General features: G+C 39.4%; 65 protein-coding genes (1 of these 65 only partly in view). 50 read left to right on the top strand and 15 right to left on the bottom strand.

Annotation, left to right across the window (positions count from 1 at the left end):
* Positions 1-284: 284 nt before the first annotated feature.
* Positions 285-1,403 (bottom strand): ion channel, encoded by a 1,119-nt coding sequence (locus ABD985_RS20490; protein ID WP_345375085.1) that lies wholly within the window; start codon positions 1,401-1,403, stop codon positions 285-287.
* Between the two features lie 225 nt (positions 1,404-1,628).
* Between ABD985_RS20490 and ABD985_RS20485 the strand changes: the two genes are divergently transcribed.
* The 6 genes from ABD985_RS20485 (at position 1,629) to ABD985_RS20460 (ending at position 11,526) form a co-directional block, all read left to right on the top strand.
* The gene (locus ABD985_RS20485; RefSeq protein WP_345375083.1) at positions 1,629-2,270 is read left to right on the top strand and encodes a SirB2 family protein; all 642 of its coding nucleotides are present in this window, start codon (positions 1,629-1,631) and stop codon (positions 2,268-2,270) included.
* A 319-nt stretch (positions 2,271-2,589) separates the two neighbouring features.
* Positions 2,590-3,066: a ribosome maturation factor RimP gene (locus tag ABD985_RS20480; RefSeq protein WP_345375082.1), complete on the top strand. Its 477-nt coding sequence runs from the start codon at positions 2,590-2,592 to the stop codon at positions 3,064-3,066.
* 144 nt (positions 3,067-3,210) lie between these two features.
* The gene (gene nusA, locus ABD985_RS20475; protein WP_345375080.1) at positions 3,211-4,518 is read left to right on the top strand and encodes a transcription termination factor NusA; all 1,308 of its coding nucleotides are present in this window, start codon (positions 3,211-3,213) and stop codon (positions 4,516-4,518) included.
* Between the two features lie 367 nt (positions 4,519-4,885).
* Positions 4,886-8,110: a translation initiation factor IF-2 gene (infB, locus tag ABD985_RS20470; RefSeq protein WP_345375078.1), complete on the top strand. Its 3,225-nt coding sequence runs from the start codon at positions 4,886-4,888 to the stop codon at positions 8,108-8,110.
* Positions 8,111-8,390: 280 nt separating this feature from the next.
* Positions 8,391-10,664: a peptidylprolyl isomerase gene (locus tag ABD985_RS20465; RefSeq protein ID WP_345375076.1), complete on the top strand. Its 2,274-nt coding sequence runs from the start codon at positions 8,391-8,393 to the stop codon at positions 10,662-10,664.
* Between the two features lie 166 nt (positions 10,665-10,830).
* Entirely contained in the window at positions 10,831-11,526 is a 696-nt protein-coding gene (locus ABD985_RS20460; RefSeq protein ID WP_345375074.1) for a response regulator transcription factor, read from the top strand.
* Between the two features lie 68 nt (positions 11,527-11,594).
* Here the strand turns inward: ABD985_RS20460 and ABD985_RS20455 are convergent, their stop codons facing one another.
* Entirely contained in the window at positions 11,595-13,160 is a 1,566-nt protein-coding gene (locus ABD985_RS20455) for a hypothetical protein (protein ID WP_345375072.1), read from the bottom strand.
* Between the two features lie 205 nt (positions 13,161-13,365).
* Between ABD985_RS20455 and ABD985_RS20450 the strand changes: the two genes are divergently transcribed.
* Together ABD985_RS20450 and ABD985_RS20445 are read left to right on the top strand one after the other, a co-directional pair.
* Positions 13,366-14,523 (top strand): 2-isopropylmalate synthase, encoded by a 1,158-nt coding sequence (locus ABD985_RS20450; RefSeq protein WP_345375070.1) that lies wholly within the window; start codon positions 13,366-13,368, stop codon positions 14,521-14,523.
* A 415-nt stretch (positions 14,524-14,938) separates the two neighbouring features.
* Positions 14,939-15,973 carry a tyrosine-type recombinase/integrase gene (locus ABD985_RS20445; RefSeq protein ID WP_345375068.1) on the top strand — a complete coding sequence of 345 codons (1,035 nt, stop codon included), beginning with the start codon at positions 14,939-14,941 and terminating at the stop codon, positions 15,971-15,973.
* Here ABD985_RS20445 and ABD985_RS20440 read toward each other — a convergent pair.
* The 8 genes from ABD985_RS20440 to ABD985_RS20405 form a co-directional block, all read right to left on the bottom strand.
* On the bottom strand, positions 15,959-16,450 hold the full coding sequence (locus ABD985_RS20440; protein WP_345375066.1) for a very short patch repair endonuclease: 492 nt from the start codon (positions 16,448-16,450) through the stop codon (positions 15,959-15,961). The two genes, ABD985_RS20445 and ABD985_RS20440, sit on opposite strands and share 15 nt — an antisense overlap.
* A 136-nt stretch (positions 16,451-16,586) precedes the next feature.
* On the bottom strand, positions 16,587-18,170 hold the full coding sequence (locus ABD985_RS20435; protein ID WP_345375064.1) for a DNA cytosine methyltransferase: 1,584 nt from the start codon (positions 18,168-18,170) through the stop codon (positions 16,587-16,589).
* A 172-nt stretch (positions 18,171-18,342) separates the two neighbouring features.
* Positions 18,343-20,250 (bottom strand): ATP-binding protein, encoded by a 1,908-nt coding sequence (locus tag ABD985_RS20430; protein ID WP_345375062.1) that lies wholly within the window; start codon positions 20,248-20,250, stop codon positions 18,343-18,345.
* Positions 20,251-20,285: 35 nt separating this feature from the next.
* Positions 20,286-21,473, bottom strand: coding sequence for an MvaI/BcnI family restriction endonuclease (locus tag ABD985_RS20425; RefSeq protein ID WP_345375060.1), 1,188 nt, complete (start codon positions 21,471-21,473; stop codon positions 20,286-20,288).
* Between the two features lie 78 nt (positions 21,474-21,551).
* On the bottom strand, positions 21,552-22,829 hold the full coding sequence (locus ABD985_RS20420; RefSeq protein WP_345375058.1) for a hypothetical protein: 1,278 nt from the start codon (positions 22,827-22,829) through the stop codon (positions 21,552-21,554).
* A 59-nt stretch (positions 22,830-22,888) separates the two neighbouring features.
* Positions 22,889-23,488, bottom strand: coding sequence for a hypothetical protein (locus tag ABD985_RS20415; RefSeq protein ID WP_345375056.1), 600 nt, complete (start codon positions 23,486-23,488; stop codon positions 22,889-22,891).
* 81 nt (positions 23,489-23,569) lie between these two features.
* Positions 23,570-24,346, bottom strand: a complete 777-nt coding sequence (locus ABD985_RS20410) for a TRADD-N-associated membrane domain-containing protein (RefSeq protein ID WP_345375054.1) — start codon at positions 24,344-24,346, stop codon at positions 23,570-23,572.
* A gap of 94 nt (positions 24,347-24,440) precedes the next feature.
* Entirely contained in the window at positions 24,441-24,962 is a 522-nt protein-coding gene (locus tag ABD985_RS20405; protein ID WP_345375052.1) for a S24 family peptidase, read from the bottom strand.
* Positions 24,963-25,212: 250 nt separating this feature from the next.
* Between ABD985_RS20405 and ABD985_RS20400 the strand changes: the two genes are divergently transcribed.
* The 9 genes from ABD985_RS20400 (at position 25,213) to ABD985_RS20360 (ending at position 30,477) form a co-directional block, all read left to right on the top strand.
* Positions 25,213-25,407, top strand: coding sequence for a hypothetical protein (locus tag ABD985_RS20400; RefSeq protein WP_345375050.1), 195 nt, complete (start codon positions 25,213-25,215; stop codon positions 25,405-25,407).
* A 4-nt stretch (positions 25,408-25,411) separates the two neighbouring features.
* The gene (locus tag ABD985_RS20395) at positions 25,412-25,729 is read left to right on the top strand and encodes a helix-turn-helix transcriptional regulator (RefSeq protein WP_345375048.1); all 318 of its coding nucleotides are present in this window, start codon (positions 25,412-25,414) and stop codon (positions 25,727-25,729) included.
* Between the two features lie 3 nt (positions 25,730-25,732).
* Entirely contained in the window at positions 25,733-25,945 is a 213-nt protein-coding gene (locus tag ABD985_RS20390; protein ID WP_345375046.1) for a hypothetical protein, read from the top strand.
* A gap of 13 nt (positions 25,946-25,958) precedes the next feature.
* Positions 25,959-26,213, top strand: a complete 255-nt coding sequence (locus ABD985_RS20385) for a hypothetical protein (protein ID WP_345375044.1) — start codon at positions 25,959-25,961, stop codon at positions 26,211-26,213.
* 53 nt (positions 26,214-26,266) lie between these two features.
* On the top strand, positions 26,267-26,938 hold the full coding sequence (locus ABD985_RS20380; protein WP_345375042.1) for a hypothetical protein: 672 nt from the start codon (positions 26,267-26,269) through the stop codon (positions 26,936-26,938).
* A gap of 19 nt (positions 26,939-26,957) precedes the next feature.
* On the top strand, positions 26,958-27,704 hold the full coding sequence (locus ABD985_RS20375) for a hypothetical protein (protein ID WP_345375040.1): 747 nt from the start codon (positions 26,958-26,960) through the stop codon (positions 27,702-27,704).
* Between the two features lie 313 nt (positions 27,705-28,017).
* The gene (locus ABD985_RS20370; protein ID WP_345375038.1) at positions 28,018-29,652 is read left to right on the top strand and encodes a hypothetical protein; all 1,635 of its coding nucleotides are present in this window, start codon (positions 28,018-28,020) and stop codon (positions 29,650-29,652) included.
* 34 nt (positions 29,653-29,686) lie between these two features.
* Positions 29,687-30,223: a hypothetical protein gene (locus ABD985_RS20365; RefSeq protein WP_345375036.1), complete on the top strand. Its 537-nt coding sequence runs from the start codon at positions 29,687-29,689 to the stop codon at positions 30,221-30,223.
* Between the two features lie 11 nt (positions 30,224-30,234).
* Complete coding sequence (locus ABD985_RS20360) at positions 30,235-30,477, top strand: hypothetical protein (RefSeq protein WP_345375034.1); 243 nt, start codon at positions 30,235-30,237, stop codon at positions 30,475-30,477.
* A 48-nt stretch (positions 30,478-30,525) separates the two neighbouring features.
* On the opposite strand, the gene ABD985_RS20355 is transcribed toward ABD985_RS20360, so the two are convergent.
* Both ABD985_RS20355 and ABD985_RS20350 read right to left on the bottom strand, forming a co-directional pair.
* Complete coding sequence (locus ABD985_RS20355; protein ID WP_345375032.1) at positions 30,526-30,867, bottom strand: hypothetical protein; 342 nt, start codon at positions 30,865-30,867, stop codon at positions 30,526-30,528.
* An 8-nt stretch (positions 30,868-30,875) separates the two neighbouring features.
* Positions 30,876-31,040 (bottom strand): hypothetical protein, encoded by a 165-nt coding sequence (locus tag ABD985_RS20350; protein ID WP_345375030.1) that lies wholly within the window; start codon positions 31,038-31,040, stop codon positions 30,876-30,878.
* An 88-nt stretch (positions 31,041-31,128) separates the two neighbouring features.
* On the opposite strand from ABD985_RS20350, the gene ABD985_RS20345 reads away from it, so the two are divergent.
* Positions 31,129-31,383 (top strand): hypothetical protein, encoded by a 255-nt coding sequence (locus ABD985_RS20345; RefSeq protein ID WP_345375028.1) that lies wholly within the window; start codon positions 31,129-31,131, stop codon positions 31,381-31,383.
* Entirely contained in the window at positions 31,380-32,576 is a 1,197-nt protein-coding gene (tnpC, locus tag ABD985_RS20340; protein WP_345375087.1) for an IS66 family transposase, read from the top strand. The genes ABD985_RS20345 and tnpC overlap by 4 nt, the downstream gene beginning before the upstream one ends.
* A 56-nt stretch (positions 32,577-32,632) precedes the next feature.
* On the opposite strand, the gene ABD985_RS20335 is transcribed toward tnpC, so the two are convergent.
* Positions 32,633-35,080 (bottom strand): UvrD-helicase domain-containing protein, encoded by a 2,448-nt coding sequence (locus ABD985_RS20335; protein ID WP_345375026.1) that lies wholly within the window; start codon positions 35,078-35,080, stop codon positions 32,633-32,635.
* A 126-nt stretch (positions 35,081-35,206) separates the two neighbouring features.
* Positions 35,207-35,392, bottom strand: a complete 186-nt coding sequence (locus ABD985_RS20330; protein ID WP_345375024.1) for a helix-turn-helix domain-containing protein — start codon at positions 35,390-35,392, stop codon at positions 35,207-35,209.
* 235 nt (positions 35,393-35,627) lie between these two features.
* Between ABD985_RS20330 and ABD985_RS20325 the strand changes: the two genes are divergently transcribed.
* The 23 genes from ABD985_RS20325 to ABD985_RS20215 all read left to right on the top strand — a co-directional run bounded on the left by ABD985_RS20325 (position 35,628) and on the right by ABD985_RS20215 (position 64,115).
* The gene (locus ABD985_RS20325) at positions 35,628-36,077 is read left to right on the top strand and encodes a hypothetical protein (RefSeq protein WP_345375022.1); all 450 of its coding nucleotides are present in this window, start codon (positions 35,628-35,630) and stop codon (positions 36,075-36,077) included.
* A 7-nt stretch (positions 36,078-36,084) separates the two neighbouring features.
* On the top strand, positions 36,085-37,551 hold the full coding sequence (locus ABD985_RS20320) for a hypothetical protein (RefSeq protein ID WP_345375020.1): 1,467 nt from the start codon (positions 36,085-36,087) through the stop codon (positions 37,549-37,551).
* Positions 37,552-37,564: 13 nt separating this feature from the next.
* Complete coding sequence (locus tag ABD985_RS20315) at positions 37,565-38,359, top strand: hypothetical protein (protein WP_345375019.1); 795 nt, start codon at positions 37,565-37,567, stop codon at positions 38,357-38,359.
* A 59-nt stretch (positions 38,360-38,418) separates the two neighbouring features.
* A complete protein-coding gene (locus tag ABD985_RS20310; RefSeq protein WP_345375017.1) occupies positions 38,419-39,048 on the top strand; it encodes a hypothetical protein in 630 nt (209 codons plus the stop codon).
* A gap of 6 nt (positions 39,049-39,054) precedes the next feature.
* Complete coding sequence (locus tag ABD985_RS20305) at positions 39,055-39,441, top strand: hypothetical protein (RefSeq protein WP_345375015.1); 387 nt, start codon at positions 39,055-39,057, stop codon at positions 39,439-39,441.
* 148 nt (positions 39,442-39,589) lie between these two features.
* Entirely contained in the window at positions 39,590-39,943 is a 354-nt protein-coding gene (locus ABD985_RS20300; protein ID WP_345375013.1) for a hypothetical protein, read from the top strand.
* A complete protein-coding gene (locus ABD985_RS20295) occupies positions 39,934-40,101 on the top strand; it encodes a hypothetical protein (RefSeq protein ID WP_345375011.1) in 168 nt (55 codons plus the stop codon). The genes ABD985_RS20300 and ABD985_RS20295 overlap by 10 nt, the downstream gene beginning before the upstream one ends.
* Before the next feature lie 12 nt (positions 40,102-40,113).
* Positions 40,114-40,383: a hypothetical protein gene (locus tag ABD985_RS20290; RefSeq protein WP_345375010.1), complete on the top strand. Its 270-nt coding sequence runs from the start codon at positions 40,114-40,116 to the stop codon at positions 40,381-40,383.
* A gap of 115 nt (positions 40,384-40,498) precedes the next feature.
* Positions 40,499-41,368 carry a hypothetical protein gene (locus tag ABD985_RS20285; protein WP_345375008.1) on the top strand — a complete coding sequence of 290 codons (870 nt, stop codon included), beginning with the start codon at positions 40,499-40,501 and terminating at the stop codon, positions 41,366-41,368.
* Positions 41,365-42,189 (top strand): hypothetical protein, encoded by an 825-nt coding sequence (locus ABD985_RS20280; protein ID WP_345375007.1) that lies wholly within the window; start codon positions 41,365-41,367, stop codon positions 42,187-42,189. The genes ABD985_RS20285 and ABD985_RS20280 overlap by 4 nt, the downstream gene beginning before the upstream one ends.
* The gene (locus tag ABD985_RS20275) at positions 42,152-42,328 is read left to right on the top strand and encodes a hypothetical protein (protein ID WP_345375005.1); all 177 of its coding nucleotides are present in this window, start codon (positions 42,152-42,154) and stop codon (positions 42,326-42,328) included. The genes ABD985_RS20280 and ABD985_RS20275 overlap by 38 nt, the downstream gene beginning before the upstream one ends.
* Positions 42,329-42,333: 5 nt before the next feature.
* Positions 42,334-43,194, top strand: a complete 861-nt coding sequence (locus ABD985_RS20270) for a hypothetical protein (protein WP_345375004.1) — start codon at positions 42,334-42,336, stop codon at positions 43,192-43,194.
* On the top strand, positions 43,185-43,529 hold the full coding sequence (locus tag ABD985_RS20265) for a hypothetical protein (protein WP_345375002.1): 345 nt from the start codon (positions 43,185-43,187) through the stop codon (positions 43,527-43,529). Before ABD985_RS20270 ends, ABD985_RS20265 begins: the two co-directional genes overlap by 10 nt.
* Entirely contained in the window at positions 43,529-44,179 is a 651-nt protein-coding gene (locus ABD985_RS20260; protein ID WP_345375000.1) for a hypothetical protein, read from the top strand. Before ABD985_RS20265 ends, ABD985_RS20260 begins: the two co-directional genes overlap by 1 nt.
* Complete coding sequence (locus tag ABD985_RS20255) at positions 44,166-44,729, top strand: glycoside hydrolase family 108 protein (protein WP_345374999.1); 564 nt, start codon at positions 44,166-44,168, stop codon at positions 44,727-44,729. Before ABD985_RS20260 ends, ABD985_RS20255 begins: the two co-directional genes overlap by 14 nt.
* A 7-nt stretch (positions 44,730-44,736) precedes the next feature.
* On the top strand, positions 44,737-45,171 hold the full coding sequence (locus ABD985_RS20250) for a 3TM-type holin (protein WP_345374997.1): 435 nt from the start codon (positions 44,737-44,739) through the stop codon (positions 45,169-45,171).
* Positions 45,172-45,244: 73 nt separating this feature from the next.
* On the top strand, positions 45,245-45,796 hold the full coding sequence (locus tag ABD985_RS20245) for a hypothetical protein (protein ID WP_345374996.1): 552 nt from the start codon (positions 45,245-45,247) through the stop codon (positions 45,794-45,796).
* Positions 45,797-45,898: 102 nt separating this feature from the next.
* Positions 45,899-49,357: a zincin-like metallopeptidase domain-containing protein gene (locus ABD985_RS20240; protein WP_345374995.1), complete on the top strand. Its 3,459-nt coding sequence runs from the start codon at positions 45,899-45,901 to the stop codon at positions 49,355-49,357.
* 11 nt (positions 49,358-49,368) lie between these two features.
* Positions 49,369-50,202: a hypothetical protein gene (locus ABD985_RS20235; protein WP_345374993.1), complete on the top strand. Its 834-nt coding sequence runs from the start codon at positions 49,369-49,371 to the stop codon at positions 50,200-50,202.
* Positions 50,199-51,755 carry a hypothetical protein gene (locus ABD985_RS20230; protein WP_345374992.1) on the top strand — a complete coding sequence of 519 codons (1,557 nt, stop codon included), beginning with the start codon at positions 50,199-50,201 and terminating at the stop codon, positions 51,753-51,755. Before ABD985_RS20235 ends, ABD985_RS20230 begins: the two co-directional genes overlap by 4 nt.
* A 416-nt stretch (positions 51,756-52,171) precedes the next feature.
* Positions 52,172-53,782: a hypothetical protein gene (locus ABD985_RS20225; RefSeq protein ID WP_345374991.1), complete on the top strand. Its 1,611-nt coding sequence runs from the start codon at positions 52,172-52,174 to the stop codon at positions 53,780-53,782.
* A gap of 2 nt (positions 53,783-53,784) precedes the next feature.
* On the top strand, positions 53,785-63,468 hold the full coding sequence (locus ABD985_RS20220; RefSeq protein ID WP_345374989.1) for a hypothetical protein: 9,684 nt from the start codon (positions 53,785-53,787) through the stop codon (positions 63,466-63,468).
* Positions 63,469-63,671: 203 nt separating this feature from the next.
* Positions 63,672-64,115 (top strand): TIGR02594 family protein, encoded by a 444-nt coding sequence (locus ABD985_RS20215; protein ID WP_345374987.1) that lies wholly within the window; start codon positions 63,672-63,674, stop codon positions 64,113-64,115.
* Between the two features lie 630 nt (positions 64,116-64,745).
* Here ABD985_RS20215 and ABD985_RS20210 read toward each other — a convergent pair.
* Positions 64,746-65,846, bottom strand: coding sequence for a Fic family protein (locus ABD985_RS20210; RefSeq protein WP_345374984.1), 1,101 nt, complete (start codon positions 65,844-65,846; stop codon positions 64,746-64,748).
* Between the two features lie 491 nt (positions 65,847-66,337).
* On the opposite strand from ABD985_RS20210, the gene ABD985_RS20205 reads away from it, so the two are divergent.
* The 8 genes from ABD985_RS20205 to thiM all read left to right on the top strand — a co-directional run.
* Complete coding sequence (locus ABD985_RS20205; protein ID WP_345374982.1) at positions 66,338-67,330, top strand: PDDEXK nuclease domain-containing protein; 993 nt, start codon at positions 66,338-66,340, stop codon at positions 67,328-67,330.
* 1,032 nt (positions 67,331-68,362) lie between these two features.
* Positions 68,363-69,469 (top strand): Fic family protein, encoded by a 1,107-nt coding sequence (locus ABD985_RS20200; RefSeq protein WP_345374980.1) that lies wholly within the window; start codon positions 68,363-68,365, stop codon positions 69,467-69,469.
* Positions 69,470-69,515: 46 nt separating this feature from the next.
* Positions 69,516-70,196, top strand: coding sequence for a hypothetical protein (locus tag ABD985_RS20195; protein ID WP_345374978.1), 681 nt, complete (start codon positions 69,516-69,518; stop codon positions 70,194-70,196).
* A 176-nt stretch (positions 70,197-70,372) separates the two neighbouring features.
* Complete coding sequence (locus ABD985_RS20190) at positions 70,373-75,919, top strand: MG2 domain-containing protein (protein WP_345374976.1); 5,547 nt, start codon at positions 70,373-70,375, stop codon at positions 75,917-75,919.
* A gap of 400 nt (positions 75,920-76,319) precedes the next feature.
* Positions 76,320-78,608 carry a penicillin-binding protein 1C gene (gene pbpC / locus ABD985_RS20185; RefSeq protein ID WP_345374974.1) on the top strand — a complete coding sequence of 763 codons (2,289 nt, stop codon included), beginning with the start codon at positions 76,320-76,322 and terminating at the stop codon, positions 78,606-78,608.
* Positions 78,609-78,937: 329 nt separating this feature from the next.
* Positions 78,938-79,426 carry a hypothetical protein gene (locus tag ABD985_RS20180; protein WP_345374972.1) on the top strand — a complete coding sequence of 163 codons (489 nt, stop codon included), beginning with the start codon at positions 78,938-78,940 and terminating at the stop codon, positions 79,424-79,426.
* A gap of 190 nt (positions 79,427-79,616) precedes the next feature.
* Positions 79,617-80,054, top strand: coding sequence for a hypothetical protein (locus tag ABD985_RS20175; protein ID WP_345374970.1), 438 nt, complete (start codon positions 79,617-79,619; stop codon positions 80,052-80,054).
* A gap of 221 nt (positions 80,055-80,275) precedes the next feature.
* A protein-coding gene (gene thiM, locus ABD985_RS20170) for a hydroxyethylthiazole kinase (RefSeq protein WP_345374968.1) crosses the window boundary here: on the top strand, positions 80,276-80,786 show its 5' portion. Its footprint extends 251 nt past the window's final position; the window shows 511 of its 762 coding nt (coding positions 1-511); the start codon lies at positions 80,276-80,278; its stop codon lies off the right edge, out of view.

Here is an 80,786-nt window from a genome sequence, read left to right as displayed (position 1 = left end):
TTAGAGCACCTGCCTTACAAGCAGGGGGTCATTGGTTCGAATCCAATACGTCCCACAATCAAAAAAGAGGATTTAGTCTAAGACTAAATCCTCTTTTTTGTTTATCGTTTTATAGTGTTTAGGGGTAAGCCTGTCGTTTTTTGCAGAATAATAATATACAGGTTTATTGGTTATCGGTTATAAACAATAAGTAATAACCGATACTATACGACAACGTTAATCTTAACTACTATAGTTAAAATACCTTTATTAACTTCACTGCTCACTGCTCACTGCTCACTGCTTTACTCATCCAGATTATATTTATGCAATAATCGATTCCATGAGTCTACACTCGTAATCTCTATAAGTTTAGGGTCTATTTTACTGGCTAGCTTACTGCGTTTGGGAAGTAGCCAAGAGTAATAGTGCTTATTGAACGTTTGGGGGAGGAGCTCAAAGCGGTCTACCCATTCTTTTTCGCTGACCAGGTAACGTAAGGTCGGTCGGTCATGTGCAAAAACTTTGATTTTCCCTTGATGTAAGGCTTCCAATCCCTCGGAAGGGGTTTTGTAGGCCCTAGAAATATTGATATTATTTCTGAAAAGATAATCTTGACACTCTGAGCTAGCAACTACACCTACTTTTCCCAGTTTTTCAAGGTCTTTGAGAGAGGAGGCTTTATTGTCCAGCTGTTCAATGGTTAGTTTTGAGGTGATCGTTGCTGTAAAACTGGAAACCAAACTGATTGCAGCAAACATCCATATCATGGAAATGACTCTTCCCAATGTAGTTTTAGGGGTCTTGTCTCCATACCCTACAGTGGTAATGGTTACCGTAGACCACCACACACCATCCATAATACCATAGATGCCATCTCTGAAGTCCTCTTTATTGTACTTTTTTTCTACCCACCATACCACGGTACCAAAAAAGAATACGATACCAACGAGCATACTGATTAGTTTGATGAACTCCAGTGAAAAGAGGTTGGACAAGAAGATGCTGACCAGGTTGTCATTATGTTTTCTAAGAACAACTCCTATACTAGAAGTGAGAAAGGGTTGAGTCACTTCCAGGGAACGTAATCGAGTAGGGCTAACCAGCATTGGGTTGATAACGATATCTACATTTTCATAACTCAAGGCCATGACCAAACCGGAGGTATGCTCATATTCAATGATTTCATACATCAAGTTGAGTTCACTGGCTATTTCTTCCCAAAGGTCTACACTTAGCCCATAATATGAAGTGTCATTTTCAGAGGTGATTTCACGCATAACAAAAGGAGGGTCTACCTTCAGACCAATTCGGACCACCTCTTGTTGGTCTACGTTAGGATATCCGTAGACATTTTTGGAAATACCATAGTAGGGGAAAAGCAGTGTACAGAATAAAAGTGTAAGTAGTAAGTCTTTCTTCATAGATGTGGAAATAAGGTCTGATGCGTGAACTAATAATATAAGGATTTTTTGAGGGATTAGACTTTAATTAATATAATTTTTTCAGGATAGGCTTCTTCCTTTTTAATTATTAATGCTTTATTTGTGGGTATATTTTATATAATATTTAACTATTTTGATAGATACCTGTTTTATCTAATCATATAAAAACAATTCCTACTAACATCAAACTTAAAGAAAGGAGTCATGTACATTGGATTTAAACATTTACACGTTCTTGTTGTAACATTATTTTTGCTGATCTATTTGATCAAAACGGTGCTTTTGGTTTTATCTAAGGAGAAGGCATTGGAGACTTTTACCAAGAAAGTGAAAGTACCAGAGATGATTATTTCTTTCTTATTTCTGGTTACAGGTATTGGAATGGTGATTTTGGGTGCTCCAGGGAGTAAAGAGACGTTGTTTATAGCAAAAATGGTAGCCGTATTTGCTTCAATTCCATTAGCGGTAATAGGATTCAAGAAAAAGAATAAGGCTTTAGCTGTAGTGTCTGTTATTTTGATTTTGGGAGCTTATGGGATGGCAGAGATGCTGAACTCCCAAGTGAATGCTAAGAAAGCTACAGTAGAGATTGAGGACGAAGGTAGTTTGACAGATGTGATGCTTGGGAAAAGTGTTTATGTACAAACAAACTGTGTGGCTTGCCACGGAGAAAATGGTGATAAAGGAGCTGCTGGTGCAAAGAACCTTAAAGTGTCTGAGTTGTCTAACGAGGAAATCGAAAACATTATCCGTAAAGGAAAAGGCTTGATGTCAGGGTATGAAAGAACATTGACAGATAAGCAAATTGATGCCTTGAAGGTATATGTAAAGAGCCTTAGGGACTAATTGACGTAGAGCCGCCTTACCAAGGCGTCTAAACACTAGACTTTATGACTTGAATACTTAGCGTTGTGTCTTTGTGTATAATAAGGGATAAGCGATAAACAAAAAGTTACACGAGACTTCCGACGAAAGTGATAATTTTTATTTTTGTATTGATATAAAAGAATAAAAGTATTTACTTTGCCAAAGATTCAGGGAAAATATGTTTTAAAAGGGGGCGAGTAGCTCCCTTTTTTCGTACACAAAGCTATTGTTCCGTGTCGTCAACCCGGAAAAGGCATAAGTCCTGATCCTTTCATTTCTAACGTATTTATAAACACATATGATGATGGATTTAAGACAGGAGATTGAACGAATGGTTGAAGAATACCTGGAAGAGAGCGAGGTATTTATTGTTGATATAGAAATTAAAGGAACGCACAAGATGGCAGTGGTAGTGACCTTGGATGCTGCAGGAGGAGTGCCGATTGAATTGTGCGCCAAAGTGAGTAGGAAGTTGGGAAATGAGTTGGAAGAAAGGGAGTTGATTAGTGCGGCTTATAATCTGGAAGTATCTTCAGCAGGAGTAGGTACTCCTTTGAAGTTATACAAGCAATATGAGATTAACGTAGGACGTAAGTTGAAGGTGAGCCTGAAGGATGGAAAAACCTTTGAAGGGAAGTTGGAAGAAGTAAAGGAAGAGGCGTTCAAGATAACGGCAGAAATTAAAGAGAAAGGAAAGAAAAAGGTTAAATTGGAGGAGATGGAAATTCCTTTCGAAGAGCTTTCTTCTGCCGAAGTAATGGTTTCTTTTAAGTAGGAAATAAGTTTAAGATAATTATAAAAAATAAATCATAATGGTCGTAGATAGGAGTGAGGGCTTAAAGGTTTATGCGATGCAGTCCATCATGCATAATCTTTTACCTCTTATCTTTTACCTATTACCTTTTACCTCTTATTAATTATGAATAGTTCAGAGTTAATTGAATCGTTTAAGGAGTTTGCAAAACTCAAGAATATTGATCGTCCAACCATGATCCACATCTTGGAAGAGGTTTTCCGCGCGATGATCAAGAAGCAATACGGAGAGGATTCTAATTACGATGTGATTATCAACGTAGATGCAGGTGACCTTGAAATCTGGAGATACCGTACGATTGTAGCAGAGGATGAGGAGGAATTCGATGAGAATACACAAATCAGACTTCAGGATGCTAAGAAAATCGAAGAGGATTTCGAAGAAGGGGAAGAGGTAGCTGAGGCAGTGAAGTTGGATTTCTTTGGAAGAAGAATGGTACAGACGGCAAGACAGACCTTGATTCAGCGTGTAAAAGACCTGGAGAAAGATATTCTGTTTAATAAATATAAAGATCAGGTAGGAGAGTTGGTTACTGGTGAGGTATACCAGGCATTGGGTAGAGAATTGATTATCCGCGATGGTGAAGGAAATGAATTGTCATTGCCTAAAAACCAGTTGATCTCTAAGGATAGATTTAGAAAGGGAGATACGATCAGAGCGGTGATTGCACGTGTGGAGATGACGAACAATAATCCTAAGATTATTTTGTCTCGTACTTCAGAAATGCTTTTGGAGCGCTTGTTTGAGTTGGAGGTTCCTGAAATCTTTGACCAGTTGATCACGATTAAAAAGATCGTTAGAGAGCCAGGAGAGCGTGCCAAGGTAGCGGTAGAGTCTTATGATGACCGTATTGATCCAGTAGGAGCTTGTGTAGGTATGAGAGGATCTAGAATTCACTCTATTGTTCGTGAGCTGCAGAACGAGAATATTGATGTGATCAATTATACGGAGAACTTGGAGCTGTATATCAGCCGTTCATTAAGTCCTGCAGTGATCAATCGTATTCAGGTGAATGAAGGCAAGAAACGTGTGTCGGTATTCCTGGATCAAGACCAAGTATCTTTGGCGATCGGTAAGAATGGACATAACATTAAACTGGCGAGTAAATTGATCGGTTATGAAATCGATGTATTTAGAGACCTGGGTGAGGATGCTGAGTATGAGTCATTTATTGACTTGGAGGAGTTCTCTAGTATCATTGACGAGTGGGTGATTGAAGAGTTCAAGAAAACAGGGTTTGATACAGTAGAAAGCGTGTTGTTGGCAAAGCGAGAGGATTTGGTGAGAAGAGTAGACCTTGAAGAGGAAACGATTGATGAGGTAGTTGCTATTCTAAAGAAATCTGAGGGAGAAGCAGCAGATGAAGAGGTAGACACAGATACAGCAGAAGAGGCTGGGGATTCTGAAGAGTAATAGATAATTATAGGAGGTTGGGTGAGTTATTTGCCCAACCTTACTTTTTGGTATAAAAGTTATTTTTTTATCTAAGAGATACAATAATTGCCCTTCCAACGATCATAGTTCTAAGATTAACTATCGAATAAAAGACATTAATATATTTATTTTTTGTACCTTTGTGGCAAAATTTTAAAGTATTTTAATATATCATGTAATATTTATGCTTCCTTGGCTTCTTAATTCGTAGCAAGTTAATATCTTTGTAACTCAAATTTGAAAAGTACTGTCTGTAGATAGAAGAACTACTTACAGTATAATTAAGAACCAATTGCTGGGAAGCAATAAACGCATTCATACTAGTAGAAGAGAAGAAAAGTAATATATGGCAGATCAAAAGACGGTCAGATTGAGCCAGGCGGCTAAAAAGCTTAATGTAGGTAAAGATACCATTATCGAGTATCTTGACGGCAAGGGACACGAAGTGAAGAACTCTCCCAATACGAGACTCTCTGCTGAACAGTACTCTTTGTTGGAGAAGGCGTATGCCTCTTCCAAAGCAGAAAAAGAAGAGGCTAAGTCAATTAGCATCGGAAGCAAAGTAAGTGATACTGTTATTGAAAAAGATTCTGGGAAAGCAGAAGAAGGAGTAGAACAGCCTGCAGAAAAAGCGGCGGCAGATTCAAAACAAACGCCTGTTGAAGCTGACAAGACGTCTGAGGATACTGCTGATAAAGAGCCTGAAGTATTTAGTGCCAAGAAAGAATATAAGGTGCTAGGTAAGATTGATTTAGATGCCCCTAAGAAAGGAAAGGCTAAATCAACGGAGACGGCTAAAGAAAAAGCAGCCACAGAGCCTGAAAAGGTGGAGGCTAAAAAGGAGGAGAAGAAACCTTCTCCAGTAGTGGAAGAGAAGAAGCCTGAGGTGGAAGTGAAAAAGGCCGCTGAGCCTAAGAAAGAACCTGAAGTGAAGGCAGAAGCCAAGCCTGAGGCGAAGAAAGAACTTCCAAAAGAAGCGCCAAAGAAACAGCCTGTCGAAAAAGAACAGAAGCCTGTGGCGAAGGAGCCTGTAAAGGAACAACCATCCGAAAAGAAACCAGAGGTGGTTTCTCCAAAAGGAAAGGACGATAAAAAAGAAGAGAGTAAAGTGAAAAATGTTGAGCAGCCTAAAGCTGCTGAGACTGAAAATATACCTGTGCCAGCGAATAAGAATAAACAAGAAAAACCTGTTGAAAAGAAACAGGAGAAGAAGGAAGAAACAAGTACTGAAAAAGTAACACCTTCTAACGTAGAGGAGACAAAACCAGAGAAAACCATCAAAGCCGAGGCTGAAAAGCTTCAGGGGTTAAAGGTTGTCGGTAAAATTCAACTTCCAGAACCAAGAGGTCGTAAGGGAGCTGCTAAACCAGTAGCGTCTTCTGACGACAAGAAAGAAAGACGTGGAGGAAACAAAAACCGCCATAAGAAAAAAGGAGGTAGACCGGATCAACCTGCAGGAAATGCTGCGAATAAAGGTGGTGCAGACAAAGGAGGAGCTTCTACGCAAAATAGAGACAACAATAGAGGAAGAGGCGGCGCTGCTACTGGCTCTAATACAACAGATAATAGAGGTGGAGGCAATAATAATGGCCCGAACAGAAAGAAGAAGGGAAGAAGAAAGGAGCAGCCTAGTCAGCAAGAAGTAGATAAGGGATTCAAGAGTACGATGTCCCAAATGTCCAACAAAGGGGGCGGTAAAGGAAGTCGTGCGAAATACTCTAAAGCTAAGAAAGCACAGCAGCAGGCAGAGCGTGAGCAACGTATGCAACACGAAGCTGCAGAAGCAAACGTGTTGAAAGTTACGGAGTTCGTATCAACAAATGAGTTGGCTACATTGATGAGCGTTGACGTGAATCAAATTATTGCTACTTGTTTACAGTTAGGAATTTTCATTTCCATCAACCAGCGTCTGGACTCTGATACCATTACAATGGTTGCGGAGGAATTCGGTTTTGAAGTACAGTTTACTTCAGCTGAAGAAGAAGCAGACGTAATGGTGGATGAGCAAGAAGATAAAGAAGAGGATTTGGTGCCAAGAGCGCCAATCGTTACGATCATGGGTCACGTTGACCACGGTAAAACATCCCTTTTGGACTATATCCGTAAAGCCAATGTGGCAGAAGGTGAGGCCGGAGGTATTACCCAGCACATCGGTGCTTATGACGTAACAACTTCTAAAGGAGAACGCATTGCATTCTTGGATACACCAGGTCACGAAGCCTTTACAGCCATGCGTGCACGTGGTGCGAAATTGACAGACGTTGCGATTATCGTGATTGCGGCAGATGACAGCGTTATGCCACAGACGATTGAGGCGATCAACCACGCACAAGTAGCGGAAGTGCCAATCGTTTTTGCAATTAACAAAATTGATAAGCCAGGGGCATCTCCTGATAAAATTCGCCAGGAATTATCTGGTATGAATATCTTGGTAGAAGAATGGGGCGGTAAGTTCCAGTGTTATGAGATTTCTGCTAAGAAAGGAATCGGTATCGAAGATCTACTTGACGGAGTATTGCTGGAAGCGGAAGTATTGGAGCTAAAAGCAAACCCAGACAAGAAAGCAATTGGTACTGTGGTAGAAGCATCTTTGGATAAAGGTCGTGGTTACGTAAGTACTGTAATGGTACAAGGTGGTACGATGGCAATCGGAGATGTAATGTTGGCAGGACCTTACTTTGGTAAGGTGAAAGCTATGACCGATCACCGTGGTAATCGTTTGAAGAAAGTTGGTCCAGCAACGCCAGTTCAGGTACTTGGTCTTAATGGAGCACCTCAGGCAGGTGACCGTATGACTGTGATGAATACAGAGCGTGAAGCTAGAGAACTTGCTTCTAAGAGAGAGCAAATCATTCGTGAGCAAAGTATCCGTGCGACACAACGTACGACACTGGATATGATCGGTAAGCGTATTGCTCAGGGTGGATTCCACCAGTTGAATGTGATCGTTAAAGGTGACGTGGACGGTTCCGTAGAGGCATTGTCAGATTCACTATTGAAACTTTCTACCGATGAGGTAGAAGTAAGAATTATCCATAAGGCAGTAGGAGCGATCTCTGAGTCTGACGTAATGTTGGCAGCTGCGGATAAGGATAGTGATATGACGACCATCATGATTGGCTTCCAGGTAAGACCAACAGCCAATGCACGTAAATTAGCAGAGAAAGAAGGTATTGAGATCCGTACATACTCTGTCATCTATGATGCGATCAATGATGTGAAGGATGCGATGGAAGGACTACTTGCTCCAGATATTGAGGAAGTGATTGTAGGTAACATTCAAGTACGTGATGTATTTAAGATCAGTAAGATCGGTACAGTAGCTGGATGTTTCGTACTAGATGGTTATATCAAACGTTCTTCTAAGATTCGTCTAATTCGCGATGGTATCGTAATCTACGGTGGCGAACAAGGTGGCGAGGTTGCTGCGTTGAAGCGTTTCAAAGATGATGTAACTGAAGTGAAACAAGGATACGAGTGTGGTTTGAGTATTGTAAACTACAACGATATCAAGGTGGACGATATCATCGAAGTCTTTGAGCACAAAGAAGTAAAACGTACGCTTTCATAGAGCGTCGTCCATAAATAAAATCATAAAAATGAGTTATCTCGAAATCATACTTCGTAGATAACTCATTTTTTTTGTAGGTAAAAGGTAAAAGGTAAAAGGTAAAAGGTAAAAGGTAAAAGGTGAATTGAACTTCATACTTTTTACCTTTTACTTGTTACCTTTTACTTTTTTCAAAATATTGATATTTTCACCTTAAATCTTTTTTTATTATCATCTGAATGGATTATTATCAGATAATTTTGAGAATTATTCTATCATGAATAGCGATAACGTTCGACATATGTTAAAATCGAAACTGATGACGTGGGGGACAGCGCTTGTGCTAACAGCAACGGCTTGTACTTCCACTAAAAATAATCACCTTACCAAAAAGAGTACAAATGATCCGGTATTAATGACCATTGATACCATGCAGGTTACTAAAGGTGAGTTTGAGTACTTATACAATAAAAACCATAGGGAAGAGGAGAACGCATTTACAGAAGAGAGTATAAGAGAATACTTGGATCTCTTTATCAACTTTAAGTTGAAAGTATATGCCGCTTATGAACAGGGCAGACATTTAGATTCTGCATTTATTCAGGAGTTCCAAAGTTATCAAACACAATTGCAGGAGCCCTACCTGACAGGCAAACGCTTTGCAGAGTTACAGTTGGAAAATACTTATGAGCGCATGAAGTATGAAGTGAATGCTTCTCATATACTTTTAGCTGTGAATGATTCTAACCCAGAAGATAAAGCCCTGCAGACAATTTCTGAGATACAAGAACGATTGGACGCTGGAGAAGAATTTGAAGCATTGGCTAAGCAATATTCTCAGGATCCTAGTGTCAAGAGAAATGGAGGAAATCTAGGGTACTTCACGGCCATGCAAATGGTATACCCTTTTGAAAAGGCGGCTTTTGAAACGAAAGTAGGACAAGTATCTTCTCCTGTAAAGACACGCTTTGGGTATCACCTGATCAAAGTGCACGATCGTCGACCTAACCAAGGAAGGGTTAAGGTAGCACATATCATGCTGAGAGGAAATAATGAGCAGACGAAAGCTCAAGCGGATGCACTTTATGAGCAGCTACAAAAAGGAGCTGAATGGGAAGCCTTGTGTAAGCAATATTCTCAGGATAGAGGCTCAGCGGATAAAGGAGGTGTATTGCCGTGGATTAGTTCCGGTAGAGTAGATCAGTCTTTCTCAGAGGCTGCCTTTGGATTAGAACAAGCAGGGGCGATCGCTAAACCCATACAAACGCCTTATGGGTGGCATATCATTCGTTTGATAGAGAAAGAGGGAGTGCCTCCATTGGAAGAAGTGAAAGATCAATTGCTTTCTCAAATTAGTAGAGAAGGTAGTAGAACGAAAGAGTCGATGTCTTTGCTGATCGACACATTAATGCAGGAAAATAATTACTTGCTAAGTGAAAAATACAAAGCAAAGGCACAGGATGCCATTGACACTACCATCCTTTCACAAACATGGGAAATTAACGAGAAGTGGGAGAAGACAGGTAAGAAGGCTATCTTTTCGATCAACGGAGAACCTACTGCAGTACAGGAGTATTGGGCGTATGTAACAAAAGCACAACAGGATGTGCCTGCTATGCCTATTGATCAATTGAAGGAAAAGCTGTTTGAGGATTTTCGTAACGAAACCATCCTGACTTATGAGCGAGTTCATCTTGCTCAAAAATATCCAGAGTATAAATGGTTGTTGAAAGAATATCACGATGGTATCCTGCTATTCAAAGTCATGGAAGATGAGGTATGGAATCAGGCTTCCAAAGATGAAACAGGTCTAGAACTATATTTTCAAAACTATCAGGATCAATTCTACTGGCCAGAACGTTTAAAAGTTACAGTGTATGACGCCGGAAGCCCTGAGATACTAGAAAAGGTAAAAGGTGCATTGACAGAAGGACGTTACGAAGTTTACCCTACTGATGTTGCTCGTTTACGTTACCGAAGAGGAGCAAGTAGTCTGAGTTCTTCTCAACGTAGAGACTTAAAGAAAGTAAGTGATATGTTGAAGAGTTATACCGCTTTGGAAATAGTTCTTCAAGGAGAGTATGTTCCTAGAGAGTCTGCTAGTATTGCCAATAAAAGAGTGAAAGCCATACAGCAGCAATTGAAACGTTATGGTGTCGATGAAAATAGAATTAAAGTTGTTACTCCAGTAAAAGTGGCAGCAGCTGGGCGTAGTGGAGGACAGGTTACTTGTCGCTATTATTCCTATGATTTAGAGCAATTGGAAAATAGCTTTAACAAGCAAAATGCATTGGCATTGAAAATTACTAAGGGTACTTATATGAAAGGAGAAAGTAGTGTGATTGATAAAGTGACCTGGCAGAAGGGAGCTTATACTGTACCTGTAGGAGATCGTTTCCATTATGTGGTTGTTGATAAAGTAGTGCCCCCACAACCAAAGACCTTAAAAGAGGCTAAAGGAGAGGTGATCGCACAATATCAGGAGTTTCTTGAGGAACAATGGATTAATTCCTTAAAATCTCGTGTAGAGGTCATGGTGAAAGAAGAGGTACTTCAAAGCGTCATCAAGGAGTAAGTCAAGGCGATCTTTATGGTCGCTTTACTTAAGGGTTGAGTTAATATGAACAGTTTGTTACATAGTTGTGATTACAATAAACTTAGAATAAATTGTACAAAAGTAGTTTTGAGGATCCGATTGAGCCCTTTAATTTTACATCATCTTATTAAATGATGATCAGCATATGAGCAACGAGAATTACAAAGTATTGGTAGTAGACGATGAACCGGATATCGTTGAAATTTTGACTTATAACCTTAAAAAAGAAGGTTATCAGGTAGATTCTGCAACAGATGGCCGAGCGGCTGTAGAGAAGGCCAAGGAGATGGAGCCAGATCTGATGTTGCTTGATATTATGATGCCCATCATGGATGGTGTTGAGGTGTGTCGACAGGTAAAGGAAGTATTGAAGTTGGAAGAGACTCATGTGATTTTCTTGACTGCCCGTGCTGAGGAGTATTCAGAGGTTGCTGCATTTGATGTAGGGGCAGATGACTACATTACAAAGCCCGTAAAACCAAGAGCGCTGATGAAGCGTATTGAGCGTATTTTCACACGTAAGAGCAATGGAGGAGCTGAAGACGATAACGTAGTGAAAATAGGTCCGTTTGTGATTGATAAGAGTAGTTATACTTTATATATCAGTGGAGAGCCAATGTCCTTGCCGAAAAAGGAGTTCGAGCTGATCTATTTCTTGGCGCAAAGCCCTAATAAAGTATTTAGCAGGGATGAGTTACTCCAAAATATTTGGGGAACAGATGTCTATGTACTGGCAAGAACAGTAGATGTACATATTCGTAGAGTAAGAGAAAAAATTGGTGATGCTTATATCAAGACCGTTAAAGGGGTAGGATATAAGTTTAATAATGACGGAGATTAAAGATAAAAGGTAAAAGGTAAGAGGTAAAAGATTTATACCTTTTACCTCTTACTTTTTACCTTTTACTTTTAAAAAACAAGTTGCTTAGCAGCTTTTCGCTGTATCACTTCCTGTACGCTTTCTTTATTGATTTTACTTTCCAGCCAAGAGATAATATCAAAATACTGAAAAGGCCTTTTTTCAAAGGGATCTTCGGTTAGCTTTTCTAACTTTTCTTTTAAAGAAATAAACTCTTTTTCTAAGCGATCATTAGTATGTACATTTTGGAGTTTTCTAAGAAACTGTAAGATGTATTTTTGCATCAGATACATGTTCCCTTTATTGAGTAGCTGTCGGTAAGTGGAACGAATATAATATTCCATGACGTCTTTATTTCCTAGCTCATAATGACAGATCATACTCAGGATACGGGCAAAGCTATGCACATCTTCCCGCATATCGATTTCCACATCTTGCGTATTGATAATATGGTTGAGCCAATGAATTGCTTCCCGGTAATTGCTATTTCCTACATAAAGACAGGAGATCTTGTAGTACATGATAATACGGGAGTGTTTATCCAATCGATTAATGAAATCATCGATGCGATGCTTGATACGATTCAAGCGGTCAACGCCCACACTAAAATGACCAAGCATAAACAGACGGTTAAACTCATGGACAATCGTATACTTAGAGAGCTTCATTCGTATATTATCATTCCTTAGGGTAGGAGATAGGGTGTTCAGCTTCTTAAGCTTTAATTGCGCCGTCTCAAAAGCTGTATAATGCCCCAGTTTATACAAAGTACTAAGGAGATTATTAAGCCCTTGTATATAAAGCTCAAGAATTGGGATACGCTCAATTCCTTTATCTTCCAAAAGAGTCACCCATCGGTCGGCATAGTAATACGCTTTATCGATTTCCTGTATAAATGTATAGTAATAAACGTAGAGTCGGTAGAGTTGTACCTTTTCCGCAAATGAAAGCGAATCCTCATTGGGCTTTTCAGGAATTTCCAATTCAAAAAGAGAACGAACAGCGATAAGGTCTGTTTCATTCTTGACGAACCCAATTTTCATATATAGGGAGTTCAGTTTTACCGATAAGTTGGTATAACGATTGATATTGGTGATGCGATTGTTGGTTTCTTCTACGCCCTTTACAATATTATTTACTCTGTTCTGGTTGTTTTTTCCCAGCGTCATGGAAAGTACGTTTTTTTCCCATCTATAAAGCTCTAGTTGAAGTTCCAGGCTCTCAAATTTATGTGCTTTTTTTTGTGCTTTTTTAATGATATCGACGCATTGCTCATAAAGTCCACGATTGAAAAGTAATTCTACGTAATCAATCATTTCTCTGATTTCAATATCAGTGAGCTTATTGCGCTCGTACTGCCTTAACGCTTGTAGAATACGGGCATACAGGTGTGCCTTGAGGTTGGGCAGTTGTGAAGCACTGATGTCGGGAGCCTGTGCCAAGATGGAAGACTCATCATATTGTGTCGCTTTGTCTAGTATATCAAAGAGTTGAACAAATTTTCTTTCGTTTCCTTTTCGTTCATGCTGTGATACAGAGAGTTTAAAGTAGCGCTTCTCTGTTTTCGTTAAGCGCTTGACTAGTTCAAAGACGTGGGTGGATTTTTCTCTAGCCATCGTAATATTAATTCCTTAAATTATCCTCTAAATGTGGTAATTTACATTTTTACAGTCTATATTGGAACTGTAGAAGTCGTAAATACATATTTTTTTAATTTTTAAAATATTATCCACAAATATAGTTTTGGTGCTAAGGTTTAATTTTACCAATTGAAGTAATTTTAGAATATTATTGTTTGCGTCAACTAAACTAGCCTAGACTATGGATAATAAGGTTTATATTTTTGATACTACCCTTAGGGATGGGGAACAAGTGCCCGGATGTCGTTTGAATACACAGCAGAAATTGACTATTGCCAAGGCGCTAGAGGAACTCGGGGTGGATATCATCGAGGCCGGTTTTCCAGTATCATCGCCAGGAGACTTCGAGGCGGTAAGTCTATTGGCAAAGGAAATCAAACGTCCAACGATTTGTGGATTGACCAGAGCGGTTCAGAAAGATATTGAAGTAGCGGCAGAGGCATTACAATATGCGGCTCGCCCTAGAATACATACAGGACTAGGGACATCAGATCAGCATGTGTTTACAAAGCTGAAGATGACCAGAGAACAAGTGATTGAGCACGGAGTAAGAGCAGTGAAGCTTGCTAAGAAATACGTAGAAGACGTAGAGTTTTATGCGGAGGATGCCGGTAGAACGGACAATGAGTACCTGGCACAAGTAGTGGAAGCCATGATTGCGGCGGGTGCAACGGTAGTGAATATCCCTGATACCACAGGATATTGTATTCCTGAGGAGTATGGAAAGAAGATCAAATACCTTCGAGATAACGTAAAGAATATCGACAAGGCGATCATTTCTACCCACTGTCACAACGATTTGGGAATGGCAACAGCCAACTCCATTACAGGCGTTCAAAACGGCGCAAGACAAATCGAATGTACGATCAACGGTATCGGAGAGCGTGCAGGAAATACTTCTTTGGAAGAAGTCGTCATGGCCATGAAAAAACATAATTGGTTGGATTATCAGACAGGGATACAGACAGAGAAATTACATTCCCTAAGTAACCTAGTCTCAACGACTATGCATATGCCTGTACAGCCAAACAAAGCGATCGTAGGATCAAATGCATTCTCTCACTCATCAGGAATCCATCAGGATGGAGTGATCAAGAATCGCGACAACTACGAGATCATTGCTCCAGAAGAAGTAGGCGTAAGCGCTTCTTCTATCGTTCTGACAGCAAGAAGTGGAAGGGCGGCTTTACATTACAAATTGAAAGGCTTAGGATTTGACTTAGAAACTGAAATCTTAAATGCAGCCTATCAGGAGTTCTTGAACATGGCCGATCGTATTTCCATCATCGAGAATGAGCATTTACACCAATTGATGGAATCAATGAAAGTAAAGTCATAAAATAAGCCTTCATAGGCATTACAATATAGAAATAAAAGACTCTTTTATAGAGTAAAAACATTGGAGCTCGTCTCCAGTCTTGTATGGGAATATACAAGACAACACGTTTATATGTGTTTATATATGGTTAGTATGTGGTAAGATAAGGTCTCCTGTGGGGGCCTTTTCTTTTTTATCCCTAAAAACCGGCTTTACGATAGTGTAGAGGTGGTTTTTTGTGTTTATATAAAATCTAAAAATGATTATTAATTGATCATTATGATGTTAATATTGTTTTATTTTTAAACAATTTATCATACTTTTATTACAAAGTGACCCACGAGTGTCCCACGAAACCCCAAAAAGTGTCCCACGGAGGGCCCACGAAAAACCGTAAAATGACCCACGAAACCCCTAATAAAAAACGCTTTCAACTATGAAACTCCGCATTTTAGAAAGACCGATCAAAAATGGAAAAATATCCTTATACCTCATTTACCAGCACAAAGGAAAAAGGTGGAAGAGAAGCATGGGCATGTTTCTTTTTGATAACCCTAAGAATCTACAGGAAAGACAGCATAATAAGAAGACCCGGATACTGGCAGAAAACGTCATGCTGGAACAAGAGAAAATGATGATGGCTGGAGCGGGAGAGCAGAGCAGTATGCTTAGAGTTTCTCAACTACTCAGTTTATTCCTGGAAAGCAAAAAGAATCCCAATACCCAGATGGCCTTTATTGATATGCATAAGAAACTGCAGGATTGTATCAAGTATGATCCCGTGGTGATGGACTTTTCGGTAAGGGAATGCGAAGACTTTTTGGAGTACTTGTATGATCGTATGTCGATCAATGCGGCCAATACCGTTTACAGTCGTCTCAATATCTTATTGAACTATGGCGTAAAGAAAGGATTAATGGCGACCAACCCTTGTCCCCGTGTGGACAAGCAAAGAAGTACAGAAACAGCTATCGAATACCTGGAGCGAGAAGAGTTAAAGTGTTTGATAGAGGCAGATTGCCCATGGCCAGATGTGAAGCGTATTTTTCTCTTTACCTGTTTTACGGGGCTGAGAGTATCTGATCTGGAAACCCTGGAATGGGATGACATTAGGGACGATAAGATTATGAAGCGGCAACAGAAAACGAAAGAGGTAGTAGTGATTCCCCTTTCTCAGAAGGCAAAGGAATACCTGGGAGAGAATCCCGGTTACGGGAAGCCATTTAAGATTACTCACCGAAAGAACCTGAACGATAAAATCAAGAACTGGGTGGTTGCTAATGGCATTCAGAAGAACCTATCCATTCACTGTGGTCGCCATACCTTTGCGACTTTATTGATGACACAAGGCGTGGATATTTATACGGTGAAGGAGTTGTTAGGGCATAAGAACTTGAGCAGTACGTTGAAGTATGCGAAGGTGGTGAATTCGAAGCGGGAGGAGGCGATTGGGAGGTTAGACGATTTGTAAAAGCTCTCTTGGATGGTCAGGTGATAAAGATTGAATAGCCTTGATGTTATGAATAATATGATCGAGTTGTTTGAGGACTCGTTGTCTCAAATCTTTGTTATATCGGATTTGGCATTCCCATATGGTGATTACATTCCACCCTTTTCGAAGGAGGTCAATTTTGTGGTCAAGGTCATTGGCTCGATTACGGGTGATTTTACTTCTCCAGAAGTCAGTATTGGTTCTAGGCATTTTGAAATACTGGCAGTTTTGATGCCCATGCCAAAAGCAGCCGTGAATAAATATGACCGTATTGTATTTAGGGAGAACAATATCAGGTTTTCCCGGCAAACGTTTTCCCTTGTATTTTCCGTGGAGGTTGTAGCGAAAGCCATGTGTATGTAGATATCTACGCACAATGAGTTCTGGGCGGGTATTTTTACTTTTGATACTCGCCATAATTTTACTACGCATTTTCTTCTCTCTACTTTCAGCCATTCCTTGTTGTTCGTTGCCTTTAGTTTTTACTAATCTAACATATGTTGAGAATTAATAATTGAAATAGGGGCAGAACAGCTATTACTTAAGAAAAAAATAGGCCAAAGGAATGATTCCCATGGCCTCTAAAATTTCTTTAATCCAAGATATTATGAATGATTTCCCCTAATGCTTGTCCTAGTAGTGGAGGTACTGCATTACCTACTTGGGTATACTGTGGGACTTCAAATTTTCTCATTTGTCCTCCAGTAGTGACTTTAGAGCGAAATTCAAACCAATCAGGGAATGATTGTATCCTAGCCATTTCCCTCACCGTTAGCGTTCGTAATTGATCATGGTGGTAATGGCATACATCATCCGGAATGGATAATGCTGTCGCTGCAGGCTCAGTAGCGATTAAGGCTTTTTGAGTCTGCTTTTTGGTCAACATTCCTTGGAGGTAATTTTCAATGCCTTCCCTGTTTTTGAAAGTAACATACTCTTCTTGATCGTTTAGGAAGTCAAAGGTAAGTAGCTCTTCAACGAACTCCTCCTTTAGCGGATTGGCTTCGGGATTTCTAAGGTATGCATTAACTGCTCGCTTTAATGCTGAATTGTTAGCCACAACTTGATATAGTCTGAATCGTTTCTTGGCAGTTAATCCATTTCTTCTAAGCTCGTGGTTAGGGATTTCCCCGTTTAGATTTACTTCTTTATTCTTTCTTTCTCCCAAGATGGTATTTATCTTGTTGACAAATTCACTTGGCAATACTTCTTGTCCTCTTAGATCGTCAATGGCATTTTCAACGGAAGTGAATTGACCATTTTTGACCTTTAGTAGTGGAGCCAAGAAAGTACCTTGGAAGTACTCCTTATTTTTCTCTACATCGTAGTACTTAAGATCTCCATAAAGGACATTTTCTACGCCAGCCTCTCTGACGCTTGTGTGTAAATCAAAGGAGTTGACTAGTAGTTCTTGCTCCAGTTCGTTGGTGACCTTAGCTTGTAGCTCTTGGGCTACATCGTGTCGAATACCAATCATGATGTAGCGAGGTCTACTTTGTCCTACACCTACATACTTCGAGTTAATGTGTAAACAGATCGGGATATAATCGATTTCAGCAAAGGCCTTGGCTACCTCAAACCAGGCAAAGAATTGTTTTCCTTGATCATTGAAAGCTTTCAGGATACCCGATACGTTTTCAAGAATCACTGTTCTTGGTTGAACCATTCGAACAAAACGGGCAAACTCCCAAGGAAGTTGGTTACGGTCATTATTCAGTTGTCTTAGACCTGCCATGCTAAAGCTTTGACAAGGAGGTCCACCAGAGACAAGATCCACTTCATTGTTGTCACATTGCGACCTAATGCCTTCAAGGATGTGAGGGTGCTGTTCCAAGAAGTTATTTAGATGAATAATATTACCTATCACGAGACTATCTTTTGGGATAGTCGTAAGATCTGACAAGTCATTATGACCATCATTTACTGGAGCAAGTTTTGGATTCTCTCTTAGCCTATTGGAAAGGTCGTTTTTAGGGTGTAGACTATTCAACCAGAAAGTAGAAGAGGCTTCTTTACCTTGCTCCGCTAACTTTCTAAGATTTTCCTTCAGGAAATTATAAGCAAAGGTTTCTCCCGCCATGGGTGATAATTCATTGGCAAAGAGTAGATTAAAACCTACTGATTCAAGGCCCAATGATAAACCGCCACATCCTGCAAATAACTCTATATGTCTCACTTGTTTATAATTTTATGACAACGATGGTGTAACCTGAAATATAAACCAACCAAGATGCGGTTGGTTTATATTGTGCAAAGATAAGCGTCTACATCGTAATATAATTACGTAGTGAAGGTATATTTACGAGATCATGTAGGAACTTCACCCAAAATGATCAGCTTTTTAAGAATTAGACTTCTTCTAGGGTTGTAGATAGACTGGTAATATAACTACTTAGTTCTAATACAGGACACCTGTAGCTTTTCTTACCATCGTTAAATATGATAGTATACCTGAAAATGCTGCCTTCTTGCTCGTTAGTTTCTAAATATACATCATTACCGAATGCCTCTTTATGTTTGAGGGCATCTTGCTCAAAATTATTTAGTACTAGATTCCAACATATAATAATGGGCTCCTTTTCGTAAGCTTTGGATTTATCATCTGTTTTGTGAGATGTTTCGATAAACTTTTGTCCTTCTCGTTTAAATTCCGCAAGATCAAAGCTGTCTTCATACACTAGATTTCTTTGAGGAGGAACACTTTCTGGAATCCATTGTATAACTGTATCTATACTGTGGAAGGTAGATTGACTAATGATAGAAAAAGGCAATAAGTTATGACTACATAATTCGAAAGCTATACCGATAACTTCTATTTCTTGTTGTGGATCATATTTGAAGGATAATCCTAGTTCCATTAATTTTTGATTAGGGGAATGCAATCTTCTTCTTGATGTTTCAATGAAATCATTAAGTCGTTTGGTTTGATTTTCACTTTTGTGATTATTCCTTGAGCTTCCTCCATTTCCTTGGTTTCCTCCATTCCCTTGGCTTCCTCCATTCCCTTGGCTTCCTCCATTCCCTTGGCTTCCTCCATTCCCTTGGTTTCCTCCATTCCCTTGGCTTCCTCCATTCCCTTGGCTTCCTCCATTCCCTTGGTTTCCTCCATTCCCTTGGTTTCCTCCATTCCCTGAATCTTTTTTTGTAATAGGAGGATAAAGACCATCCTTCAGTTGTTTTGCTTTTACGAGTAGCTTACTACGAACCTCTTTTAATATGGCATTACCTATTGGAGTGGAAGAAATACCATTTCTATTAAGTTGTATTTCAGATGTCAGTTCATCTAAATCAATAAAGCATGCAATTCGTCCGCTAATAGATTTCGGATGTGTAAGATTGAGTTCATCTATGTAATTGTGTCCAATAATTCGTCCATTTACTCGGAAGTAAAGTCCTCTTAAGTGTTCGCTTCGGAACCCTTTTTCTTTTGTAAAGAATAAATCATACCTGTTATTGATATCAAACAGGTTTGTTTGTTTATGCCAAAACTCAGGAGAATAAGATGGAAGGGATACCGGGTTATAGTTGTCGATTTTTCTAGCTTTATCATCAATACAATTACCTTTGAAGTAAATTGTAAATTCATTATTGATTGGCAAGAAGCTAGTTTGTTGTATTACTTTTTTCAGGAATTTTAGGTTATTAAATGCATCACCAAGATCATAGTTGTTTAAACAATTATTTATAATAACTATGGTTCCTTGTTCCTGATATTCCCATTCAGAAGGTAACACATTTTTAAACTGTTCGTCCGTTAGCTCTTCTACATTAGGATAAACGTACTCACCTTTAACTCTCATTACAGCTACAATAGGCTTTGAGTATTTCTTTTTTGATATAATAGTGTAAAATTGATCGGCTCCTTCCTCAATTAAAGAAACTGGAGAGTATAAAGCTGCTCCGAAATGTCCAAGAACCTTTCGGCCTGCTTGACTTGTTTGTGAAGGGTATTTATCAGATGATCCATATTTTATTTTTGAGACTCCATTTTCATCAATAAGGTCGTCTTTAGCCATTCCCGTACCATTATCAATGCATCTTAGTGTAAGATTCCCTTGCTCTACATTTAAAATATTCCAAACAAGTGTAGCATCTGCATCATAAGAGTTTGCATTAAGTTCTGCAATTACTCTGTCCTTCTCATATACATTTTTCGCAAGAATTTCTCCTGAGCGACTTTCTAAGTCAATATTGATAGAGTTCCAGTATTCTTTATCGTTGGCTAATTTCTGGATAAGATTTTCAAGTTGTTTCATTTGTGTAGTTTAGTTAGTTTTTATAATTGTTTTAGTTATAGCTCAAGATCTTCTACAGACCCAAATAGTTTCTTCCTATCTTTTGGAGATTTTAAGCGGAAGGCGTGGCCATGGTCACGGTATTTTGTTCGGTCAGGTTTTACTTTCCCTCTCCAGTCAAAAGTTATAATTCCTTGATCAATCAATGAGATAAATTGGGAGAAAATCGGTTGTTTTGTTAACTGTACCTTGTTGTATTGGAAATGTATTTTTCCGTTAATACGTTTTTCTTCCCCTACCACCCAAATGGTTGTAGGATGTTTTTCATGAAGAGTATTTTTTAACGTTTCATATTCCCAATAGCAAGTATCTTTTTCTTCCTGTCCTTGTATTGCTTTTTGAGCAAGCATTGTTTCCTCAGGTAAACTTTTAAGGAATAGCCCTTGTGCATTGGGAGTATTTCCAACAGTTACATATAAGTCACGGTAACCAGGATGCTTGGCACTTTCATAACCATAAGTAAGCATCATATCTACAGCAGAAGAAACAGGGCTAATTTTCCAGTTAGGGACTTTGCTAAATAGAGTATCTTTTGTTTTCGCATTAGCTCTCTTTGCCTTGATTTCGACTTCTCCCATGAAGTCAGCATTTTTGAGATTGTTGACTGGAATTCCCAATGCTTTTTCTAACGTATCTCCTACATCTCTTGGATTTGATTTATCAGGGCTGACACTTTCAATCCATTTCCCCTTAATATCTCTCATCATTTCGGTAAGCATGCCAACATAGTCCTCTATGGTCTCGGGCTCACCAAAATATGACTTTAGCGTATTCTCAAATTCGGGGTCATCCCTCAATGGAATGGCTACCACTTTTCCTTCGTAAACGGTAAAGTAAATTAGATCATTTTCATGAGCATAACGAGGTAGACGGGAAGGCCAGAATCGAGGATCACCTTTTTTTGTATTTGGGCGGTAGTAGCTGGTTTTTTGTTCTGCTACTTTACTTTGTGCTATAATATCGGTGTCGTAGTATTTTCTACCTTCTTCTCCTTGAGGCATATTAGTGAAATCGACAACTTGCCCATTCCTGAGAATATCTCTCATTTCTCCAGAGGCATCAATAATGCTTTTTTTAAGCATCGTTTCGGTCATACGGATAAGACAGAACTCTTCTCTACAGTATTTCTGTATGGTTTCAATCAGTTGTTCTTCCTGATCATTAGGAATGAATAATGGATTCATATTAAAAAATGGTATTAGTTATGAGTAAAAAACCTCATTATTTAGCGGTTGTAATGAGGGAGAGAACCTATTGGATATTTAATTATAATATTGACTTATCGTAATAATATATTTTTGTCCTATTCTTTTTATGGAAATAGGCTCTATGATAGGGAGGTCTTCGCCATCATTAATTAAGTGCAGCAGTAATAGGTTTTCTTTTGTTTCTATGTTGTATTGCTTGTTCTCTAGTAGTTCTTTGATACGTGAAAAATTAACAGCTTCACTCAATTGGATTAATTCATCTATCCACTCATCCTCATCTTCAAGAGAGTTACCGTAAGTTTCTTTAGTGACTGTCTCACCGAAGTGGTAACAACCTCCTCTTCTTAAGGTATATTTTTTGTCATAGTGAAAAATGTGGCATAGTTGCTTGTCTTCAGACCAACTTATTTTGCCTTTTAGTTTGGTCTCATTAGCCCACTCAAGGGATAGAGTCTTGAGGTCATTATTAAAAGTACAATCACTTTTTTTAATGATTAATGCAGTGTATTCATTGGGGTAGTCAGGTTGTTGGAGGTCGATAATCTCTCTATCTTGTATATTGAACTGACTCCTATTAAATACAAGAATGTTGTCGCTTACCCAGGCAGCGCTATCGGGATACCAATTGGGGATTTCCTCTTTATAAGGAATGTACAAGGTGTCATTATCTGTCTTTATGAGTTGAATACCATTATAATGGTGAATTAAGCCCATGGCTCCCACGTATGCCCAATTACCATCTGGAGATAAAAGCTGATCATCCCATACCCAAATGGTTTGTCCCTTATCAAGGTTCTTCATTAAATGGCCTCTAGCTTCCCACATATCTGAAGAGTAGCTGATAAGGTTTTTGTCTTTCCAATAATGGTCAAACTCCCACTGTCTATATTCAGTCTCTGCATCTGGACCCGTATTATTGGTTAAAGTATCGTATTGTCCATTAAGCAATGGTATGAAAAATATGGAGTCTTTGTCTTCTACAATTTGCCAAGGACTTTCCTCTTCTCTTGTTAGTTGTTGTTCGTATAATTTATGATATGCTTCTGCAGAGATATTTACAAATCGGAATTCCCAGTCCTTATAAAACTTTGTTTCAGGCAAAGGCAAATTCACTTTAGAGTTCACTTTGTTCTCATGGATGAAAGCAACGATGTCATTAACCTTCTCTGAGTGTTCTTGTTTTAAGGAATGTGTAGAATCCGTTTGATTTTGGACTTGGGAATGTTTTGTGATAGTTTTTGTCTCTACAACAGTAGTTTCCTGTTTTTTAGATGACTGCTGGGTGCAATTAAAAAGTGATAAACAAACGATCAGTGCTATTATGAATCTCATTGTTACAGCGATATAATAAAAAGTTCGTAGATAAGTAGTTATTAGTGTTTTGTACCTTCTTAAATTAGTACAGTATCATTTTCCTGTTTGGTATAAGCTTTTAGAGCGTTTCGTTGTAACATCCAAGCACCTATCGGAGAACATAAAAAGAAGACAAGTACAATACCTATTTTCTTCTTTTGTGATAGTCGCCACGTTGGATTGATGATCTGTTGGATATTAAATGATAGTATGGATAAGCAAGTAACGCCAGCGATATGTTCAAGTCCGAAAATTGAATTAAAAATATACTTATAAGCCATAGCAGCTTCTTTGACTGTCAAGTTTTCCACTACAAAAAATCCCCCTAACCATTCATAAGGAGGAAAGTAGTTAAAAATAAAAAGAAGACTATTGAGAATAAACCACAATGAGAAGAATGTCAAAAATCCTCCGATGATATAGCCTTGTTGTTTTTTAAAATAATTATGTATCTGAATGCTCCATGCGAAAACAGCTATCAATGACCCATATTTAGCTATGTGAAAGACGTACCATGGAATTGGCTGTGGCCAATGCATGGAAGTCGCAATTTTTATGAAAAGGTTTAATAATAAAGGAACTAGATAAAGAGATGCTACTAATACCCATGGAGAAAGCTTAAAGAAAAATGGTTTCATTGATACAAAAAATATGTTGTGTTATTGCAGTTGATATAATTGGCCTCCTAGAGGTTAATGTCATTGATTAACAGGGATATCTTACGATTGTTTTTGAGACAAATGTTTATTGATATCTTGGGTAAGTCTATCAATAATTAAAGCCTGGGCTTTAGCTTTATCTTCTCCTTCCATTTCTTCCGTCATTTTCAGAGATAGATTTATATTTTGTGTAACAACCAATTTTTGATGGTACTCTGACATTTTGAGAATAGTCCTATTGTACAAGTAGAAAAATATTGCAGCGATAAACTCACTAAGAACACCGGTTCCAGTGGTTATGTAGGCAGAAGTTGATTTATCTTGATACATCATGAAAATCCCAATCACAATTATGATGAAGCTAGTAACAGAAGCAAAAATAGACACATTGAAGCTTTTTCTTGCCTGATGTTGTGTTTGATAGTAATACTCATCTAAGTGTTTAAAGTTTATCCCTACTAGATTGGTGAAAAAATCCTCATTAAGTTTTAACTGTAATTGTTCTTTACTGAGTTTTACTAATTTCCAATCAATATCTTCTATCTGTCTTTTAGTAAAAAAAGCTCTTATTCTATTAATAGTTAAAAGTAAACCTGAAGCTAGAGCAAAACCTACTATAAAAATAATGGTAGTAAATTCACCAAGTATTTTGAGGTTTGGGAGCAAGTAATAGAATAGTGAACATAATCCAAAAATAATGAGGATTGCAATTGAAAAAACTCCTGTAGAGCTACTCACTTTACTATCTTCATAACTTTGTAGCTTTTTTATAAGTTTATCTTTTCTTCTCTGATAAAGTTCTGATTCACTGATTCTTTCGGTGAAAGTATTATCCATATTTTAAATAGTAGATAGTAAGTAGTAAATTTCACTAACTTTTGTAGTAATAAGTTTAGTTTTAAAATCGATTGTAAAATAGCTACAGTTATAATCACCCCTCCTTCCTCAACAATGCCAACACCAATGCAATCTTCTTAATCTCCTTCTTTGGCAGCAAAAAAGGATCATACTTCTCCTTGTTCTCGCTTACACATTTTACAGCATCCTCCTGATCCGCTACTCGGAGCGTTTTCAGTAAGATCCCTTGGCTAAAGGTATCAATCACGTAGGCTCTTCCCCATTGAATAAAAGTCAGGCTATCAATCAAGCGGCAGATGATTTTGTCTCCAGAGTTGTATTGTGGGCTCATGGAGTCTCCCCATACATCGGTCACAAATACATTGTCTCCTTTGAAGTCATCTGGAAGGCGATAGTAAGCGTCGGGTGATATTTTCCCATCGATGCCGTTGCCTGGGAAACCGGCTTCAGCTCTAAGTTCAAAAAAGGGGATTCCTTGCTGATTTGAAGTATCAGAATTTTCTTCAAAAGCTATGTTTTTTAGCATTTTACCTTCTCCGGTAAGTAGCCAAGTTGGATTAATCTCAGGTATTTTTTTTACAATAGCCTCCATCATTTCGAACTTTGGTTTGGATGATCCGTTCGAAACTTTGCCTATAGCTACATCAGAATATCCAAGTAATTCACCGAAGGTTGAATTGTTTAGATTTTTATATTCTTTTATCTCTCTGATTCTTAATGATATATCGCTCACAATGAAAAAGTATTGAAAAATTAACCGAACTAAAATTTGTTATTCGAACTTTAGTTCGATATAATTGTGGTGTGCAACAACAGAAACACTTTGACTATACAATTTAGTTAATATGGATTCATTAACAAACCCAAAAAAGCATCAAAAACCCAAAAGAGAGGACTTTAGCATCCACAAAGGGTTACGCATTTCTGAAAGCCAACAGGACAAGATTATTAGAATTGCCAATGAAATTGGCGCTAGAGGAGACTCTGCAGTCATCCGCTTTCTGATCAGTAATTACGAATTGAAAAACCAAAACTATTAGAATCATGAGCACAAATGAAATCAACTTGATCACTGAGGCAGTGACCCAAAGCCTAAAACAACAACTGGACCTGTACAATGTCATCCACAAGGAAGTGATGGGGGTGGAAGATGTGGCCATCTATCTGGGCGTATCTTTGCCGACCGTTTACCGCTATATCTCTACGGGAGAATTACCGCACTTTAAGAAGCCGGGTGTCCGTAAGGTATACTTCCGGAGAACAGAGATAGATCAGCACTTCCTGAGCAAGAGCAATCGTGTTCCTTGCAGCATGGAGCTAAAGCAAATGGCTAAAATGGCTATCCTAAAACACAAGTACTAGGTCATGAAGCATAAGGTTCAAATTGATGTGGTGAGACAGCAAGGTGAGTATGTGGTGTGTAACCTGTATACCCGGGAAAGTTGCCGAAAGATTTATATGCATGAGGAGGATTATCAAGCATTGATCGGTGAAGGGTTTTTTCTCCGAAGCGGAAAAACCAGGGATAGCGCAGGGGTACTTAACACCACGCACACATGTTTCTTCGAGGAAAAGTAAATGGCTTTTAGGGATGCGAAAACCCATTGGAGTAAGCTGTTTCAAGCCATTGTCCGATCATGTCTGGGCGGGAAAAAGTAAAGCAACCGGTGTCTATGTCATCCATCATCAGAAGGAACGCTATCTACTGGAATTTGATAGTCAGTTGGCATGGAAAGAAGGCAAACAACTGTTTTTAAAGGAAATGAAAAGTAAACAGGCAGAAGAGCTGGACGTCTTAATGGAGGTCGCTCAAGCTTATAGAGAGCATGTGATTGAAGTCCTTTAGTTACTTGCATGATGTATTGAAAACCCAAATCCGATTTTAAATAATTCAACAACATGAAACTTGATAGATTGGTCAGCTTAAACAAGTTTACGCTGACATCCCTGATCAGTGTGAGCCTGATCTCAGGGCTCTTCATGGTGCTTATGGCAATGGTGATTGTGGATGCCGTAGGTACTGCCTATACCGTGAGCACACTGTTTGTGGAGCGTTTCCGGACGTTGATGTCCGACGGAATGGCGACCGCATTTAGCCTGATCATTGGCGCTTTGTTTAGTATAGGTGTAATGGTTACGATCCTAGTGTTTAGTCTGCAGAAGAAACTTGCCCCCGCTTCTACGGTGGTGAGTTTCGCCGGAGGAGGCATGAGCTTTATTGGCTTGATGATGATCATTCTTCCGGATACTGTGACCCTTTCCATGGTGCTAGCACAACCTATGCTTTTGATCAAGATGAGCCTGGTCTGTTTGATGGCCTTTCTTCCGGCGTACATCACCCGTCAGTCAGCGAAGTCCATTAGTGAAGATGAGATTCTCAAGCGCACAATTCAGGAGAGCAATCGACAGATTATTGAGGATATTTCCTACTGGATGAAAGAAGGGATTCGGAATATCACCAACGGACGGGAAACGGAAATCACACAAGCGGAAACGACCGTCTTCCTGGACAAAGGGAGCGCATCAGACCCTCTAGCAAAATTTGACATTTTAAAGAAAAAACAAGCCTAACTAACACGGATCAGCCATCATGACCAAACTAATTTATGTAATCGACATTCTTAGTGCCCCGAAGCGTTTACAAGCGTATGCCTGGCATGTCACCAGCGTATTATTGATTGCTTATATTCTGGGTGGATTTACGGATCAACCTTTGCCTGAGTCCTTAAAAGTTACGGTAGTACTCTATGCTTCCTGGGCGATTTTGAAAGCGCTGTATACCTTTCTCAAGATTAAATCGGATGAAGTGTCAGTCTATGTAAAACAGCTCTCAGAAGCCAAGAAATATACCCAAACGCTTCAGGATGCTTTGAGAGAAGCTAATAAAATGATTGAAACGCATGCGAATCGCTTGCGGGAAGAGAGCGAAAAGACAGCGACGGTACAGACCCAATTGGTGCAGGTAAACAACCGCTGTGTAACGCTCCAAAACGCTTTGAAAGAAGCACAGGAGGCAAGCAATTTACTGGAAGATGCCAAACGCAGTTTAGAGGGCAGGATGAGTGATGCAGAGGCTACTGCCACAGCGCATATTTCCGCTAAGGAGACGCTTCAACGTAAATATGACGAATTGGTGATGCATCACGATGACTTGCTTTCCAAGTTGAATGGAGAAGAGCGTACCCGACAGTTACTGGAAGAGGCAATTCATCACTTAAAGGAGTGCTATGAGCAAAACACCAAAGCGCTGGATACCGCTAAGAAACGCTTGTCGGCCTGTAAGCAAACCAATGGGGATTTACCCATCCGAAGAATACCAGAAGGCCTATTAATCTAAAGAAACTAATCAATAAAAAAGTGTCTTCCTGTCAGTGCTTTGGCGGGCCGTGGACTGGAAGACACTTCTAATGCGGCAAGGATGCATGGACTGAAAATGGTCCAGAGGTTCGATTCCTCACGCATTACGAAAGGAAAGAAGGGAGCTGGCAGCAGTTGTTATCTGAAATCAATTTTGAATGTGTTGTAGGAGACACCTCAATGACTGACTGTCAGCGACCTCTTTTGATACAGTTCTCGGAGGGTAGACTGTTAAAACAAGCCCACCATCCTATCTCTTATTTTTAATATACCATTTAAACCCTTGATTTACAATGGGAATACCCAATACTATCCCCAAAGTAGAATGTAAATACTTTGAGGGCCTCCCCAACGTGACCTATGCCTGGGCCAATAAGCGCTGCAAGGCATACCTGGATGCTTATTATGCCCTGGACATGATCAGTCGTGATGCCCGTCAGTACCGGTCGGGAAAAGGAGCCTATACTGACTGGTCAGTACAGGAGCTGTATCAGCATCACAGCCAAAAAATAAAGGCGATACAGGGACAATTGGACGGTTTGTTAAGCCTGGATATTCAAGCCTCTTTTCAGTGTCTGACAAAGGATCTAAGCCTTTATACGAAGGTAGACCATCCGGAGGAAGCGGTCCGCTTGCACAAGAATATCCGACATACGGCATTTGAATTAGTCCGACTGTACTTGATGACCTATGAAGAGGCTCGTCAAAAAGGGACGACAGTTTTCTATCATAACATGCCCTACCTCTACACTCGGCAGTCTTCTTTGGCGACACTGGAAGGTTGTACCAAAAACACGATTACCAATCACCTGAACCGTCTGAGAGAGATTGGTTTTGTGGTCCATTACCGCAATCGTTTCTCGGCGGGACTGGAATTATTGGTGAACTGGAACATCATTTTTGGCGATGATGAAGCGGAAAAAATCCGTCTGTGTTTTCGTAAAGACTTATCCACAGCTCAAAAGTTATTCACATCTCATTGTGAACAACAGAAAATAGCGTTGATAAGTAGGACTGCAAAATCATCAAAAAACGGCTCTGAAAACCCTTTTTCTGTCCGATTCGACCAAAATTTGAACCCTTTATCTTCTTCTATACAGAATAGAAATAAAGTTCTTAAAAATAGTAGTCATGTTGATAAGGTGAATAACTCCGAAAAGGAAGCAACTCACCCCAAGGAGCTTAAAGAAATGTTGCCCGGCACGCAGATTTTTTTCGGAGACGAAAGAAAAGAAGGGACGGAAAAACGGACGGCACAAGTAAACCGGGAGAAAGAAGTCAAAAAGAATTCCGCCCAGACGAAAGCGGGTTGCGGCCCGGCGGCGGTCGGCGAAACGGTCCAATACGGTCGGGATGCCAAGGAGCATAAGTACTATATGCAGTATGCCCAGCGTTTCTGGTGCTACGTCAAAGCCAAATACTATAGCAGCAAGCAATTTACACCTATGGATGAAGAGCATATGGTGCATGTTATTGCCCGCAATGTCTTTGGCAGTTTTAAAAATGACAAAGGCTGGAAGCATGAGCAATGGCTGAAGTACTATAAGGAACTCGTAGCTGCTGCAGATTTTCAATATCTGGCCGTCGTCAATCACGGTGGATATGTGGCCGATCCAGCCTGGTACTTTGGCGAAGAAAATAAGAAAAACGGTTGGTGGCAGAACTGGAACCGTTTTCAGAACTATAAACGTAAGGCCAAGTACTTCCGCTTGAAAGGAGAACTAAAGCGTATAGAATACGAAGCAGCCGAATACAGGGACGGAAAAGGCCCCAATGCGACTAAAACTCCTCAGGAAATGTATGTCATGCACGAGAACCGTCTCCGTAAGCTCCGAAACCGGGACTTAATGAATGCCTTTAAGGAGATGGTCAGCCATCAACTCCTATACACCAAACGAAACTTTGATATCAAAGCCCCTCAAGTTTAAACCAATGACCGAAATCCAAAAACATCAACAACTTATGGAAAAGCTCACCTCAAAAATGATCACCAAGTCCATGCGTACCAATACCTCATGGGCACAGCAACTGTCTGAGCAGGAATACCCTTTTATCCACAAGATGAAAACACCGCCTACGACCCAGTTACACACCGAGGTCACGGTCCGCATTCCCACCGGGGAGCGGACGAAATTCGGTAAGGAAAAACCACAGCGCCGTCGGTTTGATCTGGTCGGATTGGTCAAGCCTTTCTACAGTGCCTGGGGAAATGAGCTGTTTACCGTAGGCTTTGAGGTGAAAGTCAGTAAAAGTGACCTTCTGCAGGATGAAAAGTACCTGGATTATCTTGGGTATACAGACTTTTTCTTCTTTGCAGTACCTACGGAATTAGTGTCTGAGACAGAGCAAAAGATCAGCCAGACACCCATCATCCAAGCCGACTATATCGGAATCTATGATGTTAACCAGGCAGCCTTTGTCCGATTAGCCGAACGACAAGAGCTATCCCCTGATAATACCGAAAAACTCTTCCGACAACTATTATTTGCTCACCTATAATCTTTCCAACCATGTCTAAGAAAAACAAAGTCCCGTATTGTATTATGATCACCTTTAAATCTGGTCCCTTAGCAGGAAAACCACAGCTCCGGAAATGCCATTCCTGGAACCGGGCCGTTTTCCTGATCCGTTCGGTCTATAAAGGTAAGTTTACGGCTGCTGGGATCTATCACTACTCTTATGAGGAACGGAGGGTATTGAAGGAAAGAGGGGCGATTTATTGGTTTGATGGGGAGGGGAATGTGAAGGGGTGAAATAATGTAAAATGCTTTCGCCTTATTGATAAGGCGAAAGCATTAGGTTTAATCAATATTCCAATAAGCATCCGGTTCTCCTCCAAAAGCATCGTCAATGTATCGATCACTTAACCCTTCAACATCTTGTGCCCAAGAACCATTATATTTCTCGTATGTATCATGGTCATCATATACATCATAATGATCATAATCATCATCATATGAGTCAACCTGTGATTCTGGGCTTTGGGAGGCTTGTTCTAAGTTATCATCGTTTGAACTATTAATACACTGAATACTTTCTAATTCTGTTTTAACTAAGGCTAATTGTTTTCCATGTATAGAGGTAGCATGCTTTAATGCCTCCAAGTATCCTATTAAAAAAAATAATTTTTGTGAATCATTCATAGTAGAGCTTAAAAAGGTAAATCGTCATCTTTATCTTCTTCGTTCTCTAGTTGTAGTTTTAATTCTTCAAGTTTTTTTATTAGAATTTCGATTTGCTTTGAAGAAACACTGCTCGAACTATATAATGCTTCAACATACCCTTTAATCCATGCTCCAGCTTTTCCTTTTTCCATTGTACAATCTTTAAGAAATAATGTTACTGTTCAGGGGTAATATGAACTTTTTCTCTTAAAACTAGCATTTAATACCTAAACTATTGTCATGCAAATTACTGAAGAGCAAATATTATCCTGTAATAGTATCGAAGAATTTCGAGCTATCACTTTAGCCCTTTTCAAAGAGTTGAATAGGCTTAAGGCTGAGAATATTGCCCTTCGTCTTGAAAATGAAGCTTTAAAGGCTGAAAATGAGGCATTGAAAGCAGAAAACATGGCTCTTAGAGCTATTATGGGTAAGGATAGTAGCACTAGCAGTAAACCAACCTCTAAAAATCCTTATTACAAAAAAAAACGATAAACAATCGTACTCCATCGGATAAGAAACAAGGAGCTCAATCAGGTCACAAAGGTGTTACCAAGTTACTATCTCCACATGTTGATTGTATTGTTGAGTGTGAACCTTCTACGTACTGTGATTGTGGTGAAAATCTGCAAGATGTTCCGACTTCCCGCATGACCAAACATCAAATACATGACCTTCCACCAGCATTCAGGTTATACGTTACGGAGTACCAAGTATTCCATAAGACTTGTCCTTGCTGTAAGAAAGAGAACACAGGAAAGCACCCTGTCTTCGGGCAGGTTAATTTCGGTCCTAAAATAAAGGCATTATGGGTGTACTGGAATATTTATCAGCATATTCCTTATGATCGTATCCAGCAGATGACCAAGGACTTATTTGGATGCACTGTATCCGACGGAGCTATAGAGCATGCTATTCAAACCTTGTCAGGTAAGTTATCCCCCGAGTTGAATTTTATTAAAGAACGGCTATCTCCGTCCAAGGTGTTACACGCTGATGAAACAGGCGTTAGGGCTTCTGGAGTGTTAAGTTGGATACATGTACAATGTAATAAGGCTTACACCTACTTGTTTCCTAGCTCATTTCGAGGAAGTAAAGCTTTTCATGAGGATGGAATCATGTTGGAATACAAAAACATCTTAGTCACGGATCGTTGGAGAAGCTATAATGTACATAAAGGTATGCGGGCATATTGTAACGCCCACCTACTCAGAGAGCTTGAATTCTTTATTAAGCATTATAAAATAGAATGGTCCAAAAAAGTCAAAGGGTTGCTCATTAAATTACACCGGAATCCCCCAGAAGATGAAGGTCGAGTCAAGAAAGCTTTTAACGAATTGAAATTACTCGTAATTGCTGGTCAGAAAGAAATTGAATCCAACAGGCTCATGTCCAAGGATGTCAAAACAAACTGTAGTAATTTGCTTCGTTGTTTTGAGAAATATCCTGAAAGAGTTCTGGCGTTCATAACAGATACTGATATTCCTTTTGATAACAACCAAGCCGAACGGGATTTGCGAATGATTAAACTGAAGGATAAAATCTCTGGAGTATTCCGTTCAGACCGCCATTTACGATATTTTCTAAGAATACGATCATTTATCGGAACCTGCCAAAAGCAAGGCAAGGACATCTTTGAGTCTCTTTTGAAGGCTTACAAAGGTGCCCCTGTCCTATATACCCCCTGAACAGTAACGAAATAATAAAATTAGATAATTTAGTATAGATCTTATTTATAAGAGGATTATTCAATCCACTTGACAGATTCGCCCATATCTCGAGTAATTTCCCTTAAAATGGTAGCAAATTCAGAGTTCTTATTTTCAATACTGATAAAAAGTGTATCTACTGCTCGGCTCATAGCAATTAGGCACCAGTTCGCAGCATATTTTCTTGCACTAGATGCATGGTCCTCAAATAAGGCATTAGTTGTATCATCTTTTCTATAGTGTGCTACTTTATTACTATAGAAAACATCCATATCTAAGCAAACTGAAGTCCATGCCTCTAAACCTCTACAAGATTCATAGTTATAAACGCGATGTTCACCATTCTTTGGTAATGGGAGAGGTTTTTTGGATTCATAATTATCGATAACTTCTGTGCCGTCCCATATTTTAGTTTCCCATTCTGTTTCCCATTCTATTTTATACTTGAATCTACGTTGATCTATGGTATCCTCTAGGATTACATCATTATCGTTATTTAGAAGTGCTAATTCATTTTTTACCTTATCTGTAAGTGTATGTGGCGCTAAAAAAATTATACTGTCATGATGATCACAATCATGGCGTTTACCAACCTCTTGTAAGGAGTGATACATAGCTTTTGAAAAGCTTAAAGTTGATATGATAATACGTCCCTTTTGTAATCTATCATCAGATTTTATATTCCAATTGATATTGAAGTGTTTTGCAAAGGAATTTTGAAAATTACTCAGGTTAATTTTTTGTCTGAAAGACTTATTTAAACTGAAAGGGTGTGTTGGAATTTTTTGTTGTTTAAAGCTAGTCCAGTCTAAATATTTTTGACTTTTTACTAATTGTTGTTGTAAGCCATCGGATATGATAATTCTTTTATGTCCGAATATTGTATATATAATTTCTCTCTCAATAGGATTCCAATCTTGGGCCTCATCAATTAAAAGATAACCCCACTGTTGCTTGATATTTTTAATATACTTCTGATGTTGTTTAATTAAAGGGGTAAGGTCTATTACAGAATTAGAAGAGCAATCTGTATCTTGGCTAGAATTAAGTAGGATTTCTAATAGTTCACATTGATCTTGAATAGGCTTATTCGTGATTAATGAGTAATCATTATTTAAAAACTTGTATATTTCTTCTTTTATTTTACTTAATCGTTTTAAGTAAATTTTACTTTTGATGTCATCAATTAGTCTTTGTTTTCTAAGATCTAAGTATTCTTTTAATGGACGTTCAAGGTCTTCAAAAGATAAAGGAGTGTTGGTGTTATCTAATTTATATTGAATGGCATCTAGCGTATCTAGTAGCTTTTTTTTGTTTTTATTATTAACAAGTTCTTTTTGAATAGATTTTTTTAAAGTATGAAAGGTTTGTACATTGTTTTGAAGAAGTGATATGAAACTGTTTTCTAAATAGCTCTTATCATTGTTGATAACCTTTTCAATACGCTTGATTTCATCATAGTTAATGATTGTTGATATTCCTAATTTATGATACAGGCTATTGTAGATGAAAGAGTCTAGGGAATCCGTTTGAATTTTATTGTTGGGTAAAGTATTAGAGATGCCAGCTATAGAAAGAAGTCTTGTTAAATCTTTAACTAAAGATTGATTAAAGGTTAGGAATAGAGAGCTATAACCTTTTCTGTATAAATCTTCAGCAATTCTTAACATTAGTGTAGTTTTTCCAGAACCAGCAGATCCTCTGATGATTACAGGCATTTTACCAATGCTTTTAGCGTATTTTTGTTCTGCTAAAACTTTTTTGGTAATCTCATTAATCTTTTTCTTGGTTAGAGCTCCACAGTGTTTTTTAATAAGACTAAATGTATCTAAACTTTTTTCAATCTTCTCAAGATCTAATTGTTTAGCTATATTCACTCTGAATGATTCTTTATTTGTCTTTTTCGAAAAAACTTTATTAGCTTTAAAACCTGAATCAAGAATTTTTTGAAAAATAATATTAAGCTCAGATTTATTTCTAATTGTATTGAAGTTTTTGCTATATTTATTTTTACCTTTATTTGTATCTAGTAAAATTAAATCACATATATAAAGGTTCGAGTCAGTTGTACTATTTAAAAAGTGTTTGACATTATTCTTAATGTTAGAACTAGCTTCTGATATATTAAAAACGTTACAACCATCTTTTTGAATATATATATCATTATTTTCTACATCAAATTCATATTTTAGTGGATCTATAATTTTGATCGTAAAACAAAAACTATTAATAAATGTAGATGATTTTAAGTTAGACGTGTGATCGTGAATAAGGTCGTAGCGTAAATACCCACTAACAACCTCTCCTATTATTAACAAATCAACATCTTTATTCTCTTTAAACCCATAGCATGTGAAATTACTAGCAATAAGTACCTTTCCTTCTGTTACAGTATTAATTTTTTCAAAAAGTTTTTTGTAGTGTAAAGCTTTATTATAAGCAATACCACTTTTATTTTCTGTTAAAATCGTCACATCTAGCATAAAAAATGAAGTTAGCTTGGTTAAACTAATAGTTCGCGATTATAATAGTTGATGTAAACAGTCAAATTCGTGATTGTTTATTTATACAAATATATGCTAAATATGTAACAAAGTGCATATAATGTATTAAACGTTAATTCGTTTAGGCACCCCATAAGCCTTCACAAATCGATCAATCTCCTCTGGATTCAACTGCTTCCTTCCTCTTATGCCAATGCGCTGGCACAAATCCGTAATCTTATTCTTGCTGATGCCATAGGCGTTGGCTAATTCTTTCTTGGTGCAAAATGGGCCGAGTGTATTGATGTTCATAGTTATTGAGAAGGGATTTTTGATTTCAGATTATAGGATTCAATATACAAAGACCTGTGGATATAATTTTTTCAAGATTCCACGACTCGCACTCGTTCGCCCCATTTCGCACTTTTTTTCATGAAAAAGCACTATTACGCCCTTTTTAAGCCTTTTTCTCCCTAGTATTCCCACACTTTCCATCACTCTCCTTACCTAATTTTTTTGTCGTTTTTCCTAGTTGTATACTTGAATCATGAAACAAGTATTACTCATTGCTGGAGGGATATTCGTTGCCTGGATGACACTTAAAGTCAGGATTGAAAAACTGCTATTGAAGGATTTTCAATTAAAGCTGGATAAGGTAAGTGCTTCGGCAATTTCCTTTAAGGTACAGTTCCAGGTGTTGAATGAAAATCACTTGGCATTTCGGGCAGAGAGCATGAAGGTGTCTGTCTCAGAGCTGCAGGCTGACGGAAGCATAAAGGTCTTGGGAGAAAAGGAGATTGAAGGGAAGCGACAATGGCCTGAAGGATTTCCGGCAGGAAAGGAAATGTCGGTGACGGTTGGAGTGGACGGAAAGATGAGTGCATCCCTGATCCGACAAGTGGTTCAGGAGCGGAAAGCTCCCACACTTGTCGTCAGGGTAATGCTTAAGGGACACGAACAGTCCATTCATGTAGAACAAAGGTTGGTACTTAAATAGGAAGTTTATGATGCAGATTCAATACCTCAACGGATTGGGAGTAGTAGCGACCCGAAAGCGACAGATTCTTTCGGGAATGGCCTATGAAAAGTATTTCAAGAGCCCTTTGAAGACTGATCCGGTATTGCATAAGGATGGAAATACCTTTGATACCATTCAGTTTATGGAACAGATTGTTCGGAAGACACTGGAGGACACAAAGGCGATTGCCAAAGTGCTGAAGGGAGAACGGGTGCAGGAGACTTTGCAAAATCTCTTTGCTTTTCTGTATAGGCATGTGCAGTACCGTATTGATACCCCTGGAGTGGAACAACTGAGACGACCTTCCCGTACCTGGGCAGATCGTTTTGAGGGGGTGGATTGTGATTGCTACTCCATCTTTATCTCCAGTGTGTTGACAAACCTGGGAATCCCTCATGCTTTCCGGAAAACCAAGTATGGAGGAAAAAGCTACTTCCAACATATCTATGTAGTCGTGCCTAAGCGTCGTTTGGCAGACCTGAATTCAAGGGTAGATTATTGGGTGGTAGATCCGGTAATGGATGCTTTTGATACAGAGAAGCTTTATTCTGATAAACATGATCAGGTTGTGGTGGGATGGAATAGAGCGGCAAAAAGTATGGAGGGGATTCCCATTCATTTCCTGAACGGAGAGCGCTACTATAGTCAGGAGGTAAAGCAATACCTTTCCGGATTGGGGAATGTAAAGGATGTGTTATTTACCGATGGGAAGGCGACCTATGCCAGTACGGGAGAGTTGGGATTCCTGAAGAAGCTTTGGGATGGAGTGAAGAAAGTCGCCAAACCACTGGTGCAGATCGCCACGCCTATTGTATCCAATGTGATCCCGGGAGGCTCGGCGATTATGCAAGTAGCCAATAGCTTGCTGAAGACAGGTGGTGAGACGACTACAGAAAGTGGTGCTCCTCCACTCTTACCGGTGGATACCCAAAATGCTCAGGTAGTTCAGAATCCTACGGCTTCTGTATCGCAAACGGCGACAGAAGGAAAGTCTTCTGGAATAAAGCTCACGGACATTCTGGAATTACAGCGCATTGTTCGTCAGGATATGCAGAAGTCGGCGGACAAGGCAGTGGATAACACAAAGGTACTGGAAAGTGCTTCTCGCAAGCTGAATGGGAAGATTAACCAGGAATCAGAAAATATAAAGAAGTTGAAGAGGGCTATGCAGCTCCTGAATACACGCTACAAAGAGACGGCTGAAAGCACAAGTAAAATGAAAGAAGCAGCAACGATCCAGAATCAGCGTGTACTACAGCTAAAGCGAAATAGCGATCTCAACTTCTCCAATCTCAAGAAGGCAGTGCAGTTGACGAATGATAAAGCCAATTCGGGAACCGCAGTTGCCATGGAGGCACATACCAAGGTATTGCAAGAGTCAAACAAAAAGAAAAGTGCGAGTTGGTCAACATGGTTAGGGCCAGCCATAGGTTTTGCCTTGACCATGATTTAAAATCAAAAACAGAATGCAGTTGAATAGAGATTACAAGGAGGCATTGAAGAATACGGGAGGTATTGCCGCCGGATCGATCATTGGCAAGAAGTTCTTGTCCAAGCAGAGTGCTGCGGTCAGCCTGAGTTTGGTGGCGTTGGGAGTCTATCTGCACACACAGAAAAACTCCAAGGTAGATCCGGCCATTGCCAATGCATTGTTGGCAGCAGGAGCTACGGGAGCTTTAAACAATCCTCAGGTATTGGAACAGTTTCCCGCCTTGAAGGGATTAGCCGGGACCGATGACCTGGGGAAAGTGATTCAGGCGAGTGACGGAAAACACTACTTTGTATCGGATACTTCTCAGACGCAGTTGCCTGCAGGAGCGACACAACAGGTGGTGTACGATCAGCAAGGAAGACCTTTCGTAACGGTGAGTGGAACTTCCGTGGAAGGATTGCTGGGAGACATGGATGTGGATGCGTATGTCAATGGCGTGGAAGGAATGAATGGAGACATTGTAGAGGAGATCCTTTCCGAAATCAGGGGCATCTCAGGAATGGAAGGCATTGATGATCTAGTCGGTTTGGAAGGAGACGAAGAGGAAGAACGGGAAGGCTTTGAGGATAAGGAAATGGGAAGCCTGGATGAGTTGGTAGGCACCGAGGAAGAAGATGAGCTGGACGGTTTTGAGGGACTGGATGGTGAAGAGGACGAAGATCTGGAAGGGTTTGATGAGGATGAACTGGAGGGCCTGGAAGGAGATGAAGACGATGATGAGGAACAGCTAACCGGTAGGGATATCAAGGCGCTGGAGAATATGGTATAGGCAAATGCCGAAGAGGATTTTGAATTAGGAGAAAACAAAAATTACGACTACAGACTACTATGAGTGCGTCAATTTTAGCGGATACATCCGTAGAACAACGCTTTTTGTTTAGAAAAGCAAAAACGAATAAGGGGGGCATTTTTGAGGCTACCCGTCAGGCCATCCTGAAAGGCGATGTGCGATTTGCAGAGGCCGATATTACTCACAGAAGTGATATTTCCGGAGGCTCCAGTATCAAGGACCTGTTGCTGCCGACCAATGATAAGGTGGTAGGTTTATCCGACCTTCAAGGATCTATGCTTGATCCGGGAGTGAATGCAGCGATTGGTCGATTGAAAGTGGGGTATGCGGCCAATGATCCTGTTGCCAATCCAAATTTCACGGCAGCAGATGTGATTTACTCTTCAGACATTGCCTTGTTTCCTAAAGAGTTACTGAATGCCAAGTTGCAGTTTATTCAGGATGGAAAGCAACTGTTGAGCTTGCCGGTATCTCGTTTTACTACGGCAGCTAAGTCTTCCAAGGTGCAAGGGGTTGAGGACGTATTGCACTTGAATACCTTGATGCTGTTGGTAGAGCGAAAGGATATCAAGGTGCGTTTGGAGTTCTCTCCAAGTCAGGTAATGCCTGCAGGAGTACAGCATTTTCTGGAAGTTCGCCTAATGGGAACGCAAACCGAACCGAAGTAATAGCGGATGAAGAAGGAGTATTATTATCAGGTGGTGAATGTGAAGTATCCGTCCGGTACGCCGGTCGGCACACTTCATAAGGAGGTTTCCTTGTCCAACGCCTATGATCATTGTGTGGGAGTGGCATTCTACCCCATCGCTACTTCAGGAGCCAATGATTTCTTTCGGGTGGGAATTGCAGACAATAGTCAGGATTATGTGCAGAATATTCCTTTCAAGGCACTGATGTCTGACCCTACTGCTGGATTGCAACAGGCGAACCGTTTTGCTCCTTTGCTGATTACAGGAAGAGGTCATGTGGTGAAAGTCAGGACAGAGTTTACAGCGGCGATTACGGCAGTGGTGGAATATGATTTGATCTTCCTGATGGAAAGGGATCGTAAATGCAGTTAACCATAGCTTTGGGATATAGTATCGGTTTTTCACTATAATCATTCAGAGGTAGAAATCCCGTAGGGACACGCTACCAGCGTGTCCGGACTGATTGATTATGGTCAGAGGTATCGGTATTCAGTAATGGTAATTAAAAGGAAATAGCAACATGCAGGTGATCAGGATTGAGAAGGATAACCTTGTGGAAGGAGGCAATACTTTTAAGGTTGATAATTGTATAGGATTCATCGTTAGTAATAAAGGAAATACCAATGCTTACCTGGGGTATGCCGATACGGGTTCCATTATCTATACCATAGAAGCCGGAAAGAGCTTTGCCCATACCTTGCCTTCGGGAAGTGCTTTTCAGGGAGACCTTTTTGTCAATTTTGAGAATGCAGATCAAGGGTTTATTGAGGTGGTTAAGCATGTGGTTGTAGGACAACAGACCAGTCAATTTGATGTGATCAATAAGATGTTGCTGGAGATTCAAAAGCAAATCAAGGAGAAGGGATGCAGTTAGGAATGTATTATGTCATGCGGGAGGTGGAAGGTTCATTAGGACCTGTCACAGTGGGACAGGAAAAAGGATTGGAAGTAGAGGAGTTATCTCCAGTGGAGATTGTGGTGGCCTTGCCTTCCCATGGTTTTCCTTATCAGTTTCCCTTTGTCCTTTTGTAAGAAAGGAAACGAATGAAAGAGTTATTTGAGAAAGTGGGGATTGTAGCAACAGGCATGTCCTTGCAAACGACGGTCTTGAAGTTGATCATGGACATTGACCTGAATACGGTATATGTGGTGAGTACTTCATTGTTGTCCTTGGCATGGATGCTACTTCGGTTGAGAAAAGAAATTTTAGACATTTATCAAAATGGCACAAAAGACACTATTGCAGAGGTTCCAGCAGATCTTCAAGGAACCGAGACCGGCAAGGAAGAGGCCTCAGAAGAAAGGAGGAAATAAGTGGCTAAAGCTGTATAAAACTTATTTGAGCAGGTTTAAGCGAGAGCGAAATGCCAAGAAAAAAGCGGTTTGGCGTAAACGCTATTTGCTTTATTATCGCAGGTATTTCAAAAGCATGCGAAGTGCTTTTCAGAAAGCTTACCAGCGTTATCTGGGCAGGTTCAGAAAAGAGAAAAACAGCAAGCGGAAGACAGTCTGGCGCAAGCGTTATACAGACTACTTGAACAAGTATCGCAAGTCTTTGGAGTATTTCTATCAGGATACGTACAAAGCGTATTTGTCCCGGTATCGAAAAGAGAAAAATGCCAAACGCAAAGGGGTATGGAAGAAGAAGTACCAGGAATACCAAAGGCGTTATATCAAGGTCATGCGGTTCTCTTACCAGCGCTTGTATCGAACGTACTTGCAGCGCTATAAAAAGGAGCGCAATGCCAAGAGGAAACGAATGTGGCAAAAGCGGTACAAACAGTATGCAGCACTTTACAAGCGATCATTGAGGGTGCTTTATCAAGACAACTATAAGGCTTACCTGCATCGCTACAAAAGGGAAAGGAATAAAAAGCGTAAGGCAGTTTGGTTGAAGAAATATCGTTTCTATCTCAAGAAATACCAGGCGTTGTCAGGAAAGACGAGAAGAAAGGTTCGTGGACGCTCTCCCTCCAGGTATATCACAAAGCGGGAGCTGAAAGGAGCCATGATTCGTCTGGTAAAAGTAGTGATGCAAAACGAGCGGGATATCCGGTATATGAAGAGGCAGGTACATCGCTATTTACAGGATCTTTCTGGTATTGATCAGGGAGAAGCGATGCAAAAGATGCTGGAGGCTAAGCATGCAATTCGACAAGCTTATCTTAAACAGCGTGTCGCCTTGAGTGTATTGCAGCAATTGATTACACTTTATAAACAGGCCCAAGAGAAAGAAGAAGGAAGCCGTCTTATGACAGCAGCAAAACCAGTGAAACAGATTCAAAGTAAGGCATCATGAATTTAGAACAGATCTCTTCCGTTCTTGCCGGAGAGAAATACCAGTACGACATTTTGGTGGAAATGGATGGGAAGCTCACCCGTGTGCGGGAGAAGATTCGCCCGTCTGATGTTCCCGAGAAAAATGAGGAAGAGATCAAATCTGTTGCCTTGCGTTTTGATCAGAACCTGGTGTATGTACAGAGAAGGCACCTTAGGGGAAATGCAATTGTACTGAACAACACACCGGACCCGGTAAAGGTCAGTGAAGTAAATAGCATAAAACAGAACCAGCCTACTGGGTTGGGGACTCCCATGGAGGATAGCAACGAACGGTATTATCAGTTTGTCATCAAGCGATTGGAGCGGGATGTAGATTCATTGGCTTCCAGAAACAATAGTCTGGAGGGGGAAAACATGAGTCTGAAGAAGGAGAACTTTGACTTGGAGAAAAAACTGTCCATGAAGGATTTTGAGCTGCAGAAGGTAGAGTCCTCTGGAGGAGGTTTGGACGGTTTTGGTGGGTTGATTGAAAAGGTTTCTTCCAATCCTGTATTCTCCATTGCCTTGGGCAGGATGATGAATGTACCGGACGAAGCATTGGCAGGCATTATGTCTGCCAGTCTTCCTGTCTCTGCGGGTCAGGGTACTTCTTCTAATCAATACAGGGAACGAGTGACGCAATTGGCCGACGCTTTGGAGGAGCAGCCAGAAGAGTTTGTGATTCAGGTGGGTGCCTTGGTAAGGTTGTTCATCCAGAATCCGGCATTACTTTCATCCATCATTCAAAAATTTGCAGGAAAACATGGCGGAGATAATCATCAAGACCAAAACGAGGAATAGTGTGGAGGTCTTACAGTTGAAGGCAGCCCTTCAGCAACTGGCCAATAACTTGTCTGTAACTACCCTGGAGGTATTAGCAGATAAGTCTAACAAGCCGGGAGTAGAGAAGAAAATACAGATGTTTAAACATTTAGTGTAGAAGGAATGAACCCCTATTGGATGGCAGCCGGGAGTGCGGCAAAAGGCGTGAAAAATGTGGCGACGGCAGTGGCTTCTTCTGATACCGTACAATCGGTACAGCGTGGTGTATCGGAAGACTTGAGAAAACCTTGGCATTCGTCCAAGGTAGTGTGGGCGGCTATGCTGATAGGTGGGTACTTTCTTTGGCAGAAGTTTCAGAAGAACAATGCGAGTGATCAGGTAGGGACTAATACGCCTTTGGGAAGAGCCGGAAGGTATGCTTCTGAATTACATACGGGAATACATGTCAATTGGCTGGAGTGGTTTAAGCATGGGGCAACGAATGAGGAAGGGATTATGCAAGTGGCTAGAGCGATTGCGGCAGATCCAGAAGTGAACTTTGAGTTGGTACAACGGCAGTACAGAACCTTGTTCAATAGAAACCTCAATGAGGATTTGGTCAAGGAAGGTGATATCTACCATGCGTTTATTCAGGTAGTATCTGTTCCCACAAGTTCGTTGATGAAAGTGAGTAACACAGGACTTCCCAAGAAGGAGGAACAGTTTCCAAAGGTAGTAAGTAGCTTCTTTGTCATCGCAGATCCCTTGGCTTATTTCGATGCACCGATTTATTCAGGTATGGACCTGAAGCAAAAGGTGTACGTACCTAATATGACTTACCTGGGAGTCTATGCCGGGGAGGAAGGAAGTATGGTAAAGGTATTTCTTGATCCTGAAAAGCTGGAACGAATAGGTTATTTGGATAAGAAGGCTATGTATCAAAAGAAAATCTATGACCGTCAGGAATTGGATCGTATGCTGAGAAATGGAGAAATAAAGCAATTGAATACAAAGCTGATTGAAAAGTTTAAAGCATGGATATAACAACGATAGGACTGATCATGGGAGGCCTTTGGTTATTGGGAAGTGGAAAGAAGAAAGCCGTTGTACCTTCCAGTGTGTCTAACGCAACAGGTGAGCAGACAGTAATACGTTTGGGTAGTCAGGGAGAGCATGTAAAGAGGTTGCAGGCAGCATTGTATAAGATCGGAAACCAAGAGGTGAAAAACATCCTGATCAAGACCTCTCGAAAACCTGATGGTTCATGGGATGGAAAAGTGGGAACTGGTACGTTGTCCGCCTTGAGAAGGTTGCAGTTTCCAGAGGTATTAAGCAGTTCACAATTGAAGGTAATTTTGGAGTATGCAAGCAAAGGATAATGAAAAGCTATCTCAATGCAAGTACGGTGCAATCAAGAGGTATTCGGAATAATAACCCAGGGAATATCGTACAAAGCAGTGTTCCCTGGAAAGGGAAATTACTTTCTCCTAACGATACCCGGTTTGAGCAATTCAAGGATTTGCTGCATGGCTTGCGGGCGTTGTTCCTGAATCTCAATACTTATTACGAGAAACGAGGGTTGAGGACGATTAGAGAAATCGTTTACCGCTATGCTCCTCCCCATGAAAACCATACAGAAAACTATGTACAGCATGTGGCCCGTGTCGTAGGAATTCCGGAAGATACAATGCTTCCCAAACAGGAAGAGGTGTTTCTTCGACTGGCAAAAGGTATTGTTCAAATGGAAAACCGAATGGAAGACCGTCATCTGGTAACAGAGCAGGATTTAGTTGGTGGATTACAGTTATCAGGCATTTTTACTTTTCCGGGAGTAAGTTATACAACTGCATTCACAGAGAGTGGGCGGCAAAAGATAGGAGGAGTATTACTCTTGGGCGTGTTGGTAGCCGGATACCTGGCATGGAGGTATTATCGGACAAAGGAGGCTTCGGAAGAAGCATTTACGGTAGTAGAGAATGAAAGTGATACAAACCAATTAAAACCAGAATTTGATCATGTGCAGTTTTGAGAAGGCCTATAAGAAAACCATTGTACACGAAGGGTTTTATGCCAATGTGGAAGGAGATATTGGAGGGGAAACCTATATGGGTGTTTCCAGGTATTATCATCCGGATTGGGAAGGATGGCCCATAGTGGATGCAGAAAAGGAGAAGCAAGGAGGTAGACTCCCTTGGAATTATAGAATCAGAAATAGTCGATTGGAGCAATTGGTACAGGCCTTTTACAAGAAGGCGTTTTGGGATCATCCCGGCTTTGGAAGAATCTACGATGAAGCGCTGGCAATTCAGCTATTTGACTTCTATGTCAACGCCAGACACCATGCAGTAAAGGTGATTCAAAAAGTATTGAATGAGGACTTTGGAGAAGGATTGGCAGTGGATGGAATTTCAGGTCCTAAAACCATTGGGGCTATCAATAGGGCTTTTGCAGAAATGCTATTTGAGTGTTTCAAGGAGGCACGAATGAAATACTATCAAAGGATAGCCCAGAGAGGACAGAATCAGAAATTTCTCAAAGGATGGATGAAAAGGGCAAAGAGTTACGAATATATCGCTTAGGAAAAAGATGGATTGGATAAAGAAGTTACTGTCGGGAAGTGCCGATCGATTGGTACAGAGTATTGGACAAGTGATTGATGAAACCGTTACGACGGACGAAGAGAAAAGTCAGGCCAAGGAGCGTATTTCCATTCTAGTCATGGACAATCTTCAAAAAGTATTGGAAATGCAGTCTCAGGTAATTCTGGCAGAAGCAAAAGGAAATGCCCTGCAGAGAAACTGGCGACCGATTGTAATGCTGATGTTTGCCTTTGTGGTGGTTTATGCAAAGTTCCTGGCACCTGTTTTCCAACTGGAGCAAGTGCCTTTGGAAAACCAGTTTTGGGAGTTGCTGGAGATTGGTATTGGAGGATATGTGATTGGGCGAAGTGTGGAGAAGGTTGCTGGAAAGGTCACAGAGAAAATAGATTTATCCTTTCTACGGAAGAAGGATCGATCGTAGAGGTATACCAGCTGGATTGTTTATTTGAATGATTTTGTGATTAAATTAAGATGAAATCAAAATATACTATACTATGAGCAAGCTAATAAAAACTTTAATTCCCCTTATTCTATTGATTGCGACAACAATAGTATTCAGTTGTAAGACTAATCAACCGCTTAATACTCAACTAATAGAAATTGATGAAACCAAAATAGGCATTGAGTCCGAAGCTTTTAGAGGAACGATCTATACAGAGAAATATCCTCATAATTATTTATTTCTTAGTGAAGTAGATTCGACTTCTTATCGTTGGACGCCTTCTCAGGATGAGATTTTAAAAACGGAAAGTATTTTAAGAAATAAGTTAAAGGAATCAGCTCAATATGTCCCAATGAATGGAGCTTCTGGTTGCCCAATAATCCATAAAAAATTGAAGCATTATTATAGACAATATGTCGCCTTCAAAAATGAGAAGGGAGAAAGAATTATCCATATAAACTGTCATTGGGATAAAAAAAGAAACTATTACGCTTACGATACAGACTATACGTTGGTTATGGATGGATGTAGCTATTACTGGAGTGTAAGCGTCAATTTAGATACTGGAGAGTTGTTTGATTTATGGGTTAATGGAGTAGCCTAGTATTCTTATGATTTTCTAAGTGTGTTGGGCAGATTAATGGTATTTCTAAAAGTTGGTTGTGGGTGAAATAAAAAAGCGGTTGGCATTTGCCGTCCGCTTTTTTTGAACCCTATTCAAGGTGGATTAAAAGAGCGAGAGATGATAGAGTTATTGGCGGTAGCAGGATTGGGGTATCTATTTCTATCAGAGGAGAAGGAGCAGGTAACACAAAAGCCAGAAGATTATAAAACATTGCTGCATGGAATTCCAAGAATGAATCAACGTGCAGCCATTAGGACGCATGGTGTAGTTGGGACTCCTATGGAAGAGTTGGTGGCCTTGTCGGGTAAGACCAAGGATGTTTACGAGATCATATCCAATAAGATTCTGGAAAAGATTAAGGAGAAAGGACTCTTCTGGAGAAAGCCATGGAAAGCGGATAATATGCCTTTTCTTCCTCCCGTTAATTTTGCTTCAGGAAAGCCTTATAGTGGGATGAACCAGTTCTTGTTGGCCATGGAAGATAAGGACAGTCCTTATTGGATGACCTTTAGGCAAGTGGAAGAAAAGAAAGGAAGAATTAGGGAAGGCAGTAAATCAGCCATGGTGATTTATTACGAACTGATTGTTCGAGATCCCAAAGGCAAACGTATGACCATTAATGAATGGAACCGCATTCAGGCGCAACTAAAGAAGTCAACATCTGGAAGGGAGCAGTTGAAAGAATATAGTGTTTATCCGGCATTACGCTATTACCGGGTATTCAATGCGGAGGATATTGAAGGGATTGAATTTCCTGAAGTAAAGCCCAAAGCCACACCAGAAGGAATTGCTTCTGCCAGGAAGATTATAGAAGGAATGCCACAACGTCCCCAAATCAAGCATGGAGGTAGTAGGGCTTTTTATAGTCCTTCTTCTGACTATGTACAGATGCCTCCTTATACTTCTTTTGATCCGGAGCAGGCGTATTATGCAACCTTATTTCATGAGCTGGTTCATTCGACAAAAGACAAGAAGCGATTGAATCAACCCGAAAGAGGTGGACGAAAGTTTGGGGATCACAAGTATGCCCAGGAAGAGTTAGTGGCTGAGGTTGGGGCAGCCTTTTTGTGTGGAGAAGCAGGTATTCTTTTCAAGACTATCGATAATACGGCAGCTTATGTGAAGGGGTGGAGCCAAGCCTTGGTAAAGGATATGGAGGATGATCATAAGTACATCTTCAAGGCAATTTCTTATGCCCAAAAAGCAGCGGATTATATCCTGAATAAGCAGAAGGAAGTCGTAAAGAATACTCCTTTAGAATTGCCTAAACAGCAAGCTACTTCGGATCAATATGTTTTTGTAAAGGCTCCACAAAGAGGAAAGAAATATACCATTAAGGAGTGGAATGAGCTATTGAAAGTGGTAGGAGAAATGGTCCATGGAAAGCATGTTTTGGTCAAGGAGCTATTGCAAGAGTCAAAGGAGGCTCATGAAACCTGGAAAGCAATGGTGGGGGAAAAGCTTTATGATGCCATTCAGCGTCAAAGCCGTACCTATAAGCCAGAGGAAGTGATTTTCCGTCATGGAGGGTTGCTGTATCGTTACCTGTATTCCGCATTGCGAATGGAATCTGAATATATGGAAATCAAGAAACCTCGCTTTGCCGATAAGAACGAACGTACCCGGGAGAACTTTATCAAGGTCTTGGATGAACAATTGAAGTTAGCTTTTGAATCAGCCAAAAAGTATATCGCCTTCTTTACGTCTAAAAAGATTCATCAGGCTAAAAATGCCCAGGAATATGTGGATGCAGTAAAAGAACATGGCCTGCATATGGAGCATTCCTTTATGATGACACAGCTTGCAATACAGCATAGCTTTAAGATAGGAACTAATGATACCTATTTCTATGAATATCTGAGTGGAAAAAGAAGGTTGGTTGAATTAGACGAGAAGAGGGTAAAGGATCAGCAGAAGGAGCAAAAAAGAAAACAAAAGGTTGCTGGACTTTACAAGCAGCATGCTCAAGAGTTATTTGAGTCTGTAGGAAGATTCTTTGACCGAAAGTGGAAGCCTACTCGTACCAATGTGATTCGTCATTTCAAGGAAGACCTCAAGCAATTCCGTTATGAAAGCCGACAAAACGAGGACCTTTGGCTTTACAATGGCACCTATACCATAGAGGAAAACGGTAGAAGTAGGGAGAATCCTGCGTTCTTTATGCGTATGCCCTTCTTTCATATGGATTACAAGAAGAAAGAGAATGTCTATATCGATAAAGCAGATCAGGGAAAACAGATCCTCTTGATGCTTATTTTGTATTGGCAATGTGCGTATCAGAAAACCTCTTATGAAGACGTGATCAACAAGTGCTATGCTTATGTGAATACCGATAAACGATTCTGGGAAGTCGTGAAACTCTTGGAAGAGAAAGTAGACATTCAGAAACGCTATGAATCGGTTAGAAAAGAGACTTTAGGCGCTGAGAAGGAAAAAGAGATTGTGAAGAAAAAAGCGTCCTCAAAACAAGCTTCTAAATTTCTTCTAGAAGATATGCCTCTTGAGGTGATCAGTACGGATACCAAACGTTTCCAGAACCGTACAGAAGACTACTCAAAAACCAGCAAGAATAAGATTATACAGGCTGTTCATGAAGGGACTTTTGATTGGGCGATCTTTGATCCTATCACCGTATGGTACGACAAGGAAAAAGAGGTATACGTTGTCATTTCAGGACATTCCCGCTTGGCAGCTTTCAAAGTATTGAGTAAGAAGAATAAGGAATTCTCAAGTATTCCAGTCAAGGTGTTTAAAGGGACTGAAAAGGAAGCGATTCATATGGCACTTAACTCCAATACACTTTCTACCAAAGAAACGGAGTTTGAGCGAGCAAACTATTATCGTAACCAACGCAAGAAATGTGAGGTGTTAAATGGTCCGGCTGAGTGTGAGAAGAAAGTGATCCAACAGGTGAAGGAACAGGAAGGAAAGAATGCCAACAAGATTATCAATCTCTCCTACCTCAACCCCAAGGGGTACATGTGGCAAACCGTGACGATGTTAGAGAATTCTGATGAGACCAACAGAAATATAATTCATACGATAGCGGATTGGACCGGGGAAGCTAGAAATCTTTATCCTCAGCTGACGAATGCCCATGAATCGGAAATAGCCCGATGGTTAATCGAAAAAGGCTACGGTACAAAGGCGAGTCAATTCAGTAACAAGCGTAAGTTCTTGGAACGATTGAAGAAGGCGATTGATCGAAAAACGACCTTTGGAAATTTTGAGGCAAAGGAACCACTCAATATTGCATTCAATGTAGGTAAGTCTTCTACAGAGGAAGCTTTTGATAGCCAATACAATGCCTTAAAAGCAGAAGTGGAAGAAGCGAAAAAGATCCTGGATGAAAAGCGACAACGTTTTTATCAAGCGGTACAGGCAGATGATATCAGTAAGGCAAAAGCGGATCAAATGCTACAACAATATATTGATATTCTCAATGTGAAGGAAAGCAAGTTGAATAAGCTGGGAGTCTCCAAGAATCGGGTAATGGATGAGGGCAAACGACAAGGAAGTTTATTTGGGGTACAAGAATGAAGAACAGGAGGATGAGTATAAAGCAGATCAATATAAGGGAGCTTCCAAAGAGGCTACAAGCTCGATGGACGAAGGCTAAGAAGGTAAAGGACGAAACTGAATTGGAAATCATTCAGGCAATTGTAGAAGAGAAATATCCTAAAGCCTTGCAAAACGGTCCGACGAAGGGACGGAAAACGGTCCGAAAACCATCCGGAGGTTCACCGAAAGTGACCGCATTGGGGACACTTTTCCATCCAATTAATGCCATCCAACAAAACGAGGATACTTTGATCAAGCTACCGGGAGCTATTGGTCAGTTTATTCGTGCCGTGGAGCGCAACGAGTATGCCTTGGTGTTACGTGGAGATCGGGGAGCCGGGAAAACACGCTTTCTTTTCCAGCTGATCAATGCTTTTGGCAGTGTGCATGGAGTAAATAAGATAGGATTATTTTCACTAGAGATTGCGGAGAATTCCCATGTGATAACCCAAATGCGAAACGAATACATCGTACCTCATTATCAGTCCAAGGTATTTATAGCCGGAAAAGCCACAAGTATTGAAACAATAAGCCAAGCCGCTGCCCAGTTTGATGTGGTGGCCATTGATAGTTTTAACAAGATTCCAGGCATTCGGCAGGAGGACTTTGACAAATTAAGGAAGGCCTATCCGAACACCTTCTTTTTGGTCATTTTCCAAAGTACGACAGCAGGTACAGCCCGCGGAGGGATTATGAGTGAATACGATGCTCAGGCAGTCATCCATATCAAGAAGGGAGGCATTGCCATCATGGAGAAAAATCGTTACGCCTCAGGGGAAGAGGTCCAGTATGATGTATTTAACCAGAAAATTATTGAGGAATGAAAGTCGTAGAGATACCTAATAAACAATCAGGACAGGCATATGCTGCAGAAGAGTTCAATGCCATAAAGAATCAGGTTCTCAATAATGTGAACGGGTCCATTATTGTCAACAATGTACGTTATACCAAACTCATCTACGTCGTCAATGGAATGAACAATGACTTGGTACCCGAAAATGCTACTTACGCTACATTTGGCTATGACTTCTGGAGTCAGTATTGGTACGGAACCTTACGATCCAACAAACAGGAACGTTTCCTCTTTGTCTTTTTGCCGGGAGAATACAAGTTTTCTCGAAAAGGTCAGTCCGTTTATTCCATGGTATTACTCTTACGTCCTCGTATGGATGTGTATCTATGCGAAGGGGCAATTCTGGATGCCAGGGAAAATGTACAGAGCTTTTTCCTAATGTATAACAACTCAACTTACCTGCCAGATGATGAGCATGGAGAAACCTTCCACGTTCACGGCAACGGCGAGATCTATTCTGCCATGAATGAGGATAACATTGGGGCCATCCATATCATGCACAAAATGCATGTCCATATTCATGGAGCCAAAGTATTAGGAGGTGGCATTGGGAATCATGAACATACCGCCAGTGGGTTTATTAATAAGTTTACTGTGGAAAATGTAGAGGATTATATAGGTGTGATTCCGTCCTTATGGCATGATCATACCCTGGTCTTCCGAAATGTACATTTCACAACCGGCTTTAAGTCTGCTTTCCGAGAGTTTGTGAGGAACACCTTCTACTTTGAGAATTGCGTATTTACCAATCCAGCCTCTTTGGAAGCGGTAAGGATTAAGTTCGGCTATGAAGAAGAAGACTGGTATGCAGACCTCAGTGACCTTAATGCCTCCGGTTACTTGCGGGATACTGCTAGAGATCAAATTCTGATTGATAATACGCCAGAGCAGATTGCCATTCATGAATCTTGGTCGGCCAACCTGCATTCTGTGTCAGCCGTAGAATTCCAATTCGAAGGATACTATACCGTACAGTCCCCTTACATTATTCAAATGGTGAACTGTACCATCAACCAAGAGTTCAACGGTGGTTTCGGTATCAAAATACTTGGCAATCCGAACTACAAGGATCTGGGTATGAACTATAACGATTTTCACCTGATCTTTGATAATGTGCATATCGATGTACAGCCTGATCAATATTCTACCGCATTGGTCTTGAAAGGCAAAACACCTCAACAAATCAAGGACGTCACGGACTGGGTGATTAAGTCTTCTAATTGTAGTGCTAATGGTCCTGAATATCGAGTAACCACTGCTAATCATTATCCGTTTTGGAATACGGTAGAATCTCATCAACCTTTATTCCCTCAACTACACCAAGAAACGAGCTACAAAGTGTTTGCCTTGGAAGGGTTTGGAGAGACCTCTACAGCTGATGCTACTGGGGCAGACTTCTCTACTCTGAAACAAATGGAAGTGGTACCAAAGGCTTACTTTGGAGTGTTTCTGGATGCGCTGGAGAGCAGAGGAGTGATTGATGCGGTGAAGAAGGGGGAGTTGAAGGGGGATTTGGGACTCTAGATGTAAGGTTTATGTGATGATGTTATTGATATAGAGGTTGAAATTAATAGTTATACATATTTATTGTGGTTTTAAGTAATATGATGATAGCATTTAGTAAAGTACTAAATGCGACAATATTCCTATTTTAGGATTCTTATTTATTTGGATATTGTAGTTCAATTTTTCAATTGAGAGGCATTGGGATGCTTTTAGGTTCTTCGTCTGGCACTACAATTTAGAACATCAGCCTTACGACTGATACACGACCTAATTGATACTATCATTGTTGTGGTCATATTTGAGATTATTCAAAGGGTCTGAAATATGTTTTGTTTTTTCAGACTTTAATATAACAAAACGAATCAGGATGAACTTCTTGAATCAAAATATTCAATGAGTGTAAAGCTCAGTAATTTAATTAGATATTTTCATTTATGAAAAGCAAGACCCTATTGTCCTTAGTTTTTGTATTATTTATTTGTCCTGTATTGAACGCTCAAAAATTTAAGATAAAAAAATTGGACAAGTTTGGAGAATACCTTTTCGCACCGGGAACAAAACTAAAGATTAAAAAGAATAAAGTGAAGAAGATGTACCGTTATCACTACTTTTATGTCACGGGGATCAATTCTAATTACTTCACTTCGAAGCGAAAAGTTGAGCAATGCGCATACTTTACAATGGCTTACTCAATAGAAGATATTGGTTTTAAAGAAGAAATTAAATGGTTGGAGAGTAGCAGTGTAGTAAATGAGCTACAGGAAGATTCTAAGGAGTTAATAAATCTTAAGAGTGCTCGAAAAAAAAGATTTAAAATTAGCAAATTAGGATTAATATCCCCCGAGTTATTGCTTAGTGAGACAGATGAAACAGAATTTGATTTGAGTTACCTTGAGCCGAAGGTGATAAACGAATACTGCAAAGTTAAATATTACAAAGCAGGTTTTCTTCTGCAAATAGATTTTCAGAAACTATTATTTGGTTCTAAGCACGATCAACAGGCAAACCAACTCGCTTTTGATAGTTATAAGAAAGAAATTGAAGATCTTTTAAATAGAAGTGGAGAAATTGAATCTGATAAAATTAACCTACTGAAAGCTGAATTCGAAATATATAAAAATAAAAATCTAATTAATACACTCGTATTAGATGATTCAATAGGTCTTTCTAATGTGAATGACCGTTTCTTTTACATTGCGAGAACACTATTATCGGAGTTTTCACAATATGGTGTGGTAAACAGTACAATCTGGCCAAAAGGATTGGCTCAGGATATTGTCGAACACGTGATGGGTAGTATCCCGACGCCCAGTTCAGAATTACTTACACGGTATGTATGTAAAATTAACAACGAGGGCTCTACGGTTTTACTGAACCCGAGGATGACACTTAAAATAGACAACGTAGAAATAAGGGAAGAAGAAAATGAGTTACACCACTTTTCGCTTATAGGAACGACAACTATTCCCTTGTATCGTAATGAATATGGGTATTATGAGCCAATACCATTTCTGAAGATCCAATATTCAAATACCAGAATTTCTAATAATACAATTTCTAGCAATGATGTTTTACAATCTTCAACCGGAGATATTCAATTAACCAAAGGAACGTGGAGTGCACCGTATATTTTTTTACATCAAAAGAATTTTAAGCAAAATGTAGTTAGCGCTGACGCTTCAAGTCCTAAATTGGAATGTATGGGATTGAAGAACCTCAGTAATCCTTTCTGTTGTACTTCGAACATGTTTCACTATGTTTCAGCTAAACAGGAGTTTTGGGATGGAAAGATGGAGACACTCATAGGTGAAAACTACTGTTCGTCTTTTGGAGCAAGAAATTTAGTTGTACCACTGATCACAGTGTATGTGAATGACACAGAAAGACAGATTCCTTTAAATACTTCTTTTAAGCAATTAATTAATACAAAAACAAATCGATCCAAAGTGAAGATATTTCGACTCTGGTATGGTCGTTATAAAAGAATATGTCTGAAAAATACTAAAAACCTTTTATTACTCCCAGAAGATAAAATCACATTCTAGATATGAAACTTGACCAATCCCCCGATTTCCCAAATATTTATTTAGTGAGTGATGGTGGCATTTTAGTTTACTCGGATATCACAAAATCAAACAAATTTGATTTTTCAACGGCTTTTACTACGGGTGATAATAATTATTTTACTCTAGTCTTCTATCAAAATAAATCTGTAACGATCACTGAGGATATTGTAACAGATCTTCGTAACCGGCATAGAGATAATAACGAAATTATATGGGTAGATAACCTTGGTATTTCGAGGCTTGATTTAGTTGGTATTACATTTAAAGGCAATAAAGTAATTGATTTTGGGGTTGGAATAGGAAATCACACCCACACGCTTCTTGTAGATGGAAGTTTGGCTAGGGAACTAACAATTGGTTACAATGCAGATAAAGAAGCATTAGAGTTTTTAGCTAATGAGGGAAATATTGTTGTAACTGATTTAGTAGAGATGCGGAACGAATTTGACCAATGTTTTATCCCACTTACTCATGATAAGTTGTTTTCTGAATCACATAAAAAGAATTATGGAAGAGGCTCTATCTGCTTTGGGTTTTCGCTCAAAAGTAATGAGAGTGAGCAGTTGGAACACACAAATAATGCATTAATATTTCAACCAAAAACGGCTCTTATTGAATCCAAGGGTAATAGAAAAAAGATATGTAGTTATACTTATTTGGACAATCAATCACTTTGGGATGGTACCTGTTGTAAAATGAGTGTTTACCCTATCCAGAGTGTGGAGAATTCACTTCCTGCACAGTTTTCATCGTACCTCCTTATGAATTGTCCTACAGGAACAAGAACCGATTTTGTAGATGAAATGGGTATACAGTATACAATGGACGAGCCTCATGCATTGATGAGTCGTTTGACGTTCATAAATACTAAGAAAAGTAAATCGAGAAGGGATTTTTTCTTTTCCCCATTAGAAGGAGAGCAATTGAAGATCTCTACGGCTAACGGAAAGTATATGCTATTAGGGAATTCTGGAACGGAGCGAGTAGATGCTTGTATACTTGAATTTCGAGACTATACAAAGGTATTGTTCGATGAAAATGATACCGATTTAGGAAAAGATCACGAAGGTTCATTGACATCTGTGCTGGTGCTTAGTAATGCTGTAAAGCACTACCTTGATGCAGAGCATGCGCCCTATTTTCGAAATTTATCAACAAAAGAAAATTCGCTTGAAAACGAAGGTAAAGTCGAATCTGAATATGCTCCTATTCAAATAGGGAGGTTAGGACTGCGTGATGTAGGAGATCAAGAGTATATTGTTCCATTAATACCAACTCTTGCTTTTCGTAGAAATAAATCCTTAGAGGAAATTGAAAATCTTTTGGTAAGAAAGCGTTTAGACACTTCTAATTTTTTTGGTTTTGTTCCGAAAAGTGATGATTCTACTGTAATTACTCCTCAAGGCTTCACGAAAGTAGCAAATCGTTTGGATTTTATTAAGACAGATGATAATCAAGGATTAGAGAGTGCAACAAAGACCCGGTTCACAATCAAGAACATCGACACGGATTTCAGTATTTCGATTGCCCGAGAAGATGTATTTTTCGTGACTACTCCGAAATTATTGAAGCAGGCCAATAATTTCATTGTCAATTTTGATATTTTCTTCGATGTACAAGGTTTTGGAGTAGATCTCAATCTTGGAAATGTAAAGGATGAAGATCTGGTCGACGATAATCGTATTATTATATTTAAGTACAGTCGTCATACATTAGATTATTTAATAAACGATACCTCTAAATGGTCTAATTACGGCAGTTTCGGAGCTTCTAATAAACTGATTGACTTGAATAAAATTCAGGAGGTTGTACAGAATGAGTTTGACAAGTTTGATAAAAAGTATAAAGAGGAAAACACTAAAGAGGATTATCGTTATATACAAGATGAGATCAGACACAACCGAGGGTGGAATGGAGTTCTTATTCTAAATATACCTATAGAAAATAGCTCACTATTGCCAACTGAATTCGATGGATTATTATCTTCACAACACCTAAAACAAGATGATAATAAGATTAATGATGGAAAATTGAAGTTGGAGACCCCACTTCGATTTGAATATGTGGCTATCCCTGTCAATAAGACCTACGTAAACAACGGAAAAATTGACATTGAATCAACTGTATTTTATGGATTGATAGATTATGATGTTGTCGGTACATGGGATGACCGAGGGCTAGACTTTGATGAGGTCAATAAATTTTTTCGTCGTAGTGGAGATATTAGCTATCGTTTTGCATTGTCTAAACTTTTAATTCGATTTGAAAATTCGGAGTTTCGAAATTTCATTTCATATGCTTTTGTGAAAGTTCATAATTTATTTGAAGACGATGTGACTTTTGAGGGCGTTGAATTGAGTAATGCAAGTAAGCTCCTGCCAAATGTAGATCCAGAAAGAAAAATAAAGAATCTTTTTCGTTTGGATGGGAGTATACAAACAGACAGCTACGGTCGCAATATATTTCGATTCAACTTGGATACTGGTATAAAGGTGGAATTTGGAAAAAATGACATTATCGAGACTCTTGTATTGACCAAAGCAAGCTTCGCAAATGTTGAAGGAGCTTCTGATGTTTATCGTTTCGACCTCGATGCTAATGTTCAGTTTTCGAAAAATATTGGTAATATGAAAGATCTTTTACATATCGAAAGTCTATTGTTGAAAAACATAGGATTAAAATTCGATAAAAAGGATGTGTTACCAGATATTAAATTCGATGAGTCGAAATTACAGTTTTTTCCAAAGATTAAGTTCAATGGAAAAGGACTACTTGGAAGTTTTCCAATTAAATTCAATCGATTTCAGGTATTCCAAATTGATAAAACAGGTTTACTGGATTATGATTTCTCATCAGTTTACAGTAAGGAATTACATGGCTCATCTATGTGGTCGATGGTATTTGACTTTGATTTAGGTACATTGGGCGATTTGGCTGCCTTTAAAATGTTGAAAGGTGAGCTTCTTGTTGGGTGGACTAAAGATGGAGGATTAGAAGTTGGTTTTAAATTGAATGGGCCTAGTAAGAAAGGGGTTAATGTGGACTTTGGTCCCTTTCAATTGTCGATTGAGAGATTCGATCTTTGTACATTTGAAGCTCGAGAAGGGACATCTTATTTAATGCGCCTGGTTAACGCACGCATGAAAATATATACAACTGAATTACCTCCCAAAGATGCTTTTGATTTTAATGGGATCATTTATGCACAACCGCGTAAAAAATTGGCATGGTTCATTGCTGCAACGAAAAAAGGAACAGTGGAGGCTCCAGGAAACCTTGTATTGGGAGTAGGACAACGTGTCGGACCAAAAGTCGAGACTATGGATCGTACAGTGGAATCGTTGATTAATAAAGCATTGGATGTTTTTAGTACGAATCTAGACCCTTGCAGCACTGGAAATCCAGTAAATGATTTCTATGAACCTAAAAGAAATTGGTTTCTTGGCTCTAATGATTTTATTCCATCTGGATGGCGGAAGATATTTGATATGCAATTTGTTTTCAATGATCCAGACCTTTATGGTATACATTTAGAGCTCAAAAAAATTATAGATTTTGATATTCTTTATAAAAAACTATCAGATAAGCTAGGAGTATATTCATTGGAGTTTGAACTACCTCCGGAATTCAGAAATATTGAGGCTGGAGGGATTGCTTGGACACTTCCAAATTTAGGAGTAGATATATTCACTAATGGGGACTTTAAAATAGATATTGGTTACCCAAGGAAAAGTGGCGATTGGTCTCGTTCGTGTCTGATGCAGTTGCGTCCATTTGTTGGATGGGTAGGCTTTTACATTACACGGTTGAGAACTGCATCTTTAAGTCTATTTGGAAAGTATCAAAGTGAAGTTGAAGACTGCTTAATTCTTCAAACCGGAATGGCATTTAGAGTTGGATTAGGGGGGTATATAGATAAAGGAGTATTTTATGTTGGAGCCAGCATCAGCGTATATGGAATTTTAGAAGGAGCTTTTGCTTTCAAACCAGATGAGGGGGCGCTAGATCAGTTTCTTCCAGATCATTTTGCTCTCGCAGGACGAGTTGGTGCTATTGCTGAATTGGTCGGCTATATAAACTTTAGAATTACAAAAGTTTCTGTTCACGTGATTCTCCGTGTGGAATTTGGACTTACACTATATGTAATAAATGGTAAGCTTCAGGAGGTTCCAATGTATATAGAAGGGTCTGTGCGTGTTAGAGTCCGTTTTACGATTAGTTGCTTCAAAATTTTTAGAAAGAAAATTTGTATTCGAGTTACGCTTTCGTACCATAGTAGAGTTCGATTTAATTATATTCTTGGCAAAGGAGGTAATAACCTTTTGGCATTGCATGGAGAGCGACCGTTTACCATTGATTTAACACAGCCAGTATCTGTTAACATCACTGATATTCCAGTAATTTATATTCCTACGATTACTACAGTGGATGAAAGCCAGAGAGGTACAACCGAGTCTTACTTAATACATCAATTCGCTATCAATTTCTTCGGTTGTTGCTATAACGAAAAAACAGGAGCACTTGAGTATGCAGCAAAAAATGTATTGAAAGATCGTATCATTACCCCCATTTTCGAGGCAGTATTTACACATGCTCTAGGTGAAATGGAGGAAAAGGTAATGGACTACAAGCATTTGAGAGCTTACTTCCTAGAGGGACCACATGCTGATAATGTTGAATTTAAAATAAGGTATCGTCCGGTATTACTTTCTGGTTATGGTTCTAATCTAGATGAAAAGTTGCTTACTGACCACATGCTGTATGACTTTGATAATAATGAATTCAAAGCTTTCCAGAAATTGCTTGAAAATGACGAATGTACAGAGGATAGTGGAAAATGCCCGTTCCGACCAATTCCAATTCCAGTTTCACGTCACATGAGCGTTCGAAGAAAAGATCAATCAATACCTGAAAGTGATAGTTTTACATTACGTTGGGAAGGAATTTTAAATCTTGAGGGAGGTAATGAGAAGGAGTTTACTTATAAAGGCAATTATTCAGAATCGGATTTAGCCACACTCGATAAGCAATTTGATAAGTACTTCACACAATTCCTTGATCGATCGGATAATGGACCGAAATTAGCAGAAACCAAGTACGACCTTAATGAAGATCTAGTTATCGCAGAATATTTCAAGTTTATCGGATTGGTAACTCTCGAAACATATATGGAGTATCTGATAGAGCAGAAGATAGATGAAGATATTGAAAATCCAAAAATTCAGCTCAAGAAACTCCTTGAGGAAGATGGCGATTGGAAACTGAATAGTGACGAGCGATTGGGAGCAATTATTGGAAGGTTGAATTACTTTTACAATAGTGGATTGAGATTGACGGATGTTTTAGGAAATCCAGATGATACAAAATCTTATTTCGATCTGTTAGGGCAAACGCACAAAATTAACGGTATTGTAGATGGTCCTGAAGAAGATATAGATATAATTTTCACTAATAGTCATGGTAGCGTTTCACTGAAGGACGATGTTCTCGGGTTTGGAGCAGATAGTTTTAAGGAAGAGGTACACGATAAGATTAATTTGAATCTCGATAAATTGAAGGATACAGTATTGAAAAGTGAAATTTCTAATCCTTTTGAACTCGTACCCGTTGTATTGCCTGTATCTAATAGTACTATCAAAGTAGAAAGTACACGATATTTTGAGCTCCCCGTCCAGATACGAAATGATCAAAGTCGTAATAAAGCGTTCATCAATCTGAGGATTTCAGATAATGAAAATCGAAGCGTTATGAAGATTAGAGGTCAGGACATTAAATTAGATTATAGAGCAGTTGTTCAGGTTGAGCTTTCTGCAAGAGTTCAGACAGTTTCAGTAGATGGAGTGCAAAAGGTTAAATCACTGGAATTCGTAGATACAAGTATGGATGCTGTAAATCTTCTTCATAGAGTTCATACTTCTCAAGGGTTTGTGAAAAATATTCATTGTTACTTCAAGAAGGAAGAAAAAAATAAACCAACGGAATACATTGATCTTATTACGGGTTCGAATCAGAATGAGATTTACCTTGTGAAAACAAATCTATCTCCTAAAACACACCCTCCTGTAATTATGGATCAAGTGAATTTATTCACGAATAATGCGATTAATTACACTGCGAGTGTTTCGAATATTATTGATTTTGTTAGGATACTTTGGGAAGCAAGTGTTACGAATAATGGTGGTTATTTCCTTACAGATTTTAGTGAATCAGAAATATTCAATTCCGTTTTACTAGACGTAAAAGATCAGATCCAACTTGTTTTTTCATTTGAAGCTGCTCCAAATACGGAATTTATTTCGTATTCCAATTATATCAGGGTTGATGAAATGTCACTTGGTGATTCATCGCTGTTTGAGGCTTTAGATAAAGGTTCACATAGCCTTTTTACTGAGTTAATGGAAGTAGATTCTAAAACTCCTGTACTTGAATACCAGCCTACAATTCCATCTCATTGTTTTGCGTTACATGTAGAACGTCAAAATAACGAGTTTGAATCTGATAAGTTTGAACAATACCTTCCATTAGAGTACAGTGTTAGCAAAGCAAATGGGGAACCATTACTTTCAAGTGATGAGGTGTTACCAATAATGCCTCAGTCCCCGCAAAGCGCAGTTCCTGAAAAGAATGTGACTTTTGGAAGTGAATTACTCATTTACAAGCATGTGTCGCCAATTAGCGAGGTGAAATGTGATTCGCAACCATATCGTTATAAACATGTCGGTAAAAAGTTTAACGTCCAAGTGGGGTTACGAGATGTTTTTGGGTTCAGAGCAACGTCACTTGGAGAACCATTAACTTTGATTCATCGATATTTTGACAAGTTGGAGCCTGTAAGCTCCTGGCCATATATCAAACTGTCGTATTGGCTAGATAAAGTTAAAGATGGGAAATTAATTTGGAAGCTGAATATCAATGTGTTTGAGAAGGGTGGTAAGTATGAGAAAATTAATTTTGATGAAGCACTTAAGAAGCTTCTTTTAATACAGGATCAAATCAATGAGAAAGATTCGAAAGGTAATATATATCAACGTATACGTTTTTCAATGGAAGGATTTTCTGTTTCAGAAGATAAACTAAGAAGAGAAATGTGTAAAGCGGTTGATTACGCATTGGATCAGTTAGTTAAAAACAAAACAGAGCCGGAAGATTTTGGACTAGAGTTTGAAACCCCTGAAATTATGACTTTACGTACTGTATTGGCACCTTCGATCATGATTAGTCGAGAATCCGAATCCGAGAAGGATTTCTTTGTGCAAGTTCCAGATGCAGATAAGGTCTGGGGAGTGTCTGAAATTAAATCTACAAGATTTACAGTGCCATTAAGGGGAAAAGAAGAAGGTACAACTTGGAAAAATCTTGATGATATTCTTAGAAAAGAAAGTAAGGGACGATATACTATCGGGTTGAGTTCAGGGGAATCTAAGGTCGAAAATACGGAAAAGTTTGCATATATCATTGACACTAGCATGCTTACCTTCGAGGTTACAAATAAGCAACCATTGAGTCGTAAAAACTATTTTGGGTTGGTTCCATACAGTACGCAAAAGTGGAACGGGACATACAAAGGAAACATTATCGATGGCAAGATTGATCTTGATCAGGGATTACGATTAATTCTAGCAAAAATTGACCAGTTATTAACTCCGGAAGGTCTATCAGGGTTTAGACGGGAAGAGATCAAATCTCACATAGAAAAGCTTATACAGAGTAAAAAAATATTGGTTGAGGAAGAGCTTCATGGCAGAGTTGATAACATCGATAATCTGAATGCAAACGTTTCACCCGAAATGCAGGAAGAACTGAGGAAAATACTTCTGGAGAAGGCGAATTACTTCTATGAGTATGATGGAATGATAACTGTTGAATTGGAAAGTGATTACTTGAAAGAGCTTGAAGAATACCGTCTATTGGTTGGAATACCGCAAGTACCGGACTATAATTTGGTTTCCTCAAAACTTGATTGTAGAAATGGAGTACCGAGTTGGACGATTATGTTTGATCAGATCGGAAGTAGTAAATTCATTGAACTCGATTTTACTCCAAAGATCACACATCTCGAATTCGACATTGATAATATATCAGGAGAAAAAGATGTGGAAAAATCAACATGGATTCAATTGCTTCAACCAGTTGATCTTCCTAAAATTAATACGAATCACACTAATGATGATGAGGATAAATGGCCACGTATTTATCGTGAATTCCCACCAAATCCACACTTAAAGAAACATTACGCAAAGCAAGAGTTTGGAGATACAAATAAAGTTGTATGGAAGCGTGAGATTGGACAGTGGTCATATATTATGCACATAGATGATACAGAGTATGATGAAGGAACAGCAAGTCAATATTTCCCAGGAGATGTGTTGCGCATATATCTTTCGACAAGAGAGTCTGACCACATTTCACCATTAACGGATGTGCGTGATTTTGAAGGTTTTATAGCTTATTGGTCTATTAAGTTTTCGTCTAAACAGAAAAATATAAGTAATAATAAGGATTTCATTATTGACCTTTATAATGAACTTACCAAACCGAAACCAGAAGAACTGTATGAATCTAATACTGAGGGAAATCAATACTTTGAGTTAACAAAGAGCAATTCGGATAACTGGACTATAACTCACAAATGTTCCCCATTATTTGAAGTGTTCACAACGGTAGAAAGACTACCAGAAACGAATTTAAAGGTTCTGAAAGTTAAGGTAACAAGTAAAGACTTTAATGTTTTAGGAGAGCCCAAAAAATCCAAGATCCGATCCATAAGATCTGAAGCCGAAGCTTATCGTAATACAGCCGTAAAGAATAAAAGATTTCAGTATGTCACTAATCGCAGTGTATTTTCCACATGGGTTACGCCGCATATAACCTTTTTTAATTCGATACTTAATGAATCCCTTCATGAATCAGTATTCAAGTTGTTTGCCAGTCTTAATTTACCATATAAGGTAACTTCGAAATGGTTGATAGATACTCATGATCTGAACGTTGAACGAAATGCCAAGCTTCCTGTTATTCCAATTGAGCAAATGGAATTTGATGCTAGTAAAACTCATTCTGTAAAATATCAAGAGGAATTTCTATATGACAAGAAATTTGAAGTTTATGATAATGGATATCCTGTGCTAAGTATCACGCTATATGATCATAGTGAAGAGAAGAATAAAGTAGATAGGCCACTGTTAACGATTGCCACGATCTTTAGAAATAAAACGAAAGAGACGATTAGTTTTACAGATAACAATGGCCAAAAAGTTATCTTAGCATGTGAAAAGCATTGGGAAACTAATAAAGGTGATTGTAATGCATTTGTGAAAGCTGTAGCTAAAGAATTTGGAATAATCTTGACAGGTCAAGCAGACAATATTGTAGATCAGATCAAAGGACCTGCTTGGATAAAGCTTGGTAAAGATGGACTGAAGGCAAAGAAAAAAGCTGAAGAAGGTTGGCTAGTTATCGGTGCACTCAGGTCAGAGCAACATAATCCACCACGTGAACACGGACATGTTGTTGTAGTTGTTGAGGGCGCAGTTGCTCATGGTAAATATCCAAGGGCATATTGGGGATCATTAGGTGGTAAACCTCACCAAAACGAGACTATTAATTATTCATGGAGAAAGGCCGATAGGGATAACGTAATTTATGCCGCAATAAAAATTGATTAGAATAACTTGTATCAGTTAACTGAGCTTTCGCTCATTGAAAACTTTGTTTTAAAATATTCATTCTGGTACACTACCTAATCTTTTACTCTAAAAATAAAGCTATATTTGAGGTTTGATTCAAGCCGTTATGATCGAGTTTAACACTATGAAATTAATTGCTTGAAGACTTTCCTCAGAGTAATTACAATCTAAACCCAAACTTAATGACACTTTACGATTTAGCAACTCGACATGTAGGTATTAAAGAGGTACCTGGTATAGCATCTAATGAACTTATTTTGACGATGCTACAATTAGATAATAAATGGCCTGAAGGAGATCACGTTCCTTGGTGCTCCGCGTTTATTAATTATATAGCATGGGCGTTGAGATTACCACGTTCCAAGAGTTTAAGAGCTAGGTCATGGTTAAAAGTAGGTGTTCCTATTACATTAGAAAACGCTGAACCACAAAATGATATTGTGATTCTTACCAGAGGTAAAGGAGAGCAGCCTGGTCCAGACATAATTGATGCTCCAGGACATGTAGGCCTTTTTGCTGGTAGAGAAAATAATAAGATATATATCCTTGGAGGAAATCAATCTAATGAAGTAAACGTAAAAGCATATGACGTAGAAAGAATCTTAGGGATAAGAAGAATTAAATAATTCTTCTTGGCTTTTGTGTGCCGTACATTGTATTTGGTGGACTTGCAACAAAAAAATGGGGAATTAGTTAAGTTAGAGCGCTAAATTACTATTTAGAATTAATCTCCGTATTTATGAGAGGGTGAGATAGCTTATTTTCGATAATACCATGGAGTTGCTACACTTGAGTGGAGAATAGGCCAAGTTAATTGCTGTTCATCAATCAAAAAATCCACCCCCAAAAACTGTCCCAAAAGTGTCCCACTACATCTTGTAAAAGTCTAATTTTCACTACTTTCCGTTATACATGGTTAGTATGTGGTAAGATAAGGTCTCCTATGGGGGCCTTTTCTTTTTTACATAGTTGACTGACTATTAAGTGGTTGCAGTTGCACCTTTTTCAAAGGTAATTGGTTGGAAGGTGAAAATTTGAGTGAAAATGCTATGATGTGTCGCACGAATGTCTCACAAAACCTAAAAAAGTGTCCCACGAATGTCCCATAGGCTCCAATAAATCCTCGGATTATTTTATTAACGCTAAGGTTAAGTAAAAAGAATGACCATATTTTTTACGTAGGTATGGCCTTATTAAAATTTTTGAGGAAATATTTTAATAAGGCTATTGCGCTCAGCTTAGAAAAGGGTGTTAATTTACTCTACGAGTTTATAGTTTGTATTTTTTCCTTTCCCTTCATCTTTCTCCATGATCCCTTTTTGGATAAGGTCATTAATATCCCTTAGGGCCGTGTCTTGTGAGCATTTACAGATTTTTGCCCATTTACTTGTGTTGAGCTTACCAAAAAACGCTCCTTGTAATCTTAAGATCATTTTCCTTTGTCGCTCATTCAAAGCAGTATTTTGGTGTTTTTGCCAAAAATGGGCCTTCCGAATGACTCTTAATAATAGTATTTCACTTTGATGTAGTGTTTCCTGAAGACAAGTGAGGAACCATAGTATCCAGTTGGTGATATCCAGGCGACCTTTTTGAGTCTTTTCCAGTATCTCGTAATACTGTTTTCTTTCGTTTCTAATTTGTACTGACATGGAATAGAAACGCTGCTTGCTTTGATCGGCTCTGGACAATAAAAAGTCCGTGATAGCTCTTGTAATACGGCCGTTTCCATCATCAAAAGGATGAATAGTGATAAACCATAGATGCGCAACAGCTGCTTTAAGAATAGGATCTATTTTTTGATCATCGTTTACCCAATCTAGAAATTGTAACATTTCCTTTTCGATTGATTCTGACGAGGGAGCTTCAAAATGAACTTTTTCTTTTCCCATAGCACCAGAAACAACTTGCATGGGACCATCTTTATCGGTTCTCCATTGTGCAGTTTGAATCTTGTAAGGTCCACTATATCCCATAGGGAATAATGCATGATGCCAACCAAAAAGCCTTTCTTTGGTAAGTGGTTGATCATAGTTGGTCGTAGCATCAATCATCATTTCTACAATTCCATCAATATGTCTATCATTAGGAAGTAGCCCTGGTATATCCATGCCTAATCTTCTGGCAATAGAAGATCTGACCTGTTCAAGATCGAGTATATCTCCTTCAATTTCGTGCGACTTTACAATCTCCCCTGTAAGCATTTCCAGAGATGCTTCACTTCTCAAATCAAACCCAAGACTTTCCATTCGTCCAATAATCTTTCCTTGCTGATAACGAATAGCTGATAATAAGTCTATAATTTTCTCTTTGTCCCAGTGAAAGTCGGGCCAGTCTTTATGTTGGTATATGTATGGCATAGCATTAGTGTTTGCGGTAAATATAAGTGATATTCGCCGCAAATTATGCGGTGAATCAGCGTATTTTTCTCTGCAAACTATATTTTAATGTAAAAAATCCACCCCAAAAAACTGTCCCAAAAGTGTCCCACGACATCTTGTAAAAGTCTAATTTTCACTACTTTCCGTTATACATGGTTAGTATGTGGTAAGATAAGGTCTCCTATGGGGGCCTTTTCTTTTTTTATAAAGTTTTGATTTTCAGTTTATTGAGTTTATCGTCTAGTCTGTCAATTTTGTCAGTATTATCCTCAAATTCTTCTAGTAGATATAGGATAAGTGTACCAATATACCTTGTTATTTAAGTTATTTATCACACATTTATCAGCGTGGGACATAAAATTGAAGGGGTTAAAAGTATGATTTTTCAGCGGCTAAAATGCTCAAAATATTCTTATTGTTTATACTGAACATAGCGTATATCTTTGGAGTGAATTAATAATAGCAATACAATGGTTGAATATCATCATTTACTCTCGGATATCACAAATACTCTCAAAGAAGGGCAAAAACAAGCAGTTTCTCAGGTCAATCAAACATTAGTCGCTACTTATTGGAAAGTAGGTAAATACATTATTGATTTTGAGCAACACGGAATGCAACGTGCTGAATATGGAACCGAACTAATTAGCCAGTTAGCAAAAGATCTCAAAACTCATTTTGGTAGAGGTTTCAGTAAGAGCACTGTGTACAAAATACGACAGCTTTATCAGTGTTATCCAAATTTCCAGACACTGTCTGGAAAATTGAGTTGGTCTCATTATGCAGAGTTGTTGAGTATTTCTGATGATACTGCCAGGTCTTTCTATCTCAAGCAATGTGAATATGAGAACTGGAGTGTAAGGGAATTAAAACGTCAAAGAGATACAGGACTGTTTGAACGTATTGCCCTAAGTAAAAACAAACAAGAAGTTATTGAGATTTCAAAAAAAGGTCATTTACCTGCTCAGCCTAAAGATTTATTGAAAGATCCTTACGTTTTTGAGTTTCTGGATTTACCTAATAAAGAGGTTGTACTTGAAAAAGATATTGAGGCTGCGTTAACGGATAAGCTTGGACATTTTCTTCTAGAGCTAGGAAAAGGGTTTGCCTTTATTGGTAAGCAATATCGTATTACGATTGATAATACGCATTTCTATGTAGACTTGGTGTTCTATCACAGGATTTTAAAATGTTTTGTTCTGATTGATTTGAAAACGGGTAAAGTGAGTCACCAGGATATTGGACAGATGAACCTTTATCTCAATTATTTTCGAATGGAGGAAAACACAGAGGGAGACAATCCTCCAATAGGAATTGTTATGGGTGCAGATAAAAGTGATATTTTAGTAGAATACGCAACAGCAGGAATTGACAATCAACTTTTTGTCAGTAAATATCAATTGTATTTACCCGATAAAGAGGTACTGGAGGCAGAGTTATCTCATTTGTTGGGTAGAGATTGACAGAATGAATGTTACTAAAATGATCAAATTAATCGAAAATCCACCCCAAAAAACTGTCCCAAAAGTGTCCCATGACATCTTGTAAAAGTCTAATTTTCATTACTTTCCGTTATACATGGTTAGTGTGTGGTAAGATAAGGTCTCCTATGGGGGCCTTTTCTTTTGTTTTTAAAGTATTGATAATTAAGCTGTTGATTGAAGTTCTTTTTGTGCTTTAGAACAGTTTTCGAATAAATTTGGGAAGAAAAAAAGAATAGGTTCCACGAGTGTCCCACGCGAAGCAGAAAAGTGTCCCACAAATGTCTCATAGGATTTGATAAATCCTCGGATTATTTTATTAACGCCAAGGCTAAGTAAAAAAAATGGCCATATTTTTTACATAGGTATGGCCTTATTAAAATTTTTGAGGAAATATTTTAATAAGGAGCCTGTGTTCAGGTTGGAAAATATTCACCGCATAATTTGCGGCGAATAAGTGTATTTTTCTCCGCAAACTATAAGTTGATGCGTAAATCTCACGGAAAGACTATCCCTCAAATACCCTGTTAGGGCAGCAAGTATTAATGGAAAGTATACCCCTTTCCTTATTTTAATTACTTGTACCAAAATATATATTTTTGGTACAAGTTAGCTCTATGTAGGACAAAAGACACCATATTACCTTTTAGCTGAAGGATCAATAGTTTCTCTGGAGTTTTGTAATGATCTATGTATAGATTTTTGAGTTTTCTATACATAGATTGATAGGAGTGTATAAGTTTTGGCTAAATCTATAGATAGTGAAGCCATGAGAAGTGATTAGTACTATGGTAAATCCACCTGTGGAGGCCTTTTCTTTTTTACTGACTATCGGATTATACTCAAAAAGTAAACGAGGGTAAAATCCCATCAAAATTACCCTCGTTAAGGAGGAGAAGGTAATCATTACCTTCATTAGCTGTATTATGAACCGTATTGGTTTACTATAATCGCATATTTTGAGGTTATAACTTTGCTTCTTATTTTTATAATCTCAAATAATGCGATTATAAGATGATTCTGATAGAGAAGAACTTTATTTATAACCATCCGGACTGGCCTAACTTTACCTACGACCTGTCTTATTTAACCAATTTGGTAGTCCAGGTGGCAGAGAAGCAAGGGGAATTAAGGGGGCGTTTGAAAGATGTGCAAATTGAACTGACGAATGAGGTCATTACCCAAATTCTTTCAGAGGAATTATTAGCATCTTCGGAGATTGAAGGACAAATCTATGATCGGGAAAGTGCTCGACAGTCTATTGTCAAGGCGATGGGTTTTTCTAAGGTGAAGGGAAAGAGAAATACGGATGGTTATGCGGATGCATTGGCTGATGCGATTATCAACGCAAAAACAGCTTTGATGAAGGAACAACTTTTTCAGTGGCATATAGGACTTTTTCCTAATGCCTTGGATCATACTGGCAAGAAGATGTTGGTAGGACAATTTACCAATGAGCGAATGCTGATATCCAGTGGCGCATTAGGGCATGAGAAGGTACACTTTATGGCTCCCCCTCCTGAACGGGTGAATATGGAAATGAATATGTTTCTATTTTGGTTTAATAGTGAAAACAATATTCACCCTTTTATTAAGGCGGCTATTACGCATTTGTGGTTTGAGGTAATTCATCCCTTTCAGGATGGTAACGGGCGTATTGGTCGTATTCTGATTGATCGAGTTTTGGCAAAGCAGGAAGCTAGTTCATTACGGTTATTCAGTATTTCGGCATATTTGAAGAATCATCGTAGAGAGTATTATGAGCAACTGGAGAAGGCTTCGGTCGGTAACCTGGATATTACGAAGTGGGTGGAGTGGTTTTTAAAGTCCTGTGATCAGGCAATGGATTATGCTAATGAGTCTATCGATAAACTATTGTCCAAGGAGCGTTTCTGGAAGAAGTATGGAGGTCTGAAAATGAATGAAAGACAGTTATCTATGATCAAAAAGCTACTTTCAGAGGAGTTTTTGGGAGACCTGACCACCAAGAAATGGAGCAAAATGATGAAATGTTCCCTGGATACGGCGATTCGTGATATGGATGACTTGATGGAGCAGGGAATACTAAAAGAGATGACCGGTCATAAGCGTAACAGGAAGTTTGCCCTTTGTGAGGTTTGATGAACTAAGTTAATGGTGATAATGAATAAACTATAATTATTAGACGATGAACACGAATTCCCTTGAACTAAATAAAACTATAATTACGTCTGCTGATTTTGACGAACCGAGCATATATTGGCTAATTACTTTTTCAGTAATGCTGATAATCAGTATTCTGAGCATATTTCTGATAGATAATAAGGATTACGATGCGTTAATGATTTGTTTTTTTGTAGTTAGTTTCATTCCATTAATTATTTACTTTTTCCTCTATTTTGAATCAAATGAAATGAAGCAGATTCATGAAGTAATTGGAACACTTGACTACGATAACCATAGCATAAACATTGATGATAAAATAATTCTTCTTTCGGATATTAAGGAGATTAAACTTCACCATAATGATCACCCTGTTAATACCCTATCGTTACCTATAATCTCAAATTTAGTAATTGATAACCCTGATGGGTTTCCGTTGTTTAGAAGAGGAGAATACTTATTGGAAAAAACATATAGCAAACTTTCTATTTCAACAAATACGGATAAAAAATATGAAGTAGGGTTTTATATCGATACGATGGTGAAGGAAAAGATTTTATTGAACTTCATCGATTATTGTTATCTGAATGAAGTTCAATTCATAGAGTTCACCAACGGTAAAAGATCATACCGATTTAAAACTAATTTAAAGTATGACGAAATACAGGAGGTTAAGAAAAAGCATAGTTTGAAAAAATGGATATAGTTTCTTTCCGTTAGGCATCATTAGAATACGGTGAAAAAGACCTCTTGCAGAGACTATTTCTTTGTTGTTTAGGGTACTATTTGAGGAATATGATATCATTTTTAAAAGAAAATATTTAATTTATCCCCTGAACTAAAACTATTCTTTTTGAACTTAAAAAAACTAAACCTTCACGAATGAACCGCCTCTATACCCCTTTTTTCATTCTGCTTTCTTGTTGGGTGCTGAGTGCCTGTAAATACAGCGCATCCAACCAGAATGATACTTTTAGCAGTCCTAAAAGCTTGTTTGTTGATCAAATCAGTTCCTTTACCGCTGGAAAAGTTTCCATTGGAACTGATATTCGAATTAAACTAACAAAGAATATTTCCGATAGCATCAGAACGGTTGCCGTAGAAGATGTTTTTACTTTCTCACCAACGATTAAGGGAAAGGCAGCTTGGCAAGATGATCGTACTCTTGTATTTACTCCTTCTTCACCGCTGCAGAGCAATCATCAATACCATGTTCAGGCTAACCTTAAATCTATTTTTCCTGAGATTGATCCTGAGAGAAGCCAGTTCAAATTTACGTTTGAAACACTGGAGCAAAACTTCTCTTATGAGGTAATCGGATTGAAGGTATATGATCAAACAGATCTGACCCGTGTCAAGCTAGAAGGTATCATTGAAACGGCGGATATTACTCCCTTTGACAAGGTCAAGAAGATGCTTGAAGCTGAGCAGGAAGGAGAGGGTAGAGCGATTGATTGGAAAGTAGGGGGAAAAGCCAATACTTTTCATTTTACCGTAAATGATATTATAAGAGGTAAAGATGACTCTGAAGTGGAGCTTTCCTTTAATGGGGAAGCGATAGGGGTGGATAGAAGTACTGAATATGAAATTGATATTCCAACATTGGATACGTTTGAAGTGACTTCTACGCGTATCGTCAGAGGAAATGAGAATTATATATCGGTTTTATTTTCTGACCCGATTAATAACCGACAAAACCTAAATGGATTAGTAGCTTTCAATAGCACCTCCAAGAAACCACGAATAGTGGTTAATCTCAATGAGCTAAAAGTATATCCGACTCATAAAACTAAAACCCAGGAAGCATTAAAAATCTTTAAAGGGATTGAAAATACGGCAGGGTATAAACTAAAAGAAGACTATACGGCAGCACTGCAATTTGCTCAGATTAAACCGGCCGTTCGTTTGGTGAACAAGGACAACAAGGTCATCATGCCTAACTCCAAAGGATTGGTACTTCCTTTTGAAGCAGTAGGCCTAAAGGCGGTGGATGTTACCGTTATTCGTGTTTTTGAAAATAATATGCTGCAATACTTTCAGACCAATGCGCTGGGAGAATCGAAGCAGTTACGTAGAGTGGCAAAACCGGTTATCCGCAAAACCATTCCACTGAATACTACGGATGTCAATGACTTGAACGCCTGGAATCGATATACCCTTGATCTGGAAGATATCCTGACCACAGAGCAAGGAGCGTTGTATCAGGTAGAAATTGGGTTTAACAAAGCGAATTCTCTTTATTTCTGCGCTGCCAATGAAGCCATTGAAAGCTTGCCACAAGAAGAAGATAACTGGGACGCTGAGGAAGAAACCTCTTATTGGGATGATGTTGAATATTACTATAACCCAAACTATAACTGGCAGGAAAGGGATAATCCTTGTAGTGCCTCTTACTATGGCAGAAGACGCAGTGCAAGTAAAATGATCTTTGCCTCTGATTTGGGAATGATCGCCAAGCAAAGAGATGGAGGTAAAATGGCTGTTTTTGTGACAAACTTACTCAATACATCCCCCCTTTCCGGTGTAGAGGTGGAAGTGTATGATTATCAGCAGCAGCTTATCAATCGAGAAGCAACCGATGGTAATGGAAAAGCCATCATAGAACTCGATAGTAAACCATTCGTTGTCGTGGCTAAGAAAGATAATCAAACGGGTTACTTAAAGGTAGACGATGGTTCTGCTTTATCGCTTAGCAACTTTGACATCACAGGTACACAAGTTCAAAAAGGACTTAAAGGGTTTATCTATGGTGAGAGAGGAGTATGGCGCCCCGGAGATTTTATTCACTTGGGCTTTATGCTGGAAGATACGGAGGGAACACTGCCAGAAAACCACCCTGTGGTGATGGAACTATATAACCCTAGTAACCAACTCGTGTATAGAAAGGTGAATGAGGTATCGGTCGATCACCTGTACCGATTTGACTTTGAGACCCTGGAAGATGCACCTACAGGTTCTTGGCGTGCAGAAGCCAAAGTAGGAGGGGCGGTGTTTTCCAAAACGATCAAAATAGAGACCATCAAACCGAATCGTCTAAAAATAGATTTGTCGTTTCCAAAAGAAACGTTTACCGCCAAAGATCGTGCGATCTCTGGAAACCTAAATGTACGATGGTTAAGTGGTGCCAAGGCAAACAATCTAAAAGCAGAATATGATCTGCTGTTGCGCCCAATGAAAACGACATTCAAGGGGTATGCTAATGTGAGTTTTGACGATGAATCCAAGTCTTTCTCCAGCGATAGAAATCAGGTGTTTGAAGGACGTGTAGACAACGAAGGAAAGGCTAAAATAAATATCAATTTAGGAGGCGTCTCTAAAGCCCCTGGAGCATTAATGGTAAACCTTTATGGTAAAGTGTATGAGGAAGGTGGTGAGTTTAGTATTGGGAATACTTCGGTGCCTTTTTATCCTTATACCTCCTTTGTAGGGGTTAAAGCACCGGAAGGAGATAGAAGAGGTATTCTGCTTACAGACCAGGATCATTCTGTTAGAGTGGTATCGGTTGACGCTGAAGGCAATCCGGTTGACCGAAACAACATTAGTGTAGAACTTTATAAACTGAACTGGAAATGGTGGTGGGATAATTCTTACGACAATATTAGTAATTACCTTTCACGCTCCTATAAATCCCCAATAGCAAAAGGAAAAATTGATACTAGAAACGGAGAAGGGAGCTGGAACCTTCGTGTCAATCATCCGGAATGGGGGAGGTACTACCTGAAAGTAGAAGACCCGGTATCGGGGCATTCTGCAGGACAAGTGGTCTATCTTGATTGGCCAGGATGGGCTGGAAAAGGAAAAAGAGGAGGATTGGATGGCGCGAGTATGCTGGACTTCGGTATTGAAAAAGAAGAGTATAAAGTAGGGGAGCAAATCACCCTGTCGATACCATCCACTCAAGGCAACCGTGTACTGGTCAGTCTGGAGACGGGAAGTGAACAGCTTCAAACATTTTGGGTAGAAACAGAAGAAGGGAATACAACGATTTCTTTTGAAGCTACGCCAGATATGGCGCCTAATATTTATGCGCATATCACGATGATTCAGCCGCATGAACAAACCATCAATGACCTGCCGATTCGACTTTACGGAGTACAGTCCATCAAAGTGATTGATCAGGAGACCGTACTAGAGCCAGTGATTAATATGCCCAAGGAACTTCGTCCGGAACAAACGTATACGGTAGAAGTATCCGAGAAATCGGGAAAAGCCATGGCGTATACCCTAGCCATTGTGGATGAGGGATTGCTGGACATCACCAACTATAAGACGCCTGAACCATGGAGTTCCTTCTATTCAAGAGAAGCCTTAGGAATCAAAACCTGGGATGTTTACGATGATGTGATGGGTGCTTTTTCTGGTAAATTGGAGCATTTACTGGCTATTGGTGGCGATGAGGAGATTGCACCAAAAGATCAAAATGAAACCAACCGCTTCAAGCCTGTCGTGGAGTTCCTTGGTCCGTTCAAGTTGGAGGCTGGAGATAAGATGGTACATACCATCAAGATGCCTCAATACATCGGTAGTGTAAAGACCATGGTGGTAGCAACAGGTAATAATGCTTTTGGTAGCTCCGATCTGGTTACTCCTGTAAAGCAGCCCCTGATGATCTCCGCAACCTTGCCAAGGGTGGCAGGACCTGGAGAAAGTATGAAACTACCGGTCAATGTATTTGCTCTGGAAGATAAGATTAAGGAGGTACAACTTTCTATTGAAACCAGTGGTGCGTTAGTTGCCAAAGGCGCAAAACAACAAAAGGTACGTTTTTATAATGCGGGAGATAAAGTGATTTTCTTTGACCTTGAAGCGAAAGAACTGCTTGGTCAAGGAACGGTGAAAGTGACCGCTAAAAGTGGTGGCATTACCGCTACCTATGATATCAATCTGGATATCATCCCTCGTAATCCAGGAATTACAGTGGTGTCTGATACGCTATTGGATAGTGATGCTAAATGGAGCTATGCTTATCAGCCGATCGGTATTGCCGGAGAAAATAAGGCTTATGTAGAGGTGAGTACCCTTCCTTCCTTGAATATAGAGCAACGATTGGGATACCTGATTCGATACCCTCACGGTTGTGTGGAGCAAACGACTTCTGCCGTTTTTGCGCAGCTGTACCTGGATAAGTTGATGGAATTAACCGATGAGCAAAAAAATGAGATTCAAACCAATGTTGATGCGGGAATCAGTCGCCTAAAAACGTTCCAACTTGGTAATGGAGGATTGTCTTACTGGCCTGGTCAGGAAGAGGCAAATCATTGGGGAACCAATTACGCAGGACACTTCCTGGTAGAAGCCAAGAAAGCAGGGTATGCCGTTCCTGAAGGAATGCTCTCTCAATGGATCAGCTACCAAAGCAATAAGGCTGAAAACTGGACGGCATCCAATGGGGACGGTGATCACGCATTAATTCAGGCTTATCGATTGTATACTTTGGCATTGGCAGAGCAGCCTGCACTAGGGGCTATGAATAGAATGAAGGAAGATCTATCGCTTAGTACTAATGCTAAATGGCGACTGGCACTCGCTTACGCGATTGCTGGTTATAAAGACCAGGCGGAAGTACTGATCGAAGGAGGGAATGAGCTAATTGCTTCTACCTCTGAGGATGCTTATCGTTATACTTATGGCTCAGAAACCAGAGATAAAGCCATGTTGCTGGAGACCCTGACTGTTTTGGATAAAAGGACGCATGCCTTTGAAGTGTTGATGAAGATTGCTTCCAATATGGCGAACAAAGCGCATTGGATGAGTACGCAGACGACAGCCTATAGTATGATAGCAATTGCCAAGTATGCCGCTGAAATAGGAATGGAGGGCGAAACCGATGTATTGGTGAATGTGGATGGAGAAGAAAAGGAGCTTAGCGGAAAAGAGTATCTCTACCAAACAAGTCTTCAAAAGGCTGATAAGAAGACTTCCATTACCTTGAGTAATGAAGGAGGTTCACCGGTCTTTGTACGTGTGATACGTTCTGGGACACCATTAACAGGAACAGAATCGTCAAGCAAAAAGAACTTGTCCATGGAGGTCACCTACGAAGATATGAGTGGCAATGTCCTGGATGTTACACAACTAAAGCAAGGTACCAGCTTTAAAGCGATTGTATCGGTGAAAAATCCAGGTGTTAATGGTCATTACAAGGATATGGCACTTACGCAAATATTCCCTTCGGGTTGGGAAATTATCAACACCCGTTTGGATGGTTCCATGGCATTGAGTACAACAGACTACATGGACATACGTGATGACCGAGTGATGCACTATTTTGACTTGAAGAAAAATGAAGTAGCCGAGTTTGAAGTATTACTGAATGCTTCTTATCAGGGGAAATATTATCTCCCTGCGGTGACTTCTGCAGCCATGTATGACAATACGATTTATGCGACTAAGGCAGGGCAATGGGTTACGGTTGTGCCTGAACAATAAATCTTATTGATTGGCATTACTAATTATAAATTATCCCATATCAACATTTCGTGATAGAATCATGATTTTTGTATTAGAATGGGGGGCATTGTATCAAAAATGGCCTAAGTACTGGTCCTAGTGTCCTCGCTAGGACCTTAGGCATTATTTGAGCGTCTTCGCTCTGGTTGTATAAACTTGAGCGTGGACGCTCCTATTATATTATAGTCTTTGCGAGGACGCAAAGACCAGTGTCTACTTTTTCCTTAAGCGTACAGCATTGAGCATGCTTTACAAAATGCTATAAATTCATAAGTCATTTTTTCTACTAAACAAGCTTTCAACAACGCACATGCAAACCTTATTTATTTTTCTGCGAAGGCATAAAATCAAACTGGCATTAGCACTGGCTATTCCGTGTATGATTTTAATGATACCTCTTCCTTCTCCGCTCTTCCAGAATCCCTATGTGACTACGCTGGAATCTGCAGAAGGGGATTTGCTTGGAGCCGTGATTGCAGAGGATCAACAGTGGCGTTTTCCAGCATCAGATTCTATACCTCAAAAGTTCGAAACGGCGCTTCTCTTATTTGAAGATGAATATTTCTACTATCATGTAGGTGTCAATCCGGTCTCCATTTTCAGAGCGATTCATCAAAATTTTCTGGCAGGGAGAATTGTGAGTGGAGGAAGTACCATTAGTATGCAAACGGTAAGGATGGCGTATGGCAATCAAAAGCGAACGTATCCGCAGAAGTTTTTGGAACTATTGGCAGCGTTAAAATTAGAACTTTACTATAGCAAAAAGGAAATTCTTCAACAATATGCCGACCATGCTCCTTTTGGAGGAAATATTATTGGATTAAAAGCTGCTTCCTACCGATACTTTGGTCGTCCTGCGCATAAACTATCCTGGGCAGAAACGGCCATGCTTGCCGTTTTACCCAACAACCCTGCTTCGATTTTCCCCGGAAAAAATCAGGAGCGCCTCAAGGAAAAGAGAGATCAATTACTTCATAAACTCAATGAAAGAGGGTTTCTGTCTCAAGATGAGCTTTACCTTGCCAAGCAAGAGCAGCTTCCTTCTTCCCCTAAACCGTTGCCCCAATTGGCCTACCATTTATTGCGAAGGGGCATCAATGAGGGGCACAAAGGGAGTAATATAAAAAGTACCCTACAAACCTATTTGCAAAAAGAAGCCAGCAGGAAACTCAATCGCTATAGCCGCAAGATGAAATACAATCAAGTCCACAATGCGGCAGCCATTATTTTAGATATTTCTTCAGGGAATACCCTTGCGTATGTAGGTAACACATCTTCTACTATGGGTGATCATGGACAACATGTCGATATCATTACTTCCAGACGATCTCCCGGCAGTCTTCTGAAGCCTATTCTATATGCAGCAGCCTTGGATGAGGGACTGATGATGCCCAAGCAACTGTTACCGGACAAGCCCTTATTTTATAAAGGGTTTACGCCCAGGAACTTTGACAAGGCCTATAGAGGAATGGTACCCGCCGATGATGCCCTCGTAAGTAGTTTGAATGTTCCCTTTGTTCATCTTTTGATTGAATATGGTCATGAGAAGTTTCATCAAAAGCTGCAGGAGGTGGGGTTTACCCACTTTAACCAGCCTGCCGACCATTACGGATTGTCTATGATTTTGGGAGGTGGTGAAACGTCTCTTTGGGAAATAAGCGCCGTATATGCCAGCATGGTGAGGGCCTTTCAGAACTACACGGAACGCCCTTTACATAAATGGTATGCTCAAGAAGATTATCACCCGAATTATTATACCCCAACGACTCCGAAAAATGAGCAATTATCCAAAGATGGTCCGTTGCGTGTGTTATCGATAAGGTATGCGCTGGAAGCCATGCAACGTGTAGAGCGACCAGATCAGGAAGCAGGGTGGAAATACTACGGATCGGCAAGAAATATAGCCTGGAAAACGGGGACCAGCTTTGGTCATCGGGATGCCTGGGCGATTGGAGTAAACGGAAAATATCTTGTAGGGGTATGGATTGGAAATGCAGACGGGGAAGGAAGGCCAGGGCTGACGGGAGTAAGCGCTGCAGCACCATTGATGTTTGATCTATTTTCGCTTGTACAAGGCTCTTTAGAGTTGGAAGAATACTATGGAGAAGAGATAATGGTGTGTAAGCAAAGTGGGATGCTGGCCTCCAAAAACTGCCCGGACGCTTACCCTATGCAATTAGAAACCTATATGACTAAAGGGAATCAGTGCCAGTATCATAAGGTATTGCATCTGAACAAGGAAGCGACGCATCAGGTCAATAGCAGTTGCTACGCCATTGGGGAGATGGTGAATCAAGAGTGGTTTATTCTACCCCCTGTGGAGGCATGGTATTACCAACGTTTTCACCCTGAATATAAAAATGTTCCCCCTTTCTTATCGCATTGTAAGCAAACCGACAGTAAAACCTATTTTGATCTTATTTATCCCCATAGCTACCGAAAGGTCCATATTCCAATCGACCAGGAAGGACAACGAGGACATGCCGTCTTTGAGGCTGCCCATGAGGATGCCTCCACCAATATCTATTGGCATATTGATAATCAGTATCTGGGCTCTACGAAAAGTACGCATCAAATAGCAGTACAGGCTCCAAAAGGGGTACATTTGCTGACGCTGGTCGATGATCTGGGCAACGAAATTAAGCAAGAGTTTGAGGTGGTGGACTAAGTAGGCCAATCGCATCAGGAGCTTCATGAGGTTCATATATCTTGAAGCCTTCTAAATACTGGTCCTAGCGTCCTCGCTAGGATCTTAAACATAATAGGAGCGTCCTCGCTCCGGTTACATAAGCTTGAGCGTGGACGCTCTCATTATGTTTTGGTCTTTGCGAGGACGTAAAAACCAGTTTCTACGATTCCTTTAAGTTAGTAGTATAAATAGGGCTATCAGTGTGTCCAAAGCGTTGGGATATGCACAAATTAGTTCAAATCAGTAGGCAGAGCAAGATGGTTAAAGTGCATAAATGAACTAAGTTTATTAGAGCTGAAAGTAAAAGCATGGCATTATATCAATTACACCTAACAGTTGTTCCAAGGAAAGGATTATTACTAAAACATGGGGGAATACCTGATCAAGTTACAGTTCAAATTAAGGATGGCTGCTTTTACCCTATGACAGAAGGTTATTGGAGCTTATTAGAAGTTGAGCCGAGAGGGATTAGTCATGAAATCGATCGAATGGTAGATAGAGGGAATTTTGGTAATGACGAATTTTGGCTCAATTGGAAAACTTATACTGATAAGGTAGATAATGATGCTTCATTGACAATCAATAAGGAAACAGGTAAAGTAGAAGAATTGTATTTTAGAGCAGATCTACGAGAGGTTAGGTTAGTCTTTCTTATGGAGATGATAGAATTGGGGAGGAAGTATGATTGGCTATTTATGGACATTAAAGGGAACTTAGTGAATCCGAATTGGGATGAAATAAAGGATCTAATCAGTAAATGGAATAAAGTGGGATTCTTAAAAAATGCTTCCATATGAATACTCAAAATGGCCTAAGATAGGAGATGCCGTGAAGTGTAATATCGCTTATTACAGGTTTGAGGATTGACAAATTGGCTTGAGGTGGAGGTGTTACAAATTGCTGGAGAAATAGAAAAGTTAACGGACGGGTTTGTACCCCCAAACCCGTCTGAATCATTATTTCAAAAAGCTCTTAAAGACTTATCTTATGAGAACTATAAGTAGAACCCTTTCAGGATATCTGTTACTGTTGATTTTTTCTTGTACAGAAACTAAAAAGGAACATACGGAATATGCTATTCGTACAACCCATAAAGCATATCCTAATAAGTCAAACGCAGATAGGATAAAGCGAAATAGTCCTAAACTAATATTCTTTGAACACAATTTTGAGAAGGACTTGGTGGCTTATGCTTATAATCAAAACCAGGTATTTGAAGAAGAGATTTTAGAAACTAGAGCTGTATTGGGATTAGCGAATCACTTGCAGGTACCGGATACGGCGAAGTATGCTTATATAAGTATTAATAATGGCCCAGTAGTATTCATTGACCTGGACAGTAATACTAACTTTATAGGAGTAAGATATTATAAGGACAGTTTACTGAATATACACGTATACGAGAAAGTACGGTTTTATTACTAGTCTAAATACTGGTCCTAGCGTCCTCGCTAGGACCTCAAGCATAATAGGAGCGTCCTCGCTCCAGTTGTACAAGCCTGAGCCGGTTGTTTCAGCTGCAGAGATTAGAAGGATATATGATTCCGCAGACCACGACAAGAGAAACCCGAAAGTCCATAGAAGTAAGACGGCCTTCCAACGCTTCACAAAATTTCTTACTACCTTGCACAAAAATTAACCATAATATGAAAAATACATCAGTAATCAAGAAGCTTAAGGAGCAGTCTCCTATCGTTCATAATATCACCAACTATGTGGTCATGAACAATACGGCGAATGCTTTATTGGCTATAGGTGCATCTCCTATTATGGCGCATGCTCCTCAAGAAATGGAAGATATGGTTTCCATCTCCTCTTCTTTGGTGATCAATATGGGGACGCTCAGTGAAAAGTGGGTGGAGGCCATGGTATTAGCCATTAAGAAAGCGAAAGAAACGGGTACTCCTTGTGTGTTTGACCCGGTAGGGGTTGGTGCCTCAAAATATAGAATGGAAACCGCCAAGAGAATTATAGAAGCAGCTACCCCTGAGGTGATCCGTGGAAATGCTTCTGAGATTATGGCATTGGCACAAGTGACGGGCAGTTCCAAAGGTGTAGATAGTACGATGGATTCTCAGGATGCCATTGAGGCAGCAAAAAGCCTATCGAAAGAACTAAACAATACCGTTGTGATTAGTGGTGCCGTGGATTATATCA

Source organism: Algivirga pacifica (assembly GCF_039543525.1).
GTDB lineage: Bacteria > Bacteroidota > Bacteroidia > Cytophagales > Flammeovirgaceae > Algivirga > Algivirga pacifica.
The sequence above is the reverse complement of the archived record's forward strand: the minus strand, read 5'-3'. Positions and strand labels throughout refer to the sequence as shown.

What these genes read in the sequence shown, in the direction of transcription:
- ABD985_RS20490 (WP_345375085.1), bottom strand. Translation starts at nt 1,403, where the DNA reads ATGAAGAAAGACTTACTACTTACACTTTTATTCTGTACACTGCTTTTC.
- ABD985_RS20485 (WP_345375083.1), top strand. Translation starts at nt 1,629, where the DNA reads ATGTACATTGGATTTAAACATTTACACGTTCTTGTTGTAACATTATTT.
- ABD985_RS20480 (WP_345375082.1), top strand. Translation starts at nt 2,590, where the DNA reads ATGATGATGGATTTAAGACAGGAGATTGAACGAATGGTTGAAGAATAC.
- nusA (WP_345375080.1), top strand. Translation starts at nt 3,211, where the DNA reads ATGAATAGTTCAGAGTTAATTGAATCGTTTAAGGAGTTTGCAAAACTC.
- infB (WP_345375078.1), top strand. Translation starts at nt 4,886, where the DNA reads ATGGCAGATCAAAAGACGGTCAGATTGAGCCAGGCGGCTAAAAAGCTT.
- ABD985_RS20465 (WP_345375076.1), top strand. Translation starts at nt 8,391, where the DNA reads ATGTTAAAATCGAAACTGATGACGTGGGGGACAGCGCTTGTGCTAACA.
- ABD985_RS20460 (WP_345375074.1), top strand. Translation starts at nt 10,831, where the DNA reads ATGAGCAACGAGAATTACAAAGTATTGGTAGTAGACGATGAACCGGAT.
- ABD985_RS20455 (WP_345375072.1), bottom strand. Translation starts at nt 13,160, where the DNA reads ATGGCTAGAGAAAAATCCACCCACGTCTTTGAACTAGTCAAGCGCTTA.
- ABD985_RS20450 (WP_345375070.1), top strand. Translation starts at nt 13,366, where the DNA reads ATGGATAATAAGGTTTATATTTTTGATACTACCCTTAGGGATGGGGAA.
- ABD985_RS20445 (WP_345375068.1), top strand. Translation starts at nt 14,939, where the DNA reads ATGAAACTCCGCATTTTAGAAAGACCGATCAAAAATGGAAAAATATCC.
- ABD985_RS20440 (WP_345375066.1), bottom strand. Translation starts at nt 16,450, where the DNA reads ATGGCTGAAAGTAGAGAGAAGAAAATGCGTAGTAAAATTATGGCGAGT.
- ABD985_RS20430 (WP_345375062.1), bottom strand. Translation starts at nt 20,250, where the DNA reads ATGAAACAACTTGAAAATCTTATCCAGAAATTAGCCAACGATAAAGAA.
- ABD985_RS20425 (WP_345375060.1), bottom strand. Translation starts at nt 21,473, where the DNA reads ATGAATCCATTATTCATTCCTAATGATCAGGAAGAACAACTGATTGAA.
- ABD985_RS20420 (WP_345375058.1), bottom strand. Translation starts at nt 22,829, where the DNA reads ATGAGATTCATAATAGCACTGATCGTTTGTTTATCACTTTTTAATTGC.
- ABD985_RS20415 (WP_345375056.1), bottom strand. Translation starts at nt 23,488, where the DNA reads ATGAAACCATTTTTCTTTAAGCTTTCTCCATGGGTATTAGTAGCATCT.
- ABD985_RS20410 (WP_345375054.1), bottom strand. Translation starts at nt 24,346, where the DNA reads ATGGATAATACTTTCACCGAAAGAATCAGTGAATCAGAACTTTATCAG.
- ABD985_RS20405 (WP_345375052.1), bottom strand. Translation starts at nt 24,962, where the DNA reads ATGATGGAGGCTATTGTAAAAAAAATACCTGAGATTAATCCAACTTGG.
- ABD985_RS20400 (WP_345375050.1), top strand. Translation starts at nt 25,213, where the DNA reads ATGGATTCATTAACAAACCCAAAAAAGCATCAAAAACCCAAAAGAGAG.
- ABD985_RS20395 (WP_345375048.1), top strand. Translation starts at nt 25,412, where the DNA reads ATGAGCACAAATGAAATCAACTTGATCACTGAGGCAGTGACCCAAAGC.
- ABD985_RS20390 (WP_345375046.1), top strand. Translation starts at nt 25,733, where the DNA reads ATGAAGCATAAGGTTCAAATTGATGTGGTGAGACAGCAAGGTGAGTAT.
- ABD985_RS20385 (WP_345375044.1), top strand. Translation starts at nt 25,959, where the DNA reads ATGCGAAAACCCATTGGAGTAAGCTGTTTCAAGCCATTGTCCGATCAT.
- ABD985_RS20380 (WP_345375042.1), top strand. Translation starts at nt 26,267, where the DNA reads ATGAAACTTGATAGATTGGTCAGCTTAAACAAGTTTACGCTGACATCC.
- ABD985_RS20375 (WP_345375040.1), top strand. Translation starts at nt 26,958, where the DNA reads ATGACCAAACTAATTTATGTAATCGACATTCTTAGTGCCCCGAAGCGT.
- ABD985_RS20370 (WP_345375038.1), top strand. Translation starts at nt 28,018, where the DNA reads ATGGGAATACCCAATACTATCCCCAAAGTAGAATGTAAATACTTTGAG.
- ABD985_RS20365 (WP_345375036.1), top strand. Translation starts at nt 29,687, where the DNA reads ATGGAAAAGCTCACCTCAAAAATGATCACCAAGTCCATGCGTACCAAT.
- ABD985_RS20360 (WP_345375034.1), top strand. Translation starts at nt 30,235, where the DNA reads ATGTCTAAGAAAAACAAAGTCCCGTATTGTATTATGATCACCTTTAAA.
- ABD985_RS20355 (WP_345375032.1), bottom strand. Translation starts at nt 30,867, where the DNA reads ATGAATGATTCACAAAAATTATTTTTTTTAATAGGATACTTGGAGGCA.
- ABD985_RS20350 (WP_345375030.1), bottom strand. Translation starts at nt 31,040, where the DNA reads ATGGAAAAAGGAAAAGCTGGAGCATGGATTAAAGGGTATGTTGAAGCA.
- ABD985_RS20345 (WP_345375028.1), top strand. Translation starts at nt 31,129, where the DNA reads ATGCAAATTACTGAAGAGCAAATATTATCCTGTAATAGTATCGAAGAA.
- ABD985_RS20335 (WP_345375026.1), bottom strand. Translation starts at nt 35,080, where the DNA reads ATGCTAGATGTGACGATTTTAACAGAAAATAAAAGTGGTATTGCTTAT.
- ABD985_RS20330 (WP_345375024.1), bottom strand. Translation starts at nt 35,392, where the DNA reads ATGAACATCAATACACTCGGCCCATTTTGCACCAAGAAAGAATTAGCC.
- ABD985_RS20325 (WP_345375022.1), top strand. Translation starts at nt 35,628, where the DNA reads ATGAAACAAGTATTACTCATTGCTGGAGGGATATTCGTTGCCTGGATG.
- ABD985_RS20320 (WP_345375020.1), top strand. Translation starts at nt 36,085, where the DNA reads ATGATGCAGATTCAATACCTCAACGGATTGGGAGTAGTAGCGACCCGA.
- ABD985_RS20315 (WP_345375019.1), top strand. Translation starts at nt 37,565, where the DNA reads ATGCAGTTGAATAGAGATTACAAGGAGGCATTGAAGAATACGGGAGGT.
- ABD985_RS20310 (WP_345375017.1), top strand. Translation starts at nt 38,419, where the DNA reads ATGAGTGCGTCAATTTTAGCGGATACATCCGTAGAACAACGCTTTTTG.
- ABD985_RS20305 (WP_345375015.1), top strand. Translation starts at nt 39,055, where the DNA reads ATGAAGAAGGAGTATTATTATCAGGTGGTGAATGTGAAGTATCCGTCC.
- ABD985_RS20300 (WP_345375013.1), top strand. Translation starts at nt 39,590, where the DNA reads ATGCAGGTGATCAGGATTGAGAAGGATAACCTTGTGGAAGGAGGCAAT.
- ABD985_RS20295 (WP_345375011.1), top strand. Translation starts at nt 39,934, where the DNA reads ATGCAGTTAGGAATGTATTATGTCATGCGGGAGGTGGAAGGTTCATTA.
- ABD985_RS20290 (WP_345375010.1), top strand. Translation starts at nt 40,114, where the DNA reads ATGAAAGAGTTATTTGAGAAAGTGGGGATTGTAGCAACAGGCATGTCC.
- ABD985_RS20285 (WP_345375008.1), top strand. Translation starts at nt 40,499, where the DNA reads ATGCGAAGTGCTTTTCAGAAAGCTTACCAGCGTTATCTGGGCAGGTTC.
- ABD985_RS20280 (WP_345375007.1), top strand. Translation starts at nt 41,365, where the DNA reads ATGAATTTAGAACAGATCTCTTCCGTTCTTGCCGGAGAGAAATACCAG.
- ABD985_RS20275 (WP_345375005.1), top strand. Translation starts at nt 42,152, where the DNA reads ATGGCGGAGATAATCATCAAGACCAAAACGAGGAATAGTGTGGAGGTC.
- ABD985_RS20270 (WP_345375004.1), top strand. Translation starts at nt 42,334, where the DNA reads ATGAACCCCTATTGGATGGCAGCCGGGAGTGCGGCAAAAGGCGTGAAA.
- ABD985_RS20265 (WP_345375002.1), top strand. Translation starts at nt 43,185, where the DNA reads ATGGATATAACAACGATAGGACTGATCATGGGAGGCCTTTGGTTATTG.
- ABD985_RS20260 (WP_345375000.1), top strand. Translation starts at nt 43,529, where the DNA reads ATGAAAAGCTATCTCAATGCAAGTACGGTGCAATCAAGAGGTATTCGG.
- ABD985_RS20255 (WP_345374999.1), top strand. Translation starts at nt 44,166, where the DNA reads ATGTGCAGTTTTGAGAAGGCCTATAAGAAAACCATTGTACACGAAGGG.
- ABD985_RS20250 (WP_345374997.1), top strand. Translation starts at nt 44,737, where the DNA reads ATGGATTGGATAAAGAAGTTACTGTCGGGAAGTGCCGATCGATTGGTA.
- ABD985_RS20245 (WP_345374996.1), top strand. Translation starts at nt 45,245, where the DNA reads ATGAGCAAGCTAATAAAAACTTTAATTCCCCTTATTCTATTGATTGCG.
- ABD985_RS20235 (WP_345374993.1), top strand. Translation starts at nt 49,369, where the DNA reads ATGAGTATAAAGCAGATCAATATAAGGGAGCTTCCAAAGAGGCTACAA.
- ABD985_RS20230 (WP_345374992.1), top strand. Translation starts at nt 50,199, where the DNA reads ATGAAAGTCGTAGAGATACCTAATAAACAATCAGGACAGGCATATGCT.
- ABD985_RS20225 (WP_345374991.1), top strand. Translation starts at nt 52,172, where the DNA reads ATGAAAAGCAAGACCCTATTGTCCTTAGTTTTTGTATTATTTATTTGT.
- ABD985_RS20220 (WP_345374989.1), top strand. Translation starts at nt 53,785, where the DNA reads ATGAAACTTGACCAATCCCCCGATTTCCCAAATATTTATTTAGTGAGT.
- ABD985_RS20215 (WP_345374987.1), top strand. Translation starts at nt 63,672, where the DNA reads ATGACACTTTACGATTTAGCAACTCGACATGTAGGTATTAAAGAGGTA.
- ABD985_RS20210 (WP_345374984.1), bottom strand. Translation starts at nt 65,846, where the DNA reads ATGCCATACATATACCAACATAAAGACTGGCCCGACTTTCACTGGGAC.
- ABD985_RS20205 (WP_345374982.1), top strand. Translation starts at nt 66,338, where the DNA reads ATGGTTGAATATCATCATTTACTCTCGGATATCACAAATACTCTCAAA.
- ABD985_RS20200 (WP_345374980.1), top strand. Translation starts at nt 68,363, where the DNA reads ATGATTCTGATAGAGAAGAACTTTATTTATAACCATCCGGACTGGCCT.
- ABD985_RS20195 (WP_345374978.1), top strand. Translation starts at nt 69,516, where the DNA reads ATGAACACGAATTCCCTTGAACTAAATAAAACTATAATTACGTCTGCT.
- ABD985_RS20190 (WP_345374976.1), top strand. Translation starts at nt 70,373, where the DNA reads ATGAACCGCCTCTATACCCCTTTTTTCATTCTGCTTTCTTGTTGGGTG.
- pbpC (WP_345374974.1), top strand. Translation starts at nt 76,320, where the DNA reads ATGATTTTAATGATACCTCTTCCTTCTCCGCTCTTCCAGAATCCCTAT.
- ABD985_RS20180 (WP_345374972.1), top strand. Translation starts at nt 78,938, where the DNA reads ATGGCATTATATCAATTACACCTAACAGTTGTTCCAAGGAAAGGATTA.
- ABD985_RS20175 (WP_345374970.1), top strand. Translation starts at nt 79,617, where the DNA reads ATGAGAACTATAAGTAGAACCCTTTCAGGATATCTGTTACTGTTGATT.